At 61.8% G+C, this 115,343-nt stretch carries 93 protein-coding genes and 9 pseudogenes (2 of these 102 running past the window's edge); 64 read left to right on the forward strand and 38 right to left on the reverse strand.

Features of this window, described 5'->3' with window-relative positions:
* On the forward strand, positions 1-825 hold the 3' portion of the coding sequence (locus OKW28_RS16950; protein WP_429447451.1) for a hypothetical protein. 345 nt of this gene lie to the left of the window's left edge; 825 of the gene's 1,170 nt are visible here — the last part of the coding sequence; the start codon falls outside the window, past its left edge; the stop codon is at positions 823-825.
* 390 nt (positions 826-1,215) lie between these two features.
* On the opposite strand, the pseudogene OKW28_RS16955 reads toward OKW28_RS16950, so the two are convergent.
* Positions 1,216-1,346: pseudogene (locus OKW28_RS16955) on the reverse strand (IS110 family transposase); the annotation flags it as partial.
* A gap of 102 nt (positions 1,347-1,448) precedes the next feature.
* On the opposite strand from OKW28_RS16955, the pseudogene OKW28_RS16960 reads away from it, so the two are divergent.
* The 4 genes and pseudogenes from OKW28_RS16960 to OKW28_RS16975 all read left to right on the forward strand — a co-directional run.
* Positions 1,449-1,955 (forward strand): annotated as a pseudogene (locus OKW28_RS16960) (helix-turn-helix domain-containing protein); the annotation flags it as partial.
* Between the two features lie 371 nt (positions 1,956-2,326).
* Positions 2,327-2,737 carry a hypothetical protein gene (locus OKW28_RS16965; protein WP_429447452.1) on the forward strand — a complete coding sequence of 137 codons (411 nt, stop codon included), beginning with the start codon at positions 2,327-2,329 and terminating at the stop codon, positions 2,735-2,737.
* 501 nt (positions 2,738-3,238) lie between these two features.
* The gene (locus OKW28_RS16970) at positions 3,239-3,505 is read left to right on the forward strand and encodes a hypothetical protein (RefSeq protein ID WP_429447454.1); all 267 of its coding nucleotides are present in this window, start codon (positions 3,239-3,241) and stop codon (positions 3,503-3,505) included.
* Positions 3,506-3,999: 494 nt separating this feature from the next.
* Positions 4,000-5,220, forward strand: coding sequence for a hypothetical protein (locus tag OKW28_RS16975; RefSeq protein WP_429447455.1), 1,221 nt, complete (start codon positions 4,000-4,002; stop codon positions 5,218-5,220).
* A gap of 120 nt (positions 5,221-5,340) precedes the next feature.
* On the opposite strand, the pseudogene OKW28_RS16980 reads toward OKW28_RS16975, so the two are convergent.
* Positions 5,341-5,571 (reverse strand): annotated as a pseudogene (locus tag OKW28_RS16980) (LysR substrate-binding domain-containing protein); the annotation flags it as partial.
* A 495-nt stretch (positions 5,572-6,066) separates the two neighbouring features.
* Here OKW28_RS16980 and OKW28_RS16985 point away from each other — a divergent pair.
* From OKW28_RS16985 to OKW28_RS16995, 3 genes and pseudogenes are all read left to right on the forward strand, one after another.
* Complete coding sequence (locus tag OKW28_RS16985; protein WP_429447457.1) at positions 6,067-7,284, forward strand: hypothetical protein; 1,218 nt, start codon at positions 6,067-6,069, stop codon at positions 7,282-7,284.
* Between the two features lie 220 nt (positions 7,285-7,504).
* Positions 7,505-8,666, forward strand: a pseudogene (locus OKW28_RS16990) (IS30 family transposase).
* A 298-nt stretch (positions 8,667-8,964) separates the two neighbouring features.
* Positions 8,965-9,219 carry a hypothetical protein gene (locus OKW28_RS16995; RefSeq protein ID WP_429447458.1) on the forward strand — a complete coding sequence of 85 codons (255 nt, stop codon included), beginning with the start codon at positions 8,965-8,967 and terminating at the stop codon, positions 9,217-9,219.
* Between the two features lie 53 nt (positions 9,220-9,272).
* Here OKW28_RS16995 and OKW28_RS17000 read toward each other — a convergent pair whose 3' ends face one another.
* Both OKW28_RS17000 and OKW28_RS17005 read right to left on the reverse strand, forming a co-directional pair.
* A complete protein-coding gene (locus OKW28_RS17000; protein ID WP_429447460.1) occupies positions 9,273-9,413 on the reverse strand; it encodes a hypothetical protein in 141 nt (46 codons plus the stop codon).
* Positions 9,410-9,964: a hypothetical protein gene (locus OKW28_RS17005; RefSeq protein ID WP_429447462.1), complete on the reverse strand. Its 555-nt coding sequence runs from the start codon at positions 9,962-9,964 to the stop codon at positions 9,410-9,412. The genes OKW28_RS17000 and OKW28_RS17005 overlap by 4 nt, the downstream gene beginning before the upstream one ends.
* Positions 9,965-10,562: 598 nt before the next feature.
* Here OKW28_RS17005 and OKW28_RS17010 point away from each other — a divergent pair.
* A complete protein-coding gene (locus tag OKW28_RS17010) occupies positions 10,563-10,796 on the forward strand; it encodes a hypothetical protein (RefSeq protein ID WP_429447464.1) in 234 nt (77 codons plus the stop codon).
* 776 nt (positions 10,797-11,572) lie between these two features.
* Here the strand turns inward: OKW28_RS17010 and OKW28_RS17015 are convergent.
* Entirely contained in the window at positions 11,573-13,081 is a 1,509-nt protein-coding gene (locus OKW28_RS17015) for an integrase catalytic domain-containing protein (RefSeq protein WP_429447466.1), read from the reverse strand.
* Between the two features lie 633 nt (positions 13,082-13,714).
* On the opposite strand from OKW28_RS17015, the pseudogene OKW28_RS17020 reads away from it, so the two are divergent.
* Positions 13,715-14,274: pseudogene (locus OKW28_RS17020) on the forward strand (IS6 family transposase).
* Between the two features lie 156 nt (positions 14,275-14,430).
* Here OKW28_RS17020 and OKW28_RS17025 read toward each other — a convergent pair.
* Positions 14,431-14,590, reverse strand: a pseudogene (locus tag OKW28_RS17025) (efflux RND transporter permease subunit); the annotation flags it as partial.
* A 295-nt stretch (positions 14,591-14,885) separates the two neighbouring features.
* Here OKW28_RS17025 and OKW28_RS17030 point away from each other — a divergent pair.
* Positions 14,886-15,167: a DUF4148 domain-containing protein gene (locus OKW28_RS17030; protein WP_429447468.1), complete on the forward strand. Its 282-nt coding sequence runs from the start codon at positions 14,886-14,888 to the stop codon at positions 15,165-15,167.
* A 328-nt stretch (positions 15,168-15,495) separates the two neighbouring features.
* Here the strand turns inward: OKW28_RS17030 and OKW28_RS17035 are convergent, their stop codons facing one another.
* The 4 genes from OKW28_RS17035 to OKW28_RS17050 all read right to left on the reverse strand — a co-directional run bounded on the left by OKW28_RS17035 (position 15,496) and on the right by OKW28_RS17050 (position 24,253).
* Positions 15,496-16,551, reverse strand: a complete 1,056-nt coding sequence (locus OKW28_RS17035; protein ID WP_429447470.1) for an alpha/beta hydrolase — start codon at positions 16,549-16,551, stop codon at positions 15,496-15,498.
* Positions 16,552-17,039: 488 nt separating this feature from the next.
* The gene (locus tag OKW28_RS17040; protein WP_429447472.1) at positions 17,040-18,236 is read right to left on the reverse strand and encodes a porin; all 1,197 of its coding nucleotides are present in this window, start codon (positions 18,234-18,236) and stop codon (positions 17,040-17,042) included.
* Between the two features lie 230 nt (positions 18,237-18,466).
* A complete protein-coding gene (locus OKW28_RS17045; protein ID WP_429447474.1) occupies positions 18,467-24,022 on the reverse strand; it encodes a trifunctional serine/threonine-protein kinase/ATP-binding protein/sensor histidine kinase in 5,556 nt (1,851 codons plus the stop codon).
* A gap of 30 nt (positions 24,023-24,052) precedes the next feature.
* Complete coding sequence (locus OKW28_RS17050; RefSeq protein WP_429447476.1) at positions 24,053-24,253, reverse strand: hypothetical protein; 201 nt, start codon at positions 24,251-24,253, stop codon at positions 24,053-24,055.
* A 338-nt stretch (positions 24,254-24,591) separates the two neighbouring features.
* On the opposite strand from OKW28_RS17050, the gene OKW28_RS17055 reads away from it, so the two are divergent.
* Positions 24,592-25,278, forward strand: a complete 687-nt coding sequence (locus OKW28_RS17055; RefSeq protein ID WP_429447477.1) for a TetR/AcrR family transcriptional regulator — start codon at positions 24,592-24,594, stop codon at positions 25,276-25,278.
* A 205-nt stretch (positions 25,279-25,483) separates the two neighbouring features.
* Entirely contained in the window at positions 25,484-25,876 is a 393-nt protein-coding gene (locus tag OKW28_RS17060; RefSeq protein ID WP_429447479.1) for a response regulator transcription factor, read from the forward strand.
* A 117-nt stretch (positions 25,877-25,993) separates the two neighbouring features.
* Here the strand turns inward: OKW28_RS17060 and OKW28_RS17065 are convergent, their stop codons facing one another.
* Positions 25,994-26,662, reverse strand: coding sequence for a response regulator transcription factor (locus OKW28_RS17065; RefSeq protein ID WP_429448746.1), 669 nt, complete (start codon positions 26,660-26,662; stop codon positions 25,994-25,996).
* A gap of 201 nt (positions 26,663-26,863) precedes the next feature.
* Here OKW28_RS17065 and OKW28_RS17070 point away from each other — a divergent pair, with 201 nt between their 5' ends.
* A complete protein-coding gene (locus tag OKW28_RS17070) occupies positions 26,864-27,289 on the forward strand; it encodes a hypothetical protein (RefSeq protein WP_429447480.1) in 426 nt (141 codons plus the stop codon).
* Between the two features lie 104 nt (positions 27,290-27,393).
* Here the strand turns inward: OKW28_RS17070 and OKW28_RS17075 are convergent, their stop codons facing one another.
* The 3 genes from OKW28_RS17075 to OKW28_RS17085 all read right to left on the reverse strand — a co-directional run bounded on the left by OKW28_RS17075 (position 27,394) and on the right by OKW28_RS17085 (position 29,830).
* The gene (locus tag OKW28_RS17075; RefSeq protein WP_429447482.1) at positions 27,394-28,527 is read right to left on the reverse strand and encodes a VIT1/CCC1 transporter family protein; all 1,134 of its coding nucleotides are present in this window, start codon (positions 28,525-28,527) and stop codon (positions 27,394-27,396) included.
* A 23-nt stretch (positions 28,528-28,550) separates the two neighbouring features.
* Entirely contained in the window at positions 28,551-29,084 is a 534-nt protein-coding gene (locus OKW28_RS17080; protein WP_429448748.1) for a DUF3331 domain-containing protein, read from the reverse strand.
* A 416-nt stretch (positions 29,085-29,500) separates the two neighbouring features.
* Positions 29,501-29,830, reverse strand: a complete 330-nt coding sequence (locus OKW28_RS17085; protein WP_429447484.1) for an HdeA/HdeB family chaperone — start codon at positions 29,828-29,830, stop codon at positions 29,501-29,503.
* Positions 29,831-30,418: 588 nt separating this feature from the next.
* On the opposite strand from OKW28_RS17085, the gene OKW28_RS17090 reads away from it, so the two are divergent.
* Complete coding sequence (locus tag OKW28_RS17090) at positions 30,419-31,039, forward strand: class I SAM-dependent methyltransferase (protein ID WP_429447486.1); 621 nt, start codon at positions 30,419-30,421, stop codon at positions 31,037-31,039.
* A gap of 257 nt (positions 31,040-31,296) precedes the next feature.
* On the opposite strand, the pseudogene OKW28_RS17095 reads toward OKW28_RS17090, so the two are convergent.
* The 6 genes and pseudogenes from OKW28_RS17095 to OKW28_RS17120 all read right to left on the reverse strand — a co-directional run.
* A pseudogene (locus OKW28_RS17095) lies at positions 31,297-31,482 on the reverse strand (cytochrome d ubiquinol oxidase subunit II); the annotation flags it as partial.
* Positions 31,482-31,995, reverse strand: a pseudogene (locus OKW28_RS17100) (cytochrome ubiquinol oxidase subunit I); the annotation flags it as partial. The pseudogenes OKW28_RS17100 and OKW28_RS17095, both read right to left, overlap by 1 nt.
* Before the next feature lie 156 nt (positions 31,996-32,151).
* The gene (locus tag OKW28_RS17105) at positions 32,152-33,576 is read right to left on the reverse strand and encodes a c-type cytochrome (RefSeq protein ID WP_429447488.1); all 1,425 of its coding nucleotides are present in this window, start codon (positions 33,574-33,576) and stop codon (positions 32,152-32,154) included.
* A 2-nt stretch (positions 33,577-33,578) separates the two neighbouring features.
* Positions 33,579-35,216, reverse strand: coding sequence for a GMC family oxidoreductase (locus OKW28_RS17110; RefSeq protein WP_429447490.1), 1,638 nt, complete (start codon positions 35,214-35,216; stop codon positions 33,579-33,581).
* A 34-nt stretch (positions 35,217-35,250) separates the two neighbouring features.
* Complete coding sequence (locus tag OKW28_RS17115) at positions 35,251-35,799, reverse strand: sorbitol dehydrogenase family protein (RefSeq protein ID WP_429447492.1); 549 nt, start codon at positions 35,797-35,799, stop codon at positions 35,251-35,253.
* A 284-nt stretch (positions 35,800-36,083) separates the two neighbouring features.
* Positions 36,084-36,326, reverse strand: a complete 243-nt coding sequence (locus tag OKW28_RS17120; RefSeq protein WP_429447493.1) for a hypothetical protein — start codon at positions 36,324-36,326, stop codon at positions 36,084-36,086.
* A gap of 289 nt (positions 36,327-36,615) precedes the next feature.
* On the opposite strand from OKW28_RS17120, the gene OKW28_RS17125 reads away from it, so the two are divergent.
* Positions 36,616-37,176 carry an NADPH-dependent FMN reductase gene (locus OKW28_RS17125; RefSeq protein WP_429447495.1) on the forward strand — a complete coding sequence of 187 codons (561 nt, stop codon included), beginning with the start codon at positions 36,616-36,618 and terminating at the stop codon, positions 37,174-37,176.
* On the opposite strand, the gene OKW28_RS17130 is transcribed toward OKW28_RS17125, so the two are convergent.
* Complete coding sequence (locus tag OKW28_RS17130; protein ID WP_429447497.1) at positions 37,173-38,267, reverse strand: hypothetical protein; 1,095 nt, start codon at positions 38,265-38,267, stop codon at positions 37,173-37,175. The two genes, OKW28_RS17125 and OKW28_RS17130, sit on opposite strands and share 4 nt — an antisense overlap.
* Positions 38,268-38,552: 285 nt before the next feature.
* On the opposite strand from OKW28_RS17130, the gene OKW28_RS17135 reads away from it, so the two are divergent.
* Both OKW28_RS17135 and OKW28_RS17140 read left to right on the forward strand, forming a co-directional pair.
* On the forward strand, positions 38,553-39,230 hold the full coding sequence (locus tag OKW28_RS17135; RefSeq protein ID WP_429447499.1) for a heavy metal response regulator transcription factor: 678 nt from the start codon (positions 38,553-38,555) through the stop codon (positions 39,228-39,230).
* The gene (locus OKW28_RS17140) at positions 39,230-40,702 is read left to right on the forward strand and encodes a heavy metal sensor histidine kinase (RefSeq protein WP_429447500.1); all 1,473 of its coding nucleotides are present in this window, start codon (positions 39,230-39,232) and stop codon (positions 40,700-40,702) included. The genes OKW28_RS17135 and OKW28_RS17140 overlap by 1 nt, the downstream gene beginning before the upstream one ends.
* A 14-nt stretch (positions 40,703-40,716) precedes the next feature.
* On the opposite strand, the gene OKW28_RS17145 is transcribed toward OKW28_RS17140, so the two are convergent.
* The 4 genes from OKW28_RS17145 to OKW28_RS17160 all read right to left on the reverse strand — a co-directional run bounded on the left by OKW28_RS17145 (position 40,717) and on the right by OKW28_RS17160 (position 47,480).
* On the reverse strand, positions 40,717-42,174 hold the full coding sequence (locus tag OKW28_RS17145) for an efflux transporter outer membrane subunit (RefSeq protein WP_429447501.1): 1,458 nt from the start codon (positions 42,172-42,174) through the stop codon (positions 40,717-40,719).
* Between the two features lie 27 nt (positions 42,175-42,201).
* Complete coding sequence (locus OKW28_RS17150; RefSeq protein ID WP_429447503.1) at positions 42,202-43,488, reverse strand: efflux RND transporter periplasmic adaptor subunit; 1,287 nt, start codon at positions 43,486-43,488, stop codon at positions 42,202-42,204.
* A gap of 19 nt (positions 43,489-43,507) precedes the next feature.
* A complete protein-coding gene (locus OKW28_RS17155; protein WP_429447504.1) occupies positions 43,508-46,747 on the reverse strand; it encodes an efflux RND transporter permease subunit in 3,240 nt (1,079 codons plus the stop codon).
* Between the two features lie 277 nt (positions 46,748-47,024).
* The gene (locus tag OKW28_RS17160) at positions 47,025-47,480 is read right to left on the reverse strand and encodes a winged helix-turn-helix transcriptional regulator (RefSeq protein WP_429447506.1); all 456 of its coding nucleotides are present in this window, start codon (positions 47,478-47,480) and stop codon (positions 47,025-47,027) included.
* Between the two features lie 145 nt (positions 47,481-47,625).
* Here OKW28_RS17160 and OKW28_RS17165 point away from each other — a divergent pair, with 145 nt between their 5' ends.
* The 4 genes from OKW28_RS17165 to OKW28_RS17180 all read left to right on the forward strand — a co-directional run bounded on the left by OKW28_RS17165 (position 47,626) and on the right by OKW28_RS17180 (position 51,740).
* Positions 47,626-48,624, forward strand: coding sequence for an aldo/keto reductase (locus tag OKW28_RS17165; protein ID WP_429447508.1), 999 nt, complete (start codon positions 47,626-47,628; stop codon positions 48,622-48,624).
* Between the two features lie 16 nt (positions 48,625-48,640).
* Positions 48,641-48,952 carry a high-potential iron-sulfur protein gene (locus OKW28_RS17170; RefSeq protein ID WP_429447510.1) on the forward strand — a complete coding sequence of 104 codons (312 nt, stop codon included), beginning with the start codon at positions 48,641-48,643 and terminating at the stop codon, positions 48,950-48,952.
* A 71-nt stretch (positions 48,953-49,023) separates the two neighbouring features.
* Entirely contained in the window at positions 49,024-49,476 is a 453-nt protein-coding gene (locus OKW28_RS17175; RefSeq protein ID WP_429447511.1) for a (2Fe-2S)-binding protein, read from the forward strand.
* Entirely contained in the window at positions 49,476-51,740 is a 2,265-nt protein-coding gene (locus OKW28_RS17180) for a molybdopterin cofactor-binding domain-containing protein (RefSeq protein WP_429447513.1), read from the forward strand. The genes OKW28_RS17175 and OKW28_RS17180 overlap by 1 nt, the downstream gene beginning before the upstream one ends.
* Before the next feature lie 165 nt (positions 51,741-51,905).
* On the opposite strand, the gene OKW28_RS17185 is transcribed toward OKW28_RS17180, so the two are convergent.
* Positions 51,906-53,072: an EAL domain-containing protein gene (locus tag OKW28_RS17185; protein WP_429447515.1), complete on the reverse strand. Its 1,167-nt coding sequence runs from the start codon at positions 53,070-53,072 to the stop codon at positions 51,906-51,908.
* Positions 53,073-53,314: 242 nt separating this feature from the next.
* Between OKW28_RS17185 and OKW28_RS17190 the strand changes: the two genes are divergently transcribed.
* Complete coding sequence (locus OKW28_RS17190) at positions 53,315-53,494, forward strand: hypothetical protein (protein WP_027196133.1); 180 nt, start codon at positions 53,315-53,317, stop codon at positions 53,492-53,494.
* Between the two features lie 20 nt (positions 53,495-53,514).
* On the opposite strand, the gene OKW28_RS17195 is transcribed toward OKW28_RS17190, so the two are convergent.
* The 4 genes from OKW28_RS17195 to OKW28_RS17210 form a co-directional block, all read right to left on the reverse strand.
* Positions 53,515-54,129 carry an ankyrin repeat domain-containing protein gene (locus tag OKW28_RS17195; RefSeq protein WP_429447517.1) on the reverse strand — a complete coding sequence of 205 codons (615 nt, stop codon included), beginning with the start codon at positions 54,127-54,129 and terminating at the stop codon, positions 53,515-53,517.
* A gap of 76 nt (positions 54,130-54,205) precedes the next feature.
* Complete coding sequence (locus OKW28_RS17200) at positions 54,206-55,660, reverse strand: catalase (protein ID WP_429448749.1); 1,455 nt, start codon at positions 55,658-55,660, stop codon at positions 54,206-54,208.
* A 760-nt stretch (positions 55,661-56,420) separates the two neighbouring features.
* Positions 56,421-57,953 carry an MFS transporter gene (locus OKW28_RS17205; RefSeq protein WP_429448750.1) on the reverse strand — a complete coding sequence of 511 codons (1,533 nt, stop codon included), beginning with the start codon at positions 57,951-57,953 and terminating at the stop codon, positions 56,421-56,423.
* Positions 57,954-58,121: 168 nt separating this feature from the next.
* Complete coding sequence (locus OKW28_RS17210) at positions 58,122-59,534, reverse strand: DHA2 family efflux MFS transporter permease subunit (RefSeq protein ID WP_429447518.1); 1,413 nt, start codon at positions 59,532-59,534, stop codon at positions 58,122-58,124.
* Positions 59,535-60,065: 531 nt separating this feature from the next.
* Here OKW28_RS17210 and OKW28_RS17215 point away from each other — a divergent pair.
* From OKW28_RS17215 to OKW28_RS17285, 15 genes are all read left to right on the forward strand, one after another.
* On the forward strand, positions 60,066-60,938 hold the full coding sequence (locus tag OKW28_RS17215; protein ID WP_429447520.1) for an FAD binding domain-containing protein: 873 nt from the start codon (positions 60,066-60,068) through the stop codon (positions 60,936-60,938).
* 7 nt (positions 60,939-60,945) lie between these two features.
* A complete protein-coding gene (locus OKW28_RS17220; RefSeq protein WP_018422844.1) occupies positions 60,946-61,434 on the forward strand; it encodes a (2Fe-2S)-binding protein in 489 nt (162 codons plus the stop codon).
* Positions 61,427-63,781, forward strand: a complete 2,355-nt coding sequence (locus OKW28_RS17225) for a xanthine dehydrogenase family protein molybdopterin-binding subunit (RefSeq protein ID WP_429447522.1) — start codon at positions 61,427-61,429, stop codon at positions 63,779-63,781. The genes OKW28_RS17220 and OKW28_RS17225 overlap by 8 nt, the downstream gene beginning before the upstream one ends.
* A gap of 14 nt (positions 63,782-63,795) precedes the next feature.
* Positions 63,796-64,677: an NAD(P)-dependent oxidoreductase gene (locus OKW28_RS17230; RefSeq protein ID WP_429447524.1), complete on the forward strand. Its 882-nt coding sequence runs from the start codon at positions 63,796-63,798 to the stop codon at positions 64,675-64,677.
* 9 nt (positions 64,678-64,686) lie between these two features.
* Complete coding sequence (locus OKW28_RS17235; RefSeq protein ID WP_429447526.1) at positions 64,687-65,136, forward strand: CoxG family protein; 450 nt, start codon at positions 64,687-64,689, stop codon at positions 65,134-65,136.
* Between the two features lie 44 nt (positions 65,137-65,180).
* Positions 65,181-65,492, forward strand: a complete 312-nt coding sequence (locus tag OKW28_RS17240; RefSeq protein ID WP_429447528.1) for an NIPSNAP family protein — start codon at positions 65,181-65,183, stop codon at positions 65,490-65,492.
* Positions 65,493-65,602: 110 nt separating this feature from the next.
* Entirely contained in the window at positions 65,603-66,457 is an 855-nt protein-coding gene (locus tag OKW28_RS17245) for an SDR family NAD(P)-dependent oxidoreductase (RefSeq protein WP_429447530.1), read from the forward strand.
* A 37-nt stretch (positions 66,458-66,494) separates the two neighbouring features.
* Positions 66,495-67,445 (forward strand): SMP-30/gluconolactonase/LRE family protein, encoded by a 951-nt coding sequence (locus OKW28_RS17250; RefSeq protein ID WP_429447531.1) that lies wholly within the window; start codon positions 66,495-66,497, stop codon positions 67,443-67,445.
* Positions 67,442-67,600, forward strand: coding sequence for a hypothetical protein (locus tag OKW28_RS17255; protein ID WP_429447533.1), 159 nt, complete (start codon positions 67,442-67,444; stop codon positions 67,598-67,600). The genes OKW28_RS17250 and OKW28_RS17255 overlap by 4 nt, the downstream gene beginning before the upstream one ends.
* Before the next feature lie 327 nt (positions 67,601-67,927).
* Complete coding sequence (locus OKW28_RS17260) at positions 67,928-69,061, forward strand: alpha-D-ribose 1-methylphosphonate 5-triphosphate diphosphatase (protein ID WP_429447535.1); 1,134 nt, start codon at positions 67,928-67,930, stop codon at positions 69,059-69,061.
* A gap of 65 nt (positions 69,062-69,126) precedes the next feature.
* Positions 69,127-70,026: a phosphate/phosphite/phosphonate ABC transporter substrate-binding protein gene (locus OKW28_RS17265; RefSeq protein ID WP_429447537.1), complete on the forward strand. Its 900-nt coding sequence runs from the start codon at positions 69,127-69,129 to the stop codon at positions 70,024-70,026.
* A gap of 173 nt (positions 70,027-70,199) precedes the next feature.
* A complete protein-coding gene (locus OKW28_RS17270; protein ID WP_429447539.1) occupies positions 70,200-70,883 on the forward strand; it encodes a phosphonate ABC transporter ATP-binding protein in 684 nt (227 codons plus the stop codon).
* A complete protein-coding gene (phnE, locus tag OKW28_RS17275; protein ID WP_429447541.1) occupies positions 70,880-71,680 on the forward strand; it encodes a phosphonate ABC transporter, permease protein PhnE in 801 nt (266 codons plus the stop codon). The genes OKW28_RS17270 and phnE overlap by 4 nt, the downstream gene beginning before the upstream one ends.
* Before the next feature lie 114 nt (positions 71,681-71,794).
* Entirely contained in the window at positions 71,795-72,451 is a 657-nt protein-coding gene (locus tag OKW28_RS17280) for a DapH/DapD/GlmU-related protein (RefSeq protein WP_429447543.1), read from the forward strand.
* 190 nt (positions 72,452-72,641) lie between these two features.
* Entirely contained in the window at positions 72,642-73,658 is a 1,017-nt protein-coding gene (locus OKW28_RS17285; RefSeq protein ID WP_429448752.1) for an aldo/keto reductase, read from the forward strand.
* A gap of 130 nt (positions 73,659-73,788) precedes the next feature.
* Here OKW28_RS17285 and OKW28_RS17290 read toward each other — a convergent pair whose 3' ends face one another.
* From OKW28_RS17290 to OKW28_RS17305, 4 genes are all read right to left on the reverse strand, one after another.
* Positions 73,789-75,258 (reverse strand): efflux transporter outer membrane subunit, encoded by a 1,470-nt coding sequence (locus OKW28_RS17290; RefSeq protein ID WP_429447545.1) that lies wholly within the window; start codon positions 75,256-75,258, stop codon positions 73,789-73,791.
* Complete coding sequence (locus tag OKW28_RS17295; RefSeq protein ID WP_429447547.1) at positions 75,251-76,438, reverse strand: efflux RND transporter periplasmic adaptor subunit; 1,188 nt, start codon at positions 76,436-76,438, stop codon at positions 75,251-75,253. The genes OKW28_RS17290 and OKW28_RS17295 overlap by 8 nt, the downstream gene beginning before the upstream one ends.
* Positions 76,428-79,619 (reverse strand): efflux RND transporter permease subunit, encoded by a 3,192-nt coding sequence (locus OKW28_RS17300; RefSeq protein ID WP_429447549.1) that lies wholly within the window; start codon positions 79,617-79,619, stop codon positions 76,428-76,430. The genes OKW28_RS17295 and OKW28_RS17300 overlap by 11 nt, the downstream gene beginning before the upstream one ends.
* A 708-nt stretch (positions 79,620-80,327) precedes the next feature.
* On the reverse strand, positions 80,328-80,648 hold the full coding sequence (locus OKW28_RS17305) for a DUF4148 domain-containing protein (RefSeq protein WP_429447550.1): 321 nt from the start codon (positions 80,646-80,648) through the stop codon (positions 80,328-80,330).
* Between the two features lie 172 nt (positions 80,649-80,820).
* On the opposite strand from OKW28_RS17305, the gene OKW28_RS17310 reads away from it, so the two are divergent.
* Both OKW28_RS17310 and OKW28_RS17315 read left to right on the forward strand, forming a co-directional pair.
* Positions 80,821-81,171 carry a putative quinol monooxygenase gene (locus tag OKW28_RS17310; RefSeq protein ID WP_429447552.1) on the forward strand — a complete coding sequence of 117 codons (351 nt, stop codon included), beginning with the start codon at positions 80,821-80,823 and terminating at the stop codon, positions 81,169-81,171.
* Between the two features lie 125 nt (positions 81,172-81,296).
* Positions 81,297-81,989 (forward strand): TetR/AcrR family transcriptional regulator, encoded by a 693-nt coding sequence (locus tag OKW28_RS17315; RefSeq protein WP_429447554.1) that lies wholly within the window; start codon positions 81,297-81,299, stop codon positions 81,987-81,989.
* Positions 81,990-82,302: 313 nt separating this feature from the next.
* On the opposite strand, the gene OKW28_RS17320 is transcribed toward OKW28_RS17315, so the two are convergent.
* On the reverse strand, positions 82,303-82,581 hold the full coding sequence (locus OKW28_RS17320) for a hypothetical protein (RefSeq protein WP_429448841.1): 279 nt from the start codon (positions 82,579-82,581) through the stop codon (positions 82,303-82,305).
* Between OKW28_RS17320 and OKW28_RS17325 the strand changes: the two genes are divergently transcribed.
* The 17 genes from OKW28_RS17325 (at position 82,468) to OKW28_RS17405 (ending at position 106,157) form a co-directional block, all read left to right on the forward strand.
* Positions 82,468-84,051: a methyl-accepting chemotaxis protein gene (locus OKW28_RS17325; RefSeq protein WP_429448754.1), complete on the forward strand. Its 1,584-nt coding sequence runs from the start codon at positions 82,468-82,470 to the stop codon at positions 84,049-84,051. The two genes, OKW28_RS17320 and OKW28_RS17325, sit on opposite strands and share 114 nt — an antisense overlap.
* Positions 84,052-84,138: 87 nt before the next feature.
* The gene (gene ltaE / locus OKW28_RS17330) at positions 84,139-85,146 is read left to right on the forward strand and encodes a low-specificity L-threonine aldolase (RefSeq protein WP_429447555.1); all 1,008 of its coding nucleotides are present in this window, start codon (positions 84,139-84,141) and stop codon (positions 85,144-85,146) included.
* Between the two features lie 98 nt (positions 85,147-85,244).
* Complete coding sequence (locus tag OKW28_RS17335; RefSeq protein ID WP_429447557.1) at positions 85,245-85,991, forward strand: GntR family transcriptional regulator; 747 nt, start codon at positions 85,245-85,247, stop codon at positions 85,989-85,991.
* Between the two features lie 167 nt (positions 85,992-86,158).
* Positions 86,159-87,727, forward strand: coding sequence for a gamma-glutamyltransferase family protein (locus OKW28_RS17340; RefSeq protein WP_429447559.1), 1,569 nt, complete (start codon positions 86,159-86,161; stop codon positions 87,725-87,727).
* Positions 87,728-87,837: 110 nt separating this feature from the next.
* Positions 87,838-89,127, forward strand: coding sequence for an oxalate/formate MFS antiporter (gene oxlT, locus OKW28_RS17345; protein ID WP_429447560.1), 1,290 nt, complete (start codon positions 87,838-87,840; stop codon positions 89,125-89,127).
* Between the two features lie 347 nt (positions 89,128-89,474).
* Positions 89,475-90,443, forward strand: coding sequence for an oxidoreductase (locus OKW28_RS17350; RefSeq protein ID WP_429447562.1), 969 nt, complete (start codon positions 89,475-89,477; stop codon positions 90,441-90,443).
* A 68-nt stretch (positions 90,444-90,511) separates the two neighbouring features.
* Complete coding sequence (locus OKW28_RS17355) at positions 90,512-91,183, forward strand: heavy metal response regulator transcription factor (RefSeq protein WP_429447564.1); 672 nt, start codon at positions 90,512-90,514, stop codon at positions 91,181-91,183.
* Positions 91,180-92,568, forward strand: a complete 1,389-nt coding sequence (locus OKW28_RS17360) for a heavy metal sensor histidine kinase (protein WP_429447566.1) — start codon at positions 91,180-91,182, stop codon at positions 92,566-92,568. Before OKW28_RS17355 ends, OKW28_RS17360 begins: the two co-directional genes overlap by 4 nt.
* A 193-nt stretch (positions 92,569-92,761) precedes the next feature.
* On the forward strand, positions 92,762-94,045 hold the full coding sequence (locus tag OKW28_RS17365; protein WP_429447568.1) for an efflux RND transporter periplasmic adaptor subunit: 1,284 nt from the start codon (positions 92,762-92,764) through the stop codon (positions 94,043-94,045).
* A 16-nt stretch (positions 94,046-94,061) separates the two neighbouring features.
* Positions 94,062-97,157: an efflux RND transporter permease subunit gene (locus tag OKW28_RS17370; protein WP_429447569.1), complete on the forward strand. Its 3,096-nt coding sequence runs from the start codon at positions 94,062-94,064 to the stop codon at positions 97,155-97,157.
* A 17-nt stretch (positions 97,158-97,174) separates the two neighbouring features.
* Positions 97,175-98,671 (forward strand): efflux transporter outer membrane subunit, encoded by a 1,497-nt coding sequence (locus tag OKW28_RS17375; RefSeq protein ID WP_429447570.1) that lies wholly within the window; start codon positions 97,175-97,177, stop codon positions 98,669-98,671.
* Positions 98,672-98,695: 24 nt separating this feature from the next.
* Positions 98,696-98,932: a hypothetical protein gene (locus OKW28_RS17380; RefSeq protein ID WP_429447571.1), complete on the forward strand. Its 237-nt coding sequence runs from the start codon at positions 98,696-98,698 to the stop codon at positions 98,930-98,932.
* A gap of 239 nt (positions 98,933-99,171) precedes the next feature.
* A complete protein-coding gene (locus tag OKW28_RS17385) occupies positions 99,172-100,098 on the forward strand; it encodes an ABC transporter substrate-binding protein (protein WP_429447572.1) in 927 nt (308 codons plus the stop codon).
* Positions 100,098-101,708, forward strand: a complete 1,611-nt coding sequence (locus OKW28_RS17390; protein WP_429447573.1) for an amino acid ABC transporter permease/ATP-binding protein — start codon at positions 100,098-100,100, stop codon at positions 101,706-101,708. The genes OKW28_RS17385 and OKW28_RS17390 overlap by 1 nt, the downstream gene beginning before the upstream one ends.
* Positions 101,709-101,772: 64 nt before the next feature.
* Entirely contained in the window at positions 101,773-103,023 is a 1,251-nt protein-coding gene (locus tag OKW28_RS17395; RefSeq protein WP_429447574.1) for an acetamidase/formamidase family protein, read from the forward strand.
* A gap of 268 nt (positions 103,024-103,291) precedes the next feature.
* The gene (locus tag OKW28_RS17400; RefSeq protein ID WP_429447576.1) at positions 103,292-105,673 is read left to right on the forward strand and encodes an acetamidase/formamidase family protein; all 2,382 of its coding nucleotides are present in this window, start codon (positions 103,292-103,294) and stop codon (positions 105,671-105,673) included.
* Between the two features lie 82 nt (positions 105,674-105,755).
* The gene (locus OKW28_RS17405) at positions 105,756-106,157 is read left to right on the forward strand and encodes a RidA family protein (RefSeq protein ID WP_429447577.1); all 402 of its coding nucleotides are present in this window, start codon (positions 105,756-105,758) and stop codon (positions 106,155-106,157) included.
* A 47-nt stretch (positions 106,158-106,204) separates the two neighbouring features.
* Here OKW28_RS17405 and OKW28_RS17410 read toward each other — a convergent pair whose 3' ends face one another.
* Positions 106,205-106,969 carry a DeoR/GlpR family DNA-binding transcription regulator gene (locus OKW28_RS17410; protein ID WP_187632708.1) on the reverse strand — a complete coding sequence of 255 codons (765 nt, stop codon included), beginning with the start codon at positions 106,967-106,969 and terminating at the stop codon, positions 106,205-106,207.
* Positions 106,970-107,304: 335 nt separating this feature from the next.
* On the opposite strand from OKW28_RS17410, the gene OKW28_RS17415 reads away from it, so the two are divergent.
* From OKW28_RS17415 to OKW28_RS17440, 6 genes are all read left to right on the forward strand, one after another.
* The gene (locus OKW28_RS17415) at positions 107,305-108,297 is read left to right on the forward strand and encodes a 2-keto-3-deoxygluconate permease (protein WP_026226515.1); all 993 of its coding nucleotides are present in this window, start codon (positions 107,305-107,307) and stop codon (positions 108,295-108,297) included.
* Positions 108,298-108,299: 2 nt separating this feature from the next.
* The gene (locus OKW28_RS17420) at positions 108,300-109,634 is read left to right on the forward strand and encodes a four-carbon acid sugar kinase family protein (protein WP_429447578.1); all 1,335 of its coding nucleotides are present in this window, start codon (positions 108,300-108,302) and stop codon (positions 109,632-109,634) included.
* Entirely contained in the window at positions 109,631-110,632 is a 1,002-nt protein-coding gene (gene pdxA, locus OKW28_RS17425) for a 4-hydroxythreonine-4-phosphate dehydrogenase PdxA (RefSeq protein WP_429447580.1), read from the forward strand. The genes OKW28_RS17420 and pdxA overlap by 4 nt, the downstream gene beginning before the upstream one ends.
* 21 nt (positions 110,633-110,653) lie before the next feature.
* Positions 110,654-111,250 (forward strand): TetR/AcrR family transcriptional regulator, encoded by a 597-nt coding sequence (locus OKW28_RS17430; RefSeq protein WP_187632705.1) that lies wholly within the window; start codon positions 110,654-110,656, stop codon positions 111,248-111,250.
* A gap of 106 nt (positions 111,251-111,356) precedes the next feature.
* Positions 111,357-112,511 (forward strand): alcohol dehydrogenase, encoded by a 1,155-nt coding sequence (yqhD, locus tag OKW28_RS17435; protein ID WP_429447582.1) that lies wholly within the window; start codon positions 111,357-111,359, stop codon positions 112,509-112,511.
* Between the two features lie 41 nt (positions 112,512-112,552).
* On the forward strand, positions 112,553-113,458 hold the full coding sequence (locus OKW28_RS17440; protein ID WP_429447583.1) for an NAD(P)-dependent oxidoreductase: 906 nt from the start codon (positions 112,553-112,555) through the stop codon (positions 113,456-113,458).
* A gap of 161 nt (positions 113,459-113,619) precedes the next feature.
* On the opposite strand, the pseudogene OKW28_RS17445 reads toward OKW28_RS17440, so the two are convergent.
* Positions 113,620-113,787: pseudogene (locus OKW28_RS17445) on the reverse strand (IS6 family transposase); the annotation flags it as partial.
* Between the two features lie 511 nt (positions 113,788-114,298).
* Here OKW28_RS17445 and OKW28_RS17450 point away from each other — a divergent pair.
* The gene (locus OKW28_RS17450) at positions 114,299-115,117 is read left to right on the forward strand and encodes a formate/nitrite transporter family protein (protein WP_429447584.1); all 819 of its coding nucleotides are present in this window, start codon (positions 114,299-114,301) and stop codon (positions 115,115-115,117) included.
* Positions 115,118-115,313: 196 nt separating this feature from the next.
* On the opposite strand, the gene OKW28_RS17455 is transcribed toward OKW28_RS17450, so the two are convergent.
* Positions 115,314-115,343: the final stretch of an OpgC domain-containing protein gene (locus OKW28_RS17455; RefSeq protein WP_429447586.1), read on the reverse strand. It continues 1,302 nt past the right edge of the window; only the last 30 of its 1,332 coding nucleotides appear in the window; its start codon lies beyond the right edge, outside the window — the gene reads right to left on this strand; it ends in the stop codon at positions 115,314-115,316.

Genomic DNA, 115,343 nt, shown 5'->3' on the forward strand with positions numbered 1-115,343 from the left:
AAAGGGCATGTCGATGGTCTAGTGACGGTCGACTCCAATACCATCTGGGCGAGCTCAAACGAAGACGGCAACCCCGTGGTGTCCGTGATCAAGGTGAGCGCGGGCACGGTCTCTTCCTACACGTACAACAAGACGCTCATGCCGCAATCGGGAGGGAGCGACGGTACCGGCGGTCTGGACGATATGGTCATGGTGAACGGCAGCGTGTATGTGACGCTGTCGGGCGAATTCAAGACCGCTGCGCACAATGCCACGCCGCCCGGACCGAATGCCAACCCGTTCCCGGTTATCGCACGGCTTACGATCGATCCCGATGGACAACACTTTGATCTCGACGGCGACTCTGCAACGACGACCGCTGCCGCTTACACGCTGCTCGGCAATGGAGCAGCTGTGGATAAGTTGACAGGCGCGCCGCGCACGTTGAACGTGCTCGATCCTGATTCGCTCGGGCTGGACCCGGCAGGCAATGTCATCCTGGACGATCAGGAAGGCCACTCGCTGATCACGATCGGTAACATTGGAACGCCGCAACAGAGCGTGTCGGTACTTGACCGTACCTTGAATGGAACGCCGTTCAAGGTCGACGATACGCGTTTCGCTCCGCCGACGGGAAGGTCGTTCATTCTTTTCACCGACAACGATGTGTCGAACAACATCTACCGCGTCGATTACAAGGGTGGCGCGTTCCCCGCAAACCAGGGCTACAGCACCTCAGGTAGCGTCACTGATTCGCTTCTCGCGATGGATTACTCGACCGGCAAGTTCACGACCATCGTTGCTGGTGTGCCGGGCGCGCATGGGATGCGCTTCATAAGCAACTGACACAGCCCTCCCGAGCAAAGCCACTCCGTTCACGGACTGGACGATGTCCGGATCTCCGGATGATTCGAGGCCGGTTTTTCCGGATATCCGCAGCACTTCTGCGGGCTCTGATAATCATATAGCCGTACATGGACTCCCGCCTATGAGCTAGATCGGTGTGCATTTTGAAGGTCTCGACTGCGTCCGTACATTCGGCTTTTGATGTGCCTGCCATCAGCACGAGCCATCATGGAAGTTTGCGCGCTTGCTCCTCATCGGCCTCTTGGCTTCGTAACGCAGCCGCTGGATATATCAGGATTTGCAAGCGCCGGTCCGACCGGTTCACCATGCTTTGCCGCTTCTTGCGCAATCGTGGATGGAGTGAAGGTGTCTCGCTGCGTTACAGGACGGCTATGCCAACTTGAAGCTGTCACAATGGTCAATATTGCCCACGCTATCCGCGCCGTCTTGTTCGCGAGAGCGATTGCAGCGACGCTCACGTGGCGGCGTTGCATCACGGCTTTGATCCAGCAACTGTGCCGGGCGGATTCAACCGGTCGATGCAATAGTTCGATGGAATCGTTCAGCCGGTGTTTCGGGCGGATTCAACCGGTCGTTGCAACATCTCCTAACGGAGGTGTCACATGGGACGACCACAGGGTTGGGGTTCGGAACAGACGGGAAGACCAATAATGCGATCGCCTGGCAGGCCAAGTGTCAATCAACTAGAGACCAAGCGAGCCTTCTGGAACTGTATCGCGCAGGGCATGGAGACTGAAGCTGCCGCACTGGCATGTGGCGTGTCACAACCTTTGGGACCAAGATGGTTCCGTGAGGCGGGTGGAATGCGGCCGATCGAACTGGCGCCGGGCGCGGGGCCCTATCTGTCTTTTTCTGAAGGCGAAGAAATCGCGCTGCTGCGGGCACAGGATTGCGGGGTTCGTGAGATCGCGCGAAGACTGCAGCGCTCGCCTTCGACGATCTCACGCGAGTTGCGCCGTAACGCTGCGACCCGTGGCGGTACTTTGATATACAGGGCGACAGTTGCTCAGTGGAAAGCTGAGCGTGCAGCGGAACGTCCGAAAGCTTCCAGGCTGGCAGAGAACGAGAGATTAAAGAAATATGTGCAGAGTCGATTGGCGGGAGCAGTCACCGACTCAGAAGGCAGGCCAATTGCCGGACCTGTACCGCCCTTCGGTGGAATGGATCCCGTCTCCCTCGCGAACCAGGCTGCCGCGTAAGAGAGGATGTCGCGCTCCATTTTCAGTTGCCGGACTTCACGACGCAACCGTGTGAGCTCCTGCCGTTCGGCTGTGGTCAGACCGTCATACCGCACACCTGTGTCGCGATCAGCCTGCGCCACCCAGTTGTAGATGGTCTGTGCAGTCGGCTCGAACTCCTTTTCCAGTTCCTCCGGGGCCTGCGTCCGGCCTTAACCAACTCGACCATGTGAGCCCGGAATTCCATAGGGTATGGGGTGCGATGCCTGCCCATTTTCGACACCTCCTGATCAAAAGCATAGGTGTCCGTTTTTGCGGGTCAACTTCAATCAATCAGGGCGGCGGCCTTCGGCTACAACACCGGTACGATTAGCCAGTCTTATGCAACTGGCCCGACAACGCTTCAGGGCTATTGCCGAGGCGCTGCCGATACGCCGTGCGGCGGCGCCGGACTCGTCGTCATTTACGACGGAACGATCAACCAGTCGTTCGCAACCGGTCTCGTGACACAGCCGACCTACGGGCCGATCGGCATTGCGCGGACCAATACAGGCACGATCGCGAACGATGTGTATTGGGATACCCATACCACGGCCGCCACGATCCGCGTCAAGTACGGCACACCGATTCCCACGGCGAACGGGCTGACCACCGCGCAGATGAGTAATCCGGCATCGTTCGTGTCGTATGACTTCGGTCCGACGGGAGTGTAGGCGATGCCTGCCGGCGCGACGCATCCGGTGCTGCGCTGGCAAGTGGCGCAATGACCCACGCGGATGACGGCGGCAAGCCTCGCGGCGTTCACCGCATCACTGCTGATCCCCTTCGTCGTCCGACTAGTCACGCCCAAGGTACTGCCGCTCGGTTGCGTTCACGACTGCCGTGCTGGCGGTGGGGAGTGTCAGTTATGTTTTTCAGTCCGCCACTTCGCACTTCGGAGCCTTAAGCACCGATGCCTCGCTACGGTGCTCCGCGCCAGTGTTGAACAAAGGCCTTTCCTTATCTCTCTAACAGGTTGGAGGTGAAACTCATGGTCAGACGATTGGCGATATTCGCTCTCGGGGCGGACATCGCAGGTAACTTTAGATAGCCCCACGGTAGACATTCGCCCACGGACCGGCCCGCTTTATTGCTGCGTCTGCAGCATCGAGGCAGGAAGAGGCATCGAACCACACGTATTGTGCGCCTCCAGGATTGGACCGATGGAGAGGACAATGACTCTGATCAGATGGACGCTGACGATTGGCCTGGTATGCGGATGCGGCCTGGCCGGTACGGGCAATGCAGCAACAAACGACCGGCTTTTAAAGCTGCTGCAATTGCAAACCCTAAATCGTCTAGCATCGGAGAGCGCGCCGACGAAGAAGAACGCTTCGGGCGACAACAGTGCGCGCCAGGATCGTGGGGCAAACCGTCCGGGAGCCCAGTCACAGCCAGACAATCGAGGCGCGCCCGGCAACGTGCCGACGCGAACGCCATAACTTGCGATTAAACGTCAGACCCGGGACGGCTGGTCGCGACGCGCAGTTGTGGCTTGCAGGGTGATCCGCGATCGCCGTGGGGCGCCGTGGTGCCGGTTCGGGAATGGATCGGCCGGGTACACGGCTTGCTGTTTGTGCAAGGAGCTATCCCCGTCCCATCGCGAATGTTCATACAGTTCGGCCTGGCGTGAACGGCGGAAGCCTGAGGCTGTCGCGTTGCAATTCGTTCGCGTTACTGTGAATTTCCAAAAGGCAGCGGTTGGCTGCCAAGAATGTACGTTAGAGATGCTGTGCGTTTCCCCGTAGATCACGGATGCTTCCACGGTCGAATCTTATGGAAATCTGAAGAACGACAAATACTACCTGGGAAAACGATAAGGATCACTGTTTAACGAAATACCTAAGCTATAGCGGCGTCCATTATTTCTTTCGGCACGCGCTCGAGGTAGGTCTATTCCGACGACGATGAGGGGAGGTGTACGATGCCGAGACACATGTGGACGAATGCATTGGCGACATCTGCGGCTATCGCGATTGCAGGTTGTGGTGGTGGAGATCATCTCGACGTTAGCGGGCCGCATCATGTAGCGGACATCGCCGTCCCAAACATCACGGCAGGCGTCAACTTCTCATTCGATATCGGTGTCGTTTCGGGTAGCCGATACTTTTTCACCGACAGGAATAACGCATCTCTGGATGAAATCGACATAGCGTCGAAGAGCTTCGTCAAGACCATCCAGGGAAGCGGTCCTCTCGCGTTCACGGGGCTTGGCCCCGGGCCGAATTCGCAGGCCGGTCCGGACGGCGCGACCCCTGTCGGCAACCTCATCTACGTGGGCGACGTGAACTCGGTGAAGGTGGTCGATCCCGCTGCTGGCGTCGTGACAAGCAAAATCACGGTCAGCACGACGGGCGTGCGCGCAGACGAAGGGTGTCTGGATCCCACACACGGCATCTTTATGATCTCGAGCCCCGAAGAGACGCCCCCGTTCGCCACATTCATCAACACGGCCACGCAGACCGTCGTCGCCAAAGTGACGTTCACCGACAGCGCAGGCAAGCCCACCGCGGGCCTCGAAGCCTGCCGGTACGATGCCGCCAGCGACAACTTCTATGTGAACGTCGACGGAAGCACGGCGAATCCTCATGGCGAACTGGTGAAATTGCCAGGGGCGTCCATTCGCGCGATACCGAACGCCGGCACGCAGAACTACACGACCCTTGCGGGCGTCGCGATGTACCCCGAAGGCAATTGCGATCCTACTGGGCTGGCACTCGGACCGGGAAACGATATCGCGGTTGGTTGCAGGGAAGGGACGACTGGCGCGCCCTTGCTCATACAGATTCTTGACCGTTCGAACGGCGCGCTTCTGGCGTCCCTGAACGCGGGCGGCGGCGATCAACTCGAATATGATCCGTCCACCAATCGCTATTACAACGCGGCGAGCCGTTGGACGTCTTCTGGCAATGCGTCGACGAACGGCGCCTGCTCGACGGCATCGCCATGCACACCCGTGTTGACTATCGTCGACGCCAGCAACCGCAGTGTCGTTACCCGCCTGAACACGGGGAATAACGCACATTCGGTTGCGATCGACCCGGCGACCGGGCTCATCTTCGTTCCATACTCTTCGGCGACATCGCCGGCGGGGTGTCCGAGTTGCGCGGCAAACGGGTTCGTCAACGGCGGGGTGTCGGTATTCGCCGCTAAGTGATCCGCAGATCCGCGTCGACCAGGACGCCACCGCGCGAAGCGTAACGACGCGAGGAATCAGGCGGGTTCGCTTGCCCTGAGAAGTTCGATTGCCCACTCGACGAATACGGACGATCGTATGACCTTGCACGAGGTCGGCGGGCTCGCGCGGCAGGCCGTGGCGCTGGATGTAGGCGGGCGACGCGCAGGTCAAGCGCGGCAGCGTACCGGCCGAGCGCGCGATCAGCGAGTCGCTGAGTAACGGCTCGAGACGCAGCACACAGTCGAGGTTCTCGGCAATCAGATCGACCGACCGGTTACCGACGCTCAACTCGACCTGGACGTCGGGATAACGCGCAAAAAAGTCTGGCATGGCCGGGACGAAAGATTAGGGTGGAGCTGCCCGGCTCCTCGCCGCGCCCGAATCCTCGAAGACCTCGAAGAGACCGAGACGGCAATGGCTGCGCGAAGCGCGACGTCGACTGGGACGCTGCGAATCAGCGTTCCCATTGCGCTCGGACGCCGGGCAGGTGCGGCCGCTTATCGAATCCTTTTTGGCCAGAGACGCCCCTCCTAGAAACTGATTGTCTCCTTCTCCGAGGACACGACCGAACAATGGCGTCTACGCCGAGCTCCTGGTTCGAAAGCACGCGGCATAGCCGAAGAAAGACTTTCCATATTCGTTTTTCTTGGTTCCGCCGCTTTTCAACGCCCTATAGATTGTGCGCTCAAGCATTCCAATAACTTACACACGCTCAACATGTTCAACCGACGTTTGATAGCCTTGGCCGCACTCCCATTCGTCCTGGATGCCTGTGGAGGAAGCAGTATTGCGGATAGCCCAAACCCTTTGGCGAGCACGGATCAGTTGGCAGCCGAAAAACTTGCAATCACTGTTGTTCAGTCGCCCGCTGTGATTGCGGCGAAAGCCACGCTTAAAGCAAAGTGGCTAGCGGCTGCGCAAACAACCGGTGGCGTACCGGATGAGGCGTTGGCAAATCTCGATGAGGCTGTAGATGAGAGTGTGTTCGCCTTCGCGCTATCGCTTGCTTCGGGCAATGCCAACGACCCGAAGGTGGTTTCGTTTCTAGCAGCCCCGCACAACTGGTACGGAATGAGCGTGCCCGGATCGCGGACAACATTTGATAACCCGGACACCCTATACCGCAGCATCCCGGTTGACCCTGCGTCGAGCTACGTCATCACCGGAAAAGTGCACGGGCAAAAGCCTGTCGATTTCAATTTCAGCCTCTATAGCAGCACCAACGCAACGCTCTCCAACCTCGCCGGCGATCAGCTCGGCACCAACGCGGACGGCAGTTTCTTCATTAACGCTAACTCGTCGCCAACCGGAGGCGGCAACCAGATCCAGCTCGTCTCGGGAGCCGCGTCTATCTTCGTGCGCGATACGATCAACGAATGGGGAGTCCAACAGTTCAACAGTCTGGCGATAAAGCGGACCCCGTCCGCCTCGACGCAATCCCAAAGTGCTGACGCGCTCGCCACGACCCTGGCAGCGACACTACAAACTTCGGCTGCGGCTGCGCCCTTTATTGCCTACAACACCCTTGCGTACGCTCAGCCTGCCAATACGCTCCCCGCGCCATCGCTTGGCGGCACCGGGGGGCGCCTCGCCAACCAGGCGGCGTCATATGCTGCATTCCAGCTTGCCGATGACGAAGCGCTTGTTCTCAACGTCAACCTCGGCGGGGCAAAATACTTCATCGCGCCGGCCTATGGACGGTGGACGATCACGACCGACTACATCAACCACACTCAGACGTTGAACAACACCCAAGCGGTACCCAATCCGGATGGCACGTACACGTTCGTGATATCCCCCAAAGACCCTGGCGTCTACAACTGGGTCGACACTGCAGGTCTGCACCAGGGCTTCCTCAACCCGCGCTGGCAGGGACTACCCGCGACACCCGCTTCGCAGGGACCATCGGCATCAGCCCAGCTTGTGAAGCTCAGTGACGTTCGGACTATTCTCCCCGCGACGACAAAGTACGTTACTGCGGCGGAACGACAAGCACAGTTGGCTGCGCGTGCTGCGAGCTACGCGTCGCGATACGCACCCTGAGCTTTTCTCGTCGACGTAAATGAATGCCTGACGGCGATGCTGGAACTCGCCGTCGGTTACATATCGCGTGCTGCCGATGGCAGCCTGGCGAGGTTGAAGCTGCGCACCGAAGCGCATGAGTCGGTTGCCGGCCAGAACCGTCGATCGGCTGACGGGCCTGGCGGATTCAACCGGTCGATGCAACACAATGAACGTCGCATGAGCGGCGGGAGTGTTGCAAATGAAACAGAGGCGCCGGATCTATTACAGCGAAAGCCAGAAGGCATTGATGTGGGAACGCTGGCGCAAAGGCGAGTCGTTGCAGCACATCGCCCAGCTATTTGACCGCAATCACTCGTCAGTACAGGGAATTCTGGCGCAAACTGGAGGAATCCAGCCTGCACCCCGCCAGCGATCCAGGCTGGCGCTGACGCTTGCCGAACGCGAGGAGATTTCGCGAGGCCTCGTCGCGGGTGATTCGATTCAGTCAGTCGCCCGGCGACTGTCGCGATCACCGTCCACGGTCTGTCGCGAGATCAAGCGCAACAGTGGGCAGGGCGGCTATCGGGCCAGCCACGCCGACCAGCTGGCATGGGATCGGTCGCTGCGCCCGAAAGTCTGCAAACTGGTCGAGCACCGGACGCTGGCCCATATCGTGGCCAACAAGCTCCAGTTGCAGTGGTCGCCCCAGCAGATTGCTGGATGGCTCAAACGAGCCTGGCGGGGCAACGAGGACTACCGCGTGTCACACGAGACCATCTACCGCAGTCTTTTCATTCAGGCACGGGGTGCACTGAAGAAAGAACTGCTGGAGCATCTACGGCGCACCCGGGCCATGCGTCGCTCGCGCCATCACACGCAGAAAACGGACGACCACGGCAGAATCCGCGAAGCGGTATCAATCAGTGAACGCCTCGCCACCGTGGAAGATCGCGCGGTGCCGGGACACTGGGAAGGCGATCTCCTGTGTGGCAGTGGCGGTAGCCAGATTGCAACGCTTGTCGAGCGTCAGACGCGCTATGTGATGCTGGTGAAGATCGCCAGCAAGGACAGCGAAACAGTAGTCAATGCGCTCATCAGACATGCTGGAAAGCTGCCGAAGGAACTGTATAAATCGCTTACGTAGGATCGGGGATCAGAGATGGCGAACCATAAACGGTTCACCATTGCCACCGACATTGCCGTGTACTTCTGCGATCCGAAACACCCCTGGCAACGGGGCTCGAATGAAAACACCAATGGCCTATTGAGACAATACTTCCCCGAAAGGCATCGATCTGTCGGTCTACTCACAGGCCAAACTCAATGCCGTGGCTCGAAGGCTGAACGAGCGTCCAAGGAAGACATTGGATTACGAAACGCCGGCTGAACGGTTCCATCGAACTATTGCATCGACCGGTTGAATCCGCCGGTGTAACCGACGCCTGAATGTCCGGGCGACGGTGCGGGCGAACGACGCTTCCTGGCCGGGTACGGACGAACCCAATCGCCCCCGTCGGCGATCAAGTGACGCCAGTGCACCGTTGCCGAGCGGCCCGGTCAACGTAATTGTGCGGCGCGCTGACCGTGCCTTCGCAACCTATACGGAAGGGCGTAACCTCGTATGAACGGAGGAAGCCGCGCTATGCCGAGCGACGAGCGCAGATCTTCGTCGCTACGTAGCAACCTTCCCTTAAGGCTTAAAATGCGGAAGAGGTCGTCATGCCTGATACCGAGGTGTACAGATTTCAATACGCGCGTCGACAGGGACTGCAGCGTACCTATGATGTAGTTCTGAATATTTGTCGGCTCGAATCCGGCGTATGTTCTTACGCGGCATGGGTCCATTTCGCCGGCGCATTCAAAGGGAACGGACTGGTTTTCCCACTGATCGCAAAAACTACGGAGGAAGCGGCGGTTGAAGCGCGAGGACGTATTGAAAACGACATCGAAGACCTCGCCGGCATCGCTGAATAACATCGCATTTGTTGTCTGGAGTTGGCCATGGAAGAGCAACAGGTGCACCGAGGCTACATCATCACGGTCAGCGCGCGAGAGGACTGCGACGGCGGGTCGACCGTTACGTTGCCGATCGACGCGCAGCTACTCATCATTACCGTCAAACTCGCCACAACGCCGGCCGCAAGCATCGCATCAAGGCGGCGCTTCATTGCAGCGCACCCCAGCGTGCCGTGGCCGGTTCCGCCGAGGCCCATTTCCAGTCATCGCCATCACGGCACACCGCAGCGATGTAGAACGAACTGGTCGCGGGCTGATCCTTCTTCGCATCGGTATCGACGGAAAAGACAATCTCCTTGCAGTCGAGCATACCGGTACTAATCTCCCGGCTCACAGTCACGCGGCCTTTTTCGTCTGGCTCGATCGGTACGCTGTGCCTGGTGAACCAGGGTGCCACGGCGCCGACCGCGAGCGGTCCCGCCGCGGCCGCAATCTGCGCCTGCGTATACGCGTGCATCACGCGTTCCGAGTACTGCACGCCGGCTCGGGCAGCGGCCACTGCGCCGAGGCCGATGCCGGTGGCAACGGCCGCGTTGTTGGTCACCGTGCCGGCGATGGCCGCCCCGGCGATACCGGCACCCGCAGTGGCGCCTTCACTGTAAAGTGAACTGCAGCCAGTCAGACTCGTACTGACGGCTGCCAACGCGAGATAGGTCGCCAGCGCGACAACGTTCAGGCAATGCCGCCGAATCGCGCTCTGCATGATCCTTTTCCTCGCTCCGGATGGCTTGTCTCGATCGATGCAGTAGCCGATTGCGCGAAAGCTGGCAGACGCATCGCGAGAGCGGCGCATTCCACATTTTGACGCGAGTGGATTGGTGAAACCAGCGAAATTCGCAGGAGCGGCGCGCAGCGGTGATTTGCGGGATGGCGCGCGATGCCTGCTGGCTCACACCGCCTGACTGACCAAGCTCGATGTCCCTTTCCAGGGCGACAATCAAGATTGTCGAGTCCTCAGGCACAGCCGGTGCGTGCTGTCTGTCGAATCTCATTGAGGGTGCGCCACTTGATGAACACCATCCGGCATTTGCCGCCCCTCCCCTTGCGCGAAACAACGCCACCGGGAACTGGATCACTGCGACGCGTTCTTTTATTTGCGCCGACTGACTTTCAAGCAAGGCAACGCGCGCCTGGTCGATACGTTCCATAAGGTCGAGTTTCGGCCGGTTGACCGAAAGGGTGGACCGAAGATCGCGTATGTCGCGGCATCATCGCCGTGATCGATTCGATCGCTAAAACCACGTTGACACCCTGTCAGCGACGTCCCGGCCGTTGTATGCTTAGCCCGAATAGGAGGGGCCATGACTCAAAAGGCGCGAGAGCTTTACAGGAGCGCGAACGGAGACCGTTGGTCGCTCGTCCACGAATACGACTCTGGCCGGGTTTTCGTCCGACATGAGCCCAACTTCTCGTCAGGTGGCCGGCCGTCCGACATCTCAATTGGCGACTTCCTTGTTCGAGATGGCAAAGGGCCGGAGCATGCCGAACTGCTGCGCCTGATCGGGACATTGGTGGAGACGCCAGCCGATAACTAGCGCTTACCGAGGACGAGGCGCTCTCGAATGGCGATTCGCGGCGCATGCGTCAAGAAGTCGTCCATTAGGCAGTCTTCAGATCATGAGATAACCTCTGTGCGGAAGCTAACGCCGAATCTATGAACGTGGTTGCACGCCTCCCGCCATAGTCCAGCGCTTCACGCAGACATGAACGCCACCGGCTCCTGGAAGCTTGCGATGGTGTCTGCCCGCAGCGCCTCCGTTTGAATGGACCATCCCACTGTGCAACGGCGTTCTGCTCCGTTAAACGACGCACTCTCGACTTCGGCCACCGTGAGCAAAATGCCGAATCCGCATACGGCAAACAGAAGCAAAGCGGGTCAGCATAGTCTTCCTCTCTTGTGCACCAGTTGTAGAAACGCTGCCGAAACGGCCATTCCCGAAGCGCACATTGGCGCAGCGAGGAGCTCTCGCGCCTCACCTCCTTGGCGTCCCTGTCGTAGCGCATGCCCTGAAACGTGGCCTGCCTTAGCTCACTCGCGCGCGCCCACTCGGGAAACGCCACCTCCGCGACCACCATATGGGTCGTCTGCGGGCTCGCGCGACGGCGGACGCGTCTCGGAAAGTCCAGGCGCCGGTGATCAGCAGCCTTTAACTGCATGAGTGAGGCGACAACTAGCTTGACGCTTCGTGTTGCCTCACGAAGGAATGTTACTCGGCGGATTGTTGTCGTTTTCGCTTTCTTTTTTTTCTTCTTTCGTGGTTTGCCGGGCGCGGAGCGCGCTGCCCCCGGCGACTTTCAACTTTTGCGCAACTTACACTTCGGCTGGCGCATCAGCGGACTTTCGCAGGCCGCCCAGAATAAGTTCTTTTACGCGCTCTGCGCGCCACGCCTTGACCCGACGCTGTAGCGTTCTTAGTTGTGCCTGACTTGCGTACGCTTCTGGAAACATCGCGGCCAACCGATCCATCAATACGTTGGCCGGCACCGAGGGCTCTGCAATCAGCCATCCTTCGATTAGCGGCCACGCGTCGGCGAACGGATCCACCCGACTTCTCCACCAGTGCTTTGCCTTGGGTTGTTTTCGGTGCGTTGGACGTGCCTCACCTTCCTTCCATGCGGAAGAAAGGCCTGCGAGGAAGACGGCGACGTCTGAGTCGCCCGCCGGCGCGGCTTCAGCACGCACGCCGTGGGCCGCGAACTCGCTCAATGTTTGCTGTGCCGTTCGCATCTCCTGCAGCAGCCGCACAGGATCAAGGCCTTTGAACTGTGCCTTCAGCTTTTCCTTGATAGCGGGTTCAACGCTGTCGTGTGCCAGAAGCCGATCGCACGGCGTCGCCGGCGCTAGATAGACCTTGTGTACGCGCGCACCGTCACGCGTCTTGGACTTCAGCTTGAACGAAGGCTGGAAGAAGTTGATGTATAGCCGTGATGACGCGTACAGCTGCGCCAGCGCGTTCCTGGCATCGACACCGCTCAGCCGGCCATAACCGACCAGCCGCCGCACGACGGCGCCGTTCTTCTGCTCCACCCAGGCCTGATCGTTCTTCTTGTAGGCCCTCGAGCGCGTCTGCACAAGACCGCGGCCCTTGCAGTAGTCGAGGACGCTTTGGTTCATGAACGCACTGTCATTATCCGAGTCCACTCCAAGCATCGCGAATGGCAGATCGGCAGCCGCTTTCTCAAATCCTTCAATCACCAACATCTGGTTACGTACCCGCATGGCCACACATTCTGTCCAGCCGCTGGCGATATCAGTCAGCGTGAGGGTGTGGACGAACTCACCGTCTATCTTCGAACCGCCGCAGTGTTCGACCATGTCGATCTCGAAGAAGCCCGGTGGTGGATCGCGCCAGTCGGCGAAGGTACGCACTGGAATGCTGCGCCGGATGGCCGAGCCCACCCCCGTGCGCCGTTTGCGCTGCCCATCAATGTGCGCACGCGCATTGGCCAGCATGCGATCGATGGTCGCCGCGCTGACCTGAAGGAGTTTGGCCTTGACGACCGGATCCAGGTCGAGATGACCATGCCGCTCCATGGCATCAACCAGCTTCGGGATCAACGCCTTCAGTCGCTTGCCGCAAACCCTGTCGGCTGCTTCCCAGAGCACCGTCAGCGCCTGGCGTACCGCTTCGTCGTATAGCCGGTTGCGCTCGCGTGTCCCCTTTGCCGCGCCGGGTTCTTCCCGTAGCAGCCGAATGGCGTGCTTGCGGTGATACCCGGTCAGAGCCACGAACTCATCGAGAATCCTGATCCGGTCACCGAACGTCGCGCTGCCATACCGCAATTGCAATGCTGCCACCAACTCCTTGCGTGTCGTCATGCTGATTTGCCTCGTCACCTCGTGCCGCTCCCGCCGGACAATCCGACGGGTAGCAAACTACGTGAGGCAACAGGTCAGCGCGAGTTGCAATTCCGATGAGTCAATGCGCGCTTGACGCGCCGCAACGCGACGAACACGATCGGCGCTCGAATGTCCGTTGCCAAGACGCAGCCGTTCGCGCAGCCGACGTTCGAATGTCCGCTGGAATGCGAGGACCAATGACTGCATATGTCCGACAGTATGGGTTCAGTATCCAACCGCGTAAGCCGACGGTCGGATGCACTCGGTCGGGCAGTGGCTGCCTTGCGGCCTCGTAGCCCACCGAGTGCATCCGGCCATGTTGCGTCATTCGCGCGCACCGTTTCCGAGCGGCGAATCTCAAAGATTTAGCCAGCGAAATGGCGCTCTAAAAAGTCTGTAGTTGCTAGATCACTTTCTATAGGCCGGAATACCGGGTAGCAATTACCGCGATGAGAAGAAAACTTATCTTAGGAAACCGATCTTCTGGCATGTTTTCACATACCACAAAGGCTATGCATCCCGTTGAAAATGTCGGCGCAGCGCCGCCAGGGTTCTGTCGCGCTAAGCGGGTGGGATAGAATTGGGAGGCCAGAAATTAGCGAATGTATAGAGATGACGAGTCCAACGAAGACGCCGCGCAAGACACTGCCTTCGGGCCTGGCCAGGGTGCTCAAGCGCCCTGCATTATCCACTGGACGTGATTTTGCTGTGCGTACGGTGGTACGTGGTGTATTCGCTGAGCCTGCGTAATCTCGAAGAAATGATGGCGGAACGCGGTTTCGAGGTGGATCGTCCGACGGTGCACCGATGGGTGATCAAGCTCGTTCCCGTGTTCGAGAAGGCGTTTCACAAGCACAAGCGGCCGGTAGGCATGAGCTGGTGCGTTGATGAGACCTATGTCAAGGTCAGGGGCGACGCTTGAGGCGATCAACGCCGAACGCGAGAGCCCGATCAAGATCCGCCAGCCAAAGTATCTGAACAACATTGTCGAGCAGGACCACAGGGCCATCAAACGCATCATCAGGCCGATGCTGGGTTTCAAGGATTTCCGGTGTGCCCGCATCATCCTGTCCGGCATCGACGTGGTCCACATGATCAGGAAAGGGCAGGTGATAACGGCGGAAGGAACCCATCCGGGCGTCGCCGAGCAATTCTATTCCTTGGTTATCTAAGGTGTCCTTGTCATATCACCTTCCATCGTCATTCCCTCCGCAATGCGCCACGGGCGACCTTGTTGCGAATATCCCCATCCAGACGGGCACGCAGGATATGCAGTTCGGCCTCGCTCATGGTGCCCTTCAATCCGAGCAACAGCCGGTCGTTAAAGAGCCGTTGTATGTCCAGACGATGCTGACCACCGGGATATCGATGTGTTGGGAAGATATCGGTCGGCGTGCGCAGTATCGCAAGCGGGCCGACGATAAGGATCAGTACGGCGAGGACCACGAAGGTATATGGGCGGCGCAGCGCGAGCCGGACAATCCACATGACGGGTTCCTGAAATGAGGCCATGAAGGCACGGCGTTCCCGCGCTGTCAGAGCGCGTGACGCGGGCTTCTCGACTCAGGAGTGTGATGTTGGAGCCCTTACGGGGCGCGGTCGGGCTGGATTACCGTTCCGTTACCTGGGCGTTGATGCGAACGTGCGGTGACGTGACGTTTCACGAGGCAATGCCTGGATAACAAAAAGGTAATCTGCGGGTCAGTGCTCCGACAGGTGAAATGACGAGAATGGGAAGCGTGGTTGAGGCCACTCACTTCTTGCCACTACCCGGAGAGACATCATGAAACTGCTTACCGCGATTGCCGTTGCTGCACTTAGCTTGCCGTTCGGCGCAAACGCTTTTGCTCAAACCACGTCGTCGGGATTGACACGCGCTGAAGTCATTGCGCAGTTGAAGCAGGCACAGGCCGAAGGGCTGGTGCCGACGTCCAAAAGCGACTATCCGCCGACAGCCGCAGAGATCGCGCGCAATCGGGAAATCTATGCGATCCAGCATGGCACACACGGTACTGCTGAAATTCACACGGCGGGCACGCCGGCGGCGCACCCGGCGTCGGAATAAAGTTGAGAATGAGGTCGCCGGGTGCGAGCCCTCTTGATGCGCGAAAACCTCATGTGACCTCTTACGGCTGCTTCGGCAATTGCCTCTGCGTCACTAAAGTCGTTCTTGTTCGATTTGCGAAATGGTGCGGCAAACTGCGCCGGAGCGAGCCGTACTTCGTGACCGAGCATTTGCGGTTTGGTCGCCAGAAACTGCGTCCCGGCGCACGATTCCATCGCGATCAGGCAGTGCTCCTGCTGCACGACATAATCCAGAAGTGCCTCGCGGTAATCATCACGGCGGCAGTAGTAACGAGAGGAATGACGACAGCCCTGTAGTAGAAGCCTGGTCAATGACCGAGGTGCTTGTTGAAGAACTCGGTAATTTCACCAAACGCTTCTTTTGTCTCGGGTATGCGGTCATCCATTTGGTACTGCGCGTGCGACATGCCGTCAAAGACCTCGAGTTGTGCATCGATACCCGCCTCCCGAAGCTTCCGATGCACACGAATGGTGTTGCTGAGCAGCAGGTCCCGGGTTCCCGTGGTCAGGATAGCCGGCGGAAAACCGTGCATGTCTCCGTAGACAGGTGAGAGCAGTGGGTCTTTGAGATCATGGCCGTGCGCATAGACTACGGCCGCGGCATCGCAGAATCCATCGCGTGACACCAGGACGTTGTCGACCTTTTCATTGGTGTAGAACGAATCGCCAGTCTTCGTGAGGTCCGACATCGGCGTACCTGGCGCTATCGCGCCGGGCATTTGCAGGCCTTCCTGTTTCGCGCGCAGCATCAGCTCCAGCACCAAAGCACCACCCGCCGAGGTCCCAAAAACGCCCACGTTCTTCGCATCGTTCGCCCGCAGCACCGCCTTGTAGACCGTCTCGACATCGTCAAGCGCAGCGGGGAAGTAACCCTCAGGCGGCATCCGGTAGTCAACAGAAATCACCTTGTAATGCCCCAGGCCCGCCATGATGACGGCTTCGTTCGTGCCCGCCTCGCCCGGGTAAAGCTCATAGCAGCCGCCATGAATGTGAATTAGCACCTTGTCGTGGTGATCGGGCGGAATAACATCGGGCGTCACGACGTACACCCTCACACCGTTGATTGTATTGGGCAGCACCGTCACACCGAGGCGTTCCCGCATGGCCGGTTGGGTTTGCATGACCTTGGCAGCCTGCGCGTTGGCAGCCACTCTCCATTGCTCGCCCGTGGTCCACAATACATTCCATGCTGGGTTATAGGGCGCCGCGATGAGCTTTTGCAATTCGGGGCTAACATCTGCCGGCATTGGCAGGACCTTTGCGGGCACCTGCCGCGGGGCAAGCGCGTCGTCTCCGGCGAGCGCAACGCCCGAAACACCCACGAATGCAGCGCACGCGAGTACAAACAACTTGGTGAATTTCATGGATGACTTCCGTTTGCTTGCTTAAAGCGCGAGTTCATAAACGATCTCGAATGGTTTCAGGGCGCGAATCCGTCCGAATTCCTGATCGTCACCGACGCTCATGGTGTGATCTTTTTGTGCTCGATGTCCGCGTGGAAATATCACACCGTCAAGCCGCTTTCGTCAGCGTTGTGTTCGGCTCGGCGCGATCGGCACGGTCACCCCCAAAAAAAGCCCGCCGGAATGGGCGGGCCAACTGTTTCTCGGAGAACGCTTCTCGGTGACAGGGACTACCGGCAACGTTATCAAGCGTCTCGCGCTCGGATAACGCAGTTGAGGTAGCTTGTCACCCCTTCAATACTCGGCTCTCTCCCGGGGAAGCGAATGTTCCGCTCCCACGAATCGAGCCTCAACGATACAAATATCAGTCACCGCCGGTTGAGAAACACGCCTGCCTGCCGCACGCGAATCGCCGCAAGCCCGGCGTTCCTCAACCGTTCGATCAGGCCTTAGAAGCGGGTGCGCAGACCAGCGCCCACGACCACCTGATTCTTCGTTGCCGCAATCCCGCCGATATAGGAGCTTGCGCCTTCAAATGCAGTCAAGCTCGAATTACCCGGTGCCGCCGAGTTCAGACCGCCGCTCAGGTGTGACCAGTTGGCGACTGCGTACACGTCCGTGCGGTTCGACAGGGCGTAATCCGACAACAGGCTGAGCTGGTTCCACTTCGGCGATGCCGCGTTCCCAGTGTTGTCGAACTTGCCATCGGTGAAAGTGTAAGCTGCGCCCAAGGTCAATGCCGAGGTCAGGCTGTAATGCGCGTTCACTTCATAGTTCGTGAAATGAACATAAGCGGCGTTTGCAGCCGTCAACGTACCGCCGCCGGGGAAAGCGGTTGCGTTGTTCAGCTTGGTGTCCGTAATCACAAAACCAACTTTGGCCGGGCCGAACGCGTAGTTCAAGCCGCCACCGAAGGTACGCTGACGCCCTGCGGTGAAGTTCTGGTCACCGGTGCCGCTGCCGTTGGCGCTGTTATCAACTGCGCCACTGTTGTTGAGGCTGCTGATGTTGTTGTTGATCTGCGTGTAACCCAACGTCGCAAGAATCGGCCCGTTGTTGTACATGGCACCAAAACTGTACGCACGGTTGTTCGCGAAGCCGCCGGCCTGGTTCGAGAGGCCATACAAGGCGCCGACGGTCAGGCCATAGTAATTCGGGCTCTGGTATTTCACCGCGTTGTTGACGCGGAACGTTCCGAGCATGTTGTCGTTGTCCATCACGTGCGCGAAGGTATTGCCACCTGCGCCGTTGAAGTTTTCCATCGATACATGGCTGACCCAGTCGTACATGAATTCGTTCTGACGACCCATGGTCAGGGTGCCGAACTGGCTGCTCGACAGGCCGACATAGGCGCTTCGGCCGAATTCGCGGCCACCCTGGCCAAGCTTGCCGTTGCTCAGCGTGAAGCCGTTTTCCAGCACGAACAGTGCCTTCAGGCCACCACCCAGATCTTCGGCGCCTCTCAGGCCCCAACGATTGCTTTGCATCATGGCGTCGGTCAACTTGACATTGCTGTGACCGCCGGTGTTGTTGCTATAACTAATGCCTTCATCCAGCAGGCCGTACAGGGTCACGCTGCTTTGCGCATATGCTGCGGTCGTGCCGAGTGCAGCAAGCAGCGTGGCGGACAATGCTTTGTACTTCATCAAGACTCTCCATAACTGAGTACTCCTCGCAAACAGGGCAGCGTTTGCGGGAGACGAAAGTCTAGCCTTGTATACATGGTGAATTTCTTGAAATATGGACACTGTGTGTTTTATACAAATATGTCAAACATGTAATTTTCACGTCACGGAGCTAACACCAGGAGTGGTGTGTGTACGGCTTGATAAGTAGGATCTTCACGCGGCGAATTTGACGAGCCCCGTGATCGTCCTTAACCGGCTCGCCGTCCCTGAAGGCAATGCCTTTCAGCAACCGCTTGAACTTTCTGGTGAGCGCGCACCGTGAATTGAAAGATCGCGCCGCGAGGCTCGTTCGCGTTCGCCCACAATTGGCCGCCGTGTGCCTCGACGATCGAACGGCAGATCGACAGCCCCATGCCCAAACCGGTGGGCTTCGTTGTGTAGAACGAGGCGAAAACATGCTCGGGGGTGCTGTCCGGGGCAAAGCCCGGCCCCGAATCGCGCACGGTCACAAGTACGCAGTCAGCGTGGGCGTTTCCCGTGCTGATCAGTACTTCCCGCGCGCCATCGCTGACGTCGCTCATGGCCTCGATTGCGTTGATGACCAGGTTCAGGAGGACCTGTTGCAATTCGACACGGTCTCCTTCGATGAAGGGCAAGCCGTCTGCAAGTCGCGTCTTCACCGAGGCGCCGTGCTTCACGATTTCGCCACGGGTGAGCTCGATCACCTCGCGAATCGCCTCGTTGATATCCACCGTTTCCTTGCGTGGTGGCGCCTTCCTGATCAGTTGACGGATCCGTCCGATCACGTCCCCCGCGCGATTACCGTCGTTGACGATACGGCGGAGCGCCTGCCGCACCTCCTCGACGTCAGGCGGCTGGGCGTCCAGCCAGCGCAGCGCGGCTGCGGCGTTGGTGACCGTCGCGGCGATCGGCTGGTTGACCTCATGCGCGATTGAGGACGCGAGCTGGCCCATGGTGGCTACGCGGTTCGCATGCGCCAGTTCGGTCTGCACTTCACGATAGCGCCGCTCGCTCTCGCGGACTTTTCCCTCCGCCTGCTTGAGCTCGGTCAGATCGAGCACGAAAGCGACACCCGCGCTCCCGCCTTCCTCGAAGACCGCTGCCCCGGTCAGCACAGGCACACGCCTGCCGTCCTTGCGGAAATACTCTTTCTCGAACGGTTTTAGGGTCCCGGTATTCTTAAGTTCGGCCAGGGCATGTGCGGAGCGGTCGCGTGATTCCGGAGTTGTCAGCTCCGTCCACCGCACGCGACCCGCGACGAGATCTTCACGGTCGTATCCCACGATTCGTAGAAACGCGTCATTGGCCTCGAGAATTGCACCTTCATTGTTCCGGATCACGATCCCGATGATGTTGGCGTCGACCAAACGCCGGATCTTAGCCTCGCGCTCCGCGAGGTCGCGGTATAAGCGGGCATTTTCCAGCGCGATCGCCGCCTGCGAGGCGAGCAGCTTCAACACGGCGATGCGGGCCGGTGCGAAGACGTGGGTCATCAGATTGTTTTCGAGGTAAAGCGCGCCGGTTAGCCTGGCCTGATTCATCAGCGGCAGGCAGAGAATCGAACGGGCACGATGCTGATGGACGTAGGGGTCCGTCGCAAACGGGGGCTGGGCCGCGGCATCGTTGAGAATGACGCTCTCCCGGGTGCGTAGCACATGGTAGAGGACCGACTCCGGCAGCACCGCCGCAGTCACCGGCTTCTCGCGCAGCTGCACCTGGGTCGTGTCGCCGCCGGTCGTCGCCTCTGCTGCTATCCGTTGTTCGCCGCCGTCTGGAAGAATCAACAGACCCCGCTCGGCACCGGCCTGTTCAATCGCCGTGCGCATGAGCGTATCGATCAGCTTGTCGAGGACGATGTCGCCCGAGACGGCCTGCGATACCTTGATCACAGTCGTGAGATCGAGATGTTCGACTGGCGCGCCGATTGTGTTCGTCAGGCGCGGCGCGGGCTCTTCCACGCCAAGGTGCGGATACTTCTCCTCAAGTTGCCGCGCCTTCCCGTTGGCTCCCCAACGCAGGTAGCAGGAGTGAGCCTGCCGCAAATACAGGCGCCGAAACTGTTCGAAGCCGCGCGCGGCGTAAAAGCGCGCGGCCACTTCGTACGCGATCGCCTCGTTCTGGACGAAGCCATTGTCGCGCGCCGCGCGGATCGCCTGTTCGTAGAGGCGCATCGCGTCGACATCGCGGCCTTCAAGGCGAGCGATCTCCGCACCTACCAGCGCCGCGCGGTCCTCGAAATTCTCCGGACAGTTGTCCGCCCAGGCCCGGAGCTGGTGATGGTGCGCAACCACAACGTCCAGGTGCTGCTGTCGCTCGCCGGCCGGTTCGCGCTCGCAACAGGCGGCATGAGACAGCGCACAGTAAAAGCGATGATCCGCGGCTGTGAACAGCAGTCGCAAGATGCCCGGATGGACCTGTTCCGCTCTGGATGCCGCCTGGATGGCAGCGGCAAAGTTGCCAGCATGGAAGTGGGCCTGCAGCTTTCGGGTATGGTAAAGGCAATCGATCCACGCGAACTGCGGGTCACTTGCCAGACGCGTTTCGATCTGGACCTCGTCGAACTGTTCGTCATTGAAAGAGCCGAATGTCGACGTCAAGCCGCGCAGCATCCGGACCAGCCCGAGGTACGATGCGATGGGCTCGACGTGGTGCCCCAATTGCATCTTTTGTGCAAATGCGAGACCGCCCTCGGCTTCGCGTTGGACCTCGATGAGAGGCGTGCCCGCTGCGAGAAGATTGTCGATCAGGTAGAGACCCCTGTACCACCCCATGAACAGCAGATCGCCGCTCCTGCTCGCGATCTCGAACCCACGGCGCAGCACATCGCGTGCAGTCCCGACCTGCCTTGCGAATGGAATCAGGTGACTTCCCGCTGCCATATAGGTCCGGGCCTGAAAGCGCGTGAATCCGCGTCGCTCTGCCAGTTCGCAGCCGAGTTGTCCCATGCGATAGGCCGACTCGTGGTCGCCGAAGTGCGCGCTGGCGACGCAGCCAAACCATGCGTAGGTCGCACACGAAGCGTCGCTGTTGCCCCGCTCCAGGCTGAGATTGACCGCCCAGCACATGGCGAGGGGATAGAGGTTCTTTTCCGTATGGAATGCAGGCGACACGAGCTTGGTCAGGACCTCCATCGTTGCCAGAGATGCTGGATCGGCCATCAACGGCAGTTCGATCAGATCCTCGATGCTGCGGTGCCCGAGCTGGGACCAGAACCGCTCGTATTCGCGTCGCACGTCCTCCTCTGTCGGCTGCGGCGACCAGTCGACCCCCAAATGCCGGAGATAGTCGAGGCCAACGGCAACGGCGCGGCCGCTCTGACCAAGCGCCGTGTAGAGGTCCAGAAGCAGGCAGGCAACCGACGCACGCTCGATGGTCGTTGCAGCCCGAGGCGAAAGCGCGTTCAACCGGTCTTCTGCGACTGTCCGGGCACCGCTGAGGAACTCGCATTCGGCCCGGTTCAGCTCCAGCGCAAAGATCAGCTCGTGCCGGCGCTCCCAGCTATTCGTCGCCAACAGCGCCGCACCGGCATCGAGATAGGTGAGCGCCGAAGCGTAGGCGGTGGCCGCCTTGGCGCGCCTGCCCGCGGTCAGATTGAGTTCGGCGAGCTGGTCCCGCTCCTCTTGTTCGGTGATCAGCGCGGCGCCGCGGTTGAGCTGATTGACTATCTCGAAGATCGTCTCCTCCCGTTTCTCGGGGGGCGTCTGCGTCACCAGCAGCCTTCCGATCCGGAGATGGACTTCAGCCCGCAACGTTTCCGGGATCAGTGAATAAGCGGCCTCCTGCACCCGGTCGTGGATAAATCTGTAAGAGCCTTCCAGACGCTCGACCAGTTCCTGCTGCACCGCCGGCCATAGCGCCGCGTTAACCTGCATCTTCGAGGCGCCGAGAACGATTGAAAGCATCGCGCTCGCGGCCACGTTGCCAAGGCAGGCGAGCTGCTGCAACGCCTGCTGCGCTCCGACCGGCAGGCGGGTCAACCTGCCGGCCATGAGGTCCACCACATTCTCGGTATAACCCTTGGCGTGGATGCGATCGAAATCCCAGCACCAGCACGCCGCGTCATAGTCGAAGGTGAGTAGTGCCTCTTCGGCAAGCAAGTAAAGAAACTGAATCACGAAGAACGGATTGCCGGCGGTCTTCTCATGCACCAGCTGCGCGAGCGCCGCGGCATGCTTCGACTTGCAGTGAAGGGCATCCGCAATCAATTTCTCTATGTGCTCATGGACGAGCGGTGCGAGCCTGATTTCCGCGATCGTGGCGCCAGTGTTCCTGATGGCCCGAAGTTTGACCATCAGCGGATGCGTGGCATCGACTTCGTTGTCCCGGTAAGCGCCGATCAGCATCAGGTATCGCAGTTCCGAGCGGGTCAGCAGATCCTCGAGCAGGTCAAGCGTCGCCGCGTCGAGCCATTGCAGATCGTCGAGAAACAGCGCGAGCGGATGTTCCGGGCGGGCAAACACGCCGATGAAGCGCTGGAACACGAACTGGAATCGGCTTTGCGCCTGCTGCGGGTCGAGCTCCGGGACCGCGATCGGCTCACCGATGATGAGCTTCAGTTCGGGGATGAGATCGGTCATGAGCCGTGCATTCGGGCCCAGCGCCTCCAGAAACGCGCCGCGCCAGCTCGCCAGTTCGGTGTCGCTCTTGCCGAGAAGCGGCCTCACCAGACTTTGAAAAGCCTGCACCAGCGTCGAATAAGGAATGTCGCGTTTGTACTGGTCGAACTTGCCGGAGGCGAAGAGCCCCCGCGGCGGCACCAGCACTTTGTGCAGTTCATTGACGACCGAGGATTTGCCGATGCCGGAATAGCCGGAGACCAGCACCAGTTCGGGCGCGCCGCGTTTGACGACCCGATCGAACGCGGCAACCATGGTGTCGATCTCGCGCTCCCGTCCGTACAGCTTCTCGGGGATCAGCAGCCGGTCGGAGGTGTCGTGTTCGCCCAGCGGGAAGTCGTCGAGCTGGCCATCGCGCTCCCAACTGGTGAGGCAGCGTCGCAGATCCCGCTCGACGCCGACCGCGGTCTGATAGCGCTCCTCGGCGGTCTTGGCGAGCAGCTTCATGACGATCCGGGAGAGCGCAGCGGGGACCGTCTCCAACCGCTCGCCAGGCGGCACCGGCTTTCTGGCGATATGGCAGTGCACCCATTCCATCGGGTCGGCGGCCGTAAACGGCAGCTCGCCGGTGAGCATCTGATAGAGCGTGACGCCGAGCGAATAGAGGTCGCTGCGCGAATCGATCGAGCGATTCATCCGGCCGGTCTGCTCGGGCGCCATGTAGGCGAGGGTGCCGGCGATGGTCTCGGGAGGTTCGGGCGCCCGCCGTTCGCGCGGCAGCCGCGAGGCGAGGCCGAATCCCGTGAGCCGTACCCGTCCGTCCGCGCCGCTCACCAGGATATGGGCGGGCTTGAGATCCTTGTGGACAAGGCCGCGCTGGTGCAGCTTGCCCAGCGCCGCGGCGATGCCGACGGTGAGGCGCAACACGCTGCCCGCCTCCATGGGCGCGCCGAGCAGCCGCCCGAGCGGCTCACCGCCAGGATCCTCGAGCACGAGTAGCGTGCGGCCCGCTTCGCGAACCAGTTCCAATGGCCGCACCGCCCACGCGCCATCGAGTTCGTCTTTCAGTGCGAATTCATGAGCGAGACGATCGAGGCTCGCCGGCGGCGGAGGTTCGGCGGCAGGCCGCACCATCAGCACGTTGTCGCCGCCGACATCGCCCGGGCGCCGCCCTCTACAGAAGACGCGCTCGCCATCGTCCCACAAGATCTGGAGTCGGTTACTCATCGGGGCCGGAACCATGCATAGGAGGGTTACTTACCTGCCGCACTCTGCCGCGGGACTGCCGCCTGTCCCGTAAAGAAGACGGCAGCTTTCGTCCGCCTCATCCTGGCCGGGCATGTCGCCGAGCGTTGCGTGAGCGACCGTCAACACTTGCGCAGTGGTGCTAGCGCGCGGCGCCTTCATATGCATGCCGTGAAACGCGATCTCCGCAGCCACCAGCGCCAGGATCGCCATTGCCACTGTTGCGTGCCGGCGATGCCGATGCGTAATGAGGTTCGCGACAGGGGACGACTAACTTCGTTAAATTGCTGCATAGGGTAAGCACTCCGTTGCCGGCACGACAGCCAGGCCACGGAAGGTAAAAGGACGAATACCCCGGTTTCGGCGGTCTCGCTTGGGCTGTCGAAGGTCAGGCTGACCGTGGCGTGAGCACTGCTGTCGCGAGTGTCGTGGCCATACTCATGGCCGCTCCCTACTTCAATATGTACAGTATAGTCAAAATGACTTTATTGTACAAATGTTCAGTGTCCCTTAGAATCGGGGAACGATCTGTTGAGTGGTTCGCGGAGACGATGAAGAGTTCAGGCGAAAAGACAGGAATGGCGCCGGCGCAATTGACCAGGCGAGCGGAGATTGGGCGCGAGCGTCGTGCCCGTACGCGGGCTTTGCTAATTGACGCCGGAATCAGGGTTCTCGCTGAAAAGGGCCCGGACAACGCGAGCATCGACGACTTCATGGCGAAGGCGGGGCTCGCGAAGGGCACCTTTTATAACCACTTTCAAACGCGCGAGGACATGTTGACGGCGGTCGCGACAGACCTGGCTGAGGAGCTCAATTTGCATATTGTCGAATTGACGGCCGCAATGCCCGATCCCGCGCAACGAATGGCATGCGCCGTTCGCTACTTCGTTCAGCGGGCAGCCGACGATGCAATCTGGGGATGGGTGGTCCTGCGCATCGGTCTCGGAGCCGGTCCTCTCGGGGACAGCATGGCGCGGGAATTGACCCGCGACGTTCGGGGGGGCGTAAAGTCGAAGCGGTTCTTGATCAATGCCGAACAGGTCGGCGCCGACGTCGTGCTGGGCTCGGGCTTGATGGGCATCCGGTCAGTATTGCTGGGGAAGGCAGGTCCTAAGCATGCGTCTGCGCTCGCGGCTTCCATTCTAAGAGCGCTGGGTGTGCCCGCAAGCGAGGCGGCGAAAATTGCGGCCATGAAGTTGCCCGCTCTCGATCCTTCAAAGTTACGTCGCCTTTCCTGAAGGCAACCTGCGTATTGAGTTTCTGGCGCCAGCGGCTTTTAGATGACGGGGATGGCAGCCGAGCCGGGGCGCTCGTACTCATACATGGGTATGATTTTCGTCCGCCGGTTTGTGCTGTACGCTTGGCTCCAATAGCGCATACCGGGGGAGCCTGCATGTCCGCGCTCTGTCCGTTGCGCCCCATTTCCCGAGGGTAGGGGTAGAGGTGAGCCAGTTACGTGTCCCTCGGATTGCTTCCATTGTCGACGACGACGAGGCGGTCCGCCTTGCCACCGCGAGTCTGATTCGTTCGCTAGGCTGGGACACGCGCGTCTTCGCGTCGGCTGAGGAGTTTTTGGCGTCCGCGAGCGTCGCAGAGACGGCATGTCTGATTTCCGACGTGATCATGTCGGGCATGTCCGGCGTCGATCTGCACGATCGCCTGCTGGAACTCGGGTGCGCTCCGCCCACCATCCTGATGACAGCCTTTCCGACCGCTGTCCTGCAGGCGAAAATCCAGGCAAAAATCGAGGCGACCAGTGTGCTGGCGTTCCTCGAGAAGCCCGTCGACACCGCCGCCCTGGCACAGTGCCTGACTCTCGCGTCCGGCGGGTCATAGCGTGTCAAGCGCTCGGGAGTGCACGGAGCAGCGAGTTGAATCATCTCAAATGAGAATGTACAGAGCAGAAGCGGGGCGGACAGCGCCCACACCGTCACGGAAGGCTCAGGATCAGGATCACTTCAGGTGATGCGGCTCGATCCCGAGGGCTTCCGCCTTTCGCACGAGATCTGCTACGGAACGCGCTGCCATTTTTTTCATCGCCTGTCCGCGATGGATCTTCACGGTCATTTCGCTAAGATTCATCTCCGAGGCGATCTGTTTGTTCATCAGGCCGGCCACCACGAATCCCATTACCTCTCGCTCCCGCGATGTCAATGAGCCGTAGCAGGCCCGAAGCGCCGCGATGGATTGTTCGGCCGCGCGGCGCGCCGCATCGCGCGTCAACGCATTCGAGACTGAGTCCAGCATGTCCTGATCGCGAAAGGGCTTGGAAAAAAAGTCGAGCGCTCCCGCTTTCATGGCCTTGACGGACATTGCCACGTCGCCATGGCCTGTCATGAACAGAATCGGCATTTGCAGGCCGCTCTTCGCGACTTCTTCCTGAAACGTGAGGCCGCTTTCGCCGCGCAACCTGACGTCGAGAATCAGGCAACTGGGCGCGTCGTACTTCTCGAAGGCGAGAAACTCGTGCGACGATCCGAAAGTCTCGACGCGTAGCCCGACTGAGCGGAGCAGGGCGCCCAGCGCGAGCCGAACGGTCTCGTCATCGTCGACCACATAAACCACAGATGGCTTGCTGCCGCCGGCGCTGCGGGTCGACGTCGAATGCGACTCCAAAATCATCTCTCCCCCTTCCCAATCGACAAAGTGCGCGGTGACGTTGGACATCGCGTGAGCGGAAGCGCGCCGAGCGAAGACATGAACCACTTTCGGTAAATCGGCGCGTCCTGGAACGCACGGTACCGCACTCCGTTGTATTTGGCCAGCTATACGCAGGTATGAGTTCTCAACTTCTATGCGGCAGCGGCGCCAACCGTTCGTAGAATGGGTTTCCCAGTCAGGCGCGCCGTAACAGCGTTGATTTTCGCAATCTGTGGATGGTCGATTATTGAAGCGCCGTTTGAGTGCAGCGCATCGAGCGACGATACCTGGCTGTTGGCTCTTGTCGTGGCGAAACTGATCATCATCGCCGCGGGCGTTGCGGCCATTGCGGACGTTCGTTTCGCCCGCGGAATATTCGCCTTTATCTGCGGCACGAGCGTATTGGGCATCGCACCCGAACTCCCGTTTGAGTTCAAGCACTCCGTCGCGATTTCGCTGTTGTCGCTGATCGAATGCACCGGCAAGACTGCTTTCGTTATCGTGTTCTGCACTGGGCCGATGCGCGAACGCAAGTTATCCGTGTCATGTCGTCCTCGGCGCGCAGTATTGGCAGGCGCACGGAAACAACCTCGCGACTCGCAGGGCTAATGGGATGCAATCTCGACGAATGAAGCACTCGAGAGTGCCGATCTGCCAGGCGTCGATGCGGGATACGGGCTGGGCAGGTGCATCGACGCCGGCTCGAGCGCCGTTCAGGTTGAGGAAATAGAGACACCAAGCAAGTGGCCGGCGCCGAACGTAAATCCTGCGGCCAGAAGACCGATGACCACCTGACGGAGACACGAAAAAAGGGCGCTACGTCCGTTAAAAAGTGACGTGAATACGCCGATGGAAGCCAAAGCCAAAGCGCTTAGCACGATGCACTGAACGATTGCGCTGAAGCCGTGAGTCCACAAGAACGGCATCGTTGGAAAGATAGCCCCGACCGAGAAGAGACCGAAGGACACCCCCGCTGCCGACCACGGATTACCGCCGAGATCCGCCGGGTCCAGACCTAGCTCCTCACGTGTCAATGTATCAAGCGCATGATCTTTGTCACGCATCATTTGTGATGCGACACGCTTTGCCTCATCCGCATCGAAACCTTTAGCGCGGTAAATGAGCACGAGCTCGTGCTCTTCCGCCTCAGGCGTTGTCTCGAGTTCCTCGGCCTCCCTGGCAATCTGGTTGCTAGCCAGTTCACGCGCATTGGTCACGGACAGCCATTCACCAAGCGCCATCGAGCACGCTCCGGCGATCAACCCGGCCAGCCCCGTAAAGAGGATCGTCCTATTGCCGGTTCCCGCACCAGCCATGCCCATAATGAGGCAGAAATTGGAAACCAGTCCGTCGTTCGCACCCAGTACGGCGGCGCGCAGATCGTTGCCCGACGATACGCCCTTGTGCCAGGGTTCTGCCGCTGCGATGCGTGCCCCTTGCGACATTTTCGGGTCGACACCGCTGGCGAGCTGCTGAACGACGGCCGCGTGGCGATGTTCGTCGGCCGACATGCTGCCAGCGTCTGGCTGGCCCCGGTACTTGTCGCGATCCGCATACTCGGCAGCAGCTAATGTGGGCAGCACGAAACCTGCGCCAATCAGCCGTACGACCGCTTTCATCAGGCGCGTTTTTACAGCAAGACCGGTCCCGTGATACCGGTCGCCATTGACCTTCAGCTTGTCGGCCCAAACCTGTGCGTGCTCACGCTCCGATTTTGCCAGCTCGCCGTAGATCTCTTTTCGCGCATGGTTGTCCTCAACCTTCGCCAGGGTCTCGTACAACTCCGCGCTATGAAGTTCGTCGGATAGGTTCGCGCGATATCGTTTCAATTCGTGTTTTGATGCCATGACATCTCCTTGAGCTCTGGCGGTCACTCGCGCGACGGCCGCCGGGGCGCGAGTTGAGGGGAATCGATGTAGACGGCGAGGATCATCGCGGATGCATTCGACGGCCTGCGGCGGCCTCGACCCGGTCGATAGATCGCATCGCTGCTTTGTATCGGCAAGCCACTCAGCGCGCAGACTCCCACCCGCCTCGCAACCCTCTTTTGCCACGTCTGATATCCATAATTGCAGCTCGTCGGGTCGCGCCATGACAGGACCACCGATACGGCGCTCGGCCGATCGAGAATCTCGATCGTGGCATTGAGCCCGCAACCGACCTCCAGAGCAGGGGCCCGGGAGGGACCCGGACTGGACCGCGCGGGCTGCGCGGCCTCGTTACGTTCGCCACTGCAAGCACCGAGCGAACAGGTAATGTGCAGCCAGCGCGACGCGTATTCGTTCGCCGGCGTGGCGACGTACCGCGAGCCAGACAAAGACGGATTACGGACGCGTGCGAGTACCGACGGAGCAGCATCGGGGCGCGACGATACATACGTGTGTTTGCTCATTGCATTCTCCATCGGACTGGAAAAAGCTGCAAAAAAATTGGCGACGCCAGTACCCGCTTCGCTGTCACCGGGAAGATGCACGCTATCTCGGAAGGGCTCCAGGGCCGGCTGGATGTGGACTGACCCGATTGACTGTTATTGAAGACAAACGCGGCTCAACGCCACTGTTCTTCGATAGACGTTTTTGTTGAGCCAAGAGACGAATGTGTACTCGTCGTAGGCCGTTGCTGCCGACAAAAATCCAGGTGTGCAGGGCGTTCGACATGGCTGGCTCCAGAATGAAAGACCGCGCGGTTTATGGAATCAAGATAGGCGGACGATTTCAAAAAAAAATTCTACGAACGGTTGGCACGGTCCTCCGCGAGCGGTAGGGATCTCATACATGTGTATAAAGGACGATCTGTATGGGATCGATAGTGCGCATCCGGTTAGTGGTGGTCGTAAAGATTGAACTTCCCCGACCTGGCCAGCTGCTTTATCTTGCCCATGAATGATGCTTTCGGCGTTTTCTTGCATTCTTCAACGACTAAGGCGACAGGACGTGCGGTGTCCATTACGAGCTCATCCGTTTCTTTCACACCGAGCCGGTCGACGCCGGCGGCCCAAAAAACCAATGCGGGCTTGTAATTGTCGTCCAGCGCCACGAAGTCTTCGCATTTCATTCTGCCTGGTTGCACTTTCGTGGCTGATTTCGCAAGCGCGATAGGTGATAGGCCTAAGCCCATCATGAACGCTCCAATCAGGATAATTTTCATCATGTCTTTCTTCAGAGTCGAGTGATAAGGAAGGGAAAACGGCTGAGCAAGGAGAACGGCGTCAGTTGCAGACGTCGTGCAAATGCATCACCGCGAAATCAGATTAGACGTGCAAGACGAACAAGACAATTCCACGAACGGCAGGGATTGCCCCTCCTTATGAACGACTGCCTTGTACCTGCGTATGACGGGTTGATGGTAACTACTTGCGGGACACCTGCTAAGGCAGATCCTTCCCGTCACCACATCGATGATATACACACGTATAAGAGCACTATGCTCACGAAGGACTGCCGCAACCGTTCCGTGGAATGGTCTTCGTGGGTCTATCGGCTTATTCTGATTTCGTCGAGGTGGTGTTATCACAGTGATCCCCGCCGGTTCCATGCGCCTCAAGTGGGCAAATCGAACCACCTTTCGAGCCGGCTCAGGCCGGCTCTTTTTTTCACCGCGAAACCGGTGAGTGGCGGCAAGGATCTGCCAGCGGCGCATCGACAAGGACGCGCTCGGTGTTTTCGCGTCGTGGTTGCGGACGTCCCGGTGCTGAGCTGATAGCGGCCGCCCGAGGTCTACCTCGTCCGTTGCCGTCCAATGTCCCTGATGGCGCACAATGATGGATTGGCGCGATGGCTATACGCTTCTTTACCCTTTTCGACTAACGTGAAAGCTAAATTTATCAGGCATTGGTTGCAGGATCCTATGTCTGTCGGCGCTATTGCTCCGTCTTCCCGATATCTCGCCGCTGCCATGGCTGAAGGGGCGGAGGCTTTTGACGCAATTGTCGAAGTGGGTGGGGGAACAGGCGCCATCACCCAGGCACTCGCGAATCGTAATCCAGAGGCGCGTCTGGTTGTATTCGAACTGTCGGAGCAACTCGCTGACGGCCTGCATGCGCGGTTTCCTCATGCTCAGGTGGTCGCCGGCGCATTCCACGAAAATGTCTCCGTGCTGCACGACCTTCCTCCGAAAACGGTAGTCGTGTCGGGCTTGCCCTTCAGGTCATTACCGGCCAGGATTGTGCGCCCAACAGTGGAAGCACTGGCTGACGTTTTGCGTGCAGACAAGGCCCGCCGCCTCGTCCAGTTCTCATACCGGCTGCGCGCTCCATTTGCGGCGCCTGCGGATTTTGTCTGGCGTCGGGTTTGCACTGTCTGGCGAAACGCCCCGCCTGCCAACGTGTGGGAACTCCAGGGCAAACCGGTTTCAGCCTGATGCGATACTGAGGGGCAACAGTTCAAGTTTCGGCGAACGCCTCGGCGCGCATCGCGGATGCGGCGGAACTCTCTCCAACGCGACGTCCGTCCATTAGTGCATCGCGGCTGCGACGAGAAGACGGAATGGGAGCGCGGTCAGCATTGCAGCGGCAAACCCTACGCACCACAGAATGACAAACCACATCATTCGGGTTCCGTATAGACGGCTCCGATGTTCAGTTTTTTCTGGCATCACATTCTCCGTTTATAAGATCATTAGTCATGCGTCGCGCGGTGAACTTTGCCGCGGAATACCCAGTAGCCAGCGGTCGTGTAAGCAAGAATGATGGGAATGGTGATCGCCGCACCTATCAGCGTAAAGGTCAGGCTTGAACGAGGTGCCGCGCCTTCCCAGAGCGTCATCGAGTTCGGGATGGCGAACGGCCAGATGCTCACAAGCAAAACCAGTCTTGAGGGACAACGTGGCCATTCTCAACGGTAATCCCTTGCGGGGTCTGCATCCAGCTGTTTGAAGCCAGAATCCAGAAGGTGGAGGTCAGTGTGCCGACTGCCAGCATCAGTGTCGCGAAGAAATGCGGACCCTTTCCGACTTTCTCCCATCCGAACAACGCGATGCCCAGGAATCTTTCCTCAAGGAAAAAGGGCAGTCATGACTTCATAGGTCAACAAGGGTCCGGTACCAGGGCCTGCGAACTTGGAAAAGCCTGCCCAGTTGCTTCCAGATTCGTACGCCATCAGGACGCCGGAGACAACGCCCATGCCAAATCCAACTGCGAAAATCCTCGACCAGTACTGGCATAGATCTTTGTAATGCTGCTTACCGGTTCTCAGCCAGGCGAACTCGAGCACTGCGAGGAAGCTTGCAAGGCCAATGCTGAGCGCTGGAAAGATGATGTGAAAGGAGACAGTGAAAGCGAACTGCAGTCTGGAAAGGTCCAACGCACTCGGGTCCATACACATCGCCTCGCAAGGAACGCGCCGTCGTCGCCGTGACGGGGCGGTGACTGGAGAATGGACCAGGTCTCAGCAGGCAGTCCGATGATTTGCCGCCGTGTGGTCCTCGCCAAGGCGCCCGTCAGCATTGTGCGAGAGGCATACGCTGTTGGAACCTCAGTGGGCAGCCCTTCTTTTCCTGACGATGACAAAAGCCAGGATCAGGAACACGATGACCACCCCTGCCGCGATGCCGATGCGGGAGAGCGCAAGAAGCGCAGACGTGGGCCCGCCGCGGCGCACTTCGGCAACGTCCTGGGCGGTGATAGAGGTGTCTGCTCGCCCGTAGTGCGTAAGGACATAGTTACCCGCAAGGGCGATCTCTTCATCGCTCAGTGCGGTGACGTCCGTTGGCTTGCCTCCGAACCCGGGCATGTATGCCTGTTCTTTGAACGTCGTACGATCCACACCGTAAAGGATCGTGGCGATAAGGTTGTTGGCATTCACCGATCCTGTTGCCGAGTTGTGAAACAGACTGGGATAGTAGCCATCCTTGCTGCCTTGACCTTGGGCCGAATGACAGGAAGCGCAATTGCCTTGAAATAATTCCGCGCCCGTAGGATGGGCATCGTTGTCGGACCGGATCCCATCCGTACCGCGCAAGGTGGCGAGCTCAGACGACATTTTTCCCGCGGTAAAGCGGGGCGCACTGTCTCGTGAATCATGAATCGGAGCGATACCCTTCACATAAGTCGCAATGGCGTCCACATCCGCCGCCGAGAGGTACTGGAAGCTGTGCTCGACCGCTTCACCCATATCTCCCGCAGCCTGTGCCTTACCGCGCAGCCGCCCGGTGCGCAGGGACTCCACAAGTTCTTCCCTGGTCCAGCTGCCAATACCGCTTGCTGTGTCCGACGTGATGTTCGGCGCATACCAGGTTCCGACTTGCCCACCGGAGAGCTCCAGTCCGGCTTCTTCCTGCATCATGAAACCGCGCGGAGTGTGGCAAACGCTGCAGTGCGCGGCGCCCTGTACCAGATACCTGCCTCGGTTCCATTCCGCGGATTGGTGGGGATCTGTCTGATAGGTATTCTTGTTCAGGAACAGCAGGTTCCACACTTTCAACGACGCGCGTATGTTCATTGGGAACGGCAGCTTTGTGTCCGGCGCCCGTACGTCCACGGCCGTCACGCCGAACCTGAAATACGTGTAGAGCGCGTGCACGTCGTCATCGGTGAGGATCGAATACGACGTGTAGGGCATCGCGGGGTAGAGGTTTGCGCCATCTGCCCGGATCCCGTGCCGGATAGCTTGGGAGAACTGCTCTTCGGTATAGCGGCCAATGCCGAATTCGTTTGACGGCGTGATGTTGGTCGAGTAGATCGTGCCGAGCGGCGAAACAAGAGGAAGCCCGCCTGCAAAAGGCTTGCCCTGCGCGGTGGTGTGGCACGCCGCGCAGTCCGAAGCTTTGGCGACATACTCACCGCGTTTGATCAACGCAGCGGTCTCGGGGGGGCCATCAGCGGCGTAGGAAGAAGCATCCGCCATGCAGCCGGCAAATAGGACCAACACGCGGCATAAACGATGACTGAAATTGCGCATGATTAGCCGTGCTTGAGTTGATCAACAATACTGTCGGCCGCCTTCAGTGCCAAGGCCGCCATGGTGATGGTGCTATTTCCGCTGCCTCCAGTGGTCATCGCCGCGCCGCCCGGCAAGAACAGGTTATGGTGGTCATGAGAACGACAGTCGATATCCACCACCGACGTAGCGGGATCGGCCCCCATGATGCAGCCGCCCATGATGTGATCGCTGTTGAGAAACTCAGTGGAGAGCTGGAAGTCAGTGGCGCCAAGTTCGGCGGCCAGGCGCCTGAGCAGCGGCACGGTATATACGTTCGCGCTGCGACGCACATAGTCCCCGACGTCGTTGTAGATGTTTGGCTTATTGATGCCAAGCCAGTCTTTCTTGCTCGACAAGGTCACGCGGTTTTGTGCCTGTGGGAGCGGCTCATGTTCGATGGTCAACCTTGCGGTGCAGGCGGAGAGCCGTCGAATTTCGGCATCGAGGGCCTTGCCGACCAGCCCTTTCTTCAATGCAGCGGCGCCGCCAATGCCGCTGCGGGCGAAATTCTCCATGCGTATCATCGCGCCGCTGTAGCGGCTGCGGAAGTCGCCTTGCGATGTGTTCATGATGCTGCTGTTCTGGACCGGTCCAACCCCTGTCCACAGTGGTTCCGCAAGCGTCACTTCCGCGATCAGCTTGGGCTGATCCATCATGTTGCGACCCACCTGATCGGAGCTGTTGGCAACTCCGTTGGGGTTATGCTCGTCCTTCGAAAGCAGTAGAAGTTTCGGCGTCTCTATGCTGTTGCATGCGATCACAAAGACTCTGGCAGTGACTCTGTGCGAAGTCTTGTCCGGATCAAAATAGTGGACCGCCTGAACCGAATGCTTCGCGTCGGTCTCGATCCGGTAGACCACTGCATTGGCCAGAATCCTGCCGCCTTTCGCCTCTATTTTCGGCAAGGCCGATGCCGCATCGTACTTGGCCGCAATGGGGCAAACAGGAAAGCAGTTATTGTTGCCGCAACACGGTGGCCGTCCGTGGTATGAAACGCCGCTATTGCGCGCTTGAGGCGCGGGGAGGTTCTTCAGTCCGAGTCTGGCAGCGGCTTCTGTAAAGCGCTGCTCTCCAGGTCCAAAGGGTAGCGGACCCATTGGATAAGGCTTGGAGCGTATCGGTGGCCATTGCAGCGCGGGGTCAGCCGGACCGCAGACGCCCATCGCGTATTCCGCGCGCGTGTAGTAGGGTTCGAGTACGTGGTAGTCAAAAGCCCAGTCACGTCCAACCCCGTACAGGGTATTCAGGCGGAAGTCGTCCGGTACCATGCGCCAGCAAATACCTGCCCAGTGCCAGGTGGCCCCTCCTGCATAGCGGACATAGCCTTGGCGGAAGGCCCGGGCATCCGGACCTTCCAGTTGGAGATATTCGGCCGCCTCTGCGTCGGTGGCCGATTCCAGATGGGGGGCCCACGGTTTCGGTGGGTAGGGGGCGTCGAAGTTGAGCCGAAGACTGGGCGGCAGATTGCGGTAGTTTTCCACGATTCGCCAGCGGTCAACCCGCGGGCCTGCTTCGAGCATTAGCACGGACAGGCCTGCGTCCAACATGCGTTCCGCGACCAGGCAACCCACCACACCCGTTCCCACCACAACGACGTCCGCGCTGTATTCATTTGCCATCTGGAAGCTCCTCTGGTTTTCGAATAACGCGCATTTAGAATTTCGGCATGTCGCTCAATGGGGGCGCAATTGCATTCCAACCGTTCGGCCCCGATTTCGCGTAGGTCGGAATAGTCATGACGTCGACCGTCGGCTGGTACATCAGCGCGAATTCGTACGCGAAGACTTCCGCGCCTGGAGCGTCGGTGAGTACACCCATGTACCACGCGCTGATGATCGAAAGAGCGGTCTCCTTCAAAGGGCCTTGCGGGATATCGGGGAAAAAGTCTTCGACGACGCGCGCCCTTTTCTTTCTTGCAATGGCGAGCAACTCGATGATGTGATCAGGAAGCGACGGAGTCGCCGCGGTCATGGCGATAGCGAGTCTCTTTCCGATACCTCTATCGAGTTGGTGCGGAATCAGCAGCGACGAGATATCCATGAATCGCGCAAGAGATTCGCGCGCCAAAGTGACATTCGACGAGGTAGCCGATAGTGTCGGGAAGGCTGCCAACGAGCCCATAAGCAGTACGCCGCCCACGACTATCCTGCGTCGACAAAGACTGAATTCCATAGGGGCGTCGTCACGATAGTGATCAGGCATATGCTCCCACCATTATTAGCTGATACGGCTTGTCGGTTCTCAACGAGAAACCCAGTCTGAAGGTTATGCCTGCAAGATAAGCACGGCCATTCTACGAACGGACTGGACTTTTCCTGCTTGGGAATAGGTGTCCTATACCCGCGTATGATCGGCGGACGGTCGACGGCCACCGGAACCTTGTCGCGCTTGCTTCCAACACAACTGCGAGGTGTCCAAACCTGTCGGACCGTGCGTGTCGGATCAACTCCGGGCCGACGGCGAACACACGAAGGCGATGAGCTTGCTCACAACCAGTAGCGTGGCTTGCGCCCGGAGCGCTTCGCGCTTCCCATGCCGTGGTTCAGCTGCCGCACAAGCGCCTCCGGCGCCTGTTGCCGGTCGCCCATCACGTAAATAATGGCTTTGCCCATGCGCCGCTTCAGTGCGTCACCCGTTGGCCTTGGCAGATGATCCGCCTTGGGATCGATCCCTCGCGCCGCTAGATTCGTTCGAATGGCAAGAAAGGCGGACGCCGCAAAGAAGACCATTCTACGAACGGTTGCCGCAGTCCTCCGGGACCGCCGCGTTCTCATACGTGTGTATATCCCGAAGAGTCCAGCAACCGACTGGTCGTGGTTTGCTGCATGTTCCGAGAGCTGTTTTCCGTCACGCCGCCATACGCAGGTATAAGACAGCCGTTCCTCTATAGGCGCGGTCTATGTCGTTCGTAGGATGGTGTTGTTTGTCTCGCCCATCTAACCTGATCTTCAGCCGGGGCATTTGCGCGATGCATGTCGTCAAACGCAAACGCACCCTTCTGTCATCAATGGAGCGCTCATGTCGGAACCCTATAAAGTTGCTGTACTGATTGGCAGTCTTCGCCAGAAGTCCCTCAATCGCATGCTGGCCAACTCACTCGCGCAGATTGCACCGCCAAGGTTGTCGCTGCACATCGTGGAGATAGGCGCGCTGTCTTTATACAACCAGGACCTCGAGGACGACACGCCGGCAGCCTGGAAAGCTGTCAGAAACGACGTCTCAGCGATGGATGCGGTTCTGTTCGTTACCCCGGAATACAACCGCTCCATTCCAGCCGTGCTCAAGAATGCTGTCGATGTTCTCTCCCGGCCTCACGGAGCAAGCGCATTGTTAGGGAAACCTGCGGCCGTTGTCACCTCGTCGCAGGGAGCAATGGGCGGGTGCGGTGCGAACCATCACCTTCGGCAGTCGTTGGTTTGTATTGGCGTGAACGTGATGTCCACGCCTGAAGCATACGTAGGCGGCATGGCTAGTCTGTTTGACGAGCAAGGCGTCTTGACCAATTCCGGAACCAGTCGGTTTCTGGAGGAATTCATGGCCGCATTCTCGCGATGGATCGAGCGGTTTGCGAAGGGCTAGTCTTTACAGGAAGCACGCGCGAACGTGAATACGCGGTCTGGCGGTGACGTCAGTCGCAATCGGTCGCCTCTACTATGCCGGGGTTTAGCGCCGCGATGCGTTGCAGTCGTGCTCACGCTTTGCATCAGCGCGTGCGATCCTGTCGGCCGGATGATGAACGGGTAGTGTCCGTCCAGCTGATCAGACAGCTCGACCGCACCCGACGCCGCTTCGAGGACCCGCTCGCGTGGCAGGCGTACCGTGTGAGCCATGCAGATGCCGGGCACCGTTCCCAGCAACGTATAGGCTGCATCGCGCGTCGTTTGCGCGATACGTTCCGGCTGGTTCAGCACCTGGCAACGTGTGCCGCTGATTAGCGACGCAATTTGTGCAAGAACGCCGGCGTTTTCATCGGATGCGCACGCGGCCACGAAGATAGCGTCATGTTCTGGCAGACTGATGTGCTGCTGTGGACGGGCGTCGACATACACGACGTCTATCTGCAGGTCGGCGTTCTCAAGCAGGCATTCGAAAGGCGTGTTCGCCATCAGATCGCCGGGAGCCTTGAGCACTAGTACCTTGACTGAACGCCCAGTTGTTTGGGCGTTCTTCAATCGATAGTGCCTGCACATCTGGATCGCCTGCGCCTGGACGGCGATCGCGGCTTCCTTCTCGTACTTCAATTGCAGTACGAGCGACAGATCGAGGAGCGCGTAGGGGTCGTCGCGGTGTGTGACGTGCTCGAGCAGGCTTTGCCCGAACGGTGTCAGATCGTTTCCAGCCGTGGCCGCCCTGAGCAATACGGCCAGTCCCAACGGCTGATGCGTTGATGGATGCGTGGTATCACTGGTTAGTTCCGTCTGAACAGTATTCATGGATGGAGCACTTCGATGGAATGATGCCCGCGTTGAACGGCCGCGTTTGCCGGCATTGTTTTTTTTCGTGACGCTCAGTCGCGCCGTTGCCCATGCATGCCCGCGCGGATACGAAGGGTCATTGGCGTTTCGCCGAGATAGCCGACCTGTTCGTCGAGCCATCCTTCTGGCGTCGACGCGGTCGGCGTTGCGCTTGTTGTCGGCCGCCACAATGCCGACCTCGGCTTCTTGATCCACGCGGCGACGGTCATCGACAGCGAAGCTTCAATAGAAGTCTTCAGGATTAGGGAATGTCTATCGTCTGAGTGATCCTTGCATGAGATCTTGCCGTGGCGACCCTGTCGAAAACGTGGCGGGGAAATTACCGTTTGTCATTTTGACTGCTCGCCGCGATGCGCATTTTTAGCGCCTCTGTGTCCGTCGCTGGCATCGTTCACGACCTCCAGCAACATTACCGGATCGTAATCACCCGCCCGGGTGCTTGACGGTATCATTTGATGGTCAACGCAAGCGGAGCAACCGATGCGAATCCTGGTGATCGAGGACGAGCCAAAAACAGCGGCCTATCTGAAGAAAGGTCTGGAGGAATCCGGCTACGCGGTCGACGTCGCGAACGATGGCCCGCAAGGGCTGATCCTCGCGCAGGAAGAAGAATACGACGTGATCGTGCTCGACGTGATGCTGCCCGGCATGGACGGCTGGACCGTCGTCAGGACGTTGCGCAGCACGCGCGCCACGCCGGTGCTGTTCCTCACCGCGCGCGACGAGATCGACGACCGCGTGCGCGGCCTGGAGCTCGGCGCGGACGATTACCTCGTCAAACCTTTTGCGTTCGTCGAACTGCTGGCGCGCGTGCGGACGCTGGCGCGCCGCGGGCCGCCGCGCGAAAGCGAACTGATCAAGGTGGGCGACCTGGAGATGGATGTGTACCGCCGCCGCGTCAAGCGGGGCGGCACGCGCATCGATCTCACGCCACGTGAATTCTCGCTGCTGCAACTGCTCGCGCGCCGTCAGGGAGAAGTGCTGAGCCGCACGCAGATCGCGTCGTACGTGTGGGACATGAATTTCGACAGCGACACCAATGTGGTCGAGGTGGCGATTCGCCGGCTGCGCACCAAGATCGACGACAACTTTCCCATCAAGCTGATTCACACGGTGCGCGGCGTCGGCTATGTGCTCGAACTGAAGGACACTGCCTGATGCGCGTGCGCTCGCTTGCCGCGACGCTCGCGCTTGCCTTCGGCGCCACGACGCTGGCGGTTTTCGTGCTGGTCGGCAGCTTTCTGTATCTCGCGCTCGAAAAGCAGATCAAGGCGCAGGACAATCTCGACATCGTGCTTGCCGCGCGCCACGCACGGCGGCTTGCCGAGGAACTGGAGACGTCGAAGGGCATTCGCGAGCACAGCGACCGTTTGATCAGCATCGTGCTCGGTAACCAGGCCATGTCGATGGAAGTGTTCGATCCCGATGGCAACCGGGCAGTCGAACACAACGTCGCCGGGACTTTTGCCGTGCCCAATGTGGCGAGCGGCGCGGCGAGCGGCGCGGCGACGCTCGCCGCATTGCCGCCGCTCGCGCGCGTTGCGGCTTCGGCGCGTATCACCGAGGCCGATATCGGCGAGTGGACCGGCCGCAACGGCGCGCCGATTCGCGGCATTCTCACCGACGCGCGTCTACGCGACGGCGAAACGGCGAGCGTGCTGGTGGCGCGCAACATGAGCGACCGCTGGCTGCTGCTGGACCGTTACCGCGACAGGCTTCACCTGGCGGGCGTAGCCGGCGTGATGCTGGCGATGCTGCTCGGTTATCTGCTGATCCGCGCCGTGCTGCGGCCGTTGCGCGATATCGCGGCTAGCGCGAGCCTGGTCACGGTGAATCGCCTCAATACGCGGATCGCGGTGGCGCGTGTGCCGAGCGAACTCGAGACGCTGGTGGCGTCGCTGAACGCCATGCTCGAGCGCGTCGACCACGGGTTTCAGCGTCTGTCGCGTTTCACCGCCGACCTCGCGCACGACATGCGCACGCCGCTCAGCAACATGCGCGGCGCCGCCGAAGTGGCGCTCGCCCGGCCGCGTTCCGTCGATGAATACGAGTCGCTGCTCGCCTCGAATCTGGAAGAGTGCGACCGGCTGTCGAGAATGATCGAGAACGTGCTGTTTCTGGCGCGCGCGGAACATCCGCAGTTCGTCAGGCACATGCGTGAGTTCGATGCGGCGCGAGAGTTGAGCCATATCGCCGAGTACTTCGAAGGGATTGCCGAAGAGGCGCTCGTGCGTGTGCGTGTCAGCGGCACGGCGAGCTTGACGGCGGATCTCGAACTGTTTCGCCGCGCGGTGAGCAATCTGCTGGCCAATGCCATTCGTTATACGCCGCAAGGCGGCGAGATCGTGCTGGACGCGAGCGCATCGGCCGACGCGGTGCGCGTGACCGTGTCGAATGAAGGGCAGCCTATTGCCGCCGAACATCTCGATCGGATTTTCGACCGCTTCTATCGCATCGATCCGTCACGCAGTTCGCTGCCGTCATCGGGCTGGTCGCGAGGCTCGACGGGATCGACGGGGCTCGGGCTTGCGATCGTGCGCACGATCATGGAGTTGCACGGCGGCTCGGTGCATGCGCAGAGCGATGCACGGAGTACGCGCTTTGTGCTGAGGTTCCCGCGCGCCAGGTGAAGGCGTACAACCGGTTACACAGACCCCGCCGCGCTCTTGCTTTCGCCACCCCACGTCCCACCCAGCGCTTTCAGCAACAACACACTCGATTCCAACTGCCGCGCGGCAATCTGATCCGCGATTCGCTGGTTCGTCAGCGCAATCGTCTGCGCGGTCACCACGTCGAGGTAGCTGACCGCGCCCGCCTTGAAGCGGTTCGTCGTGAGCCGCAAGGAGAGATCCGCGGCCGTGGTGGCGCGCTGCTGACTGGCGGCTTCGTCGGCGAGGGAATGCAAGGCGGACAGGTTGTCCTCGACCTGCTGGAATGCCACCAGCACCGACTGACGATAGTCCGCGACCGCGCCGTCGTATTGCGCCGTGGCGCCCTGCAACCCGGCTTCGCGCCTGCCGCCGTCGAACAGCGTGCCGGCCAGTTGCGAACCGAGCGACCAGAACAGACTCGGCGCGCTCAGCCACGGCGCGAAAAACGTGCTTTCGAGGCCGGCGCTCGCGGACAGCACCAGATCCGGAAAAAACGCCGCGTGCGCCACGCCGATCTGTGCATTCGCGGACGCCACGCGCCGTTCGGCGGCGGCGATATCCGGGCGCCGCTCCAGCAGTTGCGACGGCAAGCCGACCGGAATCGCGGGCGGTGTGACAGCCGAGCCGTTCGGTGGCAGCGTGAAGCTCGAAGCCGGCTCGCCGGTCAGCGTGGCAATCGCGTGCTGCAGTTGTGCGCGCGTCACGTCGATGTCGGTGTCCTGCGTGCGCGTCGCTTCGAGTTGCGTCGTGGCCTGGGCGACCGCGGACGCATCGATCGCACCGTTTTTCAGTTGCTGCTGCAGCAGTTTCAACGCGGCCGCGTAGGCGCTCACGCTGTCGTCGAGCAGCTTCTTCTGCGTGTCGAGCGAGCGCAGGGAGAAATAGTCGGCGGCGAGATCCGCGCTCATCGACAGGCGCACGCCTTCGAGGTCGGCTGCGCTCGCCTGGGCGTCGGCCTGCGCGCCGTTCACGCTATCGCGCACGCGTCCGAACAGATCCGGCTCCCAGCTCGCCGACACGCCCGCCGAATAGTCCGGCACGGTCTTGCCCGCGAGCGATTTGCCTTCGACATTCTGTGAGGTCCGCGAGCGATCCTGCGCGACCCCAGCGGTAATCGTCGGGAAAAAGCCGGCGCGCTGATAGTCCACCATCGACCGCGCTTGCTGGACCTGCGCGACCGCCTTGCGCACGGTCTGGTTCGACACGTCGATACGCGCTTCGAGTTGATTCAGCACCGGATCGTTGAAGATCGTCCACCATGGGCCGCGCGGCGTGGCGTCAGCCGGTGCGGCCTGCGCCCAGCCGGGTGCGGTGCCCGCATAGTGCGCGGGAATCTCGGCGCTCGGGCGCTGATAGGAGGGCAAGGTCGAGCACGCGCTGAGCAGCGCGCCGATCATCGTGGCCACCAGCGTTCGGCGCAGCACCGGCCGTGAAAGAGACAGGGAAACCATCGGTGAATCCTTTCTGTGACAATGCGCCTAGCCAGGCATGGCCGGCGCGATCTGCACGATCTGGCCGGTGTTCAGCGAATCGCCGGGGTTGTCGATCACGCGGTCGGTGGCGGCGAGGCCTGTCGTGATTTCCACGTGCGTGCCGAAATCGCGGCCGATATGCACGGTCTTGAGCAGCGCCCGGCCGTTGCTATCGACCACGGCGACCGTCACGCCGTCCGGCCGGAACAGCAAGGCGCTGACCGGCAGGTCGAGCGCCGGCGTGGTCGATCGCAACTGCAGATGCACCTGCGTGTAAGCGCCGGGCATCAGCGCGCCATCCTTGTTATCGACGTCGATCTCGACGCGCAGCGTGCGGCTCGACGGATCGATCGAATCGGTGCTGCGCGCCACCTTCGCGGCGATACGACGGCCCGGATACTGCTGGGCGGTGAGATACACGCCGGTCGCCGGCGTGACGTAGGGCGCGTCGTTCTGCGGCACATCGACGAAGACGCGCAGCACGCCGGTCTGCTGGATGTGGAACAGCTCGCCCGACATGCCCGCGGCGCCCGGCGTGCCGCCCGCCGTGACCAGTGCGCCGACGTCGACGTTGCGCGCAGTGATCACGCCGTCGAACGGCGCGGTGATCTTCTCGTATGAGACAAGCTCGGCCAGATGCGCGACGTTCGCCTGCGTCGACGCGAGCATCGCGCGGCGCGCTTCCATGTCGCTGACCTTGGTGTCGACTTCCTGCTGCGCGACCGATTGTGTCTTCAGCATCTCCTGCCAGCGCTGCGCGGTGGTCTTCGCGTAGTCGAAATTGGCCTGCGCGGTGGCTTCGTCGGCACGGGCCTGGCGCAGTTGCGCGTCGAGATCGGGGGCTTCGATGGTCGCGAGCGTCTGACCGCTTTTCACCTGTGTACCGATGTCGGTGTTCCAGTGCGCGAGGTAGCCGCTCGTGCGCGCGTAGATCGATGCTTCCGCGAACGGCGTGACGGCGCCCGGCAGCAGCAGTTCGTGGACGGCCGGCGCGGCGCGCGGCGCGACGACCGACACGCTGAGCATGCTTTGCGCCTGCGTCTGTTGCGTCAGCGCGGCACTGGCGTGCAGACGCGGCACGATGCCGACGATCAGCAACGCCGCGGCAAGTCCGGTCAACGCAAGCGGCCAGAGGCGGCGGCGCGCGTTCATGCTGGCGGCCGCTGCCGGCGTGGCGCCGGCATGCCGGGTTTCCCTGGCGCTATGCAAACGCGCGGTGTCGGCGGTCTCGGCGGTCCCGGCGGACGCTTTGGACCGCTCGCCAAGCTCGGGCGGAAGGGATGAATCGTTCATGGGCAAGGTCTCGTCGGAATCAATGAGTGCGGGCGGGAACGCCGGATTCTTGCGTGTCGGTGCGTGCCGCGCGGCGTTTGTCGAGCCATGCATGCACCATCCCGTAGACGACCGGGACGAACAGCAAGGTCGACACCGTGCCGAGCGCGAGGCCGCCGATCACGGCGCGTCCGAGCGGCGCGTTCTGTTCGCCACCATCGCCGAGGCCGAGCGCCATCGGTAGCATCCCGATCAGCATGGCGAGCGCGGTCATCAGCACTGGACGGAAGCGGCTGAAACCGGCTTCGAGCGCGGCCCGCAGCGGCGGCTTGCCGCCGTGGTGAAATTCGCGCGCGGTGTTGATCACGAGAATGCTGTTGGCCGTGGCGATGCCGATGCACAGAATCGTCCCGGTGAGTGCCGGCACGCTCAGGCGAGTGCCGGTGCTGAACAGCATCCATGCGATGCCCGCGAGCGAGCCCGGCAAGCCGCTGATGATGATGAACGGGTCGAGCCACGACTGGAAATTGACGACCATCAGCAGGTAGACCAGGGCGATCGCAAACACGAGGCCACTCGCAAGACCGCTAAACGAGTCGTGCATTGCCTGCACCTGGCCGCGCATGACGATCGACGCGCCAGGCGGCAATTGCGGCCGGATCTGATCGACGAGCCGGGTCACGTCTGCTGCTACGCCGCCGAGGTCGCGTCCTTGCGCCGACGCGAAAATGTCGAGCACCGGCTGCACGTTGTAGTGCGAGACGACAGCTTGCTGGGTGACGCGTGTCAGTGTGCTCAACGCGCCGAGCAGGTTTTGCGGCGCCGGACCGCCCGTGTTTGCGGCCGTGGTCATCACGCCGGACCCGGTGCCTCCGGTTTGCGCGACCGGAATATTGGCGAGTGCCTGCAACGAGTTGATGTCGTACTGCGGCATCATCGCCATCAGCGGATAGCTCACGCCGTTGTGCGGATCGAGCCAGAAATTCGGGGTGGTCTGCGAACTGCCGGACAGCGCGATCAGCAGGTTCTGCGACACGTCGCGTTGCAGCAGGCCGGCCTGAATCGCCCGCGTGCGGTCCACATTGACGTTGATCGCGGGGGCATCGCCGGGCTGCTGGATACGCGCATCGACGAGACCGCGCACGCCGCGCAGTTGCGCGAGCAGGCGGTTCGCCACGGCGCGGTTGGCGTCGAGCTTGTTGCCGACGATCTGGATATCGATCGGCGCGGGCAGCCCGAAGTTGAGAATCTGGCTGACGATGTCGGCGGGCAGAAAGGCGAACGTGACGCCGGGGAAATCCCTGGCGAGCGTCGTGCGCAGTCTCGCCACATATTGAGCGGTCGGTTTGTGCTTCGCCGCGAGGGTGATCATCACGTCGGCGTCTTCCGGGCCGATCGGGTCCGATGAGTCGTAGGTCAGATTGATCCCGCTCACCGGCACGCCGATATTGTCGAGCATCGCCGAGAGTTCCTGCTTCGGAATCATGCTGCGCACACGCGCTTCGACTTCGTCGGTGAGGCGCGCGGTGTCTTCGATACGCGTGCCGGTCGGCGCACGCAGATGCAGGCGGATCTCGCCAGTATCGACGGCGGGGAAGAAGTCGCGGCCCGCAAACGGCACCAGTGCGAGCGAGCCGATGCAAAACAGCAGGAAGATCGCGATGAACCGCCGCGGACTCGCTATCGCCGCGCCGAGCACGCCGCGATAGCATTCGCGCAGCCGCTCGAAGCGATGCTCGAAGGCGGCCTGAAAGCGGATCAGGCGCGCAATCGGTCCATTGCCCGCCACCAGCGCGTTGCTGCGTGCGCGCATCAGGTACATCGCGAGCGTCGGCACCAGGGTGCGCGAGAAAAAGTACGACGCGATCATGGCGAACACCACCGCCTCGGCGAGCGGCACGAACAGATAGCGCGCCACGCCTGAGAGCAGGAACATCGGCACGAACACGATGCAGATCGACAGCGTCGATACGAACGTCGGCACGGCGATTTCGCCGGAACCGTTCAGGATCGCGTCGTGCAGCGGCTCGCCGTTCTCCAGATGATGCGTGATGTTTTCGATGGCGACCGTGGCGTCGTCGACGAGAATCCCGACGGCGAGCGCGAGGCCGCCAAGCGTCATGATGTTGATGGTCTGGCCAAGCGCGGACAGCGCGATCAGCGAGGTCAGCACCGCGAGCGGAATCGACACCGCGATGATCAGCGTGGCGCGCCAACTGCCGAGAAAGAGCAGGATCATCAAGGCGGTGAGGGCGGCGGCGATCAGCGCTTCGCGCGCCACGCCCACGACGGCCGACTTCACGAACACCGATTGATCCGACAGTGCGGTGACGTGCAGCGCGCTCGGCAAGCCGGCCACGATATGCGGCAGCATCGCCTTGACCTGCTGGATGATGGTGAGCGTCGACGCGCTGCCGGACTTTTCGATGGTAAGAAGCGCGGCGCGTTTGCCGTCGCTGCGCACGATGTTGGTTTGCGGCGCGTAGCCATCGCGCACATGGGCGACGTCGCGCACATACACCACGCCGCCCGCCACCGTCTTGATGGGCAGATCGTTGAGCGCGGCTACGGTGTCCGTGCTGCCGTTCATCTGCACGTTGTATTCCTTCGTGCCGATCTTCGCGGTGCCGCCCGGCAGGATCAGGTTCTGCGCGTTGACGGCATTGACCACGTCGAGCGGCGCGAGGCCTTTGGCTTGCAATGCGCGCGGGTCGATATCGACCATGATCTGCCGGACCTTGCCGCCGAACGGCAGCGGCACCGACGCGCCTTGCACCGTCGCCAGTTGCGTGCGGATCTGGCTGTTGCCGAGGTCGTAGAGCTGCTGTTCGGAGAGCGTGTCGCTGGAGAGGCCGAGTTGCAGGATCGGCACCGTCGAGGCGTTATAGGTAATGATGTTGGGCGGCAGCGTGCCGGGCGGCAGCACGCGCAGGATCGATGCGGAGTTCGACGCTGCCTCGGCGATCGCGCGATTGATGTCCGCGCCCGGATGGAAGAAGATCTTCACCACCGAGACGCCGTTCAGCGATTGCGACTCGATATGCTCGATGTCGTCGACGTCCGAGCTCAGCGCGCGCTCGTAATTCGACGTGATGCGATTGGCCATGTCCTGGGCGGAAAAGCCGTTGTACGTCCAGACGATGCTGACCACCGGGATATCGATGTTCGGGAAGATATCGGTCGGCGTGCGCAGTATCGCAAGCGGGCCGACGATAAGGATCAGCACGGCGAGGACCACGAAGGTATAAGGGCGGCGCAGCGCGAGCCGGACAATCCACATGACGGGTTCCTGAAATGAGGCCATGAAGGCACGGCGTTCCCGCGCTGTCAGAGCGCGTGACGCGGGCTTCTCGACTCAGGAGTGTGATGGTGGAGCCCTTACGGGGCGCGGTCGGCTAGATTACCGTTCCGTTATCTGGGCATCGATTCGAGCTTGCGGTGACGTGAGGACTCACGCGCGATCTATCGATCGTGGCCGGCCTCGCGTCTCTCGAGACGGTTCAGGAAGACACCGGCGATCCGACCACCCATGGCAAGCGCGCTGCCAACGCGTTCGGCTATTCCAGGCGCGTTTCTGAGCCGGACTCCGCGTCCCGGTTCGAAGGCGCGCGATCGGTACGCTTTTCGCCGAGATCGAACTGCCGTCGCGCCGATTCCATTTCCGTCATATGCGCTTCCACCCAGTCCCAGATCCCACAGATCTTGTCGAGCAGACTGCGTCCTAGCGGCGTCAACTGATAGTCGACACGAGGCGGTATCACGGGATGCACATAGCGCGTGACGAGACCGTCGCGCTCGAGTTGCCGCAAGGTCTTCGTGAGCATCTTCTGACTGACGCCCCCCACCACGTCGCGTAGCCGCGAGAAACGCATCTCGCCATGGGTGCCCAGCGCGTCGATCACGAGGATCGTCCACTTGTCGGCGATCTGCTCGATGACGTTGCGTGCGAGGTCATCGGTTTTCTTCTGTGGGTTCTCGGCGGCGTGAGGGCCGTCGTAGCAATTTGTTTCCATGGGGAAAGTATGGAACCTTCAGGTGCCTTCTTGTGATCGCCGGATGCGGCTGAAATAATCGACTCGCCTGCCCGTCCTTTGGGCACGTCGCATTTTCTCAACCCGCATTCGACATGGATGCGGCGCTTTAACGAGAGAGCATCGCATGACTATTGAAACAATTGAAATTGAGGGTTTATCGACACCCGTATCGCGTATCGGCCTGGGCACGTGGGCGATCGGCGGATGGATGTGGGGCGGCACGGATGAGAAGGACTCGATCGCGGTGATCCGCCGGGCGCTCGACAGCGGCGTGAACCTTATCGACACGGCGCCGGCGTACGGCTTCGGCGCGTCGGAGGAAATCGTCGGCAAAGCGCTGGCCGATGGATATCGCCACAAGGCAGTCATCGCGACTAAAGTCGCTCTCGAATGGCAGGACGGCAAGGTATTTCGCAATGCTTCGCCGGAGCGCATTCGTCATGAAGTAGAGGATACACTTCGGCGCTTGCGGACAGATTACATCGATCTGTACCAGGTTCACTGGCCCGATCCGCTCGTGCCAATCGAAGAGACGGCCGCGGTGCTGAATGACCTCCGCAAGGAAGGCAAGGTTCGCGCGCTCGGCGTCAGCAATTTCTCTGCGGCGCAAATGGACGCGTTCCGCCGCGTAGCGCCGCTGTCCACCACGCAGCCGCCTTATAACCTGTTTGAACGCGACATCGACCGCGACGTGCTGCCTTATGTGAAACAGCATGGGCTGGTTGCACTCGCCTATGGCGCACTGTGCCGCGGATTGCTGGCAGGGCGCATCGGCGCCGAGACGCGTTTCGAGGGCGACGATCTGCGTCAACATGACCCGAAGTTCAGTGCGCCGCGTCGTCAGCAGTATGTCGACGCTGTGAAAGCACTGAACGTCTTCGCGCGCGATAACTTCGACAAGTCGGTGCTTGCGCTTGCCGTGCGCTGGGTGCTGGACCGCGGCCCGACGATCGCGCTGTGGGGTGCGCGCCGTCCGTCGCAACTGGACGGACTCGAAGCCGCGTTCGGCTGGCGACTCGACGACAAGGCCTTCGCGCAAATCGACGCGATCGTCTCGCAATTCGTCAAGGACCCGGTAGGCCCGGAGTTTATGGCACCGCCGCAACGTGTTCTGGTGTCGTGAAAGGAGTGTATTGAACATGCGAACCAATCGACGAACTTTCATTGTGCACAGCGTTGGCGCCGCGGCGCTGGCAATGACCGGCGGCACGGCGTGGGCCGCGCCCACGCAGCTTCAGGAAAGCGATCCGGCCGCGCAGGCGCTCGGCTACCGGACCGACGCATCGCGCGTCGATCACGCGAAATATCCGCGCTTCAGCGCCAACCAGCGCTGCTCGAATTGCCAGTTCTATCAGGGCAAGCCAGCCGACACGAGCGCGCTTTGCGCGCTGTTCGGTGCGAAACAGGTGAGCGGCGCGGGATGGTGCAACGCCTATCAGGCGAGAGCCTGATAGGCTCGTGCGGGCAAAGCGATACGGCGCATGACGACTTCGTGCCGTTCGCGTCGACTACGAGGAATCAGTTGATGGAACTCATTGTGAACGGCGTGCATCACAACGTCGATGCGGACGCGAATATGCCGCTGCTGTGGGCTGTCCGCGATCTGCTGGGGCTGCACGGTACCAAGTTCGGTTGCGGGGTCGGTGCGTGCGGCGCATGCACGGTCCATCTGGACGGTGTCGCTGTGCGTTCGTGTGTGACCGCACTGGCGGATGTTCAGGGCAAGCCCATAACGACCATCGAGGGACTCGGCAAAGGCGGCGATCACCCGGTGCAGCGCGCGTGGAAAGCCGCCAATGTGCCACAGTGCGGTTACTGCCAGCCGGGACAGATCATGCAGGCCGCGTCGCTGCTCAAGCAGACGCCGAAGCCGAGTGACGAGCAGATCGTCGAAGCGATGTCCGGCAATGTTTGCCGCTGTGGCACCTATCAACGCATCAAGGCCGCTATCAAGGCCGCAGCGTCGGAGGCGTGATGGGCGAAATCGTCAATCTGAGCCGGCGCGGGGTGTTGAGAGGGACCTTGGCGGGTGGGGTTGTACTGGGCTTGCAGATCGGCGGCGCGGGTACCGCGCTCGCGGCGAGCGTGCTGTCATCCGCGAATGGCGCTAAAGCGGCTTTCGTACCGAACGTGTACGTCTCGGTCGCGCCGTCCGGCGAGATCATTCTGGTCGTGCATCGTTCGGAGATGGGGACCGGTATCCGCACCAGTCTCGCGATGATTCTTGCCGACGAGCTCGATGCCGACTGGAACGCCGTCAAGGTCGTGCAGGCGCAAGGCGATGCGAAGTATGGCGACCAGAATACCGATGGCTCGCGCAGCATCCGCCAGTTCTTCCAGCCATTGCGCGAAGCAGGTGGCACGGCCCGGCAGATGCTCGTGGCGGCGGCCGCCGTGCAATGGCGCGTGGCGCCGGCGACCTGCCACACTGAGCCGGGTCATGTCGTGCATGCGGCGAGCGGGCGGCGCGTGGCCTACGGCGCGCTCGCAACGGCGGCGGCGCGTCAGCCGGTGCCGGGCCGTGACACGCTGCATCTGAAAGACGAGGGTACCTGGCGGTATATCGGCAAGTCGCTGCCGATCGTCGATCTCGACGACATCGTCCACGGCCGGGCGACGTACGGTATCGATGTCGTGTTGCCCCGAATGACGTACGCGTCGATCGAACGTTCGCCGGTCTATGGCGCGACGCTCAAGAGCGTCGATTCGACCGACACGATGAAAGTGCCCGGCGTGCTGCATGTGGTGCGCATTCCCGCTGCGCCGTTGCCCGCCGGTTTCCAGCCGCTGGGCGGCATCGCGGTGGTGGCAACCAGCACTTGGGCCGCGATGCAAGGGCGGCGGAAATTGAGGCTCGACTGGGACCTTGGGCCGAATGCATCGTATGACAGTCAGGCTTATCGCAAGGCGCTCGAGGACACCGCGCGACAGCCGGGCAAAATCGTTCGCAACAACGGCGACACAGCGGCTGCGCTGAAGAGCGCTGCCCACCATATCTCGGCGGACTACTACGTGCCGCACCTGGCGCATGCGGCGATGGAGCCGCTCGCCGCGACCGCGTCCTATGCGAACGGTGCGGTTGAAGTATGGACCGCGACGCAGAATCCGCAGCAGGCTCGCACGACCGTGGCACAGGTGCTCGGCGTGCAGGAGCCGGCCGTGACGATCAATGTCACGTTATTGGGCGGCGGCTTCGGCCGTAAGTCCAAGCCTGACTACGTGGCCGAGGCGGCGTTCCTGTCACGCGAGGTCGGCGCGCCCGTGAAGCTCACGTGGACTCGCGAAGACGATGTGCACAACGACTATTTCCATGCGGTGTGCGCCCAGCACATGGAAGGCGGGCTCGATGCGCAAGGCAAGACGGTCGCGTGGTTGCACCGCACGGTGTTTCCGTCGATCAGTTCGACATTCAAGGCCGACGTCCGCTATGGAGCGGCGGGGGAATTGGGGCAGGGCGTGACCGATATGCCCTACGACATCGCCAACGTGCGGTGCGAGAACGGCGCCGCCTCCGCGCACACGCGCATCGGCTGGTATCGATCGGTGTACAACATTCCCCACGGCTTCGCGTTAGGGTCGTTCGTCGATGAGCTTGCCGCGGCCGCGCGGCAAGATCCGGTGCAGCACCTGCTCACGCTGCTCGGCACGCCGCGGCATGTCGATCTGCATGCACTAGGCGTCGATTACCCGAACTACGGCGCGTCGATCGACGAGTATCCGATCGACACCGCCCGCTATGCGGCCGTGGTTCGCGCGGTCGCCGTGCGCTCCGGGTGGTCGACCGCATTGCCGGCGCGGCATGGGCGCGGGATTGCCGTACATCGGAGCTTCCTGAGCTATGTGGCCGCGGTCGCGCATGTGCAGGTGGCCGACGATGGTTCGGTGCGTGTGACACGCGTCGATCTGGCCGTCGACTGCGGGCGCATCGTCAATCCCGATCGGGTTGTTGCGCAGTTCGAGGGCGCGGTGGTGATGGCGCTCGGCAACACGTTATACAGTGAACTCACTTTCCGGAACGGCGCGGCGGAGCAATCGAACTTCACGGACTACCAGGTTGCCCGTATCGATTCCGTTCCCGAGACACACGTGTATATCGTGCCGAGCGATGCACCGCCTGGCGGCGTTGGCGAGCCGGGCGTGCCGCCGACTTCAGCGGCCATCTGCAACGCGATCTTCAATGCGACCGGCCAGCGGATTCGTGCGTTACCGGTGGATACGTCGCTGTTGAAACGGACGTAGCGGCAAAATGCAACGGAGTTCGAGCGGCTGCCTACCGTGAGAATGAAATCAGCGTTAAACGATAGGGCTGTCGCGTCAACGGAACGCTGTGCGCGGGCGGCGGTGTTCAGTGCACTTCGGTGCGCGCCAGTTCTTTCGAAATCGTTCTGCGAACCCGTCGTTGGGTCACCTGCCGCCTGGCAATGACGCAACGGCCGCCGGCTTGCCGTAAAGCCACCCTTGCGCAAGTTCGATGCCGCAGTTCTGCAATGCGTCGTGCTGGGCTGCCGTTTCGACACCTTCAGCAAGCACCTTGCAGCCGAGCTTACAGAGCTGTTCAGCCGACGCGCGAATAGCGGCTGCAAAGGGCGCACCCTTATCGGCATTCCGGATCACGGTAATGCACAGTTTGACGATTTCTGGCTTCAACAGACGGACGGTATCGAGGTCTGCGAACCCGCAGCCCGTGTCGTCCAGGGCCAAGCCAATGCCGATGGTACGCAGGCGTTCGACCGCGTCTCGCAAACCCTCGGCTTCGTTGAGCGGCAAGTGCTCGGTGAGTTCGAACATGACTTCCTGCCGGCCTGCCAACGGCAGTTTTTCCGCAGCAAGGGCCAAGGCATCCGGGCCCAGATTGATGGTCAAAAACTTCCCGGGCGGCAGCTTGCCTTTGGTGCGCTCGAGAGCCAATTCGGCACACAATAATTCCATCTCCACGGCACAGCCGGCCCCATGCGCCGCGTCGAACAGCACGTCCGGGCGTTCAAATGGCGTCCGTTGCGGACCTCTGGAAAGGGCTTCAAAACCCGTCACTGCACCGTCTTTAATGCGCACTATCGGCTGCAACACGGTCTGTATGGAGCGTTCGCGCAGAATTGCTCTCACTCTGGTCGATGAGTTGTCCCGGTCCTTATGTTGATGTTTCGGTTGGGACCTCGATCGATCTTTCGTCCATTGAAACCAACCTGTTTTGGCATCTCCTGAGACTGCTTCGGAAGGCAAAACGAACACCGACAGATCGCAGTTGATCCGGGCGCCTGTCCCGCCGCCAAAAATAGCAAGTAGCCGCTCGCGAATCAGATGACGCCCTGCCTTTTCTATGGCCTGCGCCGCTTCGCTGGCATCACGCGGCAAGCCTCCCGACAGCACGCGGAAACACGCAGAGCAATGTCCGTCGACATCAGAACGATATTGGTCAACTACCTGATGTTGAGCCAGCAACCGCTTTAGCAAAGCCGTTGCTTCCTCGCCGAACTGAGTGAGAGCCTGTTGAGTCGATTCCTCGCCGAATATGTGGGTCAGACGCGTGATATCTGCAATCCTGATGCTGACTACGGCCGTGATTTCCATCATTGAAGACAACCCCGTTGTATTCCTTCTTGCTTACGCGCGTCGAATAATCCACATAGACCTCTGAGCGACGTATCAACATACCGGCTCCTGCATGTCGCAAATCAGTCGGCAACATGACATTCGTGTCATCCAGACCCGCAGCGCGATTTTCCGCGCTTAGCAGCGGCAGCGAATTCAATTGGTGAGATCTGCGCAAAATCGGAAGACGTGCTAACGTCTGCGTCTTCAATAAAGGAAAGATCATGAACGTTACGCAAACCGCCGCAAGCGTGGCCATGCAAGTGATGCAGCAGTCCTCGCAGGGCGTTGCCGCGCATACGCCGCAAAGCGGCGCCCTGGCTCTCGTCGAAGCGGAAGCTGCGAGCGCGCCGCCTGTCAGTGCAAACGGCATGGTTGGAAGCATCATCAATACTTTCGCGTGAACGCAGAGCTGCGTAGCGCCTTACTGCGTAGCGCCGACCTGGCGCAGCGCATCGGCTGCGGCGGTATTGTGTTGCGAGATGGCCATTTGCAGCGCGGTGCCGCCGCGTGCGTCGACATGATCGACGTTCGCTCCGTGCGCCACCAGCACCGAGAGCATATCGAGCCGGCCGAACAGCGCAGCAAACGATAGCGCCGTTTCCCCTGCGTTGTTGGTTTGATCGATAGGGCAGCGCGTCCCGAGCAATATTTGCGCAATGTTCGTTTCGCCCTTGAACAGTGCACCCATCAACGCGGTATTGCCGTGCTTGTCGGCGGCGCATGCGTTGGCGTGTGCGGCAAGAAGCGCCCTTAGCGTGTCCGGGTGATTATCGTAGGCGCTAAGAATGAGCGCGGTATATCCCTGAGGCGTTGCGGTTTCGATCGGATAGTGTGCGTCGATCAGCAATTGGACGATATCGGTTCGCCCTTCGCGCGCCGCCGCGAACCAGTCATCGGTGTATGCTCGCGTGTCAACCGTGCCGGAATACGTTGCTGGCCGATAAACGTGCTCCGCACAACTCGCGCTCACAAGTGCGGCTATCGCTGCCACGGCTGCGTTTCGAACTACTCGCCGCGCAGTAGAGAAACCTCGCATGACGTTCTCCGTCGGAAATCGTATTCAGGCAGACGGGGCCTGCTTGCGCAGGCTCCGTCTGGGTTGCCTACTGGCTTCAGTTATCGCCAAGGTGCGACGCCATATCCTGCACACGTGAGAGATCCGCGTGCGTGGCGCGTGCGAGGCGGGTACCGTAATCGGAATCAGCCTTGTAGAAGTACGACAGCATCGTGTACTTGTTCGCGTCGTTTGTTACACGGCCCAGATCGCCCGACAATGCCGTGACCAGATCCGCCTTGTTGGCTTCAGACAGCGTCCGGTAGAACTCGCCAGCCTGACGGAAGTCGAGCGTCTTGTGGATCGCCATCTGCTGCGTCGTTCCGCTGAGCGGCGTCTGCACGGACTTGTATTTGGCCTGCTGCGAGATCTCCGCGATGCTGGAGGGCTCGTAGTTCACCTCAGCCTTGCGATCGCCGGAATTCATCAAGCCATCCTGGTTATTGTTGTACACAGGCACAACAGGACGGTTGATCGGCAAATCGTTGTAGTTCGGTCCCAGGCGATACATCTGCGTGTCGGCGTACGCGAACAGACGACCCTGCAGCATCCGGTCCTCCGAAGGCTCGATGCCCGGCACGAGGCGGGACGGCGCGAATGCCGACTCTTCAGTGGACTGGAAGTAGTTATCCGGAACCCGGTTGAGCGTCATCGTCCCGACCTTCTGCTCAGGGATCGACGACGGCCACACCTTCGTGTCGTCAAGCGGATCGAAGTCGAACTTGTTCAGATCTTTCGGCGAAAGGATCTGAATGTACAGATCCCATTGCGGATATGAATGGGCCTTGACCGAGTTGTACAGGTCGTCGGTCATCAGATTCCAGTCGGCACCGATCGAATGAGGAATATCCTGCGGACGGATGCCCTCGATGCCCTGACGGCTCTTCCAGTGAAATTTTACGTAGTGAACTTCGCCTTTGGCATTGACGAACTTGAACGCATGCACGCCGTAGCCATCCATGTGGCGGTATGAGTCAGGCATTCCCTCGTCGGTGTAGAGGTGCGTCAGCATGCTGGTCGCTTCCGGCGTATGGGCGAAGAAGTCGAAGGCCAGATTCGGATCCTGCACGCCCGTCACGGCGGACGGCTTGTTTGCGTGCACGAAGTCCGGGAACTTGATGGCGTCCCGGATGAAGAAGATCGGCCAGTTGATGCCGACGACGTCCCAGTTGCCTTGCTGCGTATAGAACTTCACGGCAAAGCCGCGCGGGTCGCGCGCCTGCTCAGGCGATCCACGGTAGCCCATCACGGTCGAGAAGCGCACGAAGACCGGGGTCTTCGTGCCAGGCGTGAACACTTTGGCGGTGGTCAACGCGCTGATATCGGCGCTCGGCGCGAACTCGCCAAAGATACCCGTGCCGCGCGCATGGACGACGCGCTCCGGGATGCGCTCCCGGTCGAAGCGCTGCAGCTTCTCGATCAGATGCGAGTCCTGCAGCAGTACCGGACCTTCAGGACCGGCGGTCTGGGAGTTCTGGTTGTCGCCGACCGGCGAGCCACTATCGCGCGTCATATCTTCAGCGTACACGGGTTGCGCGGTGACGATTGCGGAGGCGATGGAAAGAATGCTTGCTGCGATTTGTGTCGTGCGTAATTTCACGTTGTGATCCCAGTTCAGGTCAGGAGGAAACCAGGCACATCCTATGATTGGGCTTTTCATAGCGCCAATCTATTTTCTCTATGCCTGCAATAGGAGGTCGGTTTCTTTCAAGACTAAAAAAGGATGATAAAAATGAAAGCAGCCAAGATTAAAATTATGTGGTATAGCTCAATTGGAATTAACAAGGAGTACTGCAAAAAGGCATGACAAAGAGCGGGTTGCAGGATCTCCAGGAAGGGAGCCTGAGCAAGTTCTCGACACTGCTCTTCTTCGAAAACAGTCCGTAAATAGTGGGCTAAAGTTCGGCGATAGATTGCGCAAGGCGGGACTGGATCGTCACGTTCGCCCGCAAAGAATGCGTCGTGAACGTCCAAAAATTGGAAAACTGTCTTGCTGAAATTGGCAGTAGAGCCCACTGCTCTAATTGGTAAAGTATCTTAAGCTAATGCGCTTGATCGGTAGAAGTTAGCTTGTGATTTTGTCAATTTTTATTGCCGTGGAAAAATCCATTGACTGAATTGACATGAATAAAGATTCAGTGTCAAAGAGCCGGATCGGTAATGCGTCGGTCAGTATTCAGCCATGAGTCGTGGTTGAATCCTTACCTGTGGCTTCCTCCGTGGAAGCCTTCGCTGCGAAAACCCGCGTCTTCTCGAATGCAGCCGCGCGCGTCTCACCGGTCGGCGATCCCATCGCCTCCGGAAAGCGCCGGGCTGACATGGTCTGGGCTCGTCGCGGATGGTGTGCGGCCAAGGAACCCAAGCACCATGATCGCGGAGGCGAGCGTGATGGCCACCAGCATATGGAGCAGTACCCGGAACGCGCCGTCGTACGCATGCACGAGTACGGTCGGCCCGAGTGTGTGCAGAAGCACCGCAGCGTGTGCCAGATCGCCGGTGGCCACGCGCTGGGCGGCTTCTGTGACGGCACGAGCCGACGCGCCGGGAGATCCCGCGAGTGCGTCGGCTAGTCGCAAGCGTGTGAGCACCGCCAATATCGCGCTAGCCACCGCGAGGGTCATGCCTTCGCCCGCCACGCGCGTCGTGCTGAAGATGCCCGTCGCCATGCCGGCGCGTTCCTTTGGAACAACGCTGACTGACAAGCCGTCCATCAGTCCCCACGGCAGCCCCGCACCGACACCGATCACGAACAGCGGAATCGCAAGGACAGTGGCTGACGCATCAAGTCCGATCCCACTGAACCAGAGCATGCCGATGGCCGCAATGACGAGGCCGATCGCCGAGATGACGCCGGCCGACATCCAGCGCGTGAGATGCGCAGCGGTGAGCGGCACGATCAGCATCGGCGCCGAAAGCGAAACCATCATCAAGCCCGCGCCGATCGCGGTATGTCCTTCGATGCCGATGAATCGCGTCGGCAAGACAAGCAGCAACGTGACGTAGCAGAATGCGGTCGCAAGCGGGAGTACCTGCACACCGACGAAGCGCGGATAGCGAAACAACGACAGGTCGAGCATAGGCCGGGTAACACGACCTTCGATCCAGACGAAGGCGATCGCCATGACCGCGGCACCCACGAACAGTGCAACGATGAGGGGACTGGTCCAGCCGCTCTCCGGCCCTTGCAGCAGGCCGAAGGTGAACAGGGTCAGTGCCGCGGTAAAGCTGATGGCGCCAGGCCAATCGAGACCGTGCGCGTGCGGATCATAGGATTCCCTCAGCTTTGGAACGCCGAGCGCAAAGCCCGTCAAGCCGATAGCCGCATCCGCCAGGAAGAACGAGCGCCAGCCGAATGTTTGCGTAAGAAACCCGGCGAGAAGCGGACCCAGCGCCAGGCCCACGCCGAAGGTCGTGCCGAGCATGCTGAACGCGCGAGCGCGGCCATGCCCGTCGAACTCCTGGGCAAGCGCTGCCGATGATCCGGCCAGCACCAACGCGGCCGCAATGCCCTGCAGCGCGCGCAGAAAGTCGACCCACGCGAGGCTCGGCGCGGCCGAGATCCCGAGTGATGTCGCTGCAAAGAGCGCTACCCCGACGGCGAATACACGTTTTCGTCCGAGCAGATCCGCGAGCGCTCCGGCGACCATCAGACTGCTGCCGAAGCTCAGCATGAACGCGTTCAGGATCCAGTTGATTGCCACTGGACTGCCTCCCAGCGCGGTGCCGATAGTCGGCGCCGACACCGCCGCACCGCCGAAATTCAGCGGCAGCACTAGTACCGCGATACAAACGCCCGCGAGAATCAGCGCCTGTTGCGAGGCGCTGCGAGCGACTGAGCTGTCCGCTACTGGCGCCGCGTGGGGCGAGGCGGCTTGCGAAGTCGTTAATGGCGTACCCGGGTTATTCTGCACGGACTCTCTCTCTCTGTTTAATTTGGGCCAGCCGCCATTAACGCGCTCGATACAATTTCCGCACTACCGCGATGCGGCTCCGGTATGGCCGCTAACCTCGCAGCCGGCGTCCGGTTCGAGGCCGATAAAGTACAGCACGGAGATCAGTATCAGCACCGCGACAAGCAGAAACGCGACCCGGAAATCAGCAAGCGAAAGCTGCGCGTGGCCGCCATGTATCAGGACTGCAGCATGCAGCGCGATCGCACCGAATGCGATGCCGAGACCGATGGTCATCTGCTGGACCATGCTGAAAAACGTGCTCGCCGAACTCATCCGCGCCGGCGGTACGTCCGCGAATGCGAGCGTGTTGATGCTGGTGAACTGCATCGATCGGCATAGCCCGCCGACCAGCAGCACCAGCATGATCAGCGCGCGCGGCGTGTCCGGCGAGAGCAGGGCGCACAGCGCGATGGTGGCGGCAGTGAGCAGGCCATTGACGATCATTACCTTGCGAAAACCAAAGCGCTTGAGGATGGGCGTGGTGACGGTCTTCATGGCCAGATTGCCGGCCGCGTAAGCGAGCACCAGCAAACCGGCGGCGAACGCATTCAGCCCGAAACCGAGCTGGAAGAACAGCGGCAACAGGAAGGGCGAAACGCTGACCGAGACGACATACAACGAACCGCCATCGAGGGTCGCGCGAAAGGTCGGGATTCGCCACGGCGCGAGATCGATCAGCGGATGTTCGGCACGCCGGAAATGCCGTACCGCGAAGGCTGCGGCGAGCACGCCACCGGTCAGCGCCGCGGCCGCGATGTGCCAGTCGCCATGCAGTTGCCCGACGAGTTCCATGCCGTACATGAGGCAGGTTAGCGCGACTCCGCCAAGCACGAATCCGGGCACATCGAACGGACGACGGCTGGATTCGCGGTGGTTCGGAATGAACGTGGCGGTGAGCGCCAGGCCCAGCAGGCCGATCGGTACGTTCAGCAGAAAGATCCAGCGCCAGCTGAAATAGGTCGAGATAAAGCCGCCCAACGCTGGACCCAGCACCGGTGCGGCCAACCCGGGCCAGGTAATGTAGGCGATCGAGCGCATCAGGTGACGCTTCTCCGTGCTGCGCAGCACTGCAAGCCGGCCGACCGGCACCATCATTGCGCCGCCGAGTCCCTGCAGGATCCGCGCGGCCGTGAATTCGACGAGACCGTTGCTGAGCCCGCAAAGTATCGACGCGCCGGTGAACACGACGATGGCGCTACCGAACACTGAGCGTTGCCCAAAGCGATCCGCCACCCAGCCGCTGATCGGGATGAAAACGGCGAGCGCGAGCAGATAGGCGGTCATGCCGATACTCAGCCTCACGGGCGTGACGCCGAACGTGGCGGCCATGTGGGGCAGCGCTGTCGCAATCACCGTAGCGTCCAGGTTCTCCATGAAATAGGCACTGGCGACGATCAACGCGATGATGACCGATTGACGGCTTGACAAAGACATGAGCGGAAAACCGGAACGGGTTGAGTGAAAGGCCCGCAAACGCCCTGGCGCGGGGGGGGGGGGTGCCAATGCCGGCAGTCATAGATGAAGCGCTCGCTTCGCGATGACCCGAGATAGTGCACGGCTGGACCGGGAGCATGGCGACACCGGTTCATGCCTCAGGACGATGTACTCTATCAAATCATAAGTCGTCATGTGAAGACGTGTTTTAAAAACCCACAAACATAGTAGTGGCACCCATTAATGCACGGCCTGCACGCTGGACCGACCACGATCCTCTCAATTTGAAATGTAGTCGTCAATTGACGATTTAATTTATCGGCGATATCCTCGTTTCCGAAGCGATGGCTGAAGCGGTAGCTATCCCACCGGGTGAACAGCGCCGCGCACGCGGCTGGAGCGAATCATGAGCAGCGTCAAGCGAATCGGGAATGGCCGTCGTCGAGTGCCTCGGTTATCGGCGGGCGGGGGCTGTCGCGGCTTGCTTGTCTTCGCCCGCGATCGCAGCCTGAGTGCACAGGCGCAACGCGCATGAAACCCACCGCATTTTCGTATCACCGGCCGAGCACGCTTGACGACGCGCTGTCGCTTCTTGCTCTTCACGGTTTTGACGCCAAGCTGATCGCCGGAGGACAAAGCCTCGCGCCGATGATGAATATGCGCTTCGCGCAACCGGCGCATCTGATCGATCTGAATGCGCTGCCTCAACTCAAGGGCGTCACGCTTGAACCCGATACGCTAGCGATCGGCGCAATGACGCGCCATCACGAGCTCGCCACCAGCAGCACAGTGCGCGCTGCTTGCCCGCTACTGGCTGAAGCGGCGGCGACGATCGGACATTACGCGATCCGACAGCGCGGGACGCTCGGCGGCAGTCTCGCGCATGCGGACCCCGCGGCGCAATTGCCGCTCATTGCGAGCACGCTAGGCGCACGCATCGAGATCGTCGGGCCGGCCGGCAGCCGGCAGGTGTCGGCGGCACAGTTTCTGATCGCGGTGATGACCACCGATCTGGCGGTCGACGAAATCATTCGCACGGTGCGCTTTCCGACGGCGTTGCCCGGCGAGCGGCATGCCTTCGAAGCGTTTAGCCGACGGCACGGCGATTTCGCGATCGCGGCTTGCGCTGTCACCGCGGTGCTCGCGGGCGACAGGTTCGCCTCGTTGCGGATCGGCGTAGGCGGCGTGGCAGACGTGCCGCTGGTGCTTGACGACCTCGCTGCGGGATTCGTCGGCGAAACGGCCGATACGCCGAGCGTCCGCAGGATTGCCGAGACAGTCGCAAACACCGTTGAGGTGCACGATCAGCCAGGCATCAGCGCCGCGTATCGGCGCGATCTCGTCAAGGCGCTCATCGCGCGAGCATTGCAGCGGATAACCGCTGGCGTTACGCAACCCGATTAGGCCGTTCATGGAAAAGACAGCAATTTATCTGAGTGTGAACGGTGCGCGCCATGAAGTGCATTGCGAGCCTCGCAAGCTATTGTCCGATGTGCTGCGCGAAGATTGCCGGCTGACGGGCACGCATGTCGGATGCGAACACGGTGTGTGCGGCGCATGCACCGTGTTGATCGATGGCCGCCCGGCACGCTCATGTCTGGCTTACGCCGTGCAAATGGATGAAGCGCAGATCACGACCATCGAGGCGGTCGCGCAAGACGGTCGTCTATCGCCGCTCCAGCAGGCGCTGCATGAGTGCCACGGTCTGCAGTGCGGCTTCTGCACGCCCGGCATCGTCATGACATTTGAAGCCTACCTGCGCGAGAACCCGTGGCCATCCGAGGCCCAGGTGCGCGAGGTGCTGTCGGGCAATCTGTGCCGCTGCACCGGATATCAGAACATCGTGCGGGCGATCCTGCTCGCGGCCGAGCGGATGCGCGCGGAGACGGTCGATGTCTGAGCAGACGTTTCGTTACCTCAACAGAGCGACGCCTCGCACCGAAGACTATCGGCTGCTGACAGGCTGCGGACGGTATCTCGACGACATCGAGATACCCGGTGCCCTTCACGTGTGCTTTGTTCGCTCGCCGCACGCGCATGCGCGGATCGTCTCCATCGATATTCACGGCGCCGCCGCGATGCCCGGCGTCGTATCCGTCATCACGGGCGTGGATCTCGCGCAGTGGACGACGCCGTTCCGTGTCGCACCACCCGTCGAAGGACTGAAGCCCGTCGAATTTGCGACGATGCCAGTGGACACAGTGCGTTTTCAAGGCGATCTGGTGGCTTGCGTCGTCGCGACGGACCGGTACCTCGCCGAAGACGCCGCCGAACAGGTGCTCGTCGAGTTCGAGCCGCTGCCCGTGGTGACAGACATGTGGCAGGCGCTGGACCCCAACGCCGCGCAAGTCGATCCGGCCGTGCCAGGCAACCTGGTCTCGCACCAGACCTACGTGCATGGCGATCATAAGCGCGCCAACAGCCGGGCCTTCCGGATAGTCGAGGCGACCTTCCAGCAGCAGCGGCAGACCCATGTGCCGATCGAAACCCGCGGCTGTGCAGCGGTCTGGGACGCCGGACGGGATCACATGACGTTCCATATCGGAACGCAGGTGCCCCATCCTTTGCGCACTCAACTGGCGCAGCGCCTCAAGCTCGACGAGTCCCAGGTGACCGTGATTTCGCCCGATGTCGGCGGAGCGTTCGGACAGAAAATCGCCTTGTACCGCGAAGAGTTGACCGTTGCTGCGCTGGCTCGCCATTTGAAGCGGCCCGTGCGCTGGCGTGAGGATCGGCTCGAGAACCTGACGGCCGCCGCCAATTCGCGTGAGGACTTCTGCCGCACCCGCGCAGCGGTCGACGAGCGCGGCAGGCTGCTCGCTCTCGAACTCGAACTGCGCGAAGACTTTGGCGCCTATTGCTTCTTTCCTGCCAACTATCTGGCGCGCGTCGTTGCGATGGTCCTGAGCGGACCGTACCGGCTGCAGGACTATGCGTTCGATGTGAAGGTCGTGCTCAGCCATAAATGTGGCAATGCACCGATGCGCGCGCCGATGTCCATCACCAGTTGGGTGATGGACGGCACGCTGGATGCAATCGCGCGGGAACTGGCACTCGACCCGGTCGAGGTACGCCGTCGCAACCTGCTGAGTCCGGCAGAACTGCCGTACCGCACTGCTACGGGAGAATGTCTGGACGACATCACGCCGACCCAGACGTTCGAGGCCTTGCTGTCGGCGCTCGACTACGCGGGCTTTCGCGAGCGCCAGCAGGCGGCGCGCGCAACTGGCCATTACCTGGGGCTTGGCCTGTGCAACGTGGTGGAACCGACCACGTATGGTTCGCGCTTCTATAAGGCCGCGGGAATTCCCGGTTCGGGGCACGAGGCAAGCTGGATCCGTATCGAACCAGGCGGGGTGGTGAACGCGTCGGTCGGTCTCGGGCCCAGCGGCCAGGGCTACGAAAGCGCGATGGCCAATGCGGTGGCGGAGGGCCTGGGCGTGCCGCCGTCGAGTGTGCGCATTCATATGGGCCACACCGATATCGCACCATACGGTATGGGCAGTCGTGGCGCCCGCAGCGGCACCGCAGGCGGCGGCGCGCTTTACCTGTGCGCACTCGACGCCCGCCGCAAGGTGCTCGCGATCGCCGCCGGTTGCCTTGGTTTGCCTGACGGGCAGTCGCTGCGCCTGATCGACGCGAGAATCGAGCGAGGTCGCGCGGATGAGTGGATCGACACGGGTTTGACGCTCGCCGACGTGGCCCGCCGTGCGTATCTGGATCCCACCGCGTTGCCGCAAGGTTTGACGCCGGGCCTCGAATTTCACCTGACTTACGACCCTCCGGCCATGACCTATTCGAATGCGGCTCATGGATGCGAGATCGAGGTGGACGTCTTGACCGGCGCAATTCGCATCGCGCGTTACGTCATCGCGGAAGACTGCGGCACGCTGCTCAATCCCACCGTGGTGGAAGGGCAGCAGCATGGCGCCGTGGCAATGGGACTGTCGGGCGCGCTGTTCGAGCATATGCGTTACGACGACTCGGGACAGAACGTGACCGGCTCTCTCGCCGACTACCTGATCGCCACTTCAACTGAACTGCCCAACCTCGAGATCATCCCGCTGCATACGCCCGGCAAGTCGACGGCGGCCGGCATCAAGGGGATGGCCGAAGGCGGGGTGATGGGAGCGATCGGCGCATTGACCAACGCGGTCAACGACGCGCTGGCGCCATTTGGCGTCGTCGCCGACCGTCATCCACTGACTCCCATGCTATTGCGCGACTTGCTGCGCGACAAACTCTGAACGGACCAACCATCATGAATCAATCCACAGGCAAACCCGCGATTGGCTTTATCGGCCTTGGCATCATGGGTTGCTCGATGGCCTCGCGGCTCGCCGCCGCCGGCTATCCGCTGCATGTCTATAACCGTACGCGTGCGAAGGCTGAGCCGCTCATCGAAGCCGGCGCGAGCTGGCAAGCGACGCCGCGGGCGCTCGCCGAAGTAGCGGACGTCGTGTTCACGATTGTCGGCACACCCGAGGACGTCCGCGCACTCTATCTGGGCGACGACGGTCTGATCGTGCATGCGCGGCGCGATGCGGTGCTGGTCGACATGACGACGTCGAGTCCAAAACTGGCCGAAGAGTTGGCCGCGCACGCCGCTGAGCGCGGGGTGCACATGCTGGATGCGCCGGTATCGGGCGGCGACATCGGTGCGCGCGAAGGGCGCCTGTCGATCATGGTCGGCGGCGCAAGCGCTGTGCTCGCACGCGTGGAACCGATGTTGCGCTGCCTCGGCACCAATATCGTCCTGCAAGGCGGCCCGGGTGCGGGTCAGCATACGAAGCTGTGCAATCAGATCGTCATTGCGTCGACGATGATGGGCGTGTGCGAAGGGCTCGCCTACGCGCGCAGCGCCGGCCTCGATGCCGACACCGTATTGAGCGCGATTGGCGGGGGCGCGGCGGGTGGATTCCAGCTGAACAACCTGGGGCCGCGCATTGCCAAGGGCGATTTTGCACCCGGTTTCTTCATCGAGCATTTCATCAAGGACATGCGGATTGCGCACGAGGAAGCAGGGTGCATGGGACGTGAATTGCCGGGTCTGGAACTGGTGCGCGTGATGTATCACGAGATGGCCGAGCGGGGCTACGCGCGCAACGGCACGCAGGCGCTATTCAAACTCTACGAGCACTGAGCCACGGCGATGAAACTGACAGATCAAACCATCCTGCCCGTGCCCCCTGGAGCCGCATGGCGTGCATTGAACGACCCCGTCGTACTCGAAGCATGTCTGCCCGGCTGCAAAGCGCTGAAGAGGCTTGACGACCTGCATTTCGAATCGACCGTGCAGATTCGCGTCGGCCCGATGTCGGCGACCTTCAAAAGCAACGTCGAATTGTCGGATCTCGATCCGCCCCGGGCCTATACGATTGCCGGTATGGGCAGTGCGGGTGCGCTGGGTTTTGCCAAAGTCACGGCGCGCCTGCAACTTGAAGCGCAGGGCGATACGACCGTGCTGGTGTACGACGCTGACGTCGAAATTGGCGGGAAGCTGATGAGCGTGGGCTCGCGCCTGATCCAGTCCGCCGCGAGCAAGAATCTCGACGAGTTCTTCAGCGCGCTGAAGGCGCACGTCGAAAGCCACGCGGTCTGACGGCGCCGCGCTGTGACAGAGTACCGATCGAAACAGAGGGAATCATGCTGGTAGAAATGCGTACGTATCAGATAACGGCAGGAAAGGCGGGCGAGTTCCTGGACATCTACGAGCGCGAAGGGCTCGGCATCATCAGTCAGTACGCCCGCCTCAAGGGTTGCTGGACGAAGGACTCAGGCACGTTGAACTCGATCGTGTTCTGCTGGGGCTACGAGGACTACGCGCATCGGGCCGCGCAGCGCACGAAACTCGCAGCCGATCCACGCTGGCAAGCTTTCACGCCGCGCATCCTGCCGTATCTCGTCCATCAGGAGTCGGTGTTTCTGTCGCCAGTGCCGTTTTGCCCGATGGACTGAGGTGACTGACGAATTTCCCGCCCGCGCGACCGATCGACGTACCTGCCGTTTGGCGGTCCGCTTGTGAGGTGGCGGGCTGACTTTTTATGACGAATCAGAAAGGACTATTGATGACACACTTTACTTTCACTCCCGGAGCCGTCGCTGTCGTGACAGGCGGCGCTGCCGGCATTGGACTCGCTGTTGCGAAGCGGTTCGCGCAGCTTGGGCTTCGCGTGTGCATTGCGGATCTGGGTGAGGACCGTCTGGCGCACGCGAAGCAGGCGATTGCCAGCGTGGCTGCTGAAGGCGCGAAGGATGTACTGGCCGTCGAGACGGACGTCAGCCGCCTTGAAGACGTGGTCCGGCTCGAAGCGGCGGTTCGGGATCGCTTCGGCGGCACGGATATCCTCATGAACAATGCGGGGATTCAACCGGGTAGCGCCATGTTCGGAGCGGCCGCTAACTGGGAGCGGGTGCTCGACGTCAACCTGTGGGGTGTCATCCGTGGCACTCAGACCTTCGTGCCCGCGATGATCGCGCGCGGACGCCCGGGCCTCGTCATTAACACCGGTTCGAAGCAGGGCACCACGACACCGCCCGGCGACCCGGCTTATAACGTCTCCAAGGCCGGCCTGAAGGCGTTTACCGAAGCACTGCAGCACGAGTTGCGCAATACGCCAGGCTGCCGGATCAGCGCGCATTTGCTGATCCCTGGCTTTGTGTTTACGGAGCTTGCCGCTCGAGGTCGTACCGAGAAGCCGGCCGCTGCCTGGACGCCCGAGCAGACTGTCGATTTCATGATCGAGCGACTGGGTGCCGGCGATTTCTACATTTTGTGCCCCGACAACGACGTGCCTCGCTCCCTCGACGAGCGACGCATCCTTTGGGCTGCGGGAGACATTGTAGAGAATCGCCCGGCGCTGTCGCGCTGGCATCCGGATTACGAGCAGGCGTTCGCAGCGTATATCCAGAAGAACGACTGACTTGCCCGCCCCGCAAATCGTAAGTGGAAGATGGGAAATGGTAGAGATTCCAAGGTGGCGACAGAGCGAAACCTATCCCGATCCGTCGGTGGAGGTCCTCGATCCGCGCTTTCTGAAATATCGCATTACCAATGCCGCAGTGGAGCGCCTTGCGACTGGAATGCGCTTTGGTGAAGGGCCCGTGTGGTTCGGCGACGGTCGCTACCTTCTATGGAGCGATATTCCGAACAACCGCATCATGCGATGGGATGAAGAAACCGGTGCGGTTGCGGTGTTTCGCAGGCCGTCGGGTTTCGCCAACGGCAACACGCGTGACCGCCAGGGGCGGTTGATCACCTGCGAGCATGGCAACCGCCGGGTGACGCGCACCGAGTACAACGGCATCCTGACCATTCTCATGGACCGTTTCGACGGCAAGCGGCTCAACTCGCCCAATGACGTCGTCGTCAAGAGCGACGACAGCATCTGGTTCACTGACCCGACCTTTGGAATTCTGAGTGATTATGGGGGTGTCAGGGGGGTGGCCGAACTGCCAACCCAGGTCTACCGCCTGGACCCGCGCTCCGGCGAAGCAGAGATCGTCGCTGGCGACATCGCCGATCCGAACGGCCTTTGTTTTTCGCCGGATGAAAGCCGCCTCTACATTGTCGAGTCCGGGTCCACGCCAAGACGCATCCGGGCGTACGACGTCGAGGATGGCCGACGCCTCGTCAACGGCCGCATCTTTGTCGACGGCGGCGAGCACGGCGCGCCGGATGGCTTCCGCTGCGACACGGACGGCAACCTGTGGGCCGGCTGGGGTACAGGACCGACGTTGAACGGCGTGATGGTGTTCGCACCGGACGGCGAGGCCATCGGCCGCATCGCGCTGCCTGAACGCTGTGCGAACCTGTGCTTTGGCGGCGCTGCGCACAACCGCCTGTTCATGGCCGCCGGCCAGTCGCTCTACGCGCTTTACGTGGATGCCAAGGCGGCCGTCCCAACATGAGCCATGTGTTGAGGCAGCCAGCTTCAGCATTGCGACTGCCCTCGATGCTCATCGACGACGAATGGCGTCCACTTGCGATGCCCGTGACCACCTCGTCAATCAAGAATCTGTTCGATCTGCCGCCCCATTACAACGTCTACTCGGCGCTCGATTGAAACGCTCGGTGTTTGTTGTCGGTCGCTGTCATGGTCTTGTCATTCCGGTCGGGTGAAATGAATTCGCAGTCGTGCATGGTAGAGCACGGGCCGTGATGAACCCATTACGGTCGTGCTCGCGGAATCGGCCGGTTGGATCTTTCCCTAAACATCTAGACGTTTAGACGAAGGCACCACTAGCCAGCGCTTTCTGGGCCGGCAGGAAACGCCCAGGAAGCACGAGCGCCGAGATCGCAAACGCAACAGCACGACTCATCGCTTCGAATCACAACTAACGCTGCGTCGAACAGCAGCACGCTAAAGCGGACACACGTACGGAGCATGTCGATGCTGATCAGGAACGCTCGCGTCGTCACGCGGGACGAGGAATTTACGGGAACCTTGCGGATTGAAAACGGCGTCATTGTCGACCTTGAACGGGGCACGACGTCGGCGGCCGAAGCCGAAGACTGGGACGGTGACTATCTGTTGCCGGGCCTGGTCGAACTACACACAGACAATCTCGAGAAGCATCTGGCGCCGCGGCCGGGCGTGAGATGGAATATCGACGCGGCGTTTGTGATTCATGACGCACAGGTGGCCGCGGCGGGCATCACAACCGTATTCGATTCGCTCAGGATCGGCGCGCGTTCGGACGTCGACATGCACAGCCGGGATCTTCAGACGCAGTGCGTGGAGGCACTCGCGCGCCTGTCCGCGTGCGAGTTGCTGCGTGCCGAGCATTTCCTCCACCTGCGCTGCGAAATCGCCGCCCCCGACGTCGTGAATGTATTCGATTCACTGTGCACGCATCCATTGCTGCGGCTCGCTTCGGTGATGGATCACACGCCGGGCCAGCGCCAATGGCACGATCGGGATCAATGGCGTCGCTGGCAGGAACGGCACGGCAAATTGACCGACGAACACTTCGCCGCAGTGATTGCTGAGCTTTCAGACGGACAGGAACGTTTCGCCGACCGGCACCGTCGCGAGATCGTTGCGCGCTGCATGGAGCTCGGCGTGCCGCTGGCGAGCCACGACGACACCGTAATCGAGCATGTTGAACAGGCAGCGGCCGAAGGCATCGTCCTGGCGGAATTCCCAACCACCCGCATCGCCGCGCAAGCCGCACGCGAACACGGCATCGCAACGATTATGGGCGCGCCCAACGTCGTAAGAGGCGGATCGCACTCGGGCAACGTCTCGGCAATCGAACTTGCGCAAGCCGGACTGCTCGACATCCTGTCATCGGACTACGTGCCCTCGAGCCTGTTGACCGCCGCCTTCGAACTGGTCGGCAAGGCCGGCTGGACGCTGCCGCGCGCGATGGCAACGGTATCCGCGGAACCCGCGCGCGCAGTGGGGTTGGACGACCGCGGCGCCATCGCCCCCGGTTTGCGTGCCGACTTTGTGCGCGTGCGGATGCACGATGCGCTGCCTGTGCCTCGCGCGACATATCGGGCAGGCGAGCGCGTTGTCTGATGCCCGGAACAAAGCAATCCGTTGTTGAGTCGCCTGGTCTGTACGAAACATAAATTGAGGAAAATATGAAGGTCTGCAAAATTTTATCTGCCGCGGCTCTGGCCGTGAGTTTTGTCTCCGTTACGGCACATGCAGCTGGTACGTGTCCGAACGATGGCGTGGTTCGCTTTGGTGTCGAACCATACGAATCGGCCCAGCGCATGCTGCCGGTCTATACGGATCTCGCCAAGATGATTGGCGACAAGCTCGGCTGCACGGTGCAACTCTACGTCGCGACCAGCTATAACGCCGAGATCGAGGCAATGCGCAACAACAAGCTCGAATTCGGCGAATTCGGTCCCCTCGGCTACGTGCTCGCGCACCAGGTCGCGCACGCTGAAGCCGTCGCCACGTTCGCCGGCGAGCAGGGCAAGCCGGCCACTTACTACGCCTCCATCGTCACGTGGCCCGGCTCGGGCATCAAGACGCTGGGCGACACCAAGGGTCGCTCGTTCGCTTACGCCGATCCGGCGTCGACGTCCGGCCATCTGTTTCCCGCCTTCGGTCTGAGCAAGAACGGCATCGATCCGGACAAGGGCGTAAAAGCGGTCTACGCGGGCAGCCACACGGCGTCGTTCGAGGCGCTGCGCAACCACAAGGTCGAAGCGGGGGAGCTGAACAGCGAAGAAATCGCCAGCGCCAAGCTACACAACGAATTCGATCCTGCGGCTTACGTGACGCTGTGGCGATCGGAACCGATTCCGCTCGACCCGCTGGCCGTGCGCGGCGACTTGCCGGCGGATTTCAAGGCCCGTCTGGCCAGTGTGCTGAGTTCGCTGGATCTACGCCAATTGCCGGAAGCCGATCAGAAGTTCCTGGCATCGAACCAGAATCCGGAGCTGAAGACGGTGCCGCAAACGGACACCGCTTATAACCAGATCCGCGATCTGGTTTCGACTCTTCACATCGACCTGGCAAAACTGTGAGCACTCTGTCCAGCACCTCGGGTGGCGTCCCGATAGATTCGGCGAGCCGGTTTTCAGCCGGCGCGTCGAGCCTACCCGGGACAGCACTGCATACGACGCGTGGGCCCGGCGTAAAGCTGGCTGTCCGTGATCTGACGATGCGTTACGCAAATGGCCACACTGCGCTGCGCGGCATGAATGTGTCGGTCCACGCCGGTGAGCTGGTCGTGGTGCTGGGCAGCAATGGCAGCGGCAAGTCGACCTTCATGAAGTGCGTGGTCGGGCTGAATCGGCCGACCGCCGGGTCGGTCGAGGTGGCTGGGCGCGATCTCGCCGCACTGTCCGGCAAAGCTTTGCGTGAGGCGCGTCTGCCGCTTGCGTTGATCTCGCAGAACGCCAATCTCGTGAAGCGGCGCAGCGTGCTGGCGAACGTCTGCTGCGGCGCGCTCGGCCGACACCGGACGCTGTCAACCGCGCTGGGCCAGGTGCCTCGCGAGGAGATCGATCCGGCGCTGTCCTATCTGGACGAGGTCGGCTTGCTGCATCTGGCGCGCCAGCGCGCCGGCACGCTTTCGGGCGGACAGGCGCAGCGCGTGGCGGTGGCCCGTGCGCTGGCCCAACGTCCTCACGTCTTGCTCGCCGACGAGCCGGTCGCCAGTCTGGACCCCGAAGCGGCTGACGAAGTCATGCGGCTGCTGCGCCGCCTCGCCGACGACGACGGTCTCGCGGTGGTGTGCGTACTGCACCAGCCCGAACTGGCGACGAGATATGCCGACCGACTGATCGGTCTGCGCGGCGGCCTGCTTGAATTCGATCGGACGGCGTCGGCCGTCTCCCGTCAACAGATCGCGCGCCTTTATTTGGCCGAGGCGTCATGAGCAAGGTTCTTGAAATGCGCGCATCGACGGGCTCGTCGGGCGGCCGGACCATCTGGTCGGTGTGTGCCGCCGTCGTGCTGTTCGCGCTGTTTGTGCAGGCGTGGATCGTCGTCCAGGCCCGTCCGCAGGATCTGGTTACCGGTGCCCACGGTATGGTCGACATTATTTCGCGCGCCGTGCCGCCGGCGTTCGATCAGTTCGTCCCGAACTTGTGGCCGGTTCTCGAAACGATTGACCTGGCGATTTTCGGCACGGTGTTCGGGGTGCTGCTCGCCTTTCCGCTGTCGATTCTGGCGGCCGCGAATGTCACACCGGCGCTGCCCCTGTACTACGCCGCGCGCGCGCTGATCGGCGTCACCCGGGCAGTGCCCGATCTGGTCTGGGCACTGTTGTTCGTCACGGCGGTCGGGCTGGGGCCGTTTCCGGGCGCACTTGCGCTTGCGGTCCATTCGGTCGGCATGCTTGGGCGGCTGTTCGCGGAAGTAATCGAAGACATGGATATGGGCCCCGTCGAAGCGTTGACGCTGACCGGTGCAGGGCGCCTGCAGGTGTTAAGCCATGCTGTCGTGCCGGGCGTGTTGCCCTCGCTGCTCGGCATTGGGCTGTTCCGCTTCGACGAAAACCTGCGCTCGTCGCTCGTGCTCGGCTTTGTCGGAGCAGGCGGAATCGGCTTCCAGTTGCTGACCGCAATGAACCTGTTCCAGTACCAGACGGTGTCGTTCCTGTTGATCGCCACTTTCGTCCTGGTCGTCTGTGCCGAACGCGTCTCCGCTTACCTGCGCAGCCGTGTCACCTGAACGCGGGCCGCTCACCTGCGTCGGCGTCGCTCTTCATGCCCCGACGCGATCGTCACGGGAAGTGCGCAGCCGGCGGCCCAAGGCTCTCCTCATCATTGAAGCACGAGAATCGATATGTTGATCAATCATGGCGTCGGCGTCGATCCGTGGGCGCTCGGTCGCGTTCTGTCGGAGCATCCGGAAATCCATCCAACGGCGGTAGTTCGCGCCAGCGACTTTGGCCGTTACACCTATCTCGGTCCGCGCAGCCATGTCGCCGAATCCGTCATCGGCGACTACGGCTATGCGATGGGTGACAATCAGATCGCCCACGCACTCATTGGCAAGTTCGCCAATATCGCCACCGGCGTACGCATCAACCCGCCCAATCATCCTTCGTGGCGTGCGACCCACCATCACTTTACCTATCGCTCCCGATCGTACGGATTGTCTCTCGACGACGACGCTGACATCTTCCAGTGGCGGGCGCAGGAGCCAGTCGAGGTGGGTCACGACGTGTGGCTCGGCCACGATGCCATCATCATGCCCGGCGTGACGATCGGCACTGGCGCCGCGGTCGGCTCAGGAGCCGTTGTGACCAAGGACGTACCGCCGTTCGCCATCGTCGTCGGGGTGCCGGCGCGGGTGCTGCGTTTTCGCGTCGACGCGCGCACCTCGGAGCGCATGCAGCAGATAGCCTGGTGGGACTGGAGCGCCGAGCGCATTGACGCGGCATTGGCTGATTTTCGTGGGCTCACGGCGGCCGAGTTCGTGGAGAAGTACGACGGGTAAAAGTGCATGAATGGCCAAGCGGCCGTTTCTCCGCGACGGGCGGAGCCTTGCACGCCCCTAATGGTGCGTTGACCAGACGAGGGTGCCAACTGTCCTCGCCTCAATCACCTGGTCTCGACGTGCCCGTCTCTATGGATGTGTCACGTGGAATTCCCAGGTTAGATCCTTCAAATTAACGGAACAGTCTCATATGGAATTTCGCCAACTTGGCCGCTGCGGCCTCAAGGTTTCGACGCTGACGCTTGGGACGATGCTGTTCGGCGATCCGACCGACGAAGCAACCGCGGCACGCATCGTCGACCAGGCGCATGAACAAGGCGTCAACTCGATCGATACCGCCGACGTCTACGCTGGTGGTGAATCGGAGCGTGTCGTCGGGCGTTGCATTGCCGCCCGGCGCGATCGCTGGGTGCTGGCGACCAAATTTGCCAGTCCATTCGGCGATGGTGACGTCAATGCGCGCGGCGCGTCGCGCAAACACATGGTGCGAGCCGTTGAGGCCAGCCTCAAGCGCCTGAAGACGGACTATATCGATCTGCTTTACCTCCACGCTGAAGATCACGACACGCCGGTCGATGAAACGGTGCGCGCGCTAAATGATCTGGTCCAGGCCGGCAAATTGCGCTACTACGGCCTGTCGAACCATCGCGCATGGAAGATCGCCGAATTCAGTCACACCGCCCAGGCACTGGGTCTCGCTGCCCCGGTAGCCAGTCAGCCGCTCTACAACCTCGCGAATCGGCAGGCCGAGGCCGAGCAGCTGACAGCCGCGCACCGTTATGGCCTCGGCGTGATTTCGTACAGCCCACTCGCCCGTGGCGTGCTGACCGGCAAGTATGAATTGGGCGTAACGCCCCCGGCGGATACGCGGGCAGGGCGCGGCGACCGCCGCTTGCAGCAGGCCGAATGGCGGCCCGAGTCATTGGAGCTGGCACGGCGCGTTCGCGAGCATGCAGAGGCGCGTGGATTGAGTGCGGGGCAATTCGCCCTCGCGTGGGTGCTCAACAGTAGCTATATCAGTTCGACCATCGCCGGACCACGCACCGTGGCGCAATGGGACGATTATCTACCGGCCCTGAGCTATCGCCTGAGCGCCGAAGACGAAGACTTCGTCGACTCGCTCGTCACGACGGGTCACCCTTCGACGCCCGGGTTCAATGATCCCAAGCATCTTTTCTTTGGGCGGATTCCCCGTCACGGTTCGTAAGCCGGACACGCGCAGGAGAATCTCCAGAGTCGCGGCATTCCGAAGCGGTTCCGCCACATCGGACTGCTACGCGTGCTATCGACAGCGCGCGCAACCGGGTCACCCTCCCGGTTGCGCCCTGTGCAGGCCTTCAATTTGCGCCGTGCGCCATCGTTGTCGCGACGAGTGCCGGCGTAGCAGCCACTTGGGCGAGTTCATCGCTCGACCATCCGCCGCCCAGTGCATGCAGCAGTTGCACGTTGGCACTTAGCTGGCGTGTCTGGATATCGAGCACGCTGCGTCGTGCTTCGAGTGCGACGGTCTGCGCCTGCACGACATCGAGATAACCTACAGTGCCTTGGCGATATTGGCGCAGCGCCAGATCGACCGAGTATTGCGCGGCATTCGCGGCATCCTTTTGCTCGCCAAGCGCGGTGCCGAGATACGACAGCAGCGAAAGGTTGTCCTCGACCTGCTGGAATGCCGACAGAACCACGCTGCGGTAGCGGTCTCCGGCTTCCTCGGTTGCCGCCTTCGCGGCGTCGAGCTGCGCACGACGGTAACCGCCGTCGAAGACGTATTGCACGAGCTGCGGGCCAATCGCCCAGAATAGATTGGGCGCGCTAACCAGTCCAGCATAGGCGGCGCTTTGCACACCACCCTGCAAGCTCAGCGTGATGTCCGGGAAATAGGCCGCGCGCGCGACACCAATCTTTGCGTTGGCCTCGGCAACCCGGCGTTCCGCTGCTGCGACGTCGGGGCGACGTTGCAGCAGCGTCGAGGGCAGGCCGGTCGGAATCGCCGGCAACGCGATGGCGGCAGTCTGCTGCGGCAGGCTGAATTCGGACGCGGAAGTGCCGACCAGCACGGCAATCGCGTGTTCGATGAGCGCTCGTTGCGCGAGATTCTGCGACAACTGGGACTTCGCCGACGACAATTGCGTTTGAGCCCGCGAAACGTCGAGGCCCGCTACGATGCCGCTGTCATGCAGCGTCTGCGTGAGTTGCAGCGCTTTCGCATACGCCATGACCGTCTCGTTCAGCAGCTCGGTCTGCTGGTCGAGGCCCCGCAAACTGATGTAATTGTCCGCGAGTGCCACTTGCAGGCTCAGTTTCACCGAAGCCAGATCGGCTTTGGTCGCCTGAGCCTCATCCTTGCCGGCCACCACGGAGTCACGCACGCGGCCCCACAGGTCGAGGTCGTAATTGACTTCGGCGCCGAGCGTGACGGAGTTGTAGTCGTTCGGGCCGCCCACGCGCAACGGCCGGTTGTCGGACTGGCGAACGCGCTGCGGCACCGCGCTTGCGCTGATGGTCGGATACAGTCCCGACGCGACCTGCGCGACGAAAGCCTGCGCTTGCGCATAGTGCGCGTACGCGGCGCGCAGATCGGTGTTGTTGGCCAGCAGACGCGCTTCGAGATCGTCGAGTTGCGCGTCGCCATATATTTTCCACCAGCCGTTGCGATCTATCCGGTCGGCAGGCTGAGCGGCGGTCCAGGGACCAACGGTTTTGTATTGCGCCGCTATCGGCGCCGAAGGCACCTGATATTGCGGCGCGAGCGAGCAGGCGGAGAGCGCCAGGACGCCCGTTAAAAGCGCGACCCGTCCAGGCTTAACCATGTGCGGCCGCCTTCCTGACAGTGGCCGGCGCAACCTGCACGCTGTCGCCGTCGGCGAGTCCATCGGGCGGCGTATCGATCACGCGATCGCTGGCGGCGAGTCCCGAGCCGATCTCCACCGAATCGCCCAGATCGCGGTCGATCTTCACCTGCTTGAACAGTACGTGGCCGTTCGCACCGAGCGTGGCGACCACGACGCCGCGGCTATCGAACACGAGCGCGCTAGCCGGCACCCGAAGTGAATCGGCGGACGCGGGCAACGTGAATTTCAGGCTGGCGAAACCGCCCGGCAGCAGCTTGCCGTTGGCATTGTCGACCAGCAACTGCACGAGCGTCGTCCCCGAACTCGAATTGACGGAGTCTGCCGCTGCAATCACGCGCGCGGTGAACTGCTGGTCGGCGTACTCGGGAACGGTCAAGGTCGCGGTCGTGCCATCGTGGATCGCCGGTGCGTAGTTCTGCGGTACCTGAACATACACACGCAACTGCTTGACCTCGGAGACCGCGAACAGCTCCTGGCCGACGCCGCCGCTACCGGCGTTCACCAGCGCGCCAACGTCGGTGTCGCGCGCGGTCACCACGCCGTCGAACGGCGCGACGATCCGCGCGAAGGCCTTCGTAGCGACGAGGCGATCGACGTTGGCCTTCGCGGCCGCCACGATCGCCTCCTTCGCGGTGTAATCGGCAGTGTGCTGATCGACGTCCTGCTGAGCCACGGAATCGGTGCCTCTTAGCGCCTCCCAGCGCTTCGCCGTCGTACCGGCTACGACGGCATTCGCCTGCGCGCTCTGCAGATCGGCGCGTGCCTGAAGGAGCTGCTGGTCAAGCTCTGGTGTTTCGATTTCGGCGAGCACCTGACCCGCCTTGACCGGCGCGCCAATATCGACGTTCCATGATTTCAGGTAGCCGCTGACCTGCGCGAAAATCGGCGCCCGTGTAAACGCTTCGAGCCGGCCCGGCAGTTGCAGTGAAGGGCCGTTGGGATCGCGCATGGGCTGGATCAGACTGACTGTCGGTATGGCCTGAGCCTCCGTCCAGGTTTTCAGCTTGCGGGCGTCGACAGCCCGCAGCGCGACACCGCCAACGACGATGCCTAGGGCGATCAGCAGGCCGATCACGCCCGCGATCCGGAGCGGACGGCGCGGCGGCGTGTGAGTGGGAAAAGCGGATTCAGACGACATAGGTAGGAGCTCCCGGGACGGATGCTGGGGTCGCCGCGCGCCCGGGGCGCGCGTGAACGATACAGAAGATGACGGGGACCAGGAACAGCGAAGCCGCGGTGGCAAACATCAAACCGCCGATCACCGCGCGGCCGAGCGGCGCGTTTTGCTCACCGCCTTCGCCGAGGGCGAGCGCCATCGGCGCCATGCCGATGATCATGGACAGCGCGGTCATGAGTACCGGGCGAAAGCGCGTAAAGCCCGCTTCGAGCGCCGCCTTGAACGGATCGCCATGGACGGCAAGACGTTCGCGGCAGAAGCTGACCACCAGAATCGAATTGGCGGTCGCCACCCCCATGCACATGATCGCGCCAGTGAGTGCGGGTACGGACAGCGTCGTGTGCGTCGCGAACAGCATCCAGACGATACCCGCCAACGCCGCCGGCAATGCGCTCACAATCACGAACGGATCGGCCCACGACTGGAAATTGACGACGATCAGCAGATAGATCAGCACCACTGCGCCAAGCAGGCCGAACAACATGCCGGCAAAGGCGCTGTTCATCGTCTGCACCTGACCCAGCAGCGCGACGTTCGAGCCCTTCGGCAAGGTGCTGGCGTTCTGGTGCACGATGCGCTGGATATCGGCCGACACCGCGCCGAGATCGCGGTCCTGGGTGGTCGCGAAGATCTCGACCATGGGCTGGATGTTGTATTGGCTGACGACTTCGTTGCTGGTGGAGCGCTCGACCGTTGCCAGACCGCCGAGGATCTGGGCGGTGCTTCCGCCGCTGGCGGTGATCGGCAGATTTTGCAATGCTGCCAGTGAATCGAGACTGTATTGCGGCGTTTGCATCACGATCGGATACGACACGCCGTTCGCATTGTTCAGCCAGTACGTGGGCGCCACCTGGCTCGAACCCGCGAGGTTCACCACCATGCTGTTGGTCACGTCGCGCTCGGTGATGCCGAGCAGCTGTGCACGCGTGCGGTCGACATCGACGTTGAAGGTGGGATTGCCGTGCGACTGCGCGATCCGTGCATCGACCACGCCGGGCACGTCGCGGACCGCGCGCAGCAGACGGTCTGCATACGCGTAGTCGGCGTTCAGGTTGTTGCCGCGGATCTGCAGGTCGATCGGCGCCGGCGAGCCGAAGTTAAGGATCTGGCCGATGATATCCGCCGGTGGGAAAGAGAACGTGACCCCCGGGAATTCCCGCGGCAATCTTTCACGCATCATGCGGACATACTCGTCGGTCGGGCGATGCCCTTCGTTCAGCGCAATCTGGATGTCGCCGTCCTGCGAACCGACCGTCCCGGTGTTGTTGTACGCGGTATTGATGCCGCTGACCGGCAGACCCATATTGTCGACCACCGTGCCGAGATCGGACCGCGGGATGATCTGGCGGATCGCGCCTTCGACATTCGCGAATATCTGCGCGGTCTTTTCGACGCGAACCCCGACTGGTGCGCGCACATGCATCAGGATCTGCCCCGCATCGACCGCCGGGAAGAAGTCGCGGCCGAGCAAGGGCGCGAGGGCGAACGAGAGCGCGACGAAGCCGAGGAAGCAACTGACGAACGGACGCCGATGGTTCAGCGCGAGTTCGAGTAACCCGCGATACCCGCCACGCACCTTTTCAAAGCGCGCTTCGAAGCCGCGCTGGAAGCGTCCGAGCGGACCCGGACGCTGCGCCTCATCGGCATGCTCACCCTGCGCATGCGGTTTCAGCAGGTATTTGGCCATTGTCGGCACGAGGGTTCTCGAGAGGATGAACGACGAGATCATCGCGAAAATGACGGCCTCCGCCATCGGCACGAACAGGAAGCGCGCCACGCCGTTCAGGAAGAACATCGGCACGAACACGATGCAGATGCACAGCAGGGAAACGAACGCGGGTGTGACGATCTGCGCGGCACCATCGAGGATAGCGGTCTCCACCTCCTTGCCGTGCTCGAGGTGCCAGTTGATGTTCTCGATCGTCACGGTCGCATCGTCGACAAGAATCCCCACCGCTAACGCGAGACCGCCGAGCGTCATGATGTTCAAGGTTTCGCCTAGTGCGGAGAGCGTGGCGATCGAGCCGAGAATGGCCAGTGGGATCGAGGTTGCGATGATGATCGTCGAACGCCAGCTGCCGAGGAACAGCAGAATCATCAGGCTGGTGAGCACGGCCGCGATCACGCCTTCACGTGCCACACCGGTGATGGCTGCGCGCACGAAGATCGACTGGTCGCCGATCGGTTCGACATTCAGGTTATCGGGCCACGACGCTTTCCCGTTGGCGATTTGCTGCTTGATGCCGGAGATGATCCCTAGCGTCGAAACCGAGCCGTTCTTGAGTACCGACATCAGCACCGAGCGCCGGCCGTTCACATGGACGATATTGGTTTGCGGCGGACTGCCGTCGCGAACATTCGCAATGTCACGAATAGTGACCGTCGTGCCATTGGTGGCCTTGACCGGTAGATCGCCCAGGGCCTTGATTTCCGAGGGCGCATTGTTGAGTTGCAGCGTGTATTCGTAGTCGCCGATCTTTTCCGTGCCGACTGGCGTGATCAGGTTCTGACCCGCCAGCGCATTGGCGACGTCCTGCGCGGACAAACCGCGCGCCTGCAGTGCCGCAGGATCAATGTCGATCTGCACCTGGCGCGTCTTGCCACCGAACGGGTAGGGAACCGACGCACCGGCGACAGTCGTTAGCATGGGACGCACCGCATTCAGACCGAGGTCGCCCAGCCTCTGCTCGGACAGCCCCTTGCCCGATAGCGCCAACTGGATGATTGGCACGGTCGACGCGTTGTAATTGAGGATCAGCGGCGGCGTAGTGCCCGCGGGCAACTGCCGCAACTGAGTCTGCGCGACCGCGGTTACTTGCGCGTTCGCCGTGCTGATATTCACGCCCGGCTGGAAGAAGATCTTGATGATCCCGAAACCGGCGACCGATTCCGCCTCGATGTGTTCGACATCGTTCACGGTGGTAGTCAGCGTGCGTTCGAATGGCGACGTGATCCGGCCGACCATCTGGTCGGGCGGCAGCCCCGTGTATTGCCACACCACGCTGATCACCGGGATTCTGATATCGGGGAAAATGTCGGTGGGCGTCTTCATTGCCGACAGTGGCCCGATGATGAGGATGAAGATTGCCAGGACGACGAAAGTGTAGGGTCGTCGGAGCGCGATACGAACTAGACCGAGCATGAGAATTCCAGGGCTTGGGGGAAACGCAAGAGCATCTTGCAGAGATCTGGCACAGGAAGATGTTCGCAACGAGGATGATTGCTTTGTGACCTATGTCGGGTGTTCCCAAACGCAACTAAAGTGCGAATGTACACAACGCTCTGGATTCCTGCAGACCGAGAAATAGCATCCCGGCAACGTTTGAATGCCAGGTGAGTCAATTTCTTTCTGCCTGCGCATATCGGGAAAACCTTGTCCATGCTGGATGCAATGATGCTCGGCAAGATTCAGACGAAGGCGAACTAGCGTAATTTCCAGCGAAGATTAAAGCGTTAGAGATTTTTATTACCAATTGTTTGAGAGGCCATCAAGGGTGCTCGTGCCTCCTTTCAGACGGCATTCAAAGGGTTGACTCCATTCTGAAGACGAGGTCTTCGCGTTATTACGCGCATCGTTCAGAATGATCGTCACTTACCTCCCGTGAAGATCGGCTTAAGGGGAGAGTCAAGCGACAATTCACGAATGACATGCGCATGAAGGTGTGAAGAGGAATGCTGACAGCGTGCCTTCAAAGCGTTGAGCCGCGGCAACGCGGGGTTCAAATCGGGCTTCGCCAAGGCCGTGACAAAACAGACGAGCGCGGTGCGTCCAACGACCGCTGGCAGCCGTTGCGCAAGTCACGCGATGCGGCCCCGGACCCGGGGCCGGATTCAGTGCCGATCGACACCATCAGTGACCAAAGTAGATTGAGTGAGTCCCTGCGGTCGTCGACGGCGCACCCGACTGCGAGGAGCCGTTCATCGACACTCCGCCGACTGCCGTGCTGCTCGGCGTCGTGGCATCCTGCGCATGAATACGTGCCTCCGCAGCCTGAACATCGGTGGGATAGTGCAAATCGTTGAGGCCCGGGCGATACCCGGCCTGTTCCATTTGCACCAGGTCGGCGCGCACTTCGGCACGCGTCAGCGGGGCAGTGGATTCCTGTGCAAAAGAGACCGCGGGGACGACGAGTGCGTTGGCAACCAACGCTGCATAGATCAGAGTCTTCATGGTGAATTACCTGTAAAGTTAAATATAGTCAGCTTCACACGCGATGAACGGAGCCTCGGGTGTCGCCGCGCCACCGCTGCAAGGGTGAGTAAACCTGTATTTTCCGCAGATGGCGTGACGCGAGGCTGACCTCTGCATTACGCCGCTGTCATGTTCAGATAGGCAGGAGCGCATGCGGCGATCGGCGCCAAAACAGGAAAGGAGAAATACCCGGATGATCCATGTCATTGCCACAATCACCGCCCAGCCCGGTCAACGCGAAGCCGTGTTGGCACTTTTCAACCAGAACCGTCCAGCGGTGTTGGCCGAAGAGGGGTGCATCAGCTACGAGGCCGTCATCGACGTACCGGAGTTCGGGACGCCTCAGACACCGCTCGGCAAAGATACGTTCGCTGTCATCGAGCGCTGGCAGAGCGCTGAAGCGTTGAGGGCGCATGGGGCCTCGACGCATATGGCCGAATATGGACGCAATACGCGCCCGTTGCTCGTGAGCCGCGTCATCAACGTGCTTCAGGCTTGCTAAAGAGAGCGTTCCTGGCGGCCCGCCATCGGCAGCGGGACTGCCGCCCACGCCCGGGGTGTATACTTTTATGAAAACATAAATCGTCATCTGATGACATCAGCGATAATCCGACAGCGCAGGGAGTTATGAAGAACAAAGGGACTATCGAGAAGCCGAACCGTGGAACCGGCGCCGAGCGCGTCGCGGTCAAGCGGCCGATGAAAAAAGCGCCGCAGCGTTTGCCGCGCGCGGAGCGTCAGGCGCGCGTGCTGGAGAAGGCCGCGGAGTATTTCGCGGAGCATGGTCTGGGCGCGCAGACCCGCTCCATCGCGGAAGCCTGCGGCGTATCGCAACGCTTGTTATATAGCCTGTTCCCGAGCAAGGCCGCTTTGATTGACGAAGTCTACAAGCGGGAAGTCGTCGGAATCTTCGACGCAATCTGGTTTGTTCAGTTGCAAGACCGAAGTGTGCCGATTGAAAGCCGACTCAACCGCTTTTACCGCGAATACTATGACACACTCCTGACGCGCCGCTGGCTGAGGCTTTTCCTTTACTCGTCGCTCGAGGGCCTGCACACGGCGCCGGCCTATACGAACGCGATCGTCAGCCATGCGCTCGAAATCATCGTCACTGAGACCGCGCATGAACTGGGTCTACGCATGCCTGTCGACCCGGCTCAACTGGGCGAAGTGGGGTGGTTGTTACATGGCGCCGTGTCTCATCTGGCGATTCGCCGCCGCATCTATTCGAACGAAAACAGCACGCCCGCCGAAGCGGTGATTGCCATGCACGTGCGCGCCTTCCTGACGAGCCTGCCGAGCCTGCTGCCTGCGCTATAACGCATTGCGAGTCGGCGCAGTGCGGTTCGCCGGTGTTATCGCTGCGACCGTCTGGGTCGTCTCCAGCGCAAATCGTCAAGCGACGATATAATCCTGCGAAATTGGGCTGCATTGCCGCGCAGGCGCCCTGGGGGCTGCTCATTGTGTCCGCGCCGTCTCCCGTTCGAGCTGTGTTTGGCTTGCGCATGGCGGCTGCGTCATAACCGTTCGCAATCGTCGCCATGAGGCAAACCAATTTCCCGAACGGCCTGCGCCTCGGCACAATGCCATCGCGCATCCTGGTGGCGTTTCGGGCGATATGTCAGGCCGCGAGTCATCGCACGCTGTCCGCGGCCGCCGTCTTTGAAACAGCCGAGACACGCGCAACAAATAATGCATCTCTCACGAAAAAGGTGAATCCATGAGGACTACGGCGGGTTTGCGTGTCCGCACCCAGTTGGTTGCCGGCTTCGGCATCGTCCTCTTCGCCCTCGTTGCGCTGACGGTCATCGCCATCACACGCGTCGAGGCCGTGCGGCAACGACTCGATCAGATCATCGACGTGAACGGCGTCAAAGAACGGTACGCTATCAACTTTCGCGGTAGCGTCCATGACCGGTCAATCGCCATGCGCGATGTCACTCTCGTATCGCATGATGAGCTGCCGGCCGTCGTCGCGCATATCCGGCAACTCGCGGCGGATTATGACGAGGCGGCAAAGCCGCTTGCCGCCGTCTACGCGCAGCGCACCGACATCAGCCCAGCCGAGCGCGTTATCTATTCGCGCGTGATCGATGCGGGCAACAAGGCCACGCCGTTTATCGATGAGGTGATTGCACGGCAAATCTCCGGCGACACCGAAGGGGCGCGCACCGTGCTGCTTCAGCAAGCGCGCCCCGCGCTGGTCGAGTGGCTCGCGGCAATCAACCAGTTGATCGACTTTCAGGAAGCGCTGAACCGGCAGGGCGGTGCCGAGGCACGCCAGATAAGCGTCGATTTCCGCTGGATGATGCTTGCGCTAACCGGACTTGCGTGCGTGATCGGTGTTGGCGTTGCGGTGCTTGTCGTGCGCAACATTGGCCGGTCGCTCGGCGCGGAGCCGCGTGAGCTGATCGCGTTCGCCGATGCGATCCGGCGCGGCGATCTTTCCCAGCGCGGCGGGTTGCGCACCGGCGATACGGGTAGCGTGATGGCGACTGTCGTGCGGATGAGAGAAGCGCTCGCGGACATCGTGGGACAGGTGCGCGATGGCGCCGATGCAGTCGCCGGCATGAGTCACGCGATTGCCGCCGGCAATGCCGATCTTGGCGCGCGCACCGAGCTCCAGGCCAGCGCGCTCGAGCAGGCCACCGGCGCGCTCAAGGAGTTCGATGCTAGCGTGGCCACCAACACTGCGAACGCAGGACACGCGGACGAGCTTGCCAGGCACGCCTCGGAAACGGCTGGGCAAGGCGGCGTGGCGGTCGGCCGGGTGGTGGAGACGATGCATGGGATAAGGACGTCGTCGGCGCGCATCGCGGAGATCATCTCGGTCATCGACGGGATCGCGTTCCAGACCAACATCCTCGCGCTGAATGCGGCGGTCGAGGCCGCGCGTGCCGGTAGCCAGGGACGCGGTTTTGCCGTGGTGGCCGGCGAGGTCAGGCTGCTCGCGCAACGTAGCGCAGAAGCGGCGAAGGAGGTCCGGCAACTGATCGTGGCGAGCGACGCTCGCGTGAAAGACGGCGCCACCCAGGTTGATGCCGCGGGCTCGACGATCTCCGCGGTCGTTGATTCGTCGGCGCGCGTCACGGGCATCATGAGCGAAATCCACGACGCGTGTCAGCAACAGACGCTTCATATCGGCGAAGTCCGGGAGATGATCGCGAGCCTGGAGCATGGCACGCAACAGAATGTTGCGCTGGTCCAGCAATCGGGTGCTGCCGCGGACGCTTTGAACAGGCAAGCGCAGACTCTGCTTAGCGCGGTCAATCTATTTTCCGTCGATGCCGAGCGCGGTTCGGAGCTGAAATCGGTGGGCCCACAGCAGCGCGATGCAACTGCGCGCAACCCGGCGCTTTCGCTCACCAGCAGCTACTCGTGAGCGCAGGGCGGCATAGCACGATTTTCAATTCAATCCAGGTCGTCCGCGCTGCAGGCGCGATGCGCCCGCCACTCTGAGGAGCAGCACATGATCGATTTGCGCAGCGATACCGTGACCCGTCCGGACCAGCCGATGCTCGCCGCGATGTCAACCGCCGAGTTGGGCGACGATGTGTGGGGCGACGATCCGACTGTCCTGCGTCTGCAGGCCGTGATCGCCGAACGTGCCGGCAAGCAAGCCGGCCTGTTCTTTCCGACTGGAACGCAATGCAATCTTGCGGCCTTGATGGCGCATTGCGCGCGTGGCGACGAATACATCGTCGGCCAACTGGCGCACACATATAAATACGAAGGCGGCGGCGCGGCGGTGCTCGGCAGCATTCAGCCGCAGCCGCTGGAAAATGCCGTGGACGGCACCTTGCCGCTCGATAAGGTTGCGGCCGCCATCAAGCCGATCGATGATCATTTCGCACGCACGCGTCTGTTCGCGCTCGAGAACACGATTGGAGGCAAAGTACTGCCCGCGGACTATGTGGCGCGTGCGGTCGAATTGGTTCGTCAGCGCGGACTCGCGACGCACCTCGACGGGGCACGCCTGTTCAACGCCGCGGTGGCTTCGGGCCAATCGCTGGCGGCGCTGTGCGCGCCCTTCGATTCGGTGTCGATCTGCTTCTCCAAAGGACTGGGCGCGCCGGTCGGCTCGGTGCTGCTCGGCAGCCAGGCGCTGATCGGCGCCGCGCATCGCTGGCGCAAAGTGCTGGGCGGCGGCATGCGGCAGTCGGGCGTGCTGGCGGCGGCGTGTCTGTACGCGCTGGATCACAACGTCGAGCGGCTCGCGGACGATCACGCCAACGCCCAACTTCTTGCCGACGGTCTCGCGCGGATCGATCAGGTGACGGTACAGTCACACGCGACCAACATGGTGTTCGCGCAGTTTCCGCAAGAACGTTGCGCTCCGCTCGAAGCGTGGCTCAAGGAACGGGGCATTCTCACGCAGATGCTGTATGCGTCCCGTTTTGCGACACATAAGGACGTCTCGCGCGCGGACGTCGATACGTTTCTGTCCGCTGTAAAGGCGTATTTCGCTCGCGGCTGATGTTTGCGCGATGCCGGATTTTTCATTGCGTGTTGACATGGCGCGTTCGGGTCGGACAATAATCTCAGCCCCGATACTCGCCAACTCAGGTTCCAAGCGTGAACGACGTCACCGGCATTTCCCCCTCGCGGGCTGATCATGTCTATGTCAGCGTACGCGAGGATATCTTCGATATGCGCCTGCTGCCCGGCGACCGCGTGACGGAAGGCAGCATCGCCGAGCGCTTCGGCGTGTCCCGCACGCCCGCGCGCGAGGCCTTGCAGCGCCTGCAAAGCGACGGCCTGATGCGCGGTTATGTGCGCGGCGGCTGGGAAGTCGTGCCGGTCGATTTCAAGCGCTTCGAAGACCTCTACGAAATGCGCAAGCTGATTGAAACCTTTGCGGTCGCGAAGCTTGCGGGTGCCGAAGGAGAGCTCTCCGAAGGCGTCGCACGGATGCTCGGTCAGCTCGAACAAATCTGGAAGATTCCACCTGCTCATCGTCGGCGTGACGGCCGCGAGATGGTCGCGCTCGACGAAGCATTTCATCACGCTCTCGTGCAGGCCGCCGATAACGCCGAGTTGACCAATGCGATGCAGCGCGTGACCGATCGGATCCGGGTCGTGCGGCGGCTCGATCTCGTGTACGGCGACTGCATCGACGAAACCTACGACGAACATGTGGCGATCCTCGATGCGATCCGTCGTCGCGAAACGGATCGTAGCGTTGCGTTGATCGCACGCCATATCGAGGGTAGCCGCGCTGAAGTGCGCACCTTGACCAAGGAGCGCCTGCAACGCGCACGCACTGCAATGGGGCCGAATGCGGTCCCCTATGCACCACCCAGGTTGCGCGGCACCAAGTAGCGACATCGCCGTGAGCACCGGGTCGCGCGAAACCCTGCTGTGGCGCGCATGAGCCGTCGACCCGCGTGCTGGCATGCTTCTCGCATAAGTGACGGGTATGTATACAAGCAAAAGCCCCGTCAGGTATGTCATCTAGTTTTCTGAATCCAACCCGCGGCGCGCGCGGGATGGCCGTCGCGCCAAACGCGCTCGCGGCGCAGAGCGCGTTGGCCATCTTGCGGGACGGCGGCAACGCCGTCGAAGCCATGATTGCCGCTGCCGCGACTATCGCAGTCGTCTATCCGCACATGAACAGCATTGGCGGCGACGGCTTCTGGCTGATCTCGCGCCCCGGCGCGGAGCCGGTGGGCATCGAGGCCTGCGGCGCGGCCGCGCTCGCTGCGACGATTGACGCGTACCGCTCCCGCGGATATACGACGATCCCGACGCGCGGCCCGCTGGCCGCGAATACCGTCGCGGGCACCGTGTCCGGGTGGCAGCTCGCACACCGCTGGTCGAGGGACGCGCTCGGCGGCAAGCTGCCCGTCAAGCGTCTGCTCGAAGACGCCATTCACTACGCGAAGTCCGGCGTACCCGTCACGCGCAGCCAGGCTCAATGTGTCGACAGCCGGCGCGCGGAACTGAGCCCGATCGCCGGTTTCGCGGACACCTTTCTGCTTGACGGCCGCGCGCCGGCAGCGGGCGAGCGCTTCGTCGCGCCGCGTCTCGCCGCAACCTTGGAGCGCCTTGCCGAAGCAGGTCTCGACGACTTCTATCGCGGCGATCTCGCGCGCAGCATCGCGAGCGATCTTCAGTCCGCCGGCTCGCTGCTTGCACTTGCCGATCTCGAACGGCACGAGGCGCGCTGGCGCAAGCCGCTCGCACTGCAGCACTCGCTCGGCACGATCTACAACATGCCGCCGCCGACACAGGGTCTCGTGTCGCTGCTGATTCTCGGCATTCTCGACCGCGTGCTGACGAAGGACATGGATCCGCTCGGGCCCGAGTTCGTCCACGCGTGCGTCGAGGCAACCAAGCTGGCTTTCGCGATTCGCGACGCGCACGTCACCGATCCCGATCACATGACGGTCGATCCCGCCACGCTGCTCGAACCGGCCGCGCTCGACGCGATGGCCGCGCGCGTCTCGCCGACGCGAGCCGCGCCCTGGCCGGCCGGTCGCGGACCGGGCGACACCGTATGGGTAGGCGTGACGGATAGCGAGGGGGTGGCGGTCAGCTTCATCCAGAGCATTTATCACGAGTTCGGCAGCGGCATCGTCCTGCCGGGCTCCGGCATCAACTGGCAGAACCGCGGCTGCAGTTTTTCGCTCGACGAGCACGCGCTCAATCCGCTGATGCCGCGGCGCAGGCCATTTCATACCCTCAATCCGGCGCTGGCGCGCTTTGCCGACGGCCGCACGATGGTGTACGGCAACATGGGCGGAGACGGACAACCCCAATCGCAAAGCGCCGTGTTTTCACGCATCGCGAGTTTCGGCTGGAATCCGCAGGCGGCGATCGACGCGCCTCGCTGGCTGCTCGGCCGTACATGGGGCCAATCGACCGACACGCTCAAGCTCGAACCACGCTTCGCCGCACACACGGCAGCAACGCTCAGTGCGTTCGGGCACGAGGTCGAGATGATGGCGCCTTACGACGAAGCGATGGGGCATGCCGGCGCAATCGTCCGGCATCCTGATGGATTAATCGAAGCGGGCTACGATCCGCGCAGTGACGGGGTCGCTGCGGGCTGGTAGACACCGCGCGCTTTTACCCAAACGACTTGCAGTTCCGGCCGTTCAGGCCCGGAGGACTGCGCACGTCTCGCGCATGCCGGCTGGCATGCGCTCAGGAATCGGAGAACACCATGAGTACACGCTTGCAACCGATGTCGCCGCGTATCGAGAATGTCTCGACGCTCGCCACGCATAACCGCTGGATTCAACTCGGGCTGGGTCTCGTCTGCATGATGGCGATCTCGAGTCCGCAATACGTCTGGACGTTGATGACCAAACCGCTCGCCGCGAAACTGGGCATCGCATTGCCTGAACTGCAGGTGACGTTCTCGCTGCTGATCATTTTGCAGACGTTCTTTTCGCCGTTTCAAGGCAAGCTGATCGACCGCTTCGGTCCGCGCACGCTGATTTCGGTCGGCACGGCGATGTCCGGCCTGAGCTGGGTGTTCGCATCGCAGGCGCAGAGTGCGCCGATGCTTTATCTGACCTATGGCGTGATCGGCGGCCTTGGCACGGGCATCGTGTATGTCGGCGTCGTCGGGCTGATGGTGCGCTGGTTCCCCGCGCAGCGCGGCTTCGCGGCGGGCGCCGTCGCCGCCGGCTACGGCATGGGCGCGATCGTCACGACGTTTCCGATCGCGGCGTCGTTGCAGGCGCGCGGTGTCGACGCGACGCTGTGGATGTTCGGCATCGCGTTCGCGGTGGTAGGGCTGCTCGCATCGCAGGGCTTGCGTGTGCCGCCCGCGCATGATGCCGCCGGCGCGAATGTGAATGACGCCGGTTCGCCGGTGGCTAATCTGCGCCCGTCACAGACGCTCAGGACGCCGATCTTCTGGCTGATGTTCGCCATGATGGCGATGATGTCGACCTCCGGTCTAATGGTCACGTCGCAAATGGCCACCTTCGCCGCCGATTTCGGCGTGACCAAAGTGCTCGTGTTCGGCATGGCGGCGCTTCCGCTTGCGTTGACGATCGACCGCTTCACGAACGGGCTCACGCGGCCGCTGTTCGGCTGGGTGTCCGACAAAGTCGGCCGCGAAAACACGATGTTCTTTGCGTTCGCCCTGGAAGGCGTCGCCATGGCGCTGTGGCTGTTCACGCGTGACAACGCGGTGCTGTTCGTGTTGCTCTCGGGCGTGGTGTTCTTCGGCTGGGGCGAAATCTTCTCGCTGTTCCCGGCGACGCTGACGGACACGTTCGGCACGCGGCATGCCACGGAAAACTATGGCTGGCTCTACATTTCGCAGGGCATCGGCTCGATCCTGGGCGGCCCGCTGGCGGCGTTGATGCACCAGCACGCGGGTAGCTGGCTGCCGGTGTTCGGCGCGGCAATCACGCTTGACATCGTTACCGCATTGCTCGCGATTGCAGTGCTCAAGCCGATGCGCCGCCGTTTTCTTGCCGCACCACGCGGCGTTTGACGGCAACTGGCCGCTCGTTCGTTGTACGGCTAATTGCCAGGTGGCGCGCCTCTTTCATGGGCGTGCCGCGCAATTGGCCGCTCCGAAATGACTGAAACGTCATCCAGGAGCCATGTCGTGTTAACGACCGAATTCCGATAATGACAACCGGGATCATTCCAGTCCACTCGAGACTGACTCGGCGAGCAAACAGCAATTGATGCTGTACGCGAAGAGCAATTGGTGTTGTTGGCTCGAGTCTCCATGCTGGGCGGCTCGCGGCATGATTGTCGCCGGATATGCGCCCGGATCGCCGCCGTGATAGTCTCGACCTCACGTATTCAATCTTCACGCCGTCCCGGACCAACATGCACACACGGTGGACCACCGACGACATTGCACCGCAGACCGGCAAGCGAGTACTCATCACGGGAGCGAATAGCGGTATCGGCTATCACGCCGCATTGACGCTGGTGCGCAAAGGGGCACAGGTCATCCTGGCATGCCGCGATAAACGACGCGCAGAAAAAGCTCTCGCCCGTCTGAAAGCCGAAGTTCCCGGAGCACGCGCGGAACTGGCGATTCTCGATCTCGCTTGCCTCGCGTCCGTCCGCTCGTTCGCACAGAAAGAACTCGCGGAGCAACGCCGCATTGATATTCTGGTGAACAATGCCGGCGTCATGGCGCCGCCGAAACGTCTTGAGACCACCGACGGCTTCGAGTTGCAGTTCGGCACCAATATGCTTGGCCATTACGCACTCACGGCGCTGCTCATGCCCGCTCTTGAACTTGCCGCGGGTGAATCGCCTGACCGACCACGCATCGTGACGATTGCTTCCATCGCGCACAAGCAGGGGAGAATTGATTTCGACGATCTGCAGTCGGAGAACCATTATTCGCCGATGCAGTCATATCGCCAGTCGAAGCTGGCGAATTTGATGTTCGCCTTTGAGCTCGACCGTCGACTGCGCGCGGCGAATTCCCGAGTCATGTCTGTAGCCGCCCACCCCGGGGTCGCGAACACCAATCTGTTTCGTTCCGGCGATCGTTCCGCGCTCTCACGTGCTGCTCGCAGCCTCGCTGGCCGCGTTATCAGTGTCGCGCTGAACAGCGAATCCGCCGGCGCGCTGCCGACGCTCTACGCGGCGACGTCGCCTCACGTCGATGACGGCGGCTATTACGGGCCGCAAGGTTTGCTCGAGGCACGCGGGCGCAGGATCGGCGAAGCGAGTGTCGCGAGGCAGGCCATGGATGAATTGACCGCCCAGCGTTTGTGGCAGGTATGCGAATCGCTCACGCAGATTCGCTTTCATCTGCAGTCCGAGCGGACCGCGTGAGTTGGACGCACGATTCCGCCGGATCTTTTTTAACGAATCGCGCTAATTGAACGACAGGTTGCAGCACCATGCGAATACTCATTATCGAGGACGAGCCGAAAATGGCTTCCTATCTCCGCAAGGGGCTCATGGAAGCGAGCTTCCAGGCGGATACCGCCCTTGATGGCAAGGAGGGCCTCTTCCTTGCGCTTAGTGAAGACTACGATCTGATTCTGCTTGACGTGATGCTGCCCGAACTCGACGGGCTCGAAGTCCTCAAGCGCATACGGGAGAAAAAACATACGCCGGTACTGCTGTTGACGGCTCGCGACACGGTCCAGGACAAAGTCGTCGGGCTTGAGTCCGGTGCGGACGACTACCTGTCCAAACCGTTCGCCTACGCCGAATTGCTGGCCCGGGTCCGTGCGCTGCTGCGAAGGCCGGCGCAGTCGTTGGTCACTATTTTGTGTGTTTCCGACATGGAGATCGATCTGGTCAGGCGGCGCGTGCGGCGCGGCAATGTGCGCATCGAATTGACGGCTCAGGAGTTTGCACTGTTGAAGTTGCTCGCCGAGCGCCAGGGCGAAGTGCTGACCCGGGCTTTCGTGACTTCCCACGTGTGGGATATCAACTTCGACAGCGACACCAATATCGTGGACGTCGCGGTCAAGCGTCTGCGCACGAAGATCGACAGCCCGTTCGAAAATAAGCTGCTGCATACGGTTCGCGGCATGGGCTACGTGCTGGAGGACAGGGCATGATTGGGGCCGGCGCGCCGTATTCACTGCTGAAGCGGCTCGCGCTCGCGTTTTCGATTCTTGCCATCCTGGTCCTTTCGCTCGCCGGTGGCCTTCTCTACCATACGCTCTCACTGGAACTGCGACGCCGCGACGACAGCGAAATTACCGAGAAGCTTCAGGAGTTCATGGAGCAGGCTCGCACACTGGGCAGCGCGGTATCGGTCGCGCAAAACGGTGCGATATTTAAGGAGGCGCTGCTTTCACATCCCGCGGTGTCTTTCGCGATATCCGGCGGGGGTGGTGAACTGTTGGTGTACACCGGGGGACGCGGGCAGCGTCTGGCATCCGGGCTCGGCAAAGACGCCGGGTCTGGTCCGTTCACCTGCAATCCGCCGGTCGTCGGGCCTGCCCGCTGCGTTGTGGGGCGAGAAAAGCTGTCGTCCGGGGAGACGATCCAGATCGTTCTCGCGCACGCGTCTCATGTACGGCGCTCGGTGCTGCGCGCTTTTCAGGAGGACCTATTGCTCGTGCTCGTCGGCGGTTCACTGCTGATGGGCTCACTCGGTTATGCGATCGCGAAACGGGGTCTCGCGCCTGTGAAAACGATCGGTGCTCGCATTTCCAGCATCGAGGCACACAATCTGGACAATCGTCTGCAGATCGGCGGCGGCCCCGTCGAGCTTCACGACATAGCTGTCCCGGTCAATCGCATGCTCGACCGGCTCGAGCGCGCCTTCACGCGCCTCTCGCAGTTCTCGTCGGACTTGGCGCACGACATGCGCACGCCGCTCGCGAATATCATCAGCTCCTCGCAGATCACGCTGTCCAGGCCGCGCACGATTGAAGAGTACGAGACGCTCATCGATTCGAATATCGAGGAGTGCGAGCGACTGCAGCGCATGATCGAGACCATGCTGTTTCTCGCGAGGGCGGATCATGCCAGACAGCAACTCAAGCTAGGGTCGCTCGACTGTCAAAGCGAATTCGCCAAACTCACCGCATTTTTCGATGCCGTCGCGGAGAATAAGAGCGTTCGGTTCGTCATCGATGGGCCCGTGCAAGTGCGAGCCGATCCGACGCTGTTCAGGCGCGCCGTCAGCAATCTGCTATCCAATGCGCTGGAGCATGCCGGGACCGCGTCCGAAGTCGTGCTACGAGCGTTCCGCTCGGGAGAGTATGTGGCCGTGCAGGTCATCAATAACGGCGAGAGCATTCCGCCCGAACATATCGATAAAATCTTCGAACGCTTTTATCGCGTCAATGCTGCCCGCGAGGGATCGGCGAAGAATACCGGCCTCGGTCTTGCGATCGTCAAAGCGATCATGGAATCGCACCGAGGCAAGGTCGAAGTGCTGAGCCGCGCAGGCAGCACGGTGTTTACGCTGTATTTTCCGGCTCTCGTCTAAAGCGCGGCGCGCCGCGCCGCAGCCCGTTCTCCTCTTCTACCTCGCGCACGTCGCCAGCCTCAATGTCAAAAATGACATTTAGCCGCCATGTGTGTATCAGCCGCAGATTTCGATAATTGACACCAGGCGATCGAGGACATTAAGTCCTCGCTCTTCGAGCGTGTCAGGTCAATTCGATTCTGCGAGGGACTCATTGAAAACCAACTACCAGAGACGCCTGTATGCGTCCGTCGCCGGGGCCGGCTTGATCGTTCTGTGCGGCGCCTTCGCGATTCATTCGCGGACCACGCAGGCAGCGGCCGAAGCCGTAGCGGCCGAATCTGCCACGTCAGCGGCAGCGAGCAGTACGCCTACCGTTTCCGGCGCCGTCGACCTGGCGCCCGAGGCGCTCTCGAACCTGCATCTGCAGATCGCCGACGCGGCGCTTCGCCCAGGCGTGCGGACTATCACCGCGCCGGGCGTGATCGCCTTCAACGGCGAACAGCTGGCACAACTGAGTTCCCCATCCAGAGGCCGGATCGAGGCCGTCGACGTCGCGGTTGGCGACCACGTGCGTGCGGGGCAGCGACTTGCCGTGCTCGACGAGTTCGACCTCTCCGATGTGCGCAGCCAGCTCGCCAGCGCGCAAGCCGCGCTCGCCGATGCGACGGCCGCAGCCGACGCGGCACACGCCGCACTCGCGCGCGGCACTGAGTTGGTCGACGCCGGCGGCATTGCGCAAAGCGAACTCGAGCGCCGTCGCGCGATGGCGGCCAATGCCGATGCCACGCTGCGCTCACGGCAAGCGGATCTGCAGAAATGGCGTGGCATGACACAACGATTGATGCCGATCGATGCCGCCGCGAAGGCAAACGGCGACATGCGCACCCTTGCCGCATTGAGTCCGCGCGACTCGCTCGGCGCCGTGGTCGCGCCCTTCGACGGTGTCGTCACGGCGGTGAGTACGGCCGCCGGCAACATCGTCGATACGTCGCAGTCGCTCGTCACGGTGACGGATCTGTCGACCGTGTGGCTGCAAGTCAGCGTGCCGGAACGCGACGCCGCTGCCGTGCACGCGGGTCAGACAGTCGCGGTGAACGTCGATGCCTATCCGAACCAGCCGTTCAACGGACGCGTCATCGACGTCGCCGATCAGGCCGATCCGAATACGGGCACGGTCACGGTGCGTTGCCAGGTGCCCAACCCCGGCGGGCTGCTGCGCGCCAACCTGTTCGCCACGGCAAACATCGCGGCGCCGCTCGGCCACGATTCCGTGCTGGTGCCCGATTCCGCATTACAGGACGTGAACGGGCGGACGGTCGTATTCGTGCCTGCGGGTCAGGGTCACTTCCTGCCGCGCACGGTCCATACCGGCGTGGCCGAGAGCGGCATGACGGAGATCGTGAGCGGGGTCAAGGCCGGAACGCCGGTGGTCGCCGACGGCAGCTACTGGCTGAAGGCCGCGCTGATGCAAGCCACCATTCCCGACGAAGGCTGAACCGCGAGCGCAGGTCATGATTACGAAGATTGTCGATGCGGCGCTGAAGAATCGCGCCATGGTACTGATCCTGGTCGCCGTACTGATCGCCTTTGGGCTCGTCAGCATGCAGCGACTGCCATTCGATGCGCAGCCCGATATCTCGCCGGTCCAGGTGCTCGTGACGACGCAAGCGCCGGGGCTCGCTCCGGTCGATATCGAACGCTCGATTACCGCGCCTGTCGAACTCGCCCTGCAAGGGTTGCCCGGCATGCAGGCGCTGCGCTCCATTTCCCGTTATGGCCTGTCGGTCATCTACGTGCGCTTTGCCGACGGCTCGAACATCTATCAGGATCGCAATCTGATCGGCGAGCGCCTGCAGACGGTGCAGCTTCCGCCCGGAACAAATTCGCCTCAGATGGGACCGCTGTCGGATGGCCTGAGCGAGATCTATCAATTTCAGGTGCGTGGCCACGGGCAATCCCTGATGACGCTGCGAGCGCTGCTCGACTGGCAGATCGCGCCGAAATTCCGCGAAGTGGCGGGCGTGGTCGACGTCAACGTCAACGGCGGCGAACTGAAGACCTACGAAGTGCAGGTGGCGGACGACGCGCTCACGCGCTACGGCCTTTCGACCGCCGACATCTTCAATGCCGTGCAGATGAACAACGGCGCAACCGGCGGCGCGACCATCGAGCACAACGGCGGGGAGGCCATCATTCGCGGCGAAGGGCTGCTTCGCAACGCGACCGACATCGGCAACATCGTGTTGCGCACCGAGCCGGATGGCACGCCGCTTTATGTTCGCAATGTTGCGCGCGTCGTCGAGGCGCCGATGCCCCGGCTGGGCGCAGTCACGCGCGACGGCCAAGGCGAAGCCGTTGTCGGCGTCGTTCTGATGGGACTCGGGCAAAACACGCGTATCGTCGCGCAGCGGGTTCAGGACGCCGTCAAGGAAATCAACACGACGCTGCCGCCCGGCGTCGAAATCGCACCGTACTACAACCGCGCCGACCTGATGAACCGCGTGCTGCATACGGTTGCTCACAACATGGTCGAAGGCGCCGTGCTCGTGATTGCCGTGCTGCTGCTGTTGCTCGGCAATGTGCGCGCCGGCCTGATCGTCGCGCTGGCGATTCCTTTGTCGATGCTGGCCGCGGCGATCGCCATGTACAGCGCGGGCATGTCCGGCAATCTCATGAGCCTGGGTGCCATCGATTTCGGGCTGCTCGTCGACGGCGCGGTGGTCATGATCGAGAACATCGTACGGCGGCGCGCGGAAGCACCGGCGCGGCCCATGCAGGCGGTCGTGCTCGAGGCATCCCGGGAAGTGGCGCGGCCCGTCACGTTTGCGGTCCTGATCATTACCGCAGTCTATCTGCCGATTCTCAGCCTCCAGGGCGTCGAGGGAAAGATGTTCCGCCCGATGGCGTTGACGGTCGTGTTCGCGCTCCTCGCGTCGCTCGTGATCACGTTGACCGTGATGCCCGTTCTCGCGAGCTTTCTGCTGCGCGGCAAGGTGGCCGAACACGAGAGCCGCATCATCCATTGGATGCGGCGGCGCTACGAGCCGGTGCTCACCCGCGCGGCGCATCGTCCCGCGCTGACTATCGGGCTTGCCGTGCTGCTGCTCGCGCTCGCGGGCGTTCTCGGTTCGCGCCTTGGTGCGGAATTCCTGCCGCGTCTGGAAGAAGGGGCGCTCACGGTCACGACCACGAAGCTGCCCGGCATTTCCGTGCCGTCGGCGGTCGAGTCACAAACGATGGTCGAGCGAACGCTGATGCGCTTTCCCGAAGTTCAGTCGGCGGTCACGCTCGGGGGCAGTTCCGAGATTCCCACCGATCCGATGGGTGTCGAGCAAAGCGACACCTTCATCATGCTCAAGCCGAAATCGGAGTGGAAGACCGCGCAGACTCAGGAGGGACTGGTCGAAGCGTATTCGGATGCGCTCAATCGCGCGGTTCCCGGCCTCACGCTCGATTGGGCCCAGCCGATCCAGATGCGCATGGACGACATGCTGGCGGGCGTGCAGGCGGATGTAGCCGTGATGATTCACGGCAACGATCTCGACGCGTTGCACGATACCGCGCAGCGTATCGCGAGCGTGATCGCTCGCGTGCCGGGAGCCGCCGACGTGCAAGCGCAACAGACGGTCGGCCAGCCGTACTTGCGCATCATCGTGAACCGGGATGCGGTGGCGCGCTATGGCCTCAATGCGAGCCAGGTGCTCGACGTGGTGCAGGCGCTCGGAGGCCGTACCGTTGGCTCCATTTCGAATAACGATGGCCGCTTCGACATACGCGTTCGTCTGACGCCGCAAGACCGCACGGATGTGGCGCGAATCGGCGCGTTACGCGTGAGCAACGGCGCGGGCAAGGCCGTGCCGCTCGCCGAAGTCGCCGACATCCGGATGGAGCCCGGCCCTTCGACGATCGAGCGCGAACAGGGGCAGCGCGTGATCATGGTGCAGGCCAACGTGCGCGGCCGCGATCTCGCCGGGTTCGTGCTCGCTGCGCAACATGCCGTGGCCACGCAGGTCAAGCTTCCGCCCGGGTACAGCCTGTCCTGGAACGGCAGCTTCAAGAATCTGCAGGAGGCGATGTCGCGGCTCTACGTGGTCGTGCCCGTCGCCCTGGCGGTGATCTTCGTCCTGCTTTATCTGATGTTCGACAGCGTGAGTCTGGCGGCACTCATCTTCTTCAACGTGCCGTTTGCGGCAATCGGCGGGATCCTGGCGCTCTGGACTCGCGGCCTGCCGTTCAGCATTTCGGCCGCCGTCGGTTTCATCGCGCTGTTCGGCATTGCGGTGTTGAACGGGGTCGTGCTGGTCAGCTACATCGTCGAGAAGCGGGCGAGCGGCCTTGGCGCTGTCGAGGCTGCGCGGCAGGCTGCCTTGACACGGCTGCGTCCCGTGCTGATGACGGCGACTGTCGCGAGTCTGGGCTTCCTGCCTATGGCCTTTTCCACGAGTTCCGGCGCGGAAGTTCAACGGCCGCTCGCCACGGTGGTGATCGGTGGACTGGTGTCGGCCACGCTGCTGACCTTGCTGGTGCTGCCGTCCCTGTACCCGTGGTTCGACCGCCGCAAGCGCACGATGCCGCAAGAGCAGACCGTACCGGAATACGCAGAATGACACAGGGTGCTACTCACATGATCACCTTCAAACGTTCGTCCAGCCTGTTGATACCGTTGCTGCTCGCGGGTTGCGCGGTCGGTCCCAACTTCACGCAGCCCGCCGCACCGGCTGGAGCCGGCTATACGCAAGCGCCGTTGCCTTCGAGGACCGCGGCGGCGGCCGGCGCGGATGGGCCGGCGCAGGACTTCGTCGCCGGCGGCGATATCCCCGGGCAATGGTGGACGCTGTTCCAGTCCCCGCAGTTGAACCAGCTGATCGATCGCGCGTTCAGTCGCAGCCCGACGATCGACGCCGCACACGCTGCGCTCACTAGCGCGCGCGAAAACATGCTGGCGCAGGAGGGGTCGTTCTTCCCCAGCATCGGTCTCGATGCGTCGGGCAGCAGGAACGGGACGCCGACTGCGAGCCTCGCACCGGTCGCGGCGAACAACCAGCGCATCTATTCGCTCTACACGGGCGAGCTGACCGTTTCATATTCGCTCGACGCATTCGGCTTGAATCGCCGGACCGTCGAATCGGCGGCCGCGCAAGCCGAGAATCAGCGCTTCGAACTCGAAGCGGCCTATCTGACGTTGAGCAGCAACGTGGTGCTCGCGGCGATCGACGAAGCGGCCTTGCGCGGTCAGATTGCCGCGCAAGAGGAGATGATCAAGGCCGATACCGAACTCGCGGACATCGTCCGCCGCGAATACACGCTCGGCGAGGCCGCACAGGCCGATCTGTTGCAACAGCAGGCTGTGCTCGCCCAGGCGCAAGCGGCGTTGCCGCCGCTCGAAAAGCAACGGGCGCTGCAGCGCGATGCGCTGACTGCTCTGGTGGGGGGCTTTCCGAATGAAGACCTGTTGGTGCACTTCGATCTGGCGGACTTGCACCTGCCCGACAATCTTCCGGTGAGCTTGCCGTCCATGCTCGTCGAGCAACGCCCGGATATTCGCGCCGCTGCCGCCACGCTGCACGCGGCCTCCGCACAGGTCGGCGTCGCCATCGCCAACCGGCTGCCGCAGATCTCACTGAGCGCCGCACTGGGCACCTCACCGAATGCTCTCGCCAACGCGTTCACGCCGTACAACCAGTTCTTCAACGTGGTCGGCAAGGTCGCGCAGCCGATCTTTCAGGGCGGGGCGCTGCTGCACCGCCAGCGCGCCGCTCAGGCGGTCTACGAGCAGGCCGGGGCGCAGTACCGCCTGACGGTCATCAACGCGTTCCAGAACGTTGCCGATGTCTTGCAGAGTGTGCAAGCCGATGCGAAGACGCTGGAAGCGTCCGTGGCCGCCGAAGAGGCTGCATCGCGCAGCCTCGATATCGCTCACCGAAAGCTGCGGACCGGGGAGATTGCTTACCTGTCCGTGCTGACGGCACAGCAAAGTTATGAAACGGCGCACGTCGCCGCGATCCAGGCGAGAGCTGCGAGGCTCGCGGACACAGCGGCGCTCTTTCAGGCCGTCGGCGGCGGTTGGTGGAACAGGCCGGACGCGCTGGTATCGAGCGCGACGCTAAAAGAAGCTCATTGAGTTGGACCACGCGACACATTCCTCATGATACGAACTCTCATTGGCCTGATCTTCGTCGCTGTGCTGAACGGCTGCGCATATTCGTCCGAACAGGCTCACGGTGCGCCGCTTGCGCAGACTGCGACAACCCGGACCGTCGACTATGCGGGCCTGCCCTGCGGGAATCAGTACGTGCACGTCAAATCGCCGGCGTGCTACTTCCCGCGCGAAGCGCAAATGCCTGCCGCCACGCTGCACGCGTGGACGGCGTCATCGCATTGAGCGCGACGTATGGCGCCCGGGGTCAAAGCGTCCAGCTTGCAGGGCGCGCTGCCAACTTGAATCGCCGTGCGACAGCATCGACCCGCTCGTGGTGCTGACTACCCGCTTCGCGCCCGTGCAAGCATTTGGGCGCGCTGGAACAAGTCCACGGAATTTCGTTCACCTACCCTTGGTCTCGTGCGATGCAACGAGGCGTACATAGGGTGGGCCTTTGACATCTGCCGTTCAGGAGTATGGGGATGAACACAAATATTGTCGGTCATGGACGTGGCATGCCGCGCGCAGGCGGTTTTGGTTGCCGCTGGCGCGAGCTGCTTCTCGGCGCGGCCAGTCTGCTGGCGCTGCTGATGTCGGGTCACGCTCAAGCCGCCGCGCCGGTGCCCGCCGAGTGCGCCGCGTTGCAGGCGAAATACCCGCAATTCAAGGGCAAGACGCTGATCAACGCGATCAACCCGCACACGCCGGGTTACGAAGCGCTGGACCCGAACGATCCGACCAAATACATCGGCTTCGACATCGATCTCGGCGAGGCGATCGGCAATTGCCTCGGCTTCAAGATGGCGTACAAGCCTGTCGCGTTCTCGGCGCTGCTGGCGACGCTGCAAAGCGGTCAGGCCGACATCGTGATCTCCGATATCTATGCGACCGAGGAGCGCGCGAAGGCGGCGGACTTCATCACCTATTCGAAAGTGTTCGACGGCGTGCTGGTTGCGAAGGGCAATCCGAAGAAAATCAGCGGCATCAACCAGACGATGTGCGGCACGACTGCTGCGGAGAACACCGGTTACGTCGAAGTGCCGCTGATCCAGAAGCTCGCACCGGCTTGCAAGGCGGCGAATAAGCCGGAAGCCGCCGTGCAGCTGTACGACAACAACGCGAACGCAATCCAGGCGATTCTCTCAGGCCGCGCCGATACGTACATCAACGACGTCAATACGGTGGACCAGGCGGTCAAGGCGTATCCGGGCCAGCTCGAAAAGGCCAATGCGGTGACACTGCCGTATTCGATCGGTATCGGCGTACCCAAAACGAATCCGACAATGCGCGCGGCGGTAATGGCGGCGCTCGTCGCCATCCAGAAGTCCGGCACCCAGACCGAGCTGCTGAAGAAGTGGTCGCTTGGTGCTGAAAATCTCGAAACTCCCAAGCTGATTGCCTCGAACTGATGAATTTGTTCCTGCACTATGTCGGCCTGCCGTATCTGTTAAGCGGCATCGGCTTCACCATCGCAGTCACGCTCCTCGGGCTGGCAGGCGGTCTGATCGTAGGACTGATGCTCGCGAGCATGCAATTGAGCAAGGTGGGGCCGCTTGCCGCCATTGCACGCGGCTACACGGTGATTTTTCGCGGAACGCCGCTGATCCTGCAACTCGTGTTCGCATACGACGCGCTGCCGCACATCGGTTTGAAGCTGAGCGCGATGGGCGCCGCGGGTCTCGCGCTTGCGGCGAACGAGGGGCCGTTCATCGCGGAAATCCTGCGCTCCGGGGTGCTCGGCGTGGACCGTGGGCAAGTTCTTGCGGCGCAGGCGCTCGGCATGACGCCGACCGTGTTGCTGCGCCGTGTGATCGCGCCGCAGGCGATCCGCACCATGGTGCCGGCGCTCGGCAACGAATCGGTCAGCGCGTTGAAGAACTCGTCGCTGGCCTCCGTGATCGCGGTCGACGAACTGACCTTGCGCAGCACGCAACTCGCGTCGTCGACGTTTGATTTCTTCTCGATCTTCTTTGCGTCCGGGCTGATGTATCTCGTGCTGACCGGCTTGATTGCCGCGATCCAGCTATTCGCCGAAACCGCGCTCGATCTCGATCGCAGTCCGTCCGGACGCTTTGCGCGACTGCTGCCGTGGCGCCGGGCCGCGCTCGCCGCGGAGCCCTCCGCCGCAAGCGCGACGCTATCCGTCGGTGCGCAGCTCGACGCCCCGCCCGTGCCGGTTGCGCGCAAGGCCCATGCGGAGCGCGCAAGCCGCTACGAGCTATTGCAGACGCAGAAAGCGGCGGTGCAGGTGAAAGGGCTGAGCAAGCGTTACGGCAAGCAGACGGTGCTCGACGGCTTCGACCTCACTGTCCGCTTCGGCGAGGTCATTGCGCTGCTCGGGCCGAGCGGATCGGGCAAAAGCACGTTGCTGCGCTGTATCAATCACCTGGAGCAGTGGGATGCCGGCGAAATCCGGATCGGCGGCAAGCGCATCGGTTTTCGGGTCGACGGTCAGCCAATGACACAGGGCGACCTCGCCAACGAGCGAGCGAGTGCCGGCGTCGGTATGGTGTTCCAGCATTTCAATCTATTCAGCCATCTGACGGCGTGCGAGAACATCGCCGGGCCGCTGCGCTGGGTGCACGGGATGCCACCGGCCGACGCCGAGCGCCGCGCGCGCGAACTGCTCGAACGCGTCGGCCTCAGTCATCGCGCGGATGCGTTGCCGCGACATCTGTCGGGCGGCCAGCAGCAGCGCGTCGCGATTGCCCGCGCGCTGGCGCCGAATCCTCGCGTGCTGCTGCTCGACGAACCGACCTCCGCGCTCGACCCCGAACTCGTCGGCGAGGTACTCGACGTGATTCAGCGGCTCGTGGACGAAGGCGGCCTGACCATGATCATCTCCACGCACCAGTTGCGCTTTGCCGATCAGGTCGCCGATCGCGTCGTGTTCATGAGCGGCGGCGCGGTGGTCGAGCAGGGACCCACGCATGAAGTGCTCGCCCAGCCGCGCCATCCGTTGACAGCTCGATTCCTGAGCGTGATGGGCGCGGACGACCGGCTCGAAGTCGCGTCTTGACGGCGCGCGCCATTCAGCATCGCCCGGCCGTTCGTGCCGGGCGTCTTACAAGGTTCGAACAGACATGAAGCACCATACACTCCCGGTTTCGCCTGAAACGGTTCATTGGGGTTACTTCAGCAAGCAGGTCGCGCCCGCGTTGACGCTGCGTTCCGGCGACCGGGTCACCATCGAGACGCTGACCCACCATGCGAACGATGACCACGAACGGATGGTCGCGGGCGACCCAGGCGCCGAAAGCATCTTCCACTGGACTCGCGAGCACAAGGCCATGCCGCGCCGGGGCGCGGGGCCAACCGATGGACCGTTTACGCTCGGCTCGGGCGAAGGTGTCGGCGTGCATCTGCTGACCGGGCCGGTCGCGATTGAAGGGGCCGAGCCGGGTGACGTGCTCGAAGTGCGAATCCTCGACGTGCGCCCGCGGCCAAGCTGCAATGCGTGCTATCGCGGCCGTTGTTTCGGTTCGAATGTCGCCGCATCGTGGGGCTTTCATTACCACGATCTCATCGAGGAGCCGAAGCCCCGTGAAGTCGTGACGATCTTCGAGCTCGATACCTCGGGCGAGCCATTTGCGCGTGCGGTCTACAACTACGTGTGGACGCCGCAAACCGACCCGGACGGCGTGGTCCACGCGATGATCGATTACCCGGGCGTCAAGGTCGACCCTACGCTGGTGAACAAACGCGAGAACATCCTGCCGAACGTGAAGGTGCCGGCCAGGCTGCATTTCGGCACGATGGGGCTCGCGCCGGCGGAACTCGACTATGTCAGCTCGATTCCGCCCAGCTACACCGGCGGCAATATCGACGATTGGCGCGTCGGAAAAGGTGCGCGGATGTATTACCCGGTCGCGATCGAAGGCGCATTCTTTTCTGTCGGCGATCCTCATGCGGCGCAGGGTGACAGTGAACTTGGCGGTACGGCGATCGAAACCTCGCTCACCGGCGACTTCGAGTTCGTGCTGCACAAGAAGAATGACCTCGGCGGCACGATTCTCGAAGGCCTCACGCACCCGATGCTGGAAACCGACGATCAATGGTCGGTGTACGGATTCACTTTCGCCAACTACCTGGCGGAACTCGGCCCGGCCGGACAGACCGAGGTGGCACAGCACGCGAGCCTCGACAAGGCAATGCGCGACGCGTTCCGCAAGCTGCGCCGTTTCCTGATGACCGTGCACAGGCTAAGCGAGGATGAGGCCATTGCGCTGATGTCGGTCGCCGCGGATTTCGGCGTCACACAAGTGGTCGACGGCAATTGGGGTGTGCATGGATCAATTCGCAAGAACGTCTTTGTCGGCGGCGCTGGCCGCTGAGAGGTCCCGCTCGGGCCGCAAGGATTCGCCGCGCGTGTGCGCGGGCGTCCCGTATGCGTCAGGTCGGTGCACAGGGGCGTTGCTGGTGCCTGCGCGCGCAATCGTCGTGTCGGGCGTGCACCGGCGTTCGGGGCGCCGCGCCCTTGCGATGCCCCGACCCGAGTTGGTGCGGTTATTGCTTTTTTGGGCGGCCCGTACCGCTCGTCGAATCTGTCCTCGGGTAGCGGGCATTGGGCTCGTGCGACGGGCGTCTGTTCTGGAGTCAACGTTGGATTTGCTGCGCTTTACTACCGAGTCCTATTCGGAGGCCGAACGGCTTCGCGCGTGGGTTAAAGCGCTTGACACGATGGGGTGGCGTAGCGGTGCGATTGCTTCTGTGCGGGCGTTGCGTGGCACGATCGTCACGCAGCGGTCGCCCGGCGGTTTCGATCTAGGCCTGCTGGCGTCGGTGGCGCAGACGCTCGAACCAAATGCTGCCGGTGGCGACGGCGTGCTGATTGTGCTGCACCTTGACGGTGTGGCGACGCTGCAGGCCAACAGCGGACGTCAGCCTCTGGCAGTGAACGACCTGGTCTTTCTGCCGTCGGGCGAAGGCGCCTCGCTGCTCTTCGCGACCGATTTCCGCGCTTTTGTCGCGCGTGTACCGCGCTCGGCGATCAGGGGGCGGCTGTTTGCAGCGTCGATGAACGCCGGCCGGATCGCCGGAGATGTCGGTGTCGGGCATGTGTTTTCCGGTTTTCTTGCGTCGCTTGCGGAAGGCGTGGAGACGTTGTCCGCCAACGACCTGCGTCCGCTTGAGCTCGCACTGGTCGAGTTTCTGGTGGCGATTCTGTCCGTGCAACAGCGCGAAACGCCGATTAGCGGACTGACATCGTCACAGGCGGCCATCTTCTCGCGCGTGTGCCGCAGTATCGATGCGCAACTGGGCGACCCCAACATCAGTCTCACGCGTCTCGCCGCAGAGGAGCGCGTCTCGCAGCGCTACCTTCAAAAGCTGTTCGAAACTGCCGGCCAGAGCTTCTCCACGTATTTGCGGCTCAGCCGCCTTGAACGCTGCAGGGCCGAACTCGTCGATCCGCTCCACGAAAAGACGTCGATTTCGGATATCTGTTTTCGTTGGGGCTTCAACGATCCTGCGCATTTCAGCCGTGCGTTTCGCGAGCAGTACAAGACGTCGCCGCGCGCCTTCCGTCATGAAGCGAGCCTCGATTTGGCCCGACATGTGGTGCAGCGCATTTCGCGCGGATTGCCGCTCAACACGGATGCGCTGCTGGTTCCCGCGCAAACCGCGGCGCGGGAAGCAACGCTCGACGCTGCCGGTGCGATCGTAGCCAGTCGCCCTGTCGACACGCGAACCGGCTCGAGGCAGGCAATCAGCAGCCGGTCCGGCAAGCCGCGCCACCATCTGTTGCGTGCAACGGCCAACACGGTACATTGGGGCTATTTCTCACACGACCTGAAGCCGGTGCTCGAAGTCGACAGCGGCGATAGCGTGACGATCGAGACACTGACGCAGCATGCGTCGGACGACTGGGCGCGTATGGTGGCCGGCGATCCAGGCGCTGAAAGCGTGTTCCACTGGACCGCCGAGCGCAAAAACGTGAACCGGCGCGGCGCCGGACCGATCGACGCATCGATCTACGGTCGAGGCGCAGGCGAAGGGTTTGGGGTGCATATCTGCACCGGCCCGATTGCGGTACGTGGCGCCGAGCCGGGCGACATATTGGAAGTCAGGATCCTCGAGGTGCATCCGCGGCGCTGCGCGAATCCGCAATTCAGCGGGCGGGCGTTCGGCAGCAATGCGGCCGCGTGGTGGGGTTTCCATTACCGTGAATTGTTGACCGAGCCTAAACCGCGCGAAGTCGTCACGATTTACGAACTCGACGCAGAGCCCCGGCCGGACCAGGGCACGCCCTTTGCGCGCGCGGTCTACAACTACCGCTGGACGCCGCAATGCGATCCGTTCGGTGTCGTGCATCCGACCATCGACTATCCGGGCGTTCCGGTCGATCATTCCACCGTTGAGGAAAATTATGGAATTCTCAAGGGTGTCAAGATTCCGGTGCGCCCGCATTTCGGTCTGATCGCGGTCGCGCCGCAACAGGACGGTCTCATTGACTCGATTCCGCCGTCCGCGTTCGGCGGCAACCTGGACAACTGGCGCGTCGCACAGGGTGCGAGCGTCTATCTGCCGGTGGGTGTTCCCGGCGCATTGCTGTCGGTCGGGGATCCGCACGCATCGCAGGGCGATTCCGAGCTATGTGGGACGGCGATCGAATGCTCGCTGACGGGCGAGTTCCAACTGGTGTTGCACAAGAGAGCAACTCTGGCCGGCCAACCGTATGCGGATCTCACGTATCCGCTCGTCGAAACCGCCGACGAGTGGGTGCTGCATGGATTCAGTCATGCCAACTATCTGGCTGAATTCGGCACGCACGCGCAGAGCAAGGTCTACGAGAAGTCGACGCTGGATCTCGCGATGCGTGACGCGTTCATCAAGACACGCCGCTTTCTGATGACGACCAAGGGCCTTACCGAAGACGAAGCAATCTCGTTGATGTCGGTCGCAGTCGACTTTGGTGTGACACAGGTCGTCGACGGCAACTGGGGTGTGCACGCGATCATCCGCAAGGCCTTGTTCGCGGAATAAATCATCTTGTCGTGCGTGCCCGATCGGTCTGCCGAAGCGGTGCCCGCACGATGCTTTCCTTGTTTCCACGGAGTTGTCGCAGATGGATGTATCTACAAAATTCTGGATGGTCGAGGGCGGCCCGACACCGGTAGGCCCTTTCTCCCATGCAACCGAGCACGACGGCTGGGTGTTTCTCACCGGCCAGATGCCGACGTCGCCGGAGGATGACAACGCACCGCTTCCCGAAGGCGTGGCCGCCCAGACGACGCGAGTAATGGACAATCTGATACTGGTGTTGAAAGGGATGGGGCTGGGCCTCGAACATGTCCTTTCGGCGCGGATTTTCCTGACCGAATTCAAACGGAATTACGCGACGATGAACGCGGTCTATGCAGCTTATTTTCCGGCCGGGAGATTGCCGGCGCGGACCTGTATCGGCGTAACCGGATTGGCGCGTGACGCGCTCGTCGAAATTGACTTCATTGCTCGCAGGCCGGGTTGAACAGCGACTCGATGCAGCCGTTATACCTGGTAGTCAATGTGCCCATGCTACCGCGCCGTCTCGACGGTCACCTCGCCGTGCAACAGGAATGAGGTCATCTCAGGTGCGTCGCGACGGGCATCGGTCACGAGCGTCCACTCGCGTTCGAGCGGTGTCCAGTGTTGCTGGCTTGCGCGGTCCAGTTTGTGCGAGGTGACCAGCACGAAAAGTTGGGCAGCCTGCCTGATGACGCATTCCTTAAGGTAGGCCTGCTCCGCTGACGCCTCGCAGAGGCCTCGGTCAGCCACCACGCCGTCCGCGCCGAGAAATGCCTTGTCGACCGACAGGCGGCTCAAGGCAAGCTGCGCAAGCGGGCCAAGCGTGCTCATGCTGGTGGGACGCAGATCGCCGCCGATCAGCGTGACGGGCACTTCGCTCGCAGCGAGCGTGTTGACGGCCAACAGATTGTTGGTCACAACGCGAACCTCGCGACGGCCGGCGAGCAAACGTGCCATTGCCGCGGTGGTGGTGCCGCCGTCGAGAAAGATGGCGTCGCCATCCTGCACATGGCTCACGGCCACGCGCGCGATGGCCTCCTTTTGCTCGCGAAAACTCTCGCGGCGGCTATCGAGCGATTCCTCGGGTTCGTGAATACCGAGCGAAGCGGCCGCGCCTCCGTAGGTGCGCACGATGCGCCGTTCGTCGGCGAGCGCGCGCAGGTCGCGGCGGACCGTCGCCTCGGACATGCCGAAGTGCTCGCACAACGCGCTGACATCGGTCATGCCGGAGAGGACGGCCTGCAGCATTGCCTCGCGGCGGTTCGTAACTTTCATGGTGATGATTTGCCTGGGTGGTGCGCCGTGTAAAGGCGTCGAATCGCGTAAGTGTAATCAAACGGGCTGGCGGGGCAATGGGGCGGGGCAGGCAGGTGTGCGCCGCGCGAATGTGCCCCGCCCGCGGCTGCAGGCCTGCCGCGTCAAATTGACTGAATTGATTGAATCGATCAATTCAGCCGGGAAGCCCATCGCCCCATCATTTTCAAAATGCCGGCTGCAAAAAGGGCTATTCGAGAAATATTTGCGCGAAGCGGAGGGCGGGCGTACACTCATAAATGATTGAATCGATCATTAAAGTGATCATATCGATCACAAACAACCGTGAGACAACTATGGCCCAACTACCCATCAAGCGCGCAATCGAACGCGTACCCGGCGGAATGATGATCGTCCCGCTCCTGCTCGGCGCAGTCATCGCCACCTTTCTGCCGGGCATGCCGAAATTCTTCGGCTCCTTCACGAATGCGCTGTTTACGGGTGCGTTGCCTATCCTTGCTGTGTTCTACGTGTGCATGGGTTCGTCCATCGATATCAAGGCGACGCCCTATCTGCTGAAGAAGGGCGGCGCGCTGTTTGCCGCGAAGGTGGGGACGGCGATTGTCGTCGGTTTCGTGCTGGGCCATTTTCTTGGCGAGATGCCCGTCTCCTCCGGACTGTTCGCCGGCATGTCGACGCTCGCGGTGGTCGCCGCGATGAACGACACCAACGGCGGCCTCTACATGGCGTTGATGGGGCAATATGGCAAATCTGAAGACGTCGGCGCGTACACGATCATGTCGCTCGAATCCGGCCCGTTCCTCACCATGGTCACGCTCGGCGTGGCCGGGCTTTCGGCGTTTCCCTGGCAGACGCTGGTCGGCAGCGTCCTGCCGCTGGCGGCCGGCATGCTGCTGGGCAATCTCGACCGGGAAATGCGCGCCTTTCTTGGCCGCGCCGTGCCGGTCATGATTCCGTTCTTCGCGTTGGCGCTCGGTGCGAGCCTCGACCTGCACAAGGTATGGCAAGCGGGCCTGCTGGGGATCGGCCTCGGCATTGCCGTGGTGATCGTCACGGGCATTCCCCTTTACCTGACCGATCGGCTGACGGGCGGCACGGGTGTCGCTGGGGTGGCGGCCGCCAACACGGCGGGCAACGGCGCGGCGGTGCCGGCGCTGATCGCCGCGGCCAATCCGGTCTACGCTGAAGCCGCCAAAAGTGCGACGCTGCTGGTTGCCGCGTGCGTGGTCGTGACGGCCATCGTCTCGCCCATACTCACCGCGGCCGTCGCAAAGCGTGTCGCCACGCGCACGGAAGCGAGAGACTCGACCGTCGGAGCGACACGTTGAGCATGACTAAACTTGTGATCGTCGCCGACGACCTGTCCGGCGCCGCCGATTGCGCGATTGCCTTCGCCGCTGCTGGTCTGCGCACGGCGGTGAGCCTCACGGCGGCGCAGGCGACGCTGCACGCCGAAGTGATCGCGGTGGATACTGACACGCGCCGTATGTCGCCCGCTGACGCGGCACGTTGCACGGGCGCGGCGTGGCAGGTATACGGCGCGCCGGCCTGCCGGTTGTACAAAAAAATCGATTCCACCTTGCGCGGCAACTGGGCCGCCGAAGTCGCCGGCTTGCAGCCGCTCGCGGGGCTCGCCATTGTCGCGCCGGCTTACCCGGCAACCGGGCGTACTGTGTGTGACGGCCGGGTCTTCGTGCACGGCATTCCGCTCGAAGAGACCGAAACCTGGCAGCTCGAACACGCTGAACCTTCTGCCGATCTCGCGACGATGCTGGAGTCCGCGGGCCTCACCACGGCGCTGTTGAGGGTCGCGGCACTGCGCGGCGATCGGCAGGCATTGCGCGAGACCATCGGCACAATGATGCGCGGCGGCATGCAGGCGCTGGTCGTCGATGCGCAAACCGATGCGGACCTCAGGGCGCTCGCCGAGGCTACGGCGTCGCTGGACGGCGCGTTCTTCTGGGTCGGCTCCGGCGGACTGGCTCGCGAGCTGGCTTTGGTGAGCGGCCAGTCCGCGCCCGCGCCGGACCAAAACGCGGCGCCGTCGCAGATGTACCGGCAGGACGGCGCGGTGCTGATTCTGGTCGGCAGCCTCTCGGCGGTCTCGGAGCAGCAATGCGCGATGCTGCGCGAGCGTGCGGGGATCGCCGAGATCGTGGTGCCGCCCGTCTTGCTGCGAGACGCCGAGCGGCATCCGCAATGGCCGGGCTGGCAGGCCCGCGTGGCCGCTCACCTTGGCGAACGCACCGATCTGCTGCTGCGAATCGGGCGCGACGAAGCGTTCAATCCGGCCGAAGGTGCGCATCTGTCGAAGGCGCTGGCGGCGCTCGTTGCGCCATCGTTTGCGCATCTCAGCGGACTGATCGCCACCGGCGGCGAAACTGCGCGCGCGATGCTGAGCGCGGTCGGTATCGCCAGTTTGCAATTACTGTCGGAGATCGAGCCGGGCGTCGCGGTAGCGCGTCCGCATGGCCGCGAGCACCTCAGGATTGTCACCAAGGCCGGCGCATTCGGCAGCGCGCATGCGCTGTACGGCGCTTACCTTCATCTGAGGAGCGCGACCGACTCCGCGCGCGGCGGGCCAGAAGTCAGCAGCCCGGCCGGCCCCTCCACACCCTCAACGGCTAGCAACACGAGCCCACGGAATTCAGCCAAAACACTATGAGCAACTACCTTCCTGTCATCGGCATCACGATGGGCGACGCAGCCGGCGTGGGTCCCGAGATCGTGGTCAAGAGCCTGACGCACGAGTCGGTCTATCAGCAGTGCCGCCCGCTTGTCATCGGCGATGCGGCACGCCTCGAACGCGCGAATGAGATTCTCGGCGGTAGCGCCACGGTGCGTCGTATCGAGAACGCGTCGGAGGCCCGCTATGAGTCGGGGACCATCGAGTGTATCGACCTCGCGCTGATTCCCGTCGACCTGCCATTTGGCAAGCTGTCGGCACTCGCAGGCGACGCCGCCTACCGCTACATTGCGCGCGCGGTCGAGCTGGCAAAAGCCGGCGAGATCGACGCGATCTGCACGGCGCCCTTGAACAAGGAGGCGCTTCACGCAGGCGGTCACAAGTATCCTGGCCACACCGAGATGCTCGCATATCTCACCGGCATCGACGAAGTCTCGATGATGCTCGTCGCGCCTAAATTGCGCGTGATTCACGTGACCACGCACATTGGCATCATCGATGCGATTCGCAAGATCGAGCCGGGCCTCGTGCAGCGCACGATCGAACGCGGTCACGCGACGCTCGTGAAGGCCGGCATCGCCAATCCGCGCATCGCCGTGTGCGGCATCAATCCGCATGCGGGCGAGAACGGCCTGTTCGGTTACGGCGAGGAAGAAGAAAAGATCGTTCCCGCGGTGCAGCGTCTTCGCGAGCGAGGCTGGGACATTGAAGGTCCGTTGCCTGCCGACACGCTTTTCTTCCGCGCCGGACGCGGCGATTTCGACCTGGTGGTCGCGATGTATCACGATCAGGGTCACGGTCCGGTCAAAGTTCTTGGGCTGGAGGCGGGCGTCAATGTGACGGTCGGTCTGGATGTGATCCGCACCTCGGTCGATCACGGCACGGCGTTCGACATCGCCGGCAAGGGCATTGCCGATGAGCGCAGTCTCCTCGAAGCCTTGCGTCAGGGCGCCGAGCTCGCCACGCGGCGAGCCTGAAGCGCGGCGATGGGAGCACCTTTGCGCAGAACCGCGGACTTTCACCAGAAGCTGCTGGAGGCCGGCGTCGCGCTGTTTGCCGAAACCGGTTATCACGGCACCGGCGTGAAGGACATCGTTGCGCGCGCCGGCGTGCCGAAGGGTTCGTTCTACAACTACTTCGACAGCAAGGAAGCGTTTGGCGCGGCGATCCTGCGTCACTACGCGGACGAGCAGGCGGCAGAGTGGCAGCAGTATTCGATCGAAGTGGATGCGCCTGATCCGCTGCTCGCGCTACGCGGCATCTACGAGCGCATGGTGGCCGACTACGAGGCTTGTGAAGATCGTTGCGGATGCCTGTTAGGCAATTTTGCCGGCGAGATCGCGCAGTCGAGCGATCTGTGCCGTCGTGCGGCGCGCCTGACGGTCGACGAATGGCGCATGCGTTGTGCGGAGTACCTGCGCCGAGGACAGGAGTTCGGTTCGGTGCGCCGCGATCTTCCGGCTGAAGCAATGGCAGACCTTTTCTGGAACATGTGGGAAGGCAGCCTGTTGCGGATGAAGCTGGAGGACTCGGTCGAACCTTTGAAGGCCTGTGTGCATTCGATGTTCGATCTGTTTTTCAAGTCCCGGCAATAACAGTAAGCGAGGTCGGCGCGCCGGGCGGCGCGCAGTCGCTCTGCGGTGCGCGGTTTGTCCGCAGTTGAGACGACCGGTCATATCAATGCAGGAAAGCAAGGTCCCCATGCAAAACTTCATCTTCCACAATCCAACTCGCATTCTGTTCGGCGAAGGCCAGATCGCCGCACTCGACACCGAGGTCCCGACCAACGCGCGCGTGATGATCACGTGCGGCGGCGGCAGCATCAAGAGCAATGGCGTGCTCGCGCAAGTACAGGCAGCGCTCGGCGAGCGCCCCTATTTCGTGTTCAGCGGCATCGAGCCCAATCCCACCTACGAAACCTTGATGCAGGCGGTCGAGTTGGCACGTGAGCGCGACCTCGACTTTCTGCTCGCAGTCGGCGGCGGCTCGGTGATCGACGGCACGAAGTTCATCGCGGCCGCACTGAAGTTCGACGGCGAGCCGTGGGACATCCTCGCGAAACAGGTTGAAGTGCGCGACGCGATGCCGTTCGGCAGTGTGTTGACGTTGCCGGCCACGGGTTCCGAAATGAACAACGGCGGCGTGATCAGCCATCGCGCGAAAGGCGACAAGCTGCCGTTTCGCAGCGATGCAACCTATCCGCGATTTTCCGTGCTCGATCCGGTCACGACCTACTCGCTGCCGCCGCGGCAGATCGCCAACGGCGTCGTCGACGCATTCGTTCATGTCGTCGAGCAGTACCTGACCTACCCGGTCGATGCGAAAGTGCAGGACCGCTTTGCTGAAGGGCTGTTGATCACGTTGACCGAAGTGGGCCCGCAGGCGCTTGCCGAGCCGCACAACTATGCCGTGCGCGCCAACCTCATGTGGACCGCGACGCTCGCGCTCAACGGCCTGATCGGCGCAGGCGTGCCGCAGGACTGGGCGACTCACATGCTCGGCCACGAAATCACCGCGCTGCATGGGCTCGACCATGCGCAGACGCTCGCGATTGTGCTGCCGGCCATGCTGAGCGTGCGACGGCAACAGAAGCACGCCAAGCTGCTGCAATACGCGGAGCGCGTCTGGAACATTACCGAGGGTAGCGAGGACGAGCGCATCAGCGCGGCGATCACGGCAACCCGCGTGTTCTTCGAGCGCATGTCGCTCGGGACCCGGTTGCGCGACTATCAGATTGACGGCAGTTCCATCGGCACGTTGATCAACAAACTTGAAGAGCACGGGATGACGGCGTTGGGCGAGCACGGCAACGTGACGCTCGAAGTCAGCCGCCAGGTCTATCAACTTGCAGTCTGAGCGATCCCGTATCCGCTTGACTGTTCTCCTGGATTATCGCCATGAAGATTGGATTCGTAGGGCTTGGCTCGATGGGCGCCGCAATTGCGATGAACCTGATCGAGTCGGGGCATGAGGTGCATGTTTTCAACCGCACTGCCGCGAGGGCGGAGCCTTTGCGCGCCGCTGGCGCACGGGTCGCCGCAAGCCCGGCGCACGCCGCGGCGTCGGCTGACGTCGTGTTCACGATGGTCGCCGACGATGCCGCGCATGCCGCCGTCACGTTCGGCGAGGCCGGTATTGCTAACGCGCTGCGACCGGGCGCGCTGCATATCTCGATGAGCACGATTAGCGTGGCGGCCGCGCAGGATCACGCGGCGCGCTACCGCGAAGCGGAACTCCCTTTCGTGTCCGCGCCGGTATTCGGCCGGCCCGACGCCGCGGCGGCGCGCAAGCTCTTCATCATGGCCGCGGGCGAGGACGCGCATCTCACCGTCGCGGTCCCGCTTCTCGAGCAACTCGGACAGTCGGTCGGCATCGTCGGCACGGATCCTTCGCAGGCGAACCTTGTGAAGCTGATCGGCAATTTCATGCTGTCCGCGATCATTGAGACTTTGGGCGAGGCCTGTGCGGTGGCCGGCAAGGCTGGCATCGACCCGATGCGCCTCGTCGAATTGCTGACGAGCGCGAACTTCAACGCGCCGCCGTACAAGATCTACGGTCCGTTGATCGCGTCCCAGCAGTTCCAGCCGCCGGGTTTTTCGTTGCCGCTCGGCCAGAAGGACAACCGGCTGATGCTGGCGGCCGCCGAGGCGCTGGGTGTGCCGTTGCCGCTGGCGAGCCTCGTGCGTGACCGCTTCCTGACCTTGCGTTCGCAAGGGATGGGCGCCGCGCACGACTGGTCGGCGGTAGCGTTGTGTGCGTTGTCCGATGCGGGCATGAGCAAGCCGGTCCACTTTCCGACCTAGCCGCCTCGCGACTGATTCGGCGGTCTTCACGCTGAGCCACACGATGACGAGCGCTGCCGCGGCCAGCCGCGGCCGCAGTAAGCCGTCCAGGGGCTACCATCCGAATCTGGCTCTGGTGCAAATAGGTGGTGTAGACAAGATTTTCGTATAGAAAGGATACCTCATGAAACAGACAGGACGGCCTTCCAGAGTGCGGGTGCAGCGGTATCTTTGAGGCCGAGCTTCCCAAGACTGAATTGGCCTTTGCGAATACGGTGTACCAACTCAATACCTGAGAGAGTGATCGCTGCGTTCCTGAAACGTTTGAAGCCGAGCATGACTTTCGTCCGGGACTTGACACGAGGGTCCGATGCTCGAAATATCTCAATAATTCGGTCGAGCAGGACCACCGCAACCAGCGAACACACAGAATGATCACATCGCGGTCAAAGTGACGGCCTGCGAACAGTTCGTCAAGGCTCTTCGGCTTGCTCATCGTCGGCTCTCAATTCGTTCAGCCCGATACCTTGACCGATTTGCCCCCGCGCTGTTTGCACCAGAGCCCTTTTTCGGATGAAAGGCGCGTGGAGCGTGGGTTCCGGCAGCCGCACGCGGGCAGGAACTCAAAGAACATCTCTCTATTTAAGCAAGCGATCTTTAGGTCGAACGCCCTTTCGATGCGTCCGCAACAGAAAGGAGCACAGAAGCCGCCCTCCGACAGGGATACAGCATCAAGAAGTGGCTGATGTTACCTTTTCAGGCCGGTTTGGTAATGAAGAACGGCTTATACCGACCTATTATGTGCGCTAATTTGCCGCTCCCCCGGGCAGCCGATACGGGGGATTCTTTTCTGGAGCAGTGATGTACGCAGACAGTATTGATAAGTTCTCGAAAGCCGGTGCGTATAAAGTGTCGGTCGTTCTCCGCTCGCCGCTCACTTTCCTTATCGGCGCGGCAATGGCTGGCGCCTATATCGGGTTCGGCGACATTCTTATGTTTTCAGTTGGCTCGCATGTCGATCCAGCTTATGTGCACCTCATCATGGGGGGGGTTTTCGCGTGTGCCCTCACCATCGTGGTATTCGCTGGCTCCGATCTGTTCACCGGCACGGCGATGTATATGCCTCTTGCTGTATTTCGGGGTGAGACCGGCGTGGGTGGCATGCTCCTAGTGTGGGTGACATGCTGGATCGGCAACCTGATCGGCGCTGTCGTGCTCGCGGTGATACTGCACGCAGCCGGGGGGGGAGTACTGCTAACCGACGGTTCAGAGATTTTCTTCAAGACGGTCGAGACGAAGATGGCGACGCCTGGGGTCCCGCTGTTCGCGAAGGGCCTGCTGTGCAACTGGCTTGTCTGCCTGGCGATCTGGATGGCAGCTCGAACGAACAATGACGGTGCAAAGCTGGGACTGATCTTTTGGCCCGTGTTTGCGTTTGTTGCCTGCGGCTTCGAGCACAGCGTCGCAAACATGTTCGTGTTCGCGCTTGCACTAATCGGCCAGCACCCGGCCAACATCACGTTTGCCGGTGCTTTGCATAACGAACTTTTTGTCACGCTAGGCAATCTGGCCGGTGGTGGAATCTTCGTCGGCCTTGGCTATTGGCTGCAAGAGAGCGGTCTTGGTCATCGTTCGAAAGCCCGCGCAGCCGTGTCCGCGAGCGGCGTTCGCACGAACTAACGCGGCGATTTTTCTCGGGACTTCGCTTTGCCCCGCAGATGTCCGCGGCGACAATTCGGTGCCGACAGAACCAGCGAGCGGTCCGCCTCCGGAAAGCGATTCGCAAAGGCGGCGGCAATCACGCGAACTGCCGACAATGGTAGCGATGCCGATGTCCAGTGCCCACATGAGGTCCGTGAGCGCGTCGGCATAGCCCTCAATCCCCGGTGTCGCAACCCGCAATGGT

Source organism: Paraburkholderia sp. 40, assembly GCF_050434105.1.
Classification (GTDB): Bacteria; Pseudomonadota; Gammaproteobacteria; order Burkholderiales; family Burkholderiaceae; genus Paraburkholderia; species Paraburkholderia tuberum.

Excerpts from the sequence above, each read along its gene's own strand:
- OKW28_RS17225 (WP_429447522.1), top strand. The coding sequence starts at position 61,427 with ATGTCTGAGCAGACGTTTCGTTACCTCAACAGAGCGACGCCTCGCACC.
- OKW28_RS17380 (WP_429447571.1), top strand. The coding sequence starts at position 98,696 with ATGATACGAACTCTCATTGGCCTGATCTTCGTCGCTGTGCTGAACGGC.
- OKW28_RS17055 (WP_429447477.1), top strand. The coding sequence starts at position 24,592 with ATGAAGAGTTCAGGCGAAAAGACAGGAATGGCGCCGGCGCAATTGACC.
- OKW28_RS17420 (WP_429447578.1), top strand. The coding sequence starts at position 108,300 with ATGACTAAACTTGTGATCGTCGCCGACGACCTGTCCGGCGCCGCCGAT.
- OKW28_RS17080 (WP_429448748.1), bottom strand. The coding sequence starts at position 29,084 with ATGGAGAATGCAATGAGCAAACACACGTATGTATCGTCGCGCCCCGAT.
- OKW28_RS17125 (WP_429447495.1), top strand. The coding sequence starts at position 36,616 with ATGTCGGAACCCTATAAAGTTGCTGTACTGATTGGCAGTCTTCGCCAG.
- OKW28_RS17305 (WP_429447550.1), bottom strand. The coding sequence starts at position 80,648 with ATGAAGACTCTGATCTATGCAGCGTTGGTTGCCAACGCACTCGTCGTC.
- OKW28_RS17300 (WP_429447549.1), bottom strand. The coding sequence starts at position 79,619 with ATGCTCGGTCTAGTTCGTATCGCGCTCCGACGACCCTACACTTTCGTC.
- OKW28_RS17395 (WP_429447574.1), top strand. The coding sequence starts at position 101,773 with ATGAAGCACCATACACTCCCGGTTTCGCCTGAAACGGTTCATTGGGGT.
- yqhD (WP_429447582.1), top strand. The coding sequence starts at position 111,357 with ATGCAAAACTTCATCTTCCACAATCCAACTCGCATTCTGTTCGGCGAA.
- OKW28_RS17170 (WP_429447510.1), top strand. The coding sequence starts at position 48,641 with ATGCGAACCAATCGACGAACTTTCATTGTGCACAGCGTTGGCGCCGCG.
- ltaE (WP_429447555.1), top strand. The coding sequence starts at position 84,139 with ATGATCGATTTGCGCAGCGATACCGTGACCCGTCCGGACCAGCCGATG.
- OKW28_RS17390 (WP_429447573.1), top strand. The coding sequence starts at position 100,098 with ATGAATTTGTTCCTGCACTATGTCGGCCTGCCGTATCTGTTAAGCGGC.
- OKW28_RS17255 (WP_429447533.1), top strand. The coding sequence starts at position 67,442 with ATGAGCCATGTGTTGAGGCAGCCAGCTTCAGCATTGCGACTGCCCTCG.
- OKW28_RS17340 (WP_429447559.1), top strand. The coding sequence starts at position 86,159 with ATGGCCGTCGCGCCAAACGCGCTCGCGGCGCAGAGCGCGTTGGCCATC.
- OKW28_RS17005 (WP_429447462.1), bottom strand. The coding sequence starts at position 9,964 with ATGCAGAGCGCGATTCGGCGGCATTGCCTGAACGTTGTCGCGCTGGCG.
- pdxA (WP_429447580.1), top strand. The coding sequence starts at position 109,631 with ATGAGCAACTACCTTCCTGTCATCGGCATCACGATGGGCGACGCAGCC.
- OKW28_RS17085 (WP_429447484.1), bottom strand. The coding sequence starts at position 29,830 with ATGATGAAAATTATCCTGATTGGAGCGTTCATGATGGGCTTAGGCCTA.
- OKW28_RS17120 (WP_429447493.1), bottom strand. The coding sequence starts at position 36,326 with ATGGTCTTCTTTGCGGCGTCCGCCTTTCTTGCCATTCGAACGAATCTA.
- OKW28_RS17030 (WP_429447468.1), top strand. The coding sequence starts at position 14,886 with ATGAAACTGCTTACCGCGATTGCCGTTGCTGCACTTAGCTTGCCGTTC.
- OKW28_RS17160 (WP_429447506.1), bottom strand. The coding sequence starts at position 47,480 with ATGGAAACAAATTGCTACGACGGCCCTCACGCCGCCGAGAACCCACAG.
- OKW28_RS17240 (WP_429447528.1), top strand. The coding sequence starts at position 65,181 with ATGCTGGTAGAAATGCGTACGTATCAGATAACGGCAGGAAAGGCGGGC.
- OKW28_RS17015 (WP_429447466.1), bottom strand. The coding sequence starts at position 13,081 with ATGACGACACGCAAGGAGTTGGTGGCAGCATTGCAATTGCGGTATGGC.
- OKW28_RS17375 (WP_429447570.1), top strand. The coding sequence starts at position 97,175 with ATGATCACCTTCAAACGTTCGTCCAGCCTGTTGATACCGTTGCTGCTC.
- OKW28_RS17200 (WP_429448749.1), bottom strand. The coding sequence starts at position 55,660 with ATGACGCGCGATAGTGGCTCGCCGGTCGGCGACAACCAGAACTCCCAG.
- OKW28_RS16975 (WP_429447455.1), top strand. The coding sequence starts at position 4,000 with ATGTGGACGAATGCATTGGCGACATCTGCGGCTATCGCGATTGCAGGT.
- OKW28_RS17265 (WP_429447537.1), top strand. The coding sequence starts at position 69,127 with ATGAAGGTCTGCAAAATTTTATCTGCCGCGGCTCTGGCCGTGAGTTTT.
- OKW28_RS17450 (WP_429447584.1), top strand. The coding sequence starts at position 114,299 with ATGTACGCAGACAGTATTGATAAGTTCTCGAAAGCCGGTGCGTATAAA.
- OKW28_RS17140 (WP_429447500.1), top strand. The coding sequence starts at position 39,230 with ATGCGCGTGCGCTCGCTTGCCGCGACGCTCGCGCTTGCCTTCGGCGCC.
- OKW28_RS17235 (WP_429447526.1), top strand. The coding sequence starts at position 64,687 with ATGAAACTGACAGATCAAACCATCCTGCCCGTGCCCCCTGGAGCCGCA.
- OKW28_RS17000 (WP_429447460.1), bottom strand. The coding sequence starts at position 9,413 with ATGAAGCGCCGCCTTGATGCGATGCTTGCGGCCGGCGTTGTGGCGAGT.
- OKW28_RS17355 (WP_429447564.1), top strand. The coding sequence starts at position 90,512 with ATGCGAATACTCATTATCGAGGACGAGCCGAAAATGGCTTCCTATCTC.
- OKW28_RS17135 (WP_429447499.1), top strand. The coding sequence starts at position 38,553 with ATGCGAATCCTGGTGATCGAGGACGAGCCAAAAACAGCGGCCTATCTG.
- OKW28_RS16995 (WP_429447458.1), top strand. The coding sequence starts at position 8,965 with ATGCCTGATACCGAGGTGTACAGATTTCAATACGCGCGTCGACAGGGA.
- phnE (WP_429447541.1), top strand. The coding sequence starts at position 70,880 with ATGAGCAAGGTTCTTGAAATGCGCGCATCGACGGGCTCGTCGGGCGGC.
- OKW28_RS17250 (WP_429447531.1), top strand. The coding sequence starts at position 66,495 with ATGGTAGAGATTCCAAGGTGGCGACAGAGCGAAACCTATCCCGATCCG.
- OKW28_RS17150 (WP_429447503.1), bottom strand. The coding sequence starts at position 43,488 with ATGAACGATTCATCCCTTCCGCCCGAGCTTGGCGAGCGGTCCAAAGCG.
- OKW28_RS17350 (WP_429447562.1), top strand. The coding sequence starts at position 89,475 with ATGCACACACGGTGGACCACCGACGACATTGCACCGCAGACCGGCAAG.
- OKW28_RS17370 (WP_429447569.1), top strand. The coding sequence starts at position 94,062 with ATGATTACGAAGATTGTCGATGCGGCGCTGAAGAATCGCGCCATGGTA.
- OKW28_RS17110 (WP_429447490.1), bottom strand. The coding sequence starts at position 35,216 with ATGGCAAATGAATACAGCGCGGACGTCGTTGTGGTGGGAACGGGTGTG.
- OKW28_RS17290 (WP_429447545.1), bottom strand. The coding sequence starts at position 75,258 with ATGGTTAAGCCTGGACGGGTCGCGCTTTTAACGGGCGTCCTGGCGCTC.
- OKW28_RS17315 (WP_429447554.1), top strand. The coding sequence starts at position 81,297 with ATGAAGAACAAAGGGACTATCGAGAAGCCGAACCGTGGAACCGGCGCC.
- OKW28_RS17185 (WP_429447515.1), bottom strand. The coding sequence starts at position 53,072 with ATGATGGAAATCACGGCCGTAGTCAGCATCAGGATTGCAGATATCACG.
- OKW28_RS17075 (WP_429447482.1), bottom strand. The coding sequence starts at position 28,527 with ATGGCATCAAAACACGAATTGAAACGATATCGCGCGAACCTATCCGAC.
- OKW28_RS17215 (WP_429447520.1), top strand. The coding sequence starts at position 60,066 with ATGAAACCCACCGCATTTTCGTATCACCGGCCGAGCACGCTTGACGAC.
- OKW28_RS17415 (WP_026226515.1), top strand. The coding sequence starts at position 107,305 with ATGGCCCAACTACCCATCAAGCGCGCAATCGAACGCGTACCCGGCGGA.
- OKW28_RS17065 (WP_429448746.1), bottom strand. The coding sequence starts at position 26,662 with ATGATTTTGGAGTCGCATTCGACGTCGACCCGCAGCGCCGGCGGCAGC.
- OKW28_RS17090 (WP_429447486.1), top strand. The coding sequence starts at position 30,419 with ATGTCCCTGATGGCGCACAATGATGGATTGGCGCGATGGCTATACGCT.
- OKW28_RS17070 (WP_429447480.1), top strand. The coding sequence starts at position 26,864 with ATGGGTTTCCCAGTCAGGCGCGCCGTAACAGCGTTGATTTTCGCAATC.
- OKW28_RS17195 (WP_429447517.1), bottom strand. The coding sequence starts at position 54,129 with ATGCGAGGTTTCTCTACTGCGCGGCGAGTAGTTCGAAACGCAGCCGTG.
- OKW28_RS17010 (WP_429447464.1), top strand. The coding sequence starts at position 10,563 with ATGACTCAAAAGGCGCGAGAGCTTTACAGGAGCGCGAACGGAGACCGT.
- OKW28_RS17270 (WP_429447539.1), top strand. The coding sequence starts at position 70,200 with ATGAATGTGTCGGTCCACGCCGGTGAGCTGGTCGTGGTGCTGGGCAGC.
- OKW28_RS17280 (WP_429447543.1), top strand. The coding sequence starts at position 71,795 with ATGTTGATCAATCATGGCGTCGGCGTCGATCCGTGGGCGCTCGGTCGC.
- OKW28_RS17105 (WP_429447488.1), bottom strand. The coding sequence starts at position 33,576 with ATGCGCAATTTCAGTCATCGTTTATGCCGCGTGTTGGTCCTATTTGCC.
- OKW28_RS17405 (WP_429447577.1), top strand. The coding sequence starts at position 105,756 with ATGGATGTATCTACAAAATTCTGGATGGTCGAGGGCGGCCCGACACCG.
- OKW28_RS17385 (WP_429447572.1), top strand. The coding sequence starts at position 99,172 with ATGAACACAAATATTGTCGGTCATGGACGTGGCATGCCGCGCGCAGGC.
- OKW28_RS17040 (WP_429447472.1), bottom strand. The coding sequence starts at position 18,236 with ATGAAGTACAAAGCATTGTCCGCCACGCTGCTTGCTGCACTCGGCACG.
- OKW28_RS17245 (WP_429447530.1), top strand. The coding sequence starts at position 65,603 with ATGACACACTTTACTTTCACTCCCGGAGCCGTCGCTGTCGTGACAGGC.
- OKW28_RS17155 (WP_429447504.1), bottom strand. The coding sequence starts at position 46,747 with ATGTGGATTGTCCGGCTCGCGCTGCGCCGCCCTTATACCTTCGTGGTC.
- OKW28_RS17035 (WP_429447470.1), bottom strand. The coding sequence starts at position 16,551 with ATGAAATTCACCAAGTTGTTTGTACTCGCGTGCGCTGCATTCGTGGGT.
- OKW28_RS17115 (WP_429447492.1), bottom strand. The coding sequence starts at position 35,799 with ATGCCTGATCACTATCGTGACGACGCCCCTATGGAATTCAGTCTTTGT.
- OKW28_RS17220 (WP_018422844.1), top strand. The coding sequence starts at position 60,946 with ATGGAAAAGACAGCAATTTATCTGAGTGTGAACGGTGCGCGCCATGAA.
- OKW28_RS17165 (WP_429447508.1), top strand. The coding sequence starts at position 47,626 with ATGACTATTGAAACAATTGAAATTGAGGGTTTATCGACACCCGTATCG.
- oxlT (WP_429447560.1), top strand. The coding sequence starts at position 87,838 with ATGAGTACACGCTTGCAACCGATGTCGCCGCGTATCGAGAATGTCTCG.
- OKW28_RS17145 (WP_429447501.1), bottom strand. The coding sequence starts at position 42,174 with ATGGTTTCCCTGTCTCTTTCACGGCCGGTGCTGCGCCGAACGCTGGTG.
- OKW28_RS17045 (WP_429447474.1), bottom strand. The coding sequence starts at position 24,022 with ATGAGTAACCGACTCCAGATCTTGTGGGACGATGGCGAGCGCGTCTTC.
- OKW28_RS17260 (WP_429447535.1), top strand. The coding sequence starts at position 67,928 with ATGCTGATCAGGAACGCTCGCGTCGTCACGCGGGACGAGGAATTTACG.
- OKW28_RS16970 (WP_429447454.1), top strand. The coding sequence starts at position 3,239 with ATGACTCTGATCAGATGGACGCTGACGATTGGCCTGGTATGCGGATGC.
- OKW28_RS17210 (WP_429447518.1), bottom strand. The coding sequence starts at position 59,534 with ATGTCTTTGTCAAGCCGTCAATCGGTCATCATCGCGTTGATCGTCGCC.
- OKW28_RS17180 (WP_429447513.1), top strand. The coding sequence starts at position 49,476 with ATGGGCGAAATCGTCAATCTGAGCCGGCGCGGGGTGTTGAGAGGGACC.
- OKW28_RS17360 (WP_429447566.1), top strand. The coding sequence starts at position 91,180 with ATGATTGGGGCCGGCGCGCCGTATTCACTGCTGAAGCGGCTCGCGCTC.
- OKW28_RS17285 (WP_429448752.1), top strand. The coding sequence starts at position 72,642 with ATGGAATTTCGCCAACTTGGCCGCTGCGGCCTCAAGGTTTCGACGCTG.
- OKW28_RS17410 (WP_187632708.1), bottom strand. The coding sequence starts at position 106,969 with ATGAAAGTTACGAACCGCCGCGAGGCAATGCTGCAGGCCGTCCTCTCC.
- OKW28_RS17295 (WP_429447547.1), bottom strand. The coding sequence starts at position 76,438 with ATGTCGTCTGAATCCGCTTTTCCCACTCACACGCCGCCGCGCCGTCCG.
- OKW28_RS17050 (WP_429447476.1), bottom strand. The coding sequence starts at position 24,253 with ATGGCGATCCTGGCGCTGGTGGCTGCGGAGATCGCGTTTCACGGCATG.
- OKW28_RS17440 (WP_429447583.1), top strand. The coding sequence starts at position 112,553 with ATGAAGATTGGATTCGTAGGGCTTGGCTCGATGGGCGCCGCAATTGCG.
- OKW28_RS17230 (WP_429447524.1), top strand. The coding sequence starts at position 63,796 with ATGAATCAATCCACAGGCAAACCCGCGATTGGCTTTATCGGCCTTGGC.
- OKW28_RS17190 (WP_027196133.1), top strand. The coding sequence starts at position 53,315 with ATGAACGTTACGCAAACCGCCGCAAGCGTGGCCATGCAAGTGATGCAG.
- OKW28_RS17320 (WP_429448841.1), bottom strand. The coding sequence starts at position 82,581 with ATGGACGCTACCGCGAAAGTTGATAGCGTACCGTTCTTTGACGCCGTT.
- OKW28_RS17310 (WP_429447552.1), top strand. The coding sequence starts at position 80,821 with ATGCGGCGATCGGCGCCAAAACAGGAAAGGAGAAATACCCGGATGATC.